The sequence below is a fragment of the Haloarcula marismortui ATCC 43049 genome (assembly GCF_000011085.1).
GTDB lineage: Archaea > Halobacteriota > Halobacteria > Halobacteriales > Haloarculaceae > Haloarcula > Haloarcula marismortui.
In genome coordinates this window covers 2,917,622-3,029,055 of sequence record NC_006396.1, presented here as the reverse complement: position 1 = coordinate 3,029,055, position 111,434 = coordinate 2,917,622, and the positions used below count along the sequence as shown (strand labels likewise).

The following is a 111,434-nucleotide window of genomic DNA, read 5'->3' as shown; positions in this document are numbered from 1 at the left end:
AAGCTTCCGGTAGTGAGCCAGACGCCGGCTTTCAGCAGCACGAGGAGAAGGTTGACGCCGAGAACGAGCAGGCCGACTCGCCTGAGCGTCGTGCGGCGTGACATTGCCCCTCCGTTGTTGGGCCGCCGTCAAAGCCGCTTCGACACTGAGCTACTCCTGTGGCCGAGGCCGAGACGCAAAGGTTGCCATCGCTGGCGAAAACGGGTCGTATACCGACTGGTGGCAGTTACAGTACACCTTGTCGGCGGCCTCGAATTTCGCGCTTCCAGGCGTCTTTTTGTACCCGGGATTACAGCAGAGGTGCGTACAGCGGTTCACCCATGCGATGAAATCCTCGGCAGTGGCCGCGTCCAGAAAGTCACGTATCTCACCGGCGAGGTCAGCATACTCGTCTTCACCGGCGACCATCTTCGAGACAGCGGGTGTCCGGAGCACCTGAACCTGAATCTCCTTGACGTCCTCGCCCTGTGAACGCCAGGTCGCGACCGCTGGCTTGCCGAGACCGTCGCTACCGATGTTGTTTCCCCACGACTCGTAGTTCTCGAAGTGCTCGACACGGAGTTTCTCTCCATCGGGCAGCTCAGATTGCCAGTCATACGTCGTCTTCGACCTGAGAAACCCGTCGCGCTCGGGGTCCGGTTCGAGTCCCGGGGCGACTTCGAGCCCGCAGTACTGGAACCACTGCTGAGAGTACGTCACGCCGCCCAGTTCACCCCTGGCGAGACGGAAGGTATCACCGCCCGCTGTCACTTCTGATACGGACGGCCACATCCCGCGGAGTGCGCCATCGGATATCTCCAGGGGGACAATCGGCATCGGCCGGTTCGCTGGGCCAGCGATATTCCGGATGCCGACATAGGACACAGTACCGCCACCGATGCCACCTTGGTCGGTCGTTGCGTCGACTGCGAGGCCGCCGACAGTCGTCACCCCTGACAGCGCACTGGCGCCGACCAGTCCTTTGACGAAGCGGCGGCGACCGGACGGGGCTGGGTACTTGTCACGCTGGCCGTGATTTGGAGAGCTTTCTTGCGTCATAGGACCATGCAACGGTTTGGCAGCCACTGAAAAAGGCCCACCCGATGCTTTTCAGCTACCGGAAATCGGCTGTTTCACCGCATCGCTACAGACGAAGACGGCATCTCGGTCGGTACGGCCGGGACGGCCAGGGCTACTCGATTCGGACAGCTCCGTCCTCCGGAGCGGTCGTTCCGTCCTGTGACGCGAACGCAGCGTAGAGCCGGTCGTACGTCTCTTCGACAGCCTCGACGATGACTTTCGTATCACTGATGACCGGCATAAAGTTGGTGTCGCCGTTCCACCGCGGCACGACGTGGGTGTGGAGGTGGTCGTCAATCGAGCCGCCGGCCGCCGAGCCGCCGAGATTCAGCCCTGCGTTGAACGCGTCCGGGGATAACGCAGTTTCAAGAGCGTCGAAGGTCCGTTGTTTCAGTCGGCCGTGATCGAGCAGGGTTTTGTCGTCGAGGTCGCCGTACTCGCCGGTGTGGGTATGGGGAATAACCATCACGTGCCCGGGGTTGTACGGGTAGTTGTTCAGGAGGACAAAAGCGTGGTCGCTTCGCGCCACGAGATTGTTCGCCCGGTCGTCGTCCTGTGCCTGAAACGCACAGAACACGCAGTCGACATCAGGGTTCGTCTTTTCGCGTTCGACCCACTCGATGCGCCACGGCGCAAACACCTTGTCCATACCGCCAGTTGTCGACCCACCAGCAAAAACGACATGACCGATACCGCGAATGTAGTATATAAAAGTGTTGGCCGTTCACGCAAGCTGACCGGGTTTTGTGGGCTCAGGACGGCTTTTAAACATTCTCGGCGCACCTAAGGTCGCCTTCGGCAGAAATCGACTGCCGTCTGGCGATAAACAGTGCTAAACGGACCAGAACTGATGGTGGTTTTTATACTCTCTACCCGGCTTGTATCAGACGGGATGGCAGCGATAAACGACGGCGTTGACATGGCCGAACACTGTTCGACGTGTGACCGTGAGACACCGCACGCCGTGCGTGTCCAGATACAGACAGAATCCGATAAACGCGAAAACGCGGCGTTTTCCCGAGAGCCGTATCGGGTTAGCGAGTGTCAAATCTGTGGGACAACCACGTCGACACGGATGAACAACGCTTAACCATCCCACACCCCCCACCCCACCCTTTCCGTACGCCACGCGGTCTCTGACTGCGTGGCCACACACCCCCCACCCCACCCTTTCCGTACGCCACGCGGTCTCTGACTGCGTGGCCACACACCCCACCCCACCTTTCACGCGAATCCCAGAGCGATAGCACTGCTGCTCGAAAACAGTAGTCCGGTATCACCCGGCGGGTTCGAAGTCGGTGTCGCGTTACCGCGAGCGCGTCGTTACTTCACAGCCGTCCTCGGTGATGATGACGGTGTGCTCCTTCTGGCTGACGTACGCGCCGTCCTGCTCTTTGAGTACGGGGTAGCCGTGGACGATATCCTGCTGTTTCAGGCGGCGAAGCGCCATCTCCGCTCGCGGCGAGTCGAGCCAGCGGGCGGCGAACGGCAGTGTTCGGTACTCATCGGTGATCTGTTCGAGGACCTGTCGGGCCTGCCGGTTCCGGACTGACCCTTCCCGTTCGAGGGCGAAAATCTCCTCGTCAGCCCCTTCCTGCACTTTGCCGCGGCCGTCGGTGGCGAACGGCTCGATAGCGACCACGTCACCCACGTCGAGCGTCGCACCCTGTGCCACTTCGCGGTTCGGGATGTTCGGCGACGTGTGCTGTTCCCAGTGACCGAGTCCGTGGCCGGTAAGATTCACGACGGGGTTGTAGCCGTACCCTTCGATGACCTCCTCGACGGCTGCGCCGATCTGGCCCACATCAACACCCGGGCCGGCAACGTCCAGCGCGGCGTCCAAGGCCTCTTCGGGGGCTTTGGCGAGTTCGTCCTGCCCGGAGAGGTCGACCGTCACGGCGGTGTCGGCGAGCCACCCATCGACGTGGACGCCGATGTCGAGGTTGACCATCTCTTCGCCGAACGTCGCGTCGTCGTCGCGCTCGGGAGTAGCGTGAGCGGCCTCCTCGTCGATAGAGATGTTCACCGGGAACGCCGGCTTGCCGCCCAGTTCCCGGATCTTGTCCTCGGCCCACTGGGCGACTTCGAGGTGAGAGACGCCCACCTCAACGCGTTCGGCCGCCTCGTCGCGTACCTGTGCTAGAATTTCGCCCGCTTCGCGGCATTTCTCGTACTGCTCGGAATCGAAGTCCACGTCAGTCATGCACGCCGGTTAGTCGGTGGCGGGCAAAGGGGTTTCCCTCTGCTATTTCGTCGCGGTCTGCATTGCGGCGGTGTTCCGTTCGGCCCCGGTATGGCCGGCATGGTCGAGAACGATGACGCCGGCACGTCCACCGGTCGCGTCCTCGAACTCGGCGATGGCTTCTTCGGCGGCCTGTTTCGGGCCGTACGTGTCCAGTAGTTCGACAGCGCGGCGAGCCACCCCGAACCGGGCGATAGCCTCCCCCTCGCCGGTCGCGCTCGCACCACCGCGGCCGTCCGCGTAGAAGCCGGCCCCGACCTGTGGCACATCGCCGACTCGACCGGCCAGCGCGAACCAGCGCCCGGCGGTCGATGTCGCCGCCGCAAGCCGGTCCCCGTCGGTCGCGACAGCGCCGACGGTGTCAGTGCCGCTGAAATGCTCACGGACCCAGTCGAGGTGGTCAGCGGGGCCACCGTCGGGCGGGTCCGCGCGCTCGTATCGCTGCCGCGTCTCTGCAGTCGTGAGGTCCCGGCCGGTTTCGACACCTGTGCCAGCCGCGAACTCAACGGCCTCGTCGCCGGCAAGGAGGACGTGTGGCGTCTCAGTTGCCACAGTATGGGCTACATCCGCGGCGTGTACAACGCCAGACATTGCACACGCCGCTCCGACCCCGCCGTCGTCGGTCATCAGTCCAGCGTCAGTCCGGACTTCGCCGTCGCTCTGGATTGCCCCACCGACGCCGGCATTGAATGCTGGGTCTGATTCAAGTGGCCGAAGCGCGGCCAGCACCGCGCCCATCGGACGCGCCGCCTCCGTTGCCTGTTCAGCGGCATCGGTAAGCGTTTTCTGTCGGGTGGCCGGTGACTCTGGTGGACTGCCCGCGCCGCCGTGGACGATGACGTGCATGCGGACCCGTTGACACACGAAAGGCATATCACCTCCGACCATTGCGATAGTGACGTGCTGGCGTGCGGTCGTGCCCTTTCTTTACGCACTGTGTTACCACGTCTGAGGGAAAGCGGCACGCCTTTAGGGGCGACTGTCAATTGGCGGAATATGGGCTACGATTACGACAAAGTGGAGGTTCCCGACGAGGGACAGCAGATTCAGGTCACGGAGGACGACGAACTCGACGTTCCGGAAAACCCGATTATCCCTATCATCCACGGGGACGGTATCGGGACCGACGTGGGTCCGGCCGCACAGAAAGTGCTCGAAGCCGCCGCGAACGCAACCGGTCGTGACATCTCTTGGATGCGCATCTACGCCGGCCAGTCCGCCCGAGACAAGTACGACGAGAACCTCCCTGATGACACCGTCGAAGCCATCAAAGAGTTCAACGTCGCTATCAAGGGCCCGCTAACGACACCGGTCGGCGCTGGCTTCCGCTCGCTGAACGTCGCACTTCGCAAGACGCTCGACCTCTACGCGAACGTTCGCCCGACCTATCACATCGAGGGCGTCCCGTCACCGGTCAAAGACCCCGAGGAGATGGACATGGTCACCTTCCGGGAGAACACCGAGGACGTCTACGCCGGCATCGAGTGGGAGGCCGGCACCGACGAAGTCGAGGAGGTCAAGGAGTTCGTCGAGGACGAGATGAACTTCGACGAGACCATCCACGACGGCCCGGTCGGCATCGGCGTCAAGCCGATCACCGAGTTCGGGACCAAGCGCCTCGTCCGTGAGGCCATCGACTACGCCCTCGAAGAGGACCGCGACAGCGTCACGCTGGTCCACAAGGGCAATATCATGAAGTTCACTGAGGGAGCCTTCCGTGACTGGGGCTACGAGGTCGCCGAAGAGGAGTACGGCGAGCACGTCATCACCGAGGACGAGCTGTGGGACGAGTACGACGGCGAGGCGCCCGAGGACTCACTGGTCGTTAACGACCGCATCGCCGACAACATGCTCCAGCAGCTCCTGACCCGTACCGACGAGTACGACGTCATCGCGACGATGAACCTCAACGGGGACTACATGTCCGACGCTGCCGGCGCACAGATCGGCGGCCTCGGCATCGCCCCCGGTGCGAACTTCGGTTCGGCCCGCTGTCTCGCAGAGCCGGTCCACGGCTCCGCGCCGAAGTACGCCGGCGAGGACAAGGTCAACCCGACCGCAATGATCCTCTCCGGCCGCCTCATGCTCGAATACATGGGCTGGAAGGACGCCGGCCAGCTCGTTCGTGACGCCGTCGAGGAGACCATCTCCTCTGGCAACGTCACCTACGACCTCGAACGCCAGATCGAAGGCGGTACGAAGCTCGCCACCAGCGAGTTCGCCGAGAAGGTCGTCGAAAACATCGAGAAACTTGCATAAGCAAGTTTCTGGGCTCTGGCGGCAAAGCCGCCAGAACATCGAGAAGCTCGCATAAGCGAATCGCGCTGACCACCCGAACTCTACATTTTTAGTGCGCGTTACAGCCCGAAAGTGACGACACAGGCGAGTATCATTTGGAGAACAGCGCTATCTCTCGGGAGTTGCGTTTCTTATGCAGCACAGCCGTCCGAGAAGCGTTACTCGGTCAGCGGCATAACTACGCCAAACACGAGCGGCGAGAGAAGTCCGACGAGAATACCGAGCATTTCCATGTCGACTAGCAGGGTGTCGCCCCAGGCGGGGAGCGTCCCGAGAACGGCGCTTCCGGCGACTTCGCCCGCGATGCCGAGGAGGAACAGCCCTGCCCCGAGCATGAACCCGCGCTTCGCGAGTGTCGCGTAGTCCGCGTTCCAGTTTTGACTCATACAGGTCCGTCCTCGTGGACCTACTAAGCTCTCTCGGATCGAAAGAGCTACAAACGCGTTCGGAATGATATCTGGGCACACATGGTCTCAGAATCGATTCCAGAGCTACTTGAACTCCTGCTCTCGACGCTGCTCGCAGCCGGGCTAACCGTTGGCGGGGCACTCACCGAACAGGCCGCTCTCGCCGACCTGTCCGGCGGCGTCTCCGCGTTCGCTACCTGGGAGGTGTACATGGGCCTGGTCCTCCTGTACGCCGGCTATACCCTCGCATCGCGGCGAGTGTTTCCCGCGCTCGGCAGCGCCTGAGTGTTCGCTGCAGGCAGACTCTTAGTCCTGAAGCGACCGCTGAGTTGTATTTTCGACCCACTCTGGCTGTCTCACTGTCGTCGACCCGATGTGTCGGAGCCGCATCTCTTGGGTGACACGAACCTGTCGGTCGCTCCGTTTAGCATCGAAGGCCAGCCGAAACGCGGAAACGGTGCCATCGTGGTTGACGCGAAGTCGGACGGAGACGTTGCGGGGGTCGCTCACGAACAGCGGTGTGTTGAGTCTGTCAGGGTTCCGAAAGCGGGTGCCGACGAGGACGACGCCGCTGTCACTTCGGTCTGCAACGGAGAGAGCGACGGCTTCTCCGACGGCACGTATCGTCCGGCGCTCCGAGAGGTCCGAGACCGGGCCGTCGTCGCGGACAGACCACTTGACCTGGCTGCGGCGGTTCACTCGCTCGTCGTACTGGGCCGCAACGATGGAACCGTTAGTCCAGTAGTCAATGCGGGTGGTGAACGTGTTCAACTCCGTGCCGTTCTGGCGGAACTGCCCTGCGTACGTCGTCTTGTTCACCGCGACGTAGCGGGTGTGGTTGGACCGCCGGAGTACTGTCCCGTTGCTGTCAGTGACCCACTGGCGAGTGACCAGCGTGTAATTCGTCGTCGCAAGCGTCCGCTCGTGGGTGCTGGCCAGCGTTGACGGAACCACTGCGTCGTCGCTCACGCCCGGCGGATACCCGACCCCGTCGGTCGGCACCGCTGCCGGCGTGACCGTCTCGGGACTGTCTTGCTGGACGAACCCAGAACAGCCGGCGAGTACGAGCGCGAGCGTCACGATAGCAACCACTGCTCGCGTCATTGGTTACCATACAGCTGGAGGACTCAAACAGTTGTGGTTAGTCCTGCCAGTCCGGATTCGGCCTCGGCGGACTAAATACGTCGATACCACGGACCGGCTCCTCGCCGTCGTTGCGCGCCTCGTGTGGTTCCTCGCTCGGGACCACGTAGGAGTCACCGGGACCAATGACGTACTCCTCGCCGTTAACGTGGAAGGTAAAAGTTCCCTTCACAACGTAGCCGACCTGCTCGTGGCGGTGGCTGTGCTCCGGGACGGCCGCGCCGGGTTCGATATGAAACTGCTGGACGCTCATCTCCTCTCCGACGGCCATCTGTGTCAGGTGCACGCCGTCGACTGCTTCGACTGTCTCACAGGCCGCCTGTGGTACTTCTTCCATGCTCAGCTATGTCATGTCCGCCGCACCTAAGCCTTCGTCCCCCGGCATCGGACGTCGGTGGATTCAGTACCGTCCGGCCCTGACGGGGAGGTATGTATGCGGTCGTCGGGTGTAGTGAGTGCAGCGCGCTGTGGGTCACCGAGGGGCGACCGGAGACGACCCAGTGCCCGCGGTGTGGCACGCGCCGCAAACACGAGAAGCGTCGGAAGTTCGTCGAGACGGACGACGAGGCCCACGCCCGAGAGGTTCGGGCGTCGATGCTTGCGAACCGCCAGGGGGAGGGCGACGCCTTCGCGGAGTTGGACTCCTACGCCGAGATGGAGCGGCAGGTCGACGACGCGGGCGTGGACGACGAGACGTATCTCGAAGATTCGGGGGTGGACACCGACGCCGTGTCGGCGGCTGCCGACCGCGCCGAACAGGGAGCGACGGGCGGGTCGAGCCGTAAGGAGACGGTCACGAACGCGTTGCGGGCACTGGACGAGCCGACCGAAGACGATATCGTGGGCTACGCCGAGGAGCGTGGCGTCCCGGCGTCGTACACCCGGAAGGCGTTGAAAAAGCTGGTTCGTGCCGGCGAGGCATCGGAGAGTCGGGGGCACTACCGGCTGCTATGACCGCAACACTGGATTTCGAGCCCGGACCGGTCGCAGTCGGGACGCTCGTCGGTCTCTCGGGACTGCTGTTCTTGCTCACGCCAGTCGTCGAACCCGTCGCAGTCGGCTCGTTGCGGGTGAGCACGGTTGCGCTCTCGGCGGTCGTTCTCACGCTCGGGTTCGCACTGGGCACGGTCGTGTTCGCTCGCCGGGGCCGCCGGCTGTTCGCCGTTGCCCACGGTGTCTTCGCCGTCGCGTGGGCGCTGCTCGTGCTCGGCCCGCTACTTGGGCAGGAGGCGCTCCTGCTCGCCGGTGTCGTCGTGCTCGTTGCGGGGGCCGGCTTTCTGGTGAGCCAGAGCCGGGAGCGATAGCGCACCGCCCCGAAGCCGGGACTACCGCCCGAGGTCAGCGTGCGCCGAGGAGAGGTGGCGCGAGGACAGCGCCGCAAGCAAAGAGAGTTCGCCGGCCAGCGCGCCGGCGGCAATAACTTCGGCGAGCGCGTCGGCGTTGCTCCCGGCGGGGTCGCCGCCACCGCTGTACCCCAGCACGTCCAGCGCTTCGGACTGGGTTGGCAGGCCCGTCCCGCCGCCGACGGTCCCGACCTCCAGCGATGCGATGGTGACCGAGGCGTACAGGCCGTCCTCGCGGGCGTCGACCGTCGTGATAGCGTTGCTCCCTTCGACGACCTGTGCCATATCCTGCCCGAGCGCGAGGAAGGCGGCGGCGACGACGTTGGCGGCGTGAGCGTTGAATCCTAACGCACCGGCCTTTGCGGAGCCGACGAGGTTCTTTCGGGTGTTGGCCTCGACGATGGCGTCGGAGGTCGTATCGAGTCGGTCCTCGACCTGCTCATGGGGAATCAACACGTCCGCGGCGACGGTGCGGCCACGCCCCTCGACGGCGTTGATGGCAGCGGGCTTCTTATCCGAACAGAGGTTGCCCGAGAGCGCCACGAGGTCGGCCGGCGTCTCGGTCTCGACGACATCGCAGGCCGCCTCTGTTGCGATGGTCGCCATGTTCATCCCCATCGCGTCTTTGGTGTCGTAAGAGAAGCGCAGGAAGACGCTGTCGCCGACGACGTAGGGTGTCACGTCCTGTAGCTCGCCGTGGCTCGTCGTTGATTCGGCGGCGTCGGCGAGGACATCGACGTGTTCGCGGACCCAGGCCGACACCTCGCCCGCCTCAGCCACGTCCTCGACGCGGAACACCGGCGCGCGGGTCATTCCGGATTTGAGGACGCGGGCGGTCGCGCCGCCGGCGTTGCGGATGGTCGAGACGCCGCGGTTAACCGAGGCCAGCAGCGCGCCCTCGCTGGTCGCCAGCGGGAGGTGGTGGTCACCCTCGGCGGCCCCGCCGTCGACGGGCAGCGGGCCGACAACACCCATCGGGACCTGTGCCGCGCCGACCATGTTTTCAATGTTGCTCTCGGCGTCGGCGGCGTCGAACGTGTAGTCGCCGACCGCAGAGAGGTCCGTGTCGGTCTCCTCGGCCAGCAGGTGTCTGCGGGCCGCCGCCGCAACGTCGGGCTCGGCGTGGTCTTCCAGTTCGTAGAGCCGCAACTCACCGTCACGAACGCGCTCTGCGAGCGCGACGACGTCGGAGTCGGTCATACTGACCGGTGTGGCTTCGGGACTCCTAACAGTTGCTCTTGGCAGGCCAAGCGTTTTGCAGTCGCCGCGCCCGGAGTCTGTATGGTCGACCGCGTATTCACGAACTGTGAGGTACGGCCGCTATCCGGCGACGACCCGGCGTCCGCGGTTGCAGTGACGGACGGCACGGTTACCGCCGTCGGTGACCCGGACGAACTCTTGACAGCGGGTGCTGAGACCGTCGATTGTCGCGGTGGCGTGCTGTTGCCCGGCTTCGTCGACGCCCACACGCATCTTGACATCGTCGGCCGGCGTGCGGTCGAAGCCGACCTCGCCGGGGCAGACGGCCCGGACAACTGCATCGACCGGCTGCTGGCGGCCGACGACGGCGAGGGCTGGGTTCTGGGCTTTGGCTACGACGAGAGCGACTGGGACGGCGAGCTGCTGCAGGCGGCGACATTGGACCGGGTGAGCACTGACCGCCCGGTCGCAGCCGCGCGCGAAGACATTCACACGGTATCTGTGAACCACGCCGCGCTGGACACGCTGGACCTGCCCGACGACGGCGTCCGCACCGAGGACGGCGCGCCGACCGGTGTGCTCGTCGAGGAAGCCGCTGAGGCCGTCTTCGACGCCATCGCGCCCGACTACACACAGACTCAGGAGTACCTGCTGGCCGCACAGGAAGTGGCCCTCTCAAAGGGAATCACCGCCGTTCACGACATGGTGCGGCAGTCGCACGCGCCGCGGGTATACCGCGATCTAGATAACGAAGACACTCTCTCACTGCGAGTCCGGCTCAACTACTGGGCAGACCACCTCGACGCCATACGGGAACTCGGCTTAGTGACGAACCACGGGAGCGACCGAGTGCAAACGGGCGCTATCAAGGCGTACATCGACGGGTCGCTCGGGGCTGGAACCGCGCGGCTTCGGACCCCCTACGCCGACAGCGATAGCGCCGGCGAGTGGCGGACAGACCCGGACGCACTCCGGGAACTCGTGTCGGCGGTTGACGACGCGGGCCTCCAGTTCGCCGCTCACGCCATCGGTGACGCGGCCATCGACGCGCTGCTCTCGGCTATCGAGTCGGTCAACGCCGCGGACGAGCGCCACCGCGTCGAACACGCCGAAGTCCTCACCGGCGACTTGGTGGAGCGACTGGCAGCGTCGCCGCTGGTCGTTTCGGCCCAGCCGAACTTCCACCGCTGGGCAGCGCCGGGCGACCTGTACGACGAGCGCCTCGGCGAACGTCGCGGGCTGACGAACCGGTTCCGCGACCTCGTGGATGCCGGCGCACAACTGGCCTTCGGGAGCGACTGTATGCCACTTTCCCCGCTGTATGGTGCTCAGCAGGCCGTTACCGCGCCGGAGCCGAGCCAGCGACTGACAGTCGGCAAGGCGCTCCGGGCGTACACCAGCGGTGCTGCCTATGCGGGCTTCGACGAGGACCGGATGGGGACAGTCACACCGGGGTCGGTCGCGGATTTCGCTGTGCTATCGGCCTCGCCGTGGGAAGTACCGAACGGGAAGATTTCGGACATAGACGTCACAATGACCGTCAGCGCCGGGGACATCGTATTCGACTCCGGGGACTGAATCAAACAAAGGGCGGTATCGAAGCGCCGCGGTTCTTGTTGTTCGGTAACAAACAACTTGATTCAGCAATACGGGGTATAGAACCGGATAAGTCGCCAAAGCCGGATATAAAACCAGAGCGGTCACCAATCCCGGAAACAAAAGTATACTATCCACCGATATTGGATACACAATTTCCTCCGCCACCAACTAGCTTCTTTGAAGATAAAATCTTTTCACGAAGTAGTTACGAAGTGTGAGTACCCACAGGTGGATACAACGTGCCCGAAATGGAAACCGCCGCGTTCGAGACGGATCTTAGCCTCTTCAAGTATGACAACCTCGAGCAGCTCCCGCCGTCGTACCGGGACCTCGATGCGGACGAGCGGACCGAACGCATCGAGAGCGCGCTCGCCGAGCTTGGCGATGATGTGGTCATCCTCGGCCACAACTACCAGCGACAGGAGATTGTCGAACACGCCGACTTCATCGGCGACTCCTACCAGCTCTCGAAAGAAGCCGCCCAGTCCGACGCCGACTACGTGATTTTCGGCGGCGTGACGTTCATGGCCGAATCCGCAGACATCATCACGGACGACGACCAGTCCGTGATTCTCCCGTCGATGGAGGCGTCCTGCCCGATGGCCGGCATGGCCGAGGCGCTGCAGGTCGACGCCGCGTGGGCGGAGCTGACCGCGGCGCTCGACGACGAGGAAATCATCCCAATCACGTACATGAACAGCTACGCCGACCTCAAGGCCTTCTGTGCCGAGCAGGGCGGTCTGGTCTGTACCTCCTCGAATGCGCACAAGGCATTCGAATACGCCTTCGAGAAGGGCGACAAGGTGCTGTTCCTACCCGACAAGCACCTCGGTGAAAACACGGCCCACCGGCTCGGCATGGCCGACGAGACCGTCGAGTGGGATCCCTGGGACGCCGAGGGCACCGACGCCGCCGACGCCGTCGAAAACGACGTCATTCTCTGGGAGGGGTACTGTCAGGTTCACGAACGCTTCCGCGAGCACCACATCGAATCGATCCGCGAGGACTACCCCGACGCGAACGTCATCGTCCACCCCGAGTGTCGCCGCGAGGTCGTCGAGGCCGCCGACGTGGCCGGCTCCACGTCGACTATCTGTGAGTCCGTCGCCGAGGCCGACCCCGGCGAGACGTGGGCCATCGGCACGGAGATTCACCTCACGCACCACCTCCAGCGGTGGCATCCCGACGTGAATGTCGTCCCGCTGTGTGGCGACGCCTGCATGGACTGCAACGCTATGCGCCAGATCGACCCGAACTACCTCGCATGGGTGCTTGAGGAACTGGTCGAGGGCCGCGAGCGCAACGTCATCGAAGTCGCGCCCGAGGAGAAGGAACTGGCACAGGTCGCGATGGACCGAATGCTAGAGATCTGACCATGACGGACGACCCGATTACGACGGATGTGCTGGTCATCGGTTCCGGTATCGCCGGACTGGCGGCAGCGCTCGCTGCGGCCCGCGAAGGCGACGACGTGACGCTTGCCACGAAGGCGACCCGCCCGGAAGGCTCCTCCTCTTGGTGGGCACAGGGCGGCATCGCCATCTCCCGAGATACGCCCGAAGAATTCAAAGACGACATCATGGCCGCCTCCGACGGCACCGCCGACCCCGACGCCGTCGATGTGCTGGTCGAGAACGCCAACGAGGCCGTCGAGGACGTGCTGCTTGAGACCTTGGACGTCGAGTTCGACCAGAACGGCTCGGGCCACGACTTCACCCGCGAGGCCGCCCACAGCGAAGACCGCATCCTCCACGTGGACGCCTCGACGGGCAAGCACATTCACGTCCCGTTCCTGAACTACATCGACGACCACGACGGCGTGGAGATTCTGGACGACACCGCCGCGCTCGAACTCATCCGTCACGAGGGGCGGGTCCACGGCGCGATGCTCGAATCCGACGGCGAGGTCGACCCGTACTTCGCCGGCAGCGTCGTGCTGGCGACCGGCGGCATCGGCGACCTCTACCCGCGGACGACGAACCCCGACAACACGACCGGTGACGGCATCGGCATGGCCGCGCTCGCCGGAGCCGAGGTCGAGGATATGGAGTACGTGCAGTTCCACCCCACGGCCTGTACGCTCGATAGCGAGCCACCCCGTGGCTCGGACGGAGGCGGTGGAACCGCCGGAGCGGGCGACGTGGCCTTCCTCGTCAGCGAAGCCGTCCGCGGCGAGGGTGGTCTGCTGCGCAACGGCAAGGGCGAGCGGTTCATGCCCGACTACCACGCGGACGCCGAACTCGCGCCCCGCGACGTGGTGGCCCGGGCAGTCAAGGCGGAGCGAGAGGCGACCGGTGAGGTGACGCTGGATGTCTCGCCGCTTGACTTCGCCGAAGAGTTCCCGAACCTCGCAGACCGCTGTAAAGAGCACGGCATCGACTGGACAGACGGCATTCCGGTCGCGCCCGCCGAGCACTTCCTCTGTGGCGGCATCAACGTCGACGACCGCGGCCGGACGACGCTGGACCGACTGTACGCCGTCGGCGAATGCTCCCGGACCGGCGTCCACGGCGCGAACCGCCTCGCCAGCACGTCCCTGCTCGAAGGGCTGGTCTGGGGCCTGCGGGCTGGCGGGGACGCTGCCGGGGCCGACCCGGAGCCAATCGAAGCGCCGGAACTGCTCGAACGCGACCCGGACCTGCCAGAGCGGTTTGCCCGCGACAAGTTCCAGCGGCTGACCCGCGTGATGGCCGAGAACGTCGGCGTCGAGCGCGACCCCGCGGACCTCCAGCGCGCGATGGCCGTCCTCCGCCGGCTCAAGGGCGAGGTCGACGCCTACGTCCGCACGCGAACCAGTCGCTCGCTGTACGAACTCCGCCACGCGAGCGTCACCGCCCTGTTGATCGCGCGCCACGCCGCCGAAAACGAGGAGAGCGTCGGCACGCACAATCTCGTGGACGCGAGCGAGGAGCCGCCGGAGTCCACGGCCGACTGATGCTTACCGACAGTGACATCGAGCGGTGGCTCCGCGAGGACGTGGGCCACCACGACGTGACCAACGATGTACCCGGGACGACCGAGGGCCGTCTGGTAGCGAAAGCGTCCGGCGTGGTGGCGGGCCTCGACGCCGCCACCGCGGTGTTCGAGTATCTGGACTGCGCGGTGGAGACATCGGTCGACTCCGGGTCCGCCATCGACGCTGGCGACGTAGTGCTTCGCGTCGACGGCCCCGCGCAGTCGGTGCTCCGCGGCGAGCGCGTCGCCGTGAACATCACCGGCCATGCCTCGGGTGTGGCGACGAAGACCCGGGCTGCTGTCGATGCCGCGGAATCGGTTGCGACGGATTCCGGGTCCCGCATCGCCGGCACCCGAAAGACGACCCCGGGCCTGCGCGGCGTCGAGAAGCGGGCGGTGGCAGCCGGCGGCGGTGACACCCACCGCCTCAACCTCTCGCACATGGTGATGGTCAAGGACAACCACATTGCCGAAATGGGCCTCGTTGACGCTATTGAGCACTTCCACGAGCGAGTCTCCTTCGCAACAAAACTCGACGTCGAAGTCGAAGCCCCGGAGGACGCGCCGCGGGCCGCGGAAGCCGGCGCAGACATCGTCTTGCTGGATAACATGTCCCCTGCTGAGACCGAGCGGGCTGTCGACCTCGTAGCGGCGTCCGATGCCGATGCGCTCACCGAAGCCAGTGGCGGTATCACCGTCGCGGACGTGCCGGCCTACGCCGAGACAGGTGTGGACATCATTTCGATGGGGTCGCTGACCCACTCCGCGCCGACGCTGGATTTCTCCTTCCGAACGGGCTGAGTCCCGGTTACTCCGGCCGACTCGACGAGGATTCAGACCTGAGTTCGGGCGGGAGTTCGAGTTGCTTGATACCGGCCCGGTCATCGATTTGGAACCGGTACAGCGCTGTGGCCTCCGTCTCGGCCGCCCGCTCGAACACGTCAGGCTTCCATGAAGTGTCAATCTGGCCTTCGATTGCCCTACGTTCGTCGTCAGGGACTCGCTCGATGGTCCCCGTCAGCAGGACGCTGCGCCAGTTGAACGTCGTCTCGATATCATAGATGAGGAACCGGGCAACGTCCGCCTGGTCGCTCACCGTCACTTTCCGGCTGTCGCTACCGAGAACGTAGACGAAATAGAGCGCAGACTCGCCGTCGTACCAGAAACTGAGCGGGCGCAATAGCGGCGCGGAGTCGGTTGGGACGCCGAGCACGCCGATACTCTTGCGTTCGAGCGTCTTTTCGATATCCCCGCTGTCCATCTGGAGCATCCCGTACTCTTCTAGTTGCTCAAATGTCATGCCAGCACTTGTCGGTAGATAATCATAAAGCCACAGGGCGCTGGCTCGGGGGTCGCTATTCACCACACGGTGAGACGCTATACAGTCCGTCTCAGTCCAACTGGCGGGCCAGCATCACCTCGTCGACCAGTTCGCCCCGAATTTCGTAGTGGTCAGTGCGGACAGCCTCAGTCGTCCAGCCGACCGCCTTCAGAAAGTCGATTGCTCGCTCGTTCGTCGCCGGCAGGCTGTTGTACACCTTCCGACAGCCACGGCTTGCGGCCCATTCGACCCCGCGGTGAAGCAGGTGACTGCCGATACCATGGCGTCGGTACGTCTCCATCACGCCGAGCGTGAGTTCGGCCGTCGACGCGAGTTCGTCCACTTCGGACATGGCGACGTGGACCCAGCCGACAACATCGTCGTCCACCGTGGCGACGAACACGACGCGACAGCGGTTGGGACCCCACCGGACGAGCGTGTCCTCGTAGGCCAGTTGCTCCGCGACGCCGGCCGCGATAATATACGGCGCTTCACTGGTCACGTCGCGTATCGTGCCGACGACGCCGGAGAGGTCCGACGGCCGGGACGGGCGTATCTCGTAGCTAACGCCGGCTTCGTAGTGTTCGGCCGTCTCACCGCCATGAAGTGCCACGGTGAGCTTCCCGTCCTCGGTGGCCTCGATGAGGTCGTCCCGTTTGAGAATGGAGACGTGGTGCTGGAACCGCTCGGGGTCGACACTGATAGCTTCGGCCACCTCGGCGGGCGCGACAGGGCCGTTCCGTTCCACAAACCGGTACACGTCGGACCGCTCACCGCCGAGTTCGAGGTCTGTTGGGGACGGCATCTCGCTATGGCCCACTGATGACTGTATCTACTTGAAGCTACCCAGCACCGTCACCTGCAATTGCAGGCCGCCTTGCCAGCAGCGCTGCCGTGGCCGCCGGTGAAACCGGCTGGAACAGGTGTCTGTGTCGCAGAAAACTGGCACGTCCGCGTGACGCTTTTGTATGGTCGTGGCTCATTCTCGACTATGCCAGACGCGGTCCGCCGCTGTCCCGAAGACGGCTTCTTCGAGGGCGACACGTGCCCGGTTTGTGACGGAGCTGGGACCCACATTCTCGACGGCGCACGGCGACGACAGCTCTCGAAGTTCGTCTCGGGCGCGCTCAGACATTTTCCCGAAGACGCAGGCATCGAGGTAGACAAAGCGGGGTGGACGGGCTTCGATGCCCTCCGTGTCGCAGTCGAGCGACAGTACGACTGGGCTGATGCTGCGGCACTGGCCGGCGTCATCGCCACGGACCCGAAAGGGCGATTCGAGCGGACGGGCGTCGGCAATGAAGCAGGAATTACGACCGCTGGCGGCCGTGTTCGCGCGGCATACGGGCACTCCGTCGACGTGACCCTCGACGGGACCGATGACCCCGTTCCGGCGACGCTGTACCACGGGACCGCCCCGCGGAACGTCGATTCGATACGTGAGGCGGGACTGAAGCCGATGAGCCGCCAGACGGTCCACCTTTCCGAATCCGCCGCGGCGGCCCGGGAGGTGGGGCGTCGCCACGCCGCCGACCCCGTCGTGTTCGTCGTCGACGCCACGGCAATGCAGTCCGATGACCGCCGAATCGTCAAGCGCGGAACCGAGACGTACACAACTGACCGCGTGTCGCCGGTGTACCTTTCGCTGCTCGAAAAATAGCGTGGTTGCGTCGCCCGCTACTCGACCAGCGGCGTGCCGGTCATCGCGTCCGGCCGGTCGATACCCATGAGCGTGAGCATCGTCGGCGCGAGGTCGGCCAGCGTCCCGCCGTCACGGGCAGTCCGACCGCCGGCAGTTCCGTCGGGAGAGAGGTAGATGAACGGGACGGGGTTGGTCGTGTGGGCCGTGTGTGGGTCGTCTTCCGTGCCCATATCGTCGGCGTTCCCGTGGTCGGCACAGATGAGTGCGTGACCGCCAGCAGCCCCAATTGTCTCGACCAGTCGCCCGAGCTGTTCGTCAACGGCTTCGACGGCGGTCACCGCCGCGTCGAAGTCGCCGGTGTGGCCGACCATATCGGGGTTGGCGAAGTTCAGGACCATCGCGCTGGGGTCCTCAGTCTCGATGAACTCGATAGCGGTGTCGGCCAGTTCCGGCGCGCTCATCTCTGGCTGGAGGTCGTAGGTCGCCACGTCAGGGCTATCGACGATTTCGCGGCTCTCGCCGTCGAACGCGACCTCACGGCCGCCGTTGAGGAAGTAGGTGACGTGGGGGTACTTCTCCGTCTCGGCCAGTCGAATCTGTGTCTTCCCGGCTTCGGAAAGCACCTCGCCGAGCACGTCCGCAGGCTGGTTCGGTGGGAAGGCGACCGGCAGGTCGAACGTCTCGTCGTATTGCGTCATCGTCACCAGCCGGGTGTCCGGTGGCTCGGTGTCGGACCCCCAGTCTTCGGGTCGGATATCGCCGAGCATCCGGGTGAGCTGTCGGGCGCGGTCCGACCGGAAATTGAAGAAGACGACCGCGTCGCCGGCTTCGAGGCCGGCGTGGTCACCGACAGTCGTGGGTTCGATGAACTCGTCAGTGGTGTCGCGGGCGTACGACTCCGTGGCGGCCGTGACGGCCTCATCGGCGTGGTGGTCGCCCTCTCGGTGAACGATGGCGTCGTAGGCCCGGCGGGTCCGTTCCCAGTTCTGGTCGCGGTCCATCGCGTAGTAGCGTCCGCAGACGGTGGCGACGTGGCCGGTCCCGTGTTCCTCGACGTGGGCTTCGAGGTCGGCGAGGTAGTCCTCGCCGCCGGTCGGCGAGGTATCCCGGCCATCGGTGAAGGCGTGTGAGACAGCGTCAGTCCCGCGCTCGCCGGCGAGTTCGATGAGTGCGTGCAGGTGGTCCTGATACGAGTGGACGCCACCGTCCGACACGAGGCCCATGAAGTGAACCCGGCCGCCGTGCGCCTCGGCGTGCTCGAAGGCCGATAGAATCGTTTCGTTCTCGAAGAACGGCGGGTCCTGTGCGTCGTCATCGGGCGGGGCTTCGCCCCGCGAGCGGGCGATACTGTCGCTGACGCGAGCAGAGTCCTGCTTGACGACGCGGCCGGCCCCGATGTTGAGGTGGCCGACCTCTGAGTTGCCCATCTGGCCCTCCGGGAGACCGACCCGGCGGCCGTGGGTGGTAAGCGTCGACGCTGCGCCCGCGTCTCGGTAGCGGTCGAAGTTCGGCGTGTCGGCGGCGGCGACGGCATCCCGGACATCGTCGTCCGGATTCAGGCCCCACCCGTCCAAGATGATGAGTCCGGCGTCCATATCCAGTGGGTCACGCGACCGGCCTAATACACTGTCGGTCAGTCCCGAACGTGACGGTCGATAATGCGAAATTCGGCGGTGCTGGTGGGGCTATCCCCCCGCCTCCGCCCCGCTATCGTTGTCGGTATCTGGAACCCTGAAATTAAGAGGGTGGCCCGCCTTCGGTCGGGCATGACTCGAAATATTCTCTCGGAGGATCTGGCCGACGCAATCGTTACGACAGCCCGGACGGCGACGGGCGACTCGCTGCGCTCGGTGACGTATTTCACACGTGCGAACTTCGAGCAGCTCTACCTGCGGGACGACCTCGAACAGGACGCCGACCTCAACGACTTCGTCGGCCACGAATGGCAGGGGTACAAGCAGACAAAAAACGCATACCAAGAGTCCGAGCTGGGCGACTATCGCTTCACCGTGCGCGCGTTCTCCAACGGCTACCTCGTGCGGGCGACGACCGAACGCCAGGGCGTGCTCATCACCACGGACGGCCTGACGATGCAGTCCTACGAGGAAATCGCCGAGGCCATCGAACGCCTGCTCCGCGAGGAGTCGGGCAAGGAGTAACCACCGAATCGGCGGGTGACCAAAGGGTTATGCCCGTCCCGGCGAACCCACGGGCATGACGCTGGACCCGGTTCACGTCGACGGAATCGCCAAGCTCGCCGGGCAGGTACGCGAGACCGTCGAGACGAGTGACCAGGAGGCGGCCGCCGAGGAGGTGTGGGACAGCTTTCTCGACCCGCTGTGGCAGGACGGAACGAAGATTCTGGAGCCGCTGGACGAGCAGCGCCGCCGGAAGGTCCCTATCGAGGATATCGCGCTGGCAGACCCGCCGTTTCCGACCCAGCACGGCCTGGATTCGGGGACGATCAATCCGACGACGTTCAAGAATGGACTGGTGCTGGACGTGGCGCAGGCTGCGATGGGCAGTGTCCCATCAGACGTGGAACTCCACCGGGGCCGGACCATCATCATGGCCGTCCACTCCAACGACGCGACGCTGGGATTCGACGGCGAGTGGCAAGGCGGGGACCGCGGCTACGCCAAACGGCGCGTCCTCGACGTGCCACAGGTCGACCGCTACGAGCAGCGGGTCGTCCACGCACTGGCGCTGTACCTCGCGGAGAGCCGGCACGCGCTGACCAACGCCGACGTGGTCGAGGACCTGTTCATCCTCGACGGCCCTATCTATCCGACCGGCGTGCTCCGCTGGGCCGACCGCGACACCGAACTGGCCGACCTGCTCGCGGAGGACGACCGCCCCAAAACGGTCGTGAACAACTACGTCGACCTCGTCGAGCGGTTCGTCGAGCGGGACGTCCCGATGGTCGGGTTCATCAAGAACTCCTCGACGAAGGCCCTCACGCGGGCACTCCGGCGCAAGACCAACGCCCCGTGGGTGAACGACACTGCTTTTTTCCGCCGAATCCTGGAACGCCGCGACGACGAGGGCGAGCGCCAGACCGACTGTCTCACTGCGACGAACTGGTTCCGCTCGCGGGGCGGCACTGACGGCATCATGGCCGCCGACGGTGACGCGCTGGGCATCGAGCGGTCGCTCGACCCCGAGGCCTACGAGGTGACGTTTTTCGTCCTCTACGACCCGCGTTCGGACCTCGTGTTCCGCGTCGAGGCCCCGTACGCGTTCACCAAAGACCCAGAGTGCCGGACCAAACTCACACGGCAGATACTCCACGACGTGGCCCGGGAACAGGGGCCGCCGCTGGCAATCGGAAAGGCCGACGAGCTCGCCAAAATCGACCGGCAGGGCAGCGAGGAACTCACCCGCCGCATCGAGCGGACCTTCGAGACCGACCGGGAGCGGGAGTACAACGACATCCGGTGGGGCGCCGTCGAAGAATCGTTCTGAAGGGGCTAGTCGCGACGGGCCAGAACGATAGCGTAGAGGAGGACGAGGAGACCGACGAGTTCTGTGATAGTGCCCGGAAGGGGAAACACAATTCGCGGGAGAACCTGCACGGCGCTAAGGGTAACAAGGTACGAGACGAAGGTGAGGAGGCTGATTCCGATAGCCAGTGCGAGCATGGAGCGGGTCCGCCGTCGTCGGTAGCCAACGAGCGCCAATGCAGCAATGAGCAGTCCGACCCCCGTCTGTGCGAGGTGGAACGCAGTGTTTACGGTGACCCACGTTTCGGCGGAGAGGCCGGCAAACTCCATCAGAGGCCCTCCCAGAGGTCTACCAGCGCGTCGGCGAACTCGTGTGTCTTTGACTCGACGGCAAGGCTGACATCGAAGGTCCCGTCGGTGAGACACACGGTGAGTTCGTCCATCTGTGCCTCGTACACGTCTACATGGTGCCCATCGTCCGCGATTTGCGTTCGAGCGGCGACGAGGCCGCAGTCCTCAAGCGCGTCGAGACGGCGATACACGGTCGAGAGTGACATCTCGCAGTCGTTGCTGAGTTCAGTTGCTGTCATCGGTCTGTGACCCGTGGCTGCAAGGAGCGCGCGAGCGTATTCGTCGTCGAGGAGGGCAAACACCTCAGTCGGGGACGGGTCCTCGGCCACGCGCAGTAGTTCACCCGGCATCGTCGTATAACTCACCGGTCGTTCGCTGACTCAGAAAACGGGCCACTCCGACTACGCCGTCTCGGCCTGCTGTACCGTCACGTCGACCGTCTCGCCGGCGACGCCGAGCCGGGCGAACTGCGTTCGGACGTGTTCCTTGGCCGCGTCGATGGCCGCATCGCGCGTCTCGAAGCCGCGGGGCATCGGGGACTCGAAGGCGATTCGTATCTCGCGGTCGCCGATGGACTGGACCTGCCCGCCGCTCTCGACCTCGTAAAAAGCGTCACAGACCCAGACGTAGGGCGTCCCCTCGTCCGGCGCGCCCTTGAACTCGGGCGGCTCCTCACCCGGTTCGTACAGCGTCCCGGTCACCGCCGTCCCGCCTGCCGTCCCCCGAATAAGCAACATAATCCTATATAGGGGCCCCAACGGCAAAAGATTCTCCCCCGGCTCAGGGCTCGCAGTCGACCACGACGGGCAAGTGGTCGGAGCCGTAGTGGTCGTCGTCGCGGTCGGCGATGACCGCTCTGGTGTCGACGGCCACGTCCTCGCTGACGAACACGTGGTCGATACCCATCTCGGGGAGCAGGTCGTGGAAGTCGGTTCGGCTTGTCGTCGGGCCGTGGGTGACGGTCGCTGTGTTGCGGGTGTCAACGAGCCGGCGGCCGTCCGGGAGTTCGTGCCCCTCGGCGCGCTCGTAGGCCGGTTCACCGACGACACAGTTGAAATCACCCATCACCACTGCGGGCGCATCCCGGGTGGCAGAATCGAGATGGTCAAGCACCAGTTCGATACCCTCGACACGCGCGTCAGCCCCCTGATGGTCGAGATGCGTGTTCAGACACAGGAGGTCATCGTCGGTGTCGCGGTCACGAAGGCGGGCCCAGGTCGCCACGCGGGGATAGGCAGCGTCCCAGCCGACGCTGCTCGGCTCGGCGGGCTGTTCGGAGAGCCAGAACGTGTTCGTGGCCGCACAGTCGAAGCGCTCGGCCCGGTAGCCGATGGCCGTGTGCTCCCCGCCGGCATCGACGGATTCCCGTGGGTCACCGACCCACTCGTAGCCGTCCAGCAACACCTCTAGCTCCCGGAGCTGGTGTGCCATCGCCTCCTGCACCCCGATAATATCGGGATTGTGATACTGGATGGTCCCCGCCACCAGCCGCCGCCTGTGGGGCCACCCGTCTACCCCATCCCCGGCAGTATCGTACCGCACATTGAAAGACATCACCCGCGTCGGCTTCATATGCGTTCGTTGACAGCCATCCGGGTAAGGTTTCACATTCATGCTGCTGGGGAAAGGTGTTAATCCCCGGCTACCCTGAACTGGGGTATGTCCGACCTCGGGGATTTCACTGATTTCGACGGCGACGACGCGGCGGCTGACGACGAGGCCGCACAGTCGGCCGAGACGGCCGATGACGGTGATGGGGCTGTCGATGCGTCGGAGGAAACCGACCCGACAACACAGTCTGCAGACGATGACTTCGAAGATATGGATGTGACACCGGCCGGAACAGACACCGGCCTCGGCGTCCTCTCGGCCGCGAACGGCCTCCGGATCAGCGAGGAAGCGGAGGAAACGGTCCTCCGGGCGTACGTCACCGCGCGGAACCGCTCGCGTCTGCGCATCGGCACGTATCTACTCGTCCCATACCCAGGCGGTGAGCGCCTGTTCTGCCGCATCAAGGCTCTGGAGTACGCCCAAGAGTTCCATGCCGACGACGCGACCGAAATCCACGCCCGGCGAGCGATGCGCGAGCGGGGCATCGACGAGCGGGATTTCAAATTCATCGCCGAGCTTGAGCCGGTTGCAGTGCTGTACAGCGACGGTGGCGAACTCAAACGTCGGATGACTGACCGGGTGCCAAAACCCGAAACCGTCGTCCGGGAGGCCACCGACAAGTCCGAGATCAAGACCGGCCTGAAGATTCCCGAGGACGGCGTCTTTCTGGGCCACCTTGCCGTCGGCGGCGAGAAGGTCCGCACCGCCGCCGAGCCGCCGACCATCGACTACCGGCTGAAAGACGACTACGTCGCCGGTGACCCGCTCGTGTTCCGGCACACCCTCGTTGCTGGCGGGACCGGGTCCGGGAAAACCCACAGTTCGAAGAACGTCCTGCGGCAGTATCTCGGTCGGACCTACGAGATGGGCGACGGCCGCACACCCGAACTCGCCGTCGTCCAGTTCGACCCCCAGGACGAGTACGCCCAGATGCACGACGACAACCCCGAGATGACCGACGAGTTCGAGCGGCGCTGTGAACGGGAAGGCATCGCTTACGGCGGGCACGACGACACTATCGCCTTCGTTCCGAAGGTGGCCGGGGCCGACTACAACGCCAGCCACCACCGCGCCGAGCAGGTGGAGTTCACGATTCCGTTCTCACTCGTCCACGACAATCCCTGGCTCATCGCCGGGTCAAGCCTGAACGACAACCAGTACGGCGCGCTGGTGAACACACTGCTCCCGCGGTTCAAGCGCGAATACGGGGAGGGCGGGACCTACAGCGACTTCCGGACCTTCCTCGGAGACCCCGCGCTCAAGGAGGAACTGGACGAGGCGGGAGACGTGCACGAGGCTACGTTCGACGCCGTCAAGCGCCGCGTTCAGGGCTTTGGCGCGGTTTTCGACCAGGACGCCCGACCAATCACCGACCAGATTTCGCAGTTCGTCCGCGACGGCGGGCTGACGGTTATCCCGACGTACCACATCACGGACTCCCGGACCGCATCGACAATCGTACTGGCCGTCTCCAGCCTGCTCATCGACCAGAAGCTCTCGAACGACCCGGACTACGACCGCATCAAGGAGACGCCGCTCGTCCTCGGGATGGACGAGGCCCATAACTTCCTGACCGACGCCGACAGCGTGCAGGGCCGCAAGGTCATCGGGAAGTTCACCGAGGCCGCCAAACAGGGCCGCAAGGAGCGTCTCGGCCTGTACCTCATCACGCAGGACCCACAGGACATCGCCGACCCGGTGTTCAAGCAGATCAATACGACGATGGTACTCAACCTCGGCGACGAAGACGCCATCTCGGCGGTGAACATCCCCAGCAATCTGGAATCGAAGGTTCCCTACATGGAGAAGGGCCAGCGGGTCGTCTACTCGCCCGATAACTCCGAGCCAGTCGAACTCATCGGCCTGTCGACGTGTGTGACTCGCCACGGGCGAGACTGACAGACTGCAGGCCCACTCGCCGATTGCAGCGGGCCGAAGATTCAAATCGGCCCCAGCGGAATGGGGCGTATGGCAAAGCGAATCCTTGTTCCGGTCGACAGCTCAGACCAAGCATCGGTAGCCTGTGAGTTCGCAGCCGAAGAGTATCCGGACGCGACACTCGTTCTCCTGCACGTCATCAACCCCGCAGAGGCCGGCTACAGCGCGGAGGCATCGATTCCCTCGTTCTCCGAGGAGTGGTACGAGACACAGAAGGCAACGGCGGAGGACCTCCTCGACGACCTTGAGTCGGAAGTGACCGAGGCCGGTGTCGAGTCCGTCGAACGCGTCATCGAGGTCGGGCGACCAACAAAGGTCATCGTGGAGTACGCGGATGACCACGACATCAGCCAGATCGTCATGGGGAGTCACGGCCGCTCGGGAATGTCTCGCATCCTTCTGGGTAGCGTCGCCGAAATCGTCGTCAGACGGGCGTCCATCCCCGTAACTGTCGTCAGATAGCGCTACGGGTGCCGGACGATATGAACGTCGTATTCAGGGTCTTCTGAGACCGGCGAGCCGACGCTACAGACCGGCGTCGACACCCGCCCGGCGTTTTCACTGCCGATGAACACGATTGAGGCCTCCTCTTCGTGAGCGACTTCTCTGATTGTCCGGGTGATATTCGTCGTCGTCGATGCCATCGAGCTCACGTCTTCCGGGACCTCATAGCGGAACGACGCCGCCGGGGCGACTGACTCGGCTTGCTCTCGCATCCGGTCGGCGACCGCCTCAACAGTGAACGCCTCATCCGCGTCGAGCCAGCCGTGTTCCCGCGCGTACGCCGCATCGTCCGGAATAACAGACAGTGCAGTGATATCCTCATCGCGGTAGTCCGCGAACTCCATCGCCCGCGTGAGCGCGGCTTTCGACAGGGCCGAGCCGTCAAAGGGAACGAGTAGTACCATATCCCACTTGTTGCCCGGTTGTGATTTATTGGTTCCGCTAACCGGGGCAATCGCAGAGAGAAAGTGACAGTGGCGACACATCCCGGTCCTGTGGTAAGCCGAGCGAATAACCCGGCAAGCTGTCTGTAACTAACCCTGTTGAGTGTGACCAATAGTCATGGAATCGATAGACGATGCACTCACGTATCCCATGGAGGACGACGACTGGACCGTGACCGTCCTCATCGGCGGGGGCCTCAGCCTCCTCTCGTTCCTCATCGTCCCTGCAATCCTCGTGTACGGCTATCTCGTTCAGGCAATCCGCAAGCGAGCAGACGGGGCGACACAGCCGCCAGGGTTCGAAGACTGGGGGGAACTGCTTGTCGACGGCGTCAAAGCCTGGCTCATCGGTATCGTGTATATGCTCGTTCCGCTCGTCGTGTTCGGAGTAACTGTCGGCGGCAGCCTGTTCGCGCTTGCGACCGGGACTCGTGCCGGAGCGGGTGCCGGCCTGGCCGGCCTCTTCGGTGGGCTGGCCATCTCGTTCGTCCTGTCGCTGGTGTTCAGCTACGTTGCGACAGCGGCTATTATCCACTTCGCCTGTACCGGCGAGTTCGGTGCCGGGTTCGACTTCGGGACGCTACGGACGTTAGTCATGTCTCCGGAGTACGCGACACCGTGGCTGGTCTCGATTGCCCTGTTCATCGCCGTCAACGTCGTGGTGAACTTGCTCAACGTCGTTCCATTCATCGGCTCGCTTATTGCCGTGCTGCTCAGTCCGTTCGCCACCTTCTACGTGCTCGTCGTCGCGACGGACCTCTGGGCCAGCGGCTACAACGCCGCACTTGATGATCGGGATGAATCGGAGTCGGTCGGGACGGCGACGGTTTAGAAGATGTTAGCCTGCTGGTAAACTGAGATGCCGTCGTTCGTTATCTCGTAGGGTTTCGTCTCCCGGGAGTGGTTCGCGTTCCGTATCTTCTGGATCTCGACGGCGAGTCGCGTCTCGCTGGTGTCTGACCGGACGTACTGAAGGATGAACACGGCGTCCGTCAGGTATTCGATGATACCGTGTCTGGACGCGAAGGGGTTGGTCTCGCTGGCTTCGGAGACGAGCATCGTCGTCACGCCGGCCTGTTTCAGCGACCGGGTGAAATCGAACACTTCAGTGCGTCGTCGCGACTGGTCGTCGTACATCATCTCAAGCAGTGAGACGGAGTCAAGCACCAGCCGGTCGGCGTCGAACTTCTCGATGAGCGCCGGCAGCTCGCCGCGAATGTTGTCCAGACTGTTTGCCATCTCGACCGGGTCGAGGTCGACAATCGCTAGCTGGCCCTGCTCTTCGTACTCCTCAAACCCCCAGCCGCGGTCACCGGCGGTGTCCAGTATCGCGTCGTGGGACTGTTCGAGCGTCAGAAACACTGCGTTTTCGCCGTTCCGAAGGCCGTGGTGGAGGAACTGCAATCCGAACGTCGTCTTCCCGGTTCCGGCTGAACCGATAGTGACGATGAGGTGGCGCTGTGGAATCCCGCCCTGAATCATCTGGTCGAGTCCCTCGATACCGATGTCGACCCGTGGGATGTCGGACTCGAACTCCTCCTCGAAGTCGCTCCCGCTGTCACCGCCACCGCTGCCGGCAGACTCGAACGCCGTGGCGAAGTCGTCGTCAAAGAGCCCGCCGCCATCACCATCGCCGGGGGACCCAGCGTCGGCATCAGCAGGCCCACTCTCGCTGCTGAAGGGGTCACCGCCGCTGTCGTCGAACGGGCTGCTGTCCCCGCCAGAAGCGGCGCTGCCGTCATCACCAAACGGGCTGCTATCACTGCCTTCAGTAAAGTCGGCGCTGCCGTCGTCATCGAACGGGCTGCTATCACCACTGCGCTTGCCGTCGTCACTGTCGGCCCCAAACGAGTCAGTGCCGGTAGACGCCGGTTCCTCGGTGTCGCTCTCGGATGGCGTCGCCGAAATGTCGTCTGCCTCAGTCGGTTCGCTGTCGCCGTCCTCGTCGTCCAGCGCACTTTCAAACCAGTCGTCGTCGGACTCGTCATCCTCACTCATACGCACGACCACCAGCCACACGAACGGCCCATAGAAGTGGATACGCGTCGGGACTGATATAATTGCTGTCGTAGAGGGTTTATATACGGCCGGCGGGAACGTCCGACAATGACTGTCGGGATCGTCGCGCAGCGGGACAACGACCGGGCTATGTCGCTTGCGAGTACACTGTGTGACCGACTGCGCGCCACGTCGGCGGCCGTCGTTGTCGACGAAACGACCGCCGGAGCGCTGGGTGACCACGACGCATGGGAGGCAGCCGTGCCCGATTCGGCTCCGGTCGATGAGATGTCCGCCTGTAATCTCGTCGTGAGTATCGGCGGCGACGGGACATTTCTGTACGCGGCCCGCGGTGCGGGGTCAACGCCGATACTGGGGGTCAATCTCGGCGAAGTCGGCTTTCTGAACGCTATTGCACCCGAAGAGGCCGTCGAGACGGTCGTCGCGGAGGTCGAACACATCCAGAAAACCGGGAGCGCCAGAACGCGGGCCAAGCCGCGACTCCAGGCCAGCGGCGACAACTGGGAGCTGTCGCCGGCGCTAAACGAGGTCGTCGTGCAGGGCGAGCGCCGCGGTCACGGCGGCGGGGCGACGGTCGATGTGTACGTCGATGACTCGCTGTACACGTCCGGCCACGCCGACGGCGTACTGGTGGCGACACCCACCGGCTCGACGGCGTACAACCTCAGCGAACGCGGGCCGCTCGTCCACCCCGACGTGGCTGGCCTCATCATCACGGGGATGGCAGACGAGATGGGGACGCCACCGCTGGTCGTCGACGTTGACAGCGAAATCGTCGTCGAACTCACAGACGCCGACAGCGGTGTCGTCGTCAGTGACGGGCGGGTTCGAAAAGACGTGGTCCCACCGGAGCGGATAACGGTCTCGCGTGCGGGCGAGCCGGTCCGGCTTGCCGGTCCGCCGCTTGATTTTTTCACCGCACTTGACAAGCTGGCCTAACGCCGACCGACGGCGTACAGCACCGGGGCGAGGACGAGCAGCACGATACCGAATAGTTTGTACTGGAACGACGATGCGAGGACGCTCGCACTGTTCGGTTCCATCGCCGATGCCGGCGTAATCACGAGCAGTGCGCCCAGCGCAATTGTGTGCAGTCCCAGCATCCGGAGCGATCGTTGCGGGAGAATTGCGACGAGCCCACCGACAAAGCCGAGTAGCAGGACATCACCGATGGTGTAGTTCAGCAGGAAACTATCGATGAGTTGCAGCGGTGACGCGAGCATTCCTATCCAGAATCTCGCCGGGATGGAATCTTTAAAGTTCCGTTACGCCGCCGACCCGCGGGCGGCGTTCGGCCGTTCACTCGCCCGCTGTCCCCAGCGGTGTGAGCAGGAGGTAGCCGGTCGATGGGGCGCCGGCTGTCCGCAGCCGAAACTGCCGCGGTTCGTCGGGTGCCGTCGAGAGGGCGACGACATCAAGGTCAGCCGTGCTGACTGTCTCGGCGTCCACTTCGTCGATACCGGCCACGAGCAGGGCTTCTGAGAGGGCTGTCCCGCTGAGGCGGTCGGACGGGACGTCGAACGTGGCCCCAAACGATTCGTTTGCTGCACGCACGACCGGGCCGTGGCCCTCGTCGGCGAAGTACAACACCGGGTCAGGATGACCGTCGAAGAGGTCGACCGGCTGTGGCTCCGGTGTGTGCTTGGCATCTGCCGACACAGTCATCGTCTCGTCGGTCGTCTCGCCGGGCGAATCAGTCACCAGCAGGTAGGAAACGCCGCCCAGCCCGCCGCCAAGCGCCAGACCGAGGCCGATGGTGACCTGTTCCGAGAGTCCGAGTGAGAACACTGACTGCACCGCCAGCGCGACGGTGGCGAGCACGACCGCTCCTGCTCCTATCCACCCGATCACGGCCGCGAGGCTGCCAAGACGGTGTCGACCGCCTGTGTCCGCCGACGACTTGCTCATCGGTACACACTCAATGGGCCATCGGTTAACGCTTTTCAAGAGGCGGCTGGTAGTGTTTAGTTAGTAGCATTGTGCCAGCGAGCGAAACTCAGCAACCAATTTTCGGCTGTTTCCGGTTCGACATGGCTAAAGCAATTCGAAAACGACGAGGTTCGTCGCTTTAGTTCTCGAAAAATCCGTTCGACAGCGTTCCGATTTCCGTGGCGAGACATCTGAAATCGGAGTCCAGCTCGTTGCAGTGCAGTTTGAAGATGTTGAGCGCCATCGACGAGAAAGACGGCAGTTTCGACGTCGTGTTTTTGCCGAAGTTCGCGCAAGAAAATTTCTGTGAGAGTGGTCGTAGTCGTCGCAAATAGCCGGATGTGAAGCAGTTCGTTCGACTGCGGATCGGCCGCGGCGTACAGCCAGAACTGCTGATCGTTGATCCGAATCACTGTTTCGTCAAGCGCAATCTGATTCGGAGATTTTCCAGAGTCGGGCTGTAGATCGGCTTTCTGCACCCAATCGTGGACGGCTTTGCGACTGCGTTGGACACCCAGATCTTCGAGTAATTCAACGGTATTCGATAGCGAGAGGCCCGCAACGTGCGATTGAATACCCAACGCCATCGCTGGCTCGGGTGTCCGCTCGCGCTCCACAAAACCCAAATCAATCCAGTCTCTACATCCGCTGAGGCGCGTGATTTCTGCCATGGACAGCTGAAATCACTCTCGCCTCACTTTTCACGCTTAACTAAACACGACCAGGCGGCTGCCGATAAGACATATACAGTTGCCAGCCCTAGACCTGCGTAATACTGTGTCCAGAACAACAGGCGGCCCGCCGCGGGTGCTCGTCGTTGACGACGAACACGACGTCGCCGACACGCAGGCCCTGAAACTGGGTGAGCGTTACGAGACGACGGTTGCGTACAGTGGCCAAGCAGCGCTCGACGCTGCCGGCCCGGAGTTCGACGCTGTGTTGCTCGACCGACGAATGCCTGACGTGCACGGTGACGACGTGCTTTCGCGGTTGCGTGAGCGAGGGTACGACGGCATCATCATCATGCTGACCGCGGTCGACGCTGATCTGAATATTCTGGAGATGCCGTTCGATGACTACCTCCAGAAGCCGGTCGGCCAGTCGACGCTCCTGTCGACGCTCGATCAACATCTCGACAGACCCGACGAGGACGATAGGCTCGACGAGTACTTCCGGATTTCCTCGAAGCTCTCTGTGCTGGAACGCGAAAAGTCCGCGTCACAACTGGAATCGAGCGCCGAGTACACGGAGCTAAAGGAACGTGCCAGGGAACTGGAATGGATGTTGCACGCCGAGAACGATGATTTCGAAGAGCTGAAACAGACGTACCAGTCTATCAGCCGAAGCTAGGTGTTGAGAATCAGCGTCTCTTCGATGTACTCGTCGATGGTATCCCGAACCTCGGCGACAGGATTGTCGTTGCGCGTTGCGCTCTGAAGAATTACACCGTCGAGTATCGTGATCATGAATCGCGAAACCGTGTCGGGGTCGACATCGGCGAAGACTCCCTGTTCGATGCCGTCCTCGATGATCTGTACGAGTTGTCGGGCGAACAGTTCGTCCGTCTCAGTGAATTTCTCGCGGAAGTCCGGGTTCTGGACTGCCTGAGCACGCATCTCGACGTACGAACCGAGTACGGCGTTCTTGGTTGGCGTTTCGACGCAGTCCGGGAAATCGTCGAGAATGAGACTGACAAACGTCTTGATGTCCTGTTCGGGGTCGCCGGTCGACTCGATCTGAAAAATGCGGTTAAATTCCGTGAGGATGAACTCCTGAAACGACAACAGGAGGTCCTCCTTGCCATCGAAGTGGTGATAAAACGTCGATTTGCTGAGGTCGGCCTCGTCCGCGATTCGCTGTATCGAAAGTCCGGCATACCCGTATTCCCGGAGGGCACGGAACGTGGCTCGCATTATCGCCTCGTGCGAGTCCGCTGGCTCCCCGGCGAACGGAATTCCATCACTCATCCCGACCGAATATTCGTTCGGGCAGTAAATATCTTCCCACTGTTACTGAACCACAACGTTGATAGGCGACCGAACGTTCGTTCGATGTACACGGTTCGGGCGGGAGTCTGTACAGACGTATGTGGGCATATATGCCGATCTCCCACGCATGACGTCCGCTCCGGATAGAAATAACGACACGGCATGTCCGAAGTGTCCCTACGCATGAAACCACGAACATTACTGACGCTGGCTGTTGTCGCATTGCTCATGGCATCCGGAACGGCGATCGGCGCCGTGACCGGAAGTCCCGACTTCGACGCAACGTTCGTCGATAATACCGTCACACCCGGTGAGGAGACGACACTCGACGTCGTCCTCGTCAACAGCGGAACGATCGACTCCGGGTCTTCGACCCAGGGTGTCCAGAACAGCGAAGTGACGACCGCCCGCGGAACGATGGTCAAGGTCAACAGCGGCGACGCCCCGATTACGGTGACGACGAACAAACAGGCCGTTGGGTCCGTCCCAGAAGGAAAAACGGAGCCGATTCCCTTCGAAGTGAGCGTCGATGACAGTGCAAGCCCAGGAGACTATACCGTTCCAGTCATCGTCGAATACAAGTACACAAGCTATGCCTCAGAAAGCGACGGTGCACGGGCTGAAACGACCACGAGCGAACGGATCGAACTCGAAATCGAAATCGACGACGACGCGGCTTTTGACGTGGTGAACGTCGACTCCGGTGCACGCGTGGATTCGACCGGCACGGTCGCAGTCACTGTCGAGAACACCGGTGACGAGCCGGCCCGAGAATCCTCGGTAACGCTGAAATCGACGAACTCCGAACTCACAGTCGGTGGCGACGCCAGCAGCTCCCGGTTTATCGACACCTGGGAGGCCGGTGAACAGCGTACCCTCCGGTACCGCGTCGGTGCGAGCGGTGATACGAGAGCCGAACCGTATCAGTTCGACCTCCAGGTCGACTTCGACGACACGGACGGGGTGCGAAAGAGCACGACCGCCTCCTCCCTCGGTATTACGCCCAACCCCGAGCAAACGTTCACCGTCGAAAGTACCGACAGTGACGTCGCTGTCGGCGATTCCGGGACGTACAACGTGACCCTGCGCAACGACGGTCCTGTCACGGTCTCGGGCGCGACAGTGTCGCTTGCCACGCAGAACACCGCAATTACGTTCGGACAGTCCGAGTCCACGTCGCAGTTCGTCGGCTCCTGGGAGCCCGGTGAAACGCGAACGGTGAGCGTCGACGCAAGCGCCAGCGACGACGCCAAGACACAGAGCTACGCCCTGTCGGCGTCGGTAAGCTACGACGACCCCGAAGGCGATGCCGGCGTCGCTGACGACATCTCGCTCGGAATCCGGCCCGAGCCAGAGCAGTCCTTCGAGCTAGGCGACGTTGAATCGACCCTGCAGGCAGGTGACGACGGCACGCTGGAAGCGTCACTCACCAACACTGGCGACCGAACGGTCCGTAACGTTGTCCTGAACTGGGAGAGTTCCCACGACAACGTCTCGCCGAAGGAAACCCAGTACGCAGTCGGCGATCTCGAGCCGGGCGAGTCGGCGACCGTCTCGTTCGATGCCGACGTGTCCGATAACGCGAACGCCGGCCCACGACAGTTCGATTTCGTCGCCACCTACCGCAACAGTGAGGACGACAGGCGCGAGAGCGACACGCTCGAAATCCGACAGAGCGTCGACGGGAGCGCCGATGAGTTCATTGTCGAGACGACGAACGCGTCCGTCAACGTTGGCGGGTCCAGCACGCTCGAAGTGACTATCACCAACGACGCCGGGCAGCGACTGACCGATATCGAGGCAAAACTGTTCGCCGAGTCACCGATCTCCGTCTCGGACGACCAGGCGTACGTCGACAGCCTTGACCAGGGTGAGTCAACAACCATCGAGTTCGGCATCAGCGCAAGCGGTGCCGCGATGACGAAGAGCTACCCCGTTTCGGTGGACTTCCAGTACGAGGAACCGGACGGAGATACGCCGGTGTCTGATACCTACCGGCTTCCGGTCTCCGTGACCAACTCCGGCGGTGGCAGTTCACCACTGACGGCGATTATCGGCGTCGCACTCGTGGCCGCCCTGGCCATCGGCGGCTACTTCAGGTTCCGCTAACGCATGGACTATCAGCGCTACATCGATTGGGCAGACGACCGCATCGTCCACGATTCACGGAAGGTGGTGCTCCTCTTCCTGGTCGTGACGGTGGTCTTCAGCGCCGGCCTCGGGGGCGTCTCGACCAATTCCGGGACATCGCAGTTTACGACCGGACTGCCGGCCGAGGAGGCACTACAGGAGGTCAACGACAAGTTCTCGCCGACCTTCTCACCGGATACAGGGAGCACACAGCTGATCCAGCAGGAGACGAACGTGCTCTCGAAGCCGGCGCTACTCCGGATGCTCAGGTCACAGCACCGGCTGGAACAGCGCGGAACGCTCCGTGTCACATCGACCTCAAGCGCCGCCAGCATTGTCGCCAAGCAGCTAGACCCGGAAGCGACGACAACTGAACAACAGGTCTATGCTGTCGAAGCCGCAACGCCGAGTGAAATCGACGCTGCCGTCAGGCGCGCGGCCGAGCAGAATCCCCGGTTCAAATCACTACTGAGCAAGGACTTCAACCGCAAAGCCGCCTCGGCGTCGGCGACCATCGGAGTCGTCACACACGAGGTCCCGGCGGGAATCTCCTCCGGGTCAGGCCAGGGCGGTTCGAGTCCGCTAACGAGTATCCAGAAACAGGCCGGGTTCACTGTCTCCAGCGCTGACCACGGTGGCATCACCCTGTTCGGCAGCGGTATCGTCGCAGACGAGTTCTCGAACGTCGTCGGCGACTCGCTCATCCTGACCGTGCCCGCGGCAGTGCTGTTCATTCTGTTTTTCCTGACGATTGCCTACCGCGACCTCGCGGACATGGCGCTTGGCCTGCTCGCGCTGTTTATGGCCGTCGTCTGGACGTTCGGCTTCATGGGGCTTGCCGGCATCCCCTTCTCGCAGATGCTCATCGCCGTGCCACCGCTGTTACTGGCGGTGGGTATCGACTTCGGGATTCACGCCGTCAACCGATATCGGGAGGAGCGTGAAACCGGGGCGTCCATCCAGAAATCGATGCGGATCACGACCGACCAACTGCTTGTCGCGTTCTTCATCGTGACCGGCACGACAGTCATCGGGTTTGCCGCGAACCTCACCAGCGCACTGCCGCCGATTCAGGACTTCGGCTACGTGGCCTCTGTCGGTATCACCTTCACCTTCCTCATCTTCGGGGTGTTCCTGCCCGCGGCGAAGGTAGAACTGGACCGGCTCCGCCAGCGCTACCCAATTCCGACGTTCAGCGAGACGCCGCTGGGCGCGGAGGATTCGGCACTCAGTGACGTGTTGCGCGGCGGTGTCGTCATCGCGAACCGCGCCCCGATCATCTTCCTCGTGCTCATCCTCGTATCTACGGTCGGTGCCAGCTACTACGCCACCGGCGTCTCGACGTCGTTCAGTCAGGAGGACTTCCTGCCGCCCGAGGAGAACCCGGACTTCGTCGAGGCCCTGCCGGAGCCGTTCGCTCCGAGCGAATACACCGTAACGGAGGTGACGAACTTCCTCGATGAACGGTTCGACACGACCCAGTCCAGTCAGGCGACGGTGTACGTAGAGGGGCCGATGCGGAACGACGCGGCGCTTGAGCAGATGTATCGGGCGGGGAACAACCCGCCGGACTCGTTTGTTCGAGAAGACGGGCGTGCTGATTCGACGTCTATCGTGACCGTCATCCGGGACCGGGCGGACGAGGACCCCGAGTTCCGCCGAATGGTCGAGCGCAACGACCGGAACGACAACGGGATCCCGGACGATAACCTCGAACAGATATACGAGTACCTGCTCGACTCGTCGGCCCGTGGCCAGGCCCTCGAGTACATCACCGAGGACTACCGGAGCGCACGCGTTGTCTATACCGTCGAGGCGGACGCGACCGACGCAGAGGTGACCACCGATACGCGAAACGTTGCCGACGACTTCCGGTATGACGCGACGGCAACCGGCTCGGTTGTCGTGTTCCAGGCCGTCTCGGACCTCATCCTGGAGTCTGCGATCCAGTCGCTGGCGATCGCACTTATCGGCGCGTCGGTGTTCCTCATCCTCATCTACAATATGCTGGAGGGACGGCCGTCGCTCGGCCTCGTGAACATCATTCCTGTCGTCGTCACGGTGGCGTGGCTCGGCGGGACGATGCGGGTGCTCAGCATCCCGTTCAACGCGTTGACAGCGACGATGTTGGCGATAACTATCGGACTGGGGGTCGACTACTCAGTCCACGTCACCCACCGGTTTGCCGACGAGTTCGACGAAAACGACCTCGAAACGGCACTGGACCGGACCGTTCGCGGGACCGGTGGCGCGCTGTTCGGGAGTATGCTCACCACGACGTTCGGCATCGGCGTGCTCGGGCTGGCTGTGTTCCCCGCAATCGGCCAGTTCGGTATCCTGACGGCGTTGTCGATCGGGTACGCGTTCCTCGCGTCCCTGCTGGTGATCCCCTCCGCACTTGTCGTCTGGGACCGAGTGTTCAACGCTGACTGGTCGGTTCGTGGCATACTCGGGTTCGGGCGGTCGCGTCCACCCGCGCCCGTCGACGGCGACGACTGACCAGTCGGTTCGGTGGGCCAGACTACCACACGTCGGTCGTGTCCGGGCGAAACACGCCACTGAAGCCTTTATTTAATGCCGTCGCTCTAGCACTGGTATGACTCACGTCGTTATCATCGGCGCGTATGGCAGTGCCGGGGCCGCAGTCGCCGGCGACCTCGTCGAGGCGGAAGACATCGAACTCACGCTCATCGACAACGGCGAGCCCGGCGGCGGCCTCTGTATTCTTCGTGGCTGTATGCCGTCCAAGGAAGTGCTCTCCGCAGGCGCCCACCGCTTTCAGGCGCGCCACGACGAACGCCTCGTCGGCGACGTGCCCGAGGTTGATCTGGAAGCCGTCGTCGAACGCAAGGACGACCACGTGCTCGACTGGGCGGGCCACCGCCGAGACTCCGTCCACGAGATGGCCGAACGCGACGACGTGACATTCATTCACGACACCGCCACGTTCGTCGACGAGCACACGGTCCGGGCTGGCGGCGAGGAACACGAGGCCGACTACGTCGTCATTGCGACCGGTTCCAGCGTGAACGTCCCGGAGACGCCCGGCATCGACGAGGTCGACTTCATGACGAGCGACCAGGTGCTCGACGCCACCGAATTCCCCGACTCCGGCATCGTGATGGGCTTTGGCTACATCGGGATGGAAATGGTGCCGTATCTGGCGGAGGCCGGCGGGATGGAGCTTACCGTTATCGAGCACGACGACCGGCCAATCGACGAAGGCGACCCGGAGTTCGGCGACGAGGCGCTCGACATCTACGAAAACAACTGGGACGTGACCATTCCGACAAACTGCTACGAGAAGGAACTGGAAGAGACCGAGGACGGCGGCGTTCGCCTCACCGTCGAGTACGACGACGGCAGCGAGGAGACGTTCGAGGCCGACCAGCTGTTCCTCTTTACCGGCCGTCGGCCGACCGTCGAAGGGCTCGGGCTGGAGAACACACCGGTCTCAGTTGACGGCGACTGGGCGAGAGACACGATGCAGACCCGCGACGCCGACCACATCTACGCCGTTGGCGACGTCAACGGGAAAGAGCCGATTCTCCACGTCGCCAAGGAGCAGGGCTTCACCGCGGCCGAGAACATCGTCCGACAGGAAGCCGGTGGCTCGCTCGAAGCGTACCGAAACGTCCACCACCACGTCATCTTCTCCGGGCTGGGTGTGTATCCGTTCGCTCGCGTCGGCCACAACGAGGAGACTGCAAAAGAGGCTGGCTACGATATTGTCACGGCGACGCGACAGGCCAGCGACGACGGCGTGTTCAAATCGAAAGACGTGCCCGAGGGGCTTGCAAAGCTCGTCGTCGACGCCGACGACGGGACAGTGCTCGGCTGGCAAGGCATGCACTACCACGCGGACAGCTTCGCCAAGACGTTCCAGACCATCGTCGAGCTCGGCCTTGACGTGCGTGACCTGCCGGACCGGGCCTATCACCCGACGCTCCCGGAGAACGTCGATGGCCTCATTCGGGACTGCGTCGACCAGTTATAATCAGTCGACCTGGACACCGGTCACGTCGAAGCGAACCCCGCCGTCCTCGCTTTCTGCGACAGTTATCCGGCCGCCGTGTGCGTCGACGATTTCGGAGACGATAGCCAGCCCGAAGCCGGTCCCGTCGTCGCTCGTGGTGTAGCCGCGCTCGAACACCTCGTCACGCTCGTCTTCGGGAATCCCGGGACCGTCGTCCGCGACGTAGAACCCCCGGCCGTCAGCGAGGGTCCCGACGCGGACGGTCACGGGGTCGTTGCTGTGCTCCACACTGTCGTCGGCCCCCAGCCGACTGCTTGTGGAGCCATGCTCCACACTGTTTCGGAAGAGGTTTTCGAAGAGCTGCTGAAGCCGCGTCTGGTCGCCCGTGATTCGTGCGTCCGTATCGACCCGTTCAAGCGTCGCGTCCGAGCTCTCGACGGTGTCCCAGGCGGCCGTGATGATGTCGTCTAACGACGTTTCGGTCGCGTCAATGACCTTGTGGCCGCCGCGAGCGAGCGCGAGCACGTCGTCGATGAGTTCATCCATCCGTTCGAGTGACCGCCGGAGCGATTCGACGTGCTCCGGGTCTCCGTCGTACTCCTCGTCGACAAGCGTGAGCCGGCCGACCGCGACGTTGAGCGGGTTCCGGAGGTCGTGGCTGACGACGCTGGCAAAGTCCTCCAGACGGTTACGCTGGCGAGTGAGTTCCTGCTCACGGCGTTCACGCTCCTGTTCGTAGCTGATCCAGTTCCCCATCAGCTCGACGAGCGTGACTTCCCACTCCGAAAAGGAATCACGGCGTTCCGTGCCGTAGAAGCAGAACGTCCCGTACACCGACCCGTCGACGATGACGGGCGTTCCAAGGTAACAGGAGATTCCCATCTCCGTGTAGCCGGCCTTGGCGGTCAGCTCAGGGCGGTCTGCGGCGATATCAGCGAGCACCAGCGTTTGCTCCTCAACGACGGCCCGTTCGCAGTTCGTGGCGTCCAGCGGGACTGCATCGCCCGCCTCGATAGCTCCCGTCCGGTCGCGGACGATTTCGAAGACGTACATATCGCCATCGATGTGTGAGAGCGCGGCCGTTTCGGCTTTGAGGGCGTTCTGCCCGATTTCGAGGAGTCGCTCGACCTTCTCCTCGAAATCCAGGTCTTTGCGCGAGATGACCCCGTAAATCTCTCGCAGCGTCCGCTCTCTACTCCTGATCTCTTCTTCGTGCCTGTGCCGCTCAGTGATATCACGGAAGTACACCGAAATTCCGGTTGGCGATGGGTACACGGACACGTCGAACCACGTCTGTAGCGGCTCGAAGTACCCTTCGAAGGATGTTGGCTCCTGCTTGGTCATCGCCCGTCGGTACTGCTTGCTGAACTCCGTTCCTTCTATCGACGGGACCGCCTCCCAGATATTCTGCCCCAGCAAGTCAGCAGTATCCCCGTCCAATGCCATCGCACGGCCGATGACGCGCCGGCCACGTTCGTTGAGGTAGGTAAACTCCCAGTCCTCGTCCACCGCGAAGAATCCGTCTGTCATCCGGTCAAGGATGTCTGCCTCCTCCAGATAGCGGGCGACAGCAGCGGTAATCCGCTGTCGGAGCAGCTCCGTCTGTTCTGAGAGCGGTGTCTTCGTCATGTAGTCCGTGACGCCGGCAGAGATAGCGTTGCTGGCCACGCTCTCGTCCCCGTCGTCAGTGAAGAGCAGAAACGGGAGGTCAAAGGACTGGTCCCGGACGGCCCGTAACAGTTCGATTCCGTCTCGGTCCGGCAGTCGATACTCACTGACGACACAGTCGTAGGACGCGTTTTCGAGTGATGTGAGTGCGTCGTCCGCCGTCTCACACACCGTCACAGTGAATTCGTCGGGGCTCCCGCTCAGTGTCTCCGTGACTACCGTGATGTCGTCGCAGTCCGCGTCAACATACAGAACGCGTACCCGCCCGGCAGTTCCGTCGGCCCCGTGACGGTTCGGCGTGGCCACGGGTGTATCCATACCCGTTTCAGGGTATGTGGGGATAAAATTGTACCGCCGGTAGGCTTTCATTACCAGGGTTTTACCCCGTGTATAGCGACTGAGGGGTCAGTCGGGCCGGCGAGCTGACAGGACCGGAATCTCGTCGATGCGCTCTGTCGAAAGCGCGCCCCAGTCGACGCCCGCTGGCGTCGTATGCGTGGTCGCCGTCTCGACAGTGCGCTCCGGCGTCACAACCCAGTCCATCGGCACGTCGTGGTCGTCGACGGGGACAGTGGTGTCGACGACGCCTTCGAGGCCGCCAACAATCTGAAGTTCGTGGACCGTCGTCACGACCGGTGTCGTCTCGTCGACCAGTCCCAGTTCACGGAGAACAGCGTATTCGAGGTCGCTGTACCCCTCGCCTTTCCCGATGCGCGCGCCGTCCTCGGTGACTGCGACCGAGCCCGACACCACGAGGTCGACGCTCCCGACCGCCTCGGGGCCCACTTGCCGGGCGTGGTCCGCGACGTTCGACACCGCCGGCGCGGCCTCGATATCGTCGAGTTCGGCGGGGTCGAGTTCGTAGAAACACTGCTCGTCCCGGAGCCGTGGCACGGCCATATACACCGTTTTGCCGGCCCGCAGCGCCGCCCGGCGGACCGGGAGCTGTGGCGAATCCGGATTCGCCTTCACCGTCTCCGCGGCGTCCCAGACCGCCGTCTCGGTCAGGCGCTGTGCGGCCTCACTTGCGCCCTCGAAGTTCGGAATCCGGTCGTGGGGCGGGAACGGGAATCGAGCGATACCGCCTTCTTCCAGCGCGTCCCAGACCGTCTCGCGGATAGTTTGTTTATCCATGGCGCTATGGCCTCCGGCGGCGGACCTGCTGTATGCAGACCAGCGTCAGCAGTGCGGCAAGCGCCCCAACAGCCGTGAATCCGGGACCACTGGCGTCGGTCGTGGACTGGTCAGTGCTTGGCGTGTGGTCCGCGGGCGTGGGCTCGCTCGTTTTGGTCACCGCCGACCGGGGAACGTAGCTGTCGGCGTCGTAGCGGTCCGGATAGAGCTGTGCAGTGGCGTTGTGGGCGAACGAGACCACGCTTCGCGGGGCGGGCTGGTTGATGTTCCGCACCTGTACGGTGACCGTCGAATTGGTCTCGCCCGCGGTCGTGCTGGCGTAGGGTTCTGTCTCCGCGACGGTCGCTGTGTTCTCGGTAACAAAGAGCACGTCCGGGTCGAGCTGAAGGATGACCTCGTCGCTGAGCTGTGGGTACTGTGTGTGGTTACGGGCCGCAACGTTCTCCGCGCCCGCGAGTTCGATGAGCGACGTGACGAAGGTGTTGCCCGCCGCCACGTACCCCCCGCCCAGCGGGTACAGCGCGGTCGGTCGGTCCTCGACATCGGCGGTAACCTGCCGGACAGCGTCGACGTTTGCGTCCATCCAGGCGTTCGCTTCGCTCGCACCCTCGCAGTTGCCGGTCAGGCGGCCGATGGTCGTTGTCTTTGCTCGAATGTCCTCGATAGTTGTCGCGGCGGGGAGGTGATACACGGTGACCCCGGCCTGCCGGAGCGGGGTTACGTCACCGGCGCTGGCGTTCGGTGCAATCACCAGGTCCGGGCTCGTGCTGACGACGCGCTCGACGTTGACGCCGAAGCTCGCGGAGACGTTCGTCCGACTCTCAGCGCCGTCCAGATAGCTTGCATACTGTGTGAGCCCGACAACCTGAGAACGACCGCCGATCTCCCACATCGTCTGGGCGGCCGAGGGGTTGGTCGTCGTCACCCGCGCCGGGCGCTCCTCGATAGTGACCTCGGTCCCGGTCGCGTCGGTCATCGTGACCGGAAACGAGCAGCCCTCCGCCTGTGTGGCTGCTGTTGCTGAAGCTGGAGTGATACCCGCGAACGAGCCGACGAGCAGGACAAAGACACAGACGAGAGACCGTCGTCGCATACCATAGGCGGGTGTCAGGAGCAATAAATACTTATCTACTGCAAGTGGGCTTTCATACATGCGTTTCGCGGGTCGGACTCTCGGGTGGTCGGCAGGGCTCGTCGCCGTCCTCTGTGCCGTGGTGACGACGAGCGCCGGCATCGGCCCGGTGTGGATTCCGCCTGCCGATGTCGGGAAAGTGCTGCTCAACGCTGTCGTCGTTCCGACTGGCATCTCGATCTCCGGCCCTGCCGTCGACGTGACCACGGCTCACGTGTTTTCCTACGCCGTAAGCGACCTCCAGACACAGATAGTGCTGCAGGTCCGACTCCCCCGGATACTGCTCGGTGCGGTCGTCGGCTTCTCGCTTGCCGCCGCGGGGACAATCATGCAGGGTATCTTCCGGAACCCGATGGCCGACCCGTCTATCATCGGCGTCTCCTCCGGCGCGGCGGTCGGCGCGGTCGCCTTCATTGTCGCGCCAGTCGTCATCCCGTTCGGGCTCGGACTCCGCGGCGCGGCCTTCGCAGGAGCGCTGGTCGCGGCCTTCGGCGTCTATCTCATCGCGACGCGGAACGGCCGCACACCGGTCGCGACGCTGTTGCTGGCCGGCGTGGCGATACAGACGTTTCTGGGCGCGGTGGTCTCGTTCCTGTTGCTCCACAGCGGCGAGAGCATCCGGCGGGCGCTGTACTGGCTGATGGGCCATCTCAAGGGCGCGTCGTGGCCCGAAGTGACCACCAGCGTCGTGCTCGTGGCCATCCCGTTCGTGGTGTTGCTCGCGTACGCACGCGACCTGAACGTGATGCTGCTGGGCGAGGAGGACGCCCAGAGCCTCGGTATCGAGGTCGAACGGACCAAGCGGGTCCTGCTCGCGCTGTCGGCAGTCATCACGGCAGCGGGCGTCGCCGTCGCCGGCATCGTCGGCTTCGTCGGCCTCATCGTCCCTCATGTGATGCGGCTACTCGTCGGGCCGGACCACCGGATACTGCTCCCGACGGCAGCGCTCGCCGGCGCGTCGTTTCTCGTGGCGACGGACACGCTAGCACGCTCGGGTAGCGCCGAGGTCCCGGTCGGCATCGTCACCGCCGTCCTCGGCGCGCCGTTTTTCCTGTACTTGCTCCGGAAGCGGGAGGTGCACGAGCTATGAGCGAGCAGACCGCGCCCGAAGGTTCGGACCCAGAACGGGACCGCTCCGGGCCGATGCTTGACGTGTCTGACCTCGCGGTCTCCTTCGGCGACCAGTCGGTCGTCTCGGGCGTCGATTTCAGCGTCGACCGCGGGTCGCTCGTCGGCCTCGTCGGTCCCAACGGCGCGGGTAAGACGACCGTCCTGCGAGCGGTGAAGGGAACGCTCAACCCGGACACCGGAACAGTTCGTGTCGACGGCGAGCCGATTTCGAACCGCTCGGCGAAAGCGGTGAGCCGCCTCGTCGCGAGCACGCCACAGGGCACCGCACTGTCGTTCGACTTCAGCGTCAGGCAGACCGTGGAGATGGGCCGGACGCCACATCTCGGCCGGTTCGACCGGATGGACGAGGCCGACCGGCGCGCCGTCGAGCGGGCGATGGAACGCGCGAGCGTCACGCAGTTCGCCGACCGGCCGTTCACCTCGCTGTCTGGCGGCGAGCGCCAGCGGGTCCTCCTCGCTCGGGCACTGGCACAGGAGACACCGGTGCTCCTGCTTGACGAACCGACGGCGAGCCTCGACATCAACCACGCCGTCCGCACGCTTGAACTGGTCCAGACGCTGGTCGAAGACGGGAAAACGGCCGTCGCAGCGATACACGACCTCAATCTGGCCGCGCGGTACTGCGACGAACTGGTGTTGCTCGCCGGCGGCGGGGTCCGCGCCGCGGGCCGTCCTGCTGACGTTCTCACGAGCGACACGCTCCGTGACGCCTTCGACGCGGAGACGCTGGTGACGACCCAGCCCGGCACCGACGCGCCGCTCGTGACACCGCTGCCCGAGCAGGAGTCGGTCGCCCGTCGCGTCCACGTCGTCGGGACCGGCACGCCAGCGGCTGCCGCCGTCTCGAAGCTCGTCGGGGCCGGCTGTCGGGTCAGCATCGGCGTCGTCCCCGCCGGTGACACAGCTGCCGAGCGGGCCGCCGATCTCGACTGCGAGGCGGTCACGGTCCCGGCCTTCGCCGGCATCGACGACGCGGCACGCCAGCGCGCCGCCGACCTCGCCGCTACGGCCGATGCCGTCGTGATAGCGGGCGAAACCGGTGACGGCAACAGCCCGGTTATCGAGGCTGGCGGTGCCTGCTTCGCCGTCGAGACAGACGAGAGCGCCTACACCAGCAACGGTCACGACACCGTGCCGCTGACTGCGCTCCCTGCGGCAGTCGCGTCCCTGCCGCCCGCAACGGAGCGCGACGCGACACCGCCACTCAGCCAGTCGACCACTGACTGAGAGCACCGCCGACTGAGAACAGCAACACCGATACTTCTCGTCCGCGTACCCCGCCCGTGGACGACACGATTTCGTGGCTCCGGAACCGTCCGTACTACGAGGGACAGATCGTCGACCAGCGGACGGTACCCGGTCGGGACGCACGGACCGCGGACTGCGAGACGCTATCGAGGCGGTCCGCGGCGGCGAGAACGTCGTCCTCGCGACCGAGACGGCCAGCGGTAAGAGCCTCGCCTACACCGTGCCGGCCTTCGAGCGGGCGCTGGACCGCCGGGCGACGACGTTGTACATCGCGCCACAGGTCGCGCTCATCAACGACCAGACCGAGACGCTGTCGGAACTCGCGCAGGGGCTGGGCTTCGCCTCCGGGGTCTCCGTCGCCCAGTACACCGGTCGGCAGTCCAAATCCGAGAAGGAGGCCATCCGGGAGCGCCAGCCGACCGTGTTGCTGACCACGCCAGATATGCTCCACTACGGCATCCTCCCCCACGCCCACCGGCTGTGGGACTGGTTCTTCCAGCGGCTCGAAACCGTCGTCGTCGACGAGGTCCACGGCTACCGCGGCGTGTTCGGCAGCCACGTCTCGCTGGTGATGCGCCGCCTCCAGCGTATCGCCGAGCGGTTCGACGCCGGCGGAGATAGCAGCGAAAGCAACGGCAGAAGGGGCGACAACGCAACAGCGGGCGGCCCTGAGTGGGTCTGTTGCTCGGCGACCATCGGCAATCCAGTGGAGCACGCGGCAGCGGTCACCGGCCAGCCCGAACCGTCGTTCGTGCTGGTCGACGAGGACGCGAGCGCCAGCGGGCCGCGGCACTGGCTGCTGTGGAACCCGCCCGAGTACGATGGCGACGGCTGGGGGAGCGGTCGCCGGAAGTCGAACCACGTCGAGACGAAACAGCTGTTCGTTGACCTCGTAGAGCGGGGCCTTCAGACAGTTGTCTTCGCCGGGTCGCGCCAGACGGCCGAGCGGTACGCCAGCGACAGCGCCGACGAACTCCGGAAGCGTGGCGAGCACGACCTCGCCGATGGCGTCGGCGCGTATCAGGCCGCACTGACCGACGACCGGCGGCGCGAACTGGAGCAGGGCCTGCAGTCGGGGGACCTGCGCGGCGTCTGGTCGACCAGCGCGCTCGAACTGGGCGTCGATGTCGGCGGCCTCGATGCCGTGCTGCTGGACGGCTACCCCGGCACGCGGATGCGGGCCTTCCAACAGGCCGGACGGGCCGGCCGCGGCACCGACCCCGCCCTGGTGGCGCTGGTCGGCGGGGAGGACCAGCTAGACCAGTACGTCTTGCGCAACCCCGACGCGCTGTTCGAGACAGGGGCCGAGCAGGCCGTGACCAACCCCGAAAACGAGCAACTGCTTCCGGGCCACGTCCACGCAGCCGCCTGCGAAAACTGGCTCTCGCCGGACGACGACCGTCATTTCGGCGAGACGTTCCCCGACGTGGTTTCCGGCCTCGAATCGGCCGGGAAGCTCGACCGCCGCCAGACCGACCAAGGGATGCGCTGGCTCGGTAACGGCAGCCCGCACCACGAGATGAACCTGCGGACCGTCGACGACGGCGAGGTGAAACTGGTGGCGAAAGGCGACGTGATAGCGAAACTCTCCGTCGAGGACGCATTGCGGGACGCCCACCCCGGCGCGATTTACCATCATCAGGGCCGGCGCTACGAGGTGACAGACCTCGACCTCAACGCGGGTGTGGCAGAACTCGACCGGACGTGGGCCGACTACTTCACCCGCGTCCTGCACGACAAGACCATCACCGTCGAGGCGGACCTGGCGGAGCGGCGACTGCCGACCCGCGAAGACGTGCCGGTCCGCTTCGCGTCCGTGACGATGCGCAAGCAGATCACCGGCTACGAGCGCCGCGACGGCTCCTCAGGGGAGGTCCTCGGACAGCGCTCGCTCGACCTACCAGAGACGACGCTGGAGACGAAGGCGCTGTACCACACCGTGCCGTCGGACCTAGAACGCGAGATACGGCAGGGTGCGTACGGGGCTGAGAGCGGGAGCGAAAGCGGTGACGGCGTTCAGTCCGGCGATGCGGTGACCGACGGCGGCGACGCCGGCGACGACGGCGACTTCCCAGGGGCCATCCACGCCGCCGAGCATGCCATGATTTCGATGTTCCCCTTTGAATACCTCTGTGACCGCGGCGACATCGGCGGCCTGTCGACGCCGCGCCATCCCCACACCGGCGAACCGACCATCTTCATCTACGACGGCTATCCCGGCGGCATCGGGCTAACGCGAGCGGGCTACCACGATATTGGGCCGCTGATGGACACCACGCTGTCGATGCTGACCGCGTGTGACTGCGCCGACGGCTGTCCGGCCTGCGTGCAGTCGCCCCACTGCGGGAACGCGAACGACCCGCTGGACAAACACGGCGCGATACATTTACTGGACGGGTTGTTGAATCGATAACAAGCCCTCTCATTCCGGCGGTGGTTCAGGCGTCATCCGCCGCTTTCGGCAGCGTGAGTCCGACAACGGCCCCCCGCGGCTCGTTATCTTCGACCCACACGTCGCCGCCGTACGCGTCGACCAGCGTTCGGACGAGGTAGAGGCCGACGCCGGTCCCTTCACTGTCCGGTCGCTTCTCCCCGCGCTCGAACACCGTCCGTTTCTGCTCGTCCGGGATTCCCGGGCCGTTGTCGGCGACAATGACGTTGACTACGTCTCCATCATCAGTTGCGTCAACGACGACTGACGGCGTTGCCGAGTCGTTGTGCTGGATGGCGTTAGTCAGGACGTTCCGGAACACGGAGGACAGGAGTTCGTCGGCTTGCACCCGCACCGACGGGAACTCGTCCGGGACGGTAACCTGTGCGTCAGTGTACGTCGCTGTGATGTCTTCGGTCACCGAGGACAGGACTGGGCCGAGGGCGACCGGCTCAGTCTCCCAGTCCGTCTGTCGCATTACCGTCGCAAGGTTTCCAGCCGTCTCAAGCAGTTCTGCGGCCGACTGGCTACTCTCCTGAATCCCGTCGACGTGTTCTAGGGCGTCGCCACTGCACTGGTCCCGGAGCAACTCCGCCCGGCCGGTGATGGTCTGTAGGTGATTCGTGAGGTCGTGACGGACGATCTGGTTCAACAGGTCGAGGTTGTCGCGTTGCCGCTTCAGCTCCCGCTCGCGCTCGATCCGTTCGAGGGTCGAGAGTACGTTCTTCCCGAGGATGTCGGCCAACTGCGTCTCACGCTCAGTCGGTTCGGCTCGCTCATCCGTCCCAGCAGTCAAAAGCCCATATTCTGCGAGCGGGACGGTGATACCGCCATGCAGCGGTGCATCAGACGCGGCTTTTTCTTCCGAAACCAGAACTCGCTGTGTCTCGTCGGATTCGTACTGTTTCCACAGCCAGCTCCCATGCTCATGTCGCATTACCTTCCCCGGGTCAGCAGGGGCCTCGACGTGCTCCCGGAGTGGCTCGGAGATGGTTACGGCTTTGAGTTCGCTGTCGGTGGCCTCCCAGAAGACACTGAAGGGAAAATCGAGAATTGCTGTTGCAGTCTCAACTGCGACTGCCGCGACCTCAGACTGGTCTTCGGCGGCCATCAGTCGCCGCATCGCCACATGCAACTCCCCGATCTGGTCAGCTGAGGACGCCTGATAGGGGAGGGAGTCGGAGTTTGACCCCATTTTTAGTTCCTTATTTCGACCTGAATATAAATGTTCTTTTTGTATGTCAAAATCACACACCCGACGTGGCTGTCAATCACTGCTCGCTCGCGAACTCTATCCACATTCGGGTTTCGTTCACCGCTACGACGATTAGCTGAAGTCTTCCAGTCGTAACTGGTCGGGGTGGATACCGTCCGGTTCGCTCGCGCCGAGCAGCCGAGGAAGTGCCGTGTTCGCGAACGTCATGCCAACGACGAGCAGTATTGGGGCAAAGAAGAGCCCGTAGAACCCCAGCACGACCGGTCCGAGGGTGTACGCGAGCATCAGGAGCCCGACGTGTGTGCTCTCACCGCTGAGAAGTGGCCGGAGCAGCAGGTCCGGAATCGTGTCGACGACGACCACGGCGATGAGGAGGAATCCAAGCACGTACGCAAGCAGCGACGATTGGCCGTCAAGCACCACCGGGAGCGCGGTGATGCCGGTCAGTGGGAGATAGATTATTTTCATCCCAACGACAGGGATCAAGCTCGCGATACCGGTCAGCGCGCCGGCAAGCGTTGGATACGGGACCTCGACAGCCGCCGGCGCTACGACGTTATAGCCGGTGAATGCAGCGATGGCGATGAGCGATATCGCCAGCACGTTCAGGAGATTGCCGAACAGCACCGCTTCCAGCTCCTCGTCGACAGCTTCGAGATACTCGCGGATAATGGCCCCGTCATCGAACCGGAGCAGCCACCCGCGGATGCGTCGTCCGTCTACCAGAAGGTAGTACGTGACGATGGTCGTGATGAACAGATTGAGGAAGAACTGGGAGGCGACCGACGTGAGTACCATGGCGTTCTCGCTGAGGAAGTCAACGAACGGCTTGAGCTGTCCCGACTGGTAGGCGCTGTACAACCCCTCTACGGTGAGGTCTGGCACAGACTCCGCGCCGTCCAGCCAGCTGACGTGTGTTGCGGCCACGTCGACGAGCGCGTACTGGGTGACAAACTGCCGGGCTTCGATGATGAGGAGGACGGCCGCATAGCTGACGAGCAACAGGAGCGGAATCGCCAGCGAAGCCATGACGACGACCGCACGCACCCGCGCCGGAAGGCGGAGCCTGCGCAAGGAGGTGTAGTACCGTCGCGTCGAGTAGTAAAGGAACACGGAGACGGTCAACGCCGCGATAAACTGATATGCGAGGACGCCGACCACCACCGCGACAGCGAGACCAAAGAGGGCGACGACGAAGCGCTTCTCGTCCATATACATACCATCTTATGAACAGGTATAAACGTACGGGCGCTGCGAATCTCGCAGACAGCACGGGGTCGATGCTGTACCGGCCGGTAGCTATTCGGTTCGCTCGTGCGCCGGCCTGACGCCGTCGTGGACCCCGATGTCGCCGGAGAGTTCGTGCTGGCTCGTGTCACTGAGGTCGATGCCCTCGGCGCGGCAGTCGGCCTGCACCTGCTCGATAAACGCAGCCCTGACCGACGCGAGCCGATTCCGCCGTTCGTTGGGAATCCAGATCCGGCCTGTCAGGATGACCGCTGTCGACGCGAGGTCGCTGACTCTGGCTGTCGGTGCCGGCTTCTCCGAGACGTGATCGAGGTCGCGGGCGGCGTTCGTGATGATGGCCTGTACCGTCTCGATATCGGCGTCATAGCTCACGCCGAACCGGTAGGAGATACCCACCGGGCCTGTTGATGTCTGGTTCGTCACCGCGCTCGTCGCCAGCTCCGTGTTCGGGACGATGATGCGCTCGTTATCTGGCGTTCGAATCCGCGTCACTCGCAGGTCGATATCAACCACCGTGCCCTGCATCCCGTTCCAGGCGATGATGTCACCGACGTTCAGATCCGGGTCAGTCACGATGAACGCGCCAGCGACGAAGTTCCCGAGCACGTCCTGTGCTGCCAGCCCCACCGCCAGTGTGATGCCCGCGGCCAGCAGCGTCGACCCCGCGAGCGCCCCCCGAAAGCCTGCAACGCTCGCTCCGATGACCACCGCAAAGACGACCGACAGCAGGTGGACCGCACTAGTCAGCGCACTGGCGACCGTTTTATTCGTCGCCGTCCGTGACAGCGCCAACCGGACCGCTGGTACGACGATGAGCCGGCCGACAGCGTAGAGCAGCGCCGCGGCGGCGAGGAACTGCGCCCCGTCAGTCGCGAGTTGTCCGTACGTCGAGACGATGTCGATATCCAGGCCCACCGGGAACTGCATACCGTCTCTTGTAGCCCAATAGATATGAAATCAGGGTGTCACGTCGGACTGGTGGGCCGCCCGCCTGCCTGTTCGCGTTTCGCGGTTCTCACCCACGTCGCTCACTTCGAATCGCGCTACTTCTGGCGGCTCTGCCGTGCGCATCACCCGACGCGCTCGTTTAAAATCAACCTCGTCTTCGTGCCCACAACCTCCTCCAACTCACGCGCTTGCGTGATGAGCCCGTTGACTGCGTCGGTGTCAGCGGCATCAACGACCACGACGATATCCTCCTCGCCGGAGACCTGCCACACGAAATCAACCTCCTGCCAATCAGCGATGCGGTCCGAAACCTCGGCCGTGTCGACGTTCACATCAACGCTGACCTCGATCATCGCTTTCACGTTGCCGGTCCGCGTCGCGACAGTGAATCGTTCGATAACGCCGTCGTCGACCAGTCGTTCGACGCGGTTTCGCACAGTCCCTTCCGACGTGCCGACCCGGTCCGCGATTTCCGTATACGGGGTTCGGGCGTCCCGGCGGAGTATCGAGAGTATCTCCCTGTCGAGGTCGTCCATCGAGATATGACAGTATCACCGGTCGTGACTTGAGGATTACGAAATTCGAAACTCGTCTTCGAAAGCAACCCTTATGGCCGACTATAGTATACGCATCTCGTAATGGCTGACGCATACGTGGCAATCGAAGGCGACCGCGTCATCGAGGCGCGCGCTCGCGCTCCGGGGACGGCCCGCGGCGAACTGGTCTTTACAACGGCGTACACCGGGTATGAGGAGAGTCTTACCGACCCCTCCTACGAGGAACAGGTCCTGACGTTCTCCTATCCGCTCATCGGGAACTACGGCGTCCGAGAGGAACGCTTCGAGTCGGACCGCGTCCACCCGCGCGCGGCAGTGGCCCGCGAGATGACCGACGACGTGGCCGAGTGGCTCGAATCCGAGGGTATCCCGGCCGTCGACCACCTCGACACGCGCGACATCGTCACCGAAATCCGCGACGAGGGGGCGATGAAATGCGGGATCGCCGCCGGGCCGGACGTGACCGAGCAGGACGCGCTCGACGAACTCCACGAGTGTAAGCATATGTCTGACCACACCGACATCGGCGCGCAGGTCTCCGTCGACGAGGTCGAGGTCCACAACGAGGGCGGCGACGGTGCGACGGTCGCGCTGGTCGACTGCGGTGCGAAGGGCTCTATCGCCGAGTCGCTCGTCGAACGCGACGCCGAGGTCCACGTGTTCCCGTACGACGCCACCGAGGACGACGTGGCCGCTGTCGACCCGGACCTGCTGTTCATCTCGAACGGCCCCGGCGACCCCGAGAACTTCGAACAGGCCGGTGAACTCGTCGAAACCTACGTCGGCGACGTGCCGCTCGCGGGCATCTGCCTCGGCCAGCAGGTCGTTGCCAACGCGCTCGGCGGCGAAACTGAGAAGATGGAGTTCGGCCACCGCGGCGTGAACCAGCCGGTCCGTGACCTGCGCTCCAATCGGGTCGTGATGACGACCCAGAACCACGGCTACACCGTCGCCGACCCCGGCGACAAGCTCGACGTGACCCAAATTAACGTCAACGACGACACGCCGGAAGGGCTGGAAAACGACGACCTGAATATCATCACGCGCCAGTACCACCCCGAGGCCAACCCCGGCCCGCATGATTCGCTCGGCTTCTTTGATGATGTGCTAGGGATGGCGGGGGAGTAGGGGGAGCCTAGCCGTAGGGAGGGGTCCCCGGACTTCCGAGCGGCGAGTGGTAACGAACCGTGAGGAGAGCGAGGGGCGCGACGACAGGGAGCCGCCCTCGCATTGCGAGCGGAGCGGGACCTTCGGTCCCGCAAGCAGTCGGGCGGTATCGCCGCCCGACGACGGGGAACAGAGTGACCCGCGAGCAGTAGCGCGGTTCGAAGCGAGCGGAGCAGATGAGAACCGCGAACCGTGAACAGCAACGAACCGCGGGCGGCGCGGTTTGGACGCGCATGAGCCACGTCTTTCAGTCGCTGTCGTCGTCGATTGGTTGCCCGCGGTAGTATTTCGTCTGGTCGCTGTCTTCGCTTTTGGCCGTGTTGTTCTGCGGTGCGACGGGGCGACCGCGGTACATGACTCGGTTGGCGTCGTCGTCGCCGTCGATTGCGTCCGGACTGTCCTGCTGGTGGTTCTCGATGAACTCGGCGGCCGCTTTGAGCGTTGTTTTGTCGGTCTTGCGGTGCACCCAGCAGTGGTACATTTTCCGTGGGGTCCGGAGCGCGAGGCGGTGCGCACGGAACCCGGTCTTGGTGGTAACGTCGGCAACTGCTTCGTGTGGGATCTCGATGATGTCGTCGTCCTCGTCTTTCCCGATGAGACAGAGCGTCCGGCGGCCGGTAACCAGAATGACGGTCCGTCGGTCGCCGACCGGTGAGTCGGTCTTGCGTTTCGTTCCGCGACCGATGCCGCGCTTCCCGTTGGTCAGGAGATACGCCGGGGCTTCCGCGCCGTCGAGGTACGTCAGCGGTGGGTTGTTCAGCGGTGGTGACTCAGAGAAACGACTCTTGTATCCAGCGAGGACACCTACCGTTACCGAGTCACTGGGAGCCATCTCAGCGACTGTCTCCGCCCGCTTAGTGATGTCCTCTATCATCGGATTCCCGGAGCGGCGACAGCGATTGCAACACGGTCCATACTGCTAGTGTCACAGCCCCAGAAATGAGTGTTACGAACGTGCCATTATTGGCACAGAACAGGACAGATAGTCATCAGTAGCTAATCGAGTACTAGCTATGACCACTATATCGGTTCAACGGTTCGGACATGTAATGGTTGAGAAATCGGTGCATGGATAACAGTCGTTACAGCCCGACCGCTCTATGACTCCTGTCTGACGCCCCTGAACTCGAATCGTGCGCCGCCGGCGTCGCTCTCAGTAACGGACACCGACCAGTCGTGTGCCGCCGCTATCTCCTTGACGATAGCGAGCCCAAAGCCGGTTCCACCGTCAGTGGTGGTGTAGCCGCTCTCAAACACTGTGTCGTGCTTTTCCGGCGGGATACCACCACCATCATCGGCGACGTAAAACCCCGGGTCGTCGAGATCGCCGACCTCAACAGTGACGGCCGGGCCGCCGTGCGTCACAGCGTTGTTGATGAGGTTTTCGAGGAGTTGGCGAACGCGGCTCTCGTCGGCGTAGATTGTGCTCTCAGCAGTGACTTCGAGTGTGGCATCAGACGTCTCGACAGCATGCCAGCAGGACAGCGCCGTCGGTTCGAGGTTGAGCGGCTCCGTTTCGGATACCGTGTCCCCCTCACGGGCGAGAGTCAGCAGATCCTCGATGAGTTCCTTCATGCGGTCGATTGCACGGTAACAGCGGTCGAACTGCTCGTCGTTGCCGGTGTCTCTGGCAAGGGTGAGCGAGCCTTCGAGGACGCTGAGCGGGTTCCGGAGGTCGTGGCTAACGATGCTCGCAAACTCTTCGAGCCGGTCGTTCTGTCGCTCCAGTTCCTCGCGGTACTCGATTCGGTCGGAGATATCCCGTGAGATGGCAACGAGCCGGGTGATCTCTCCGTCAGCGGCGATCGGTGTTACCTGTGTCTCCCAGACGCCAGTCGGGTGGAGGTCCCGCTCCTCGAATGTGATAGGTTCACCGGCCGAGACACACTGCTTGTAGTGGTCGGCGATTCGACGACCGATGTCCGGGCCGGCAGCCTCAACTGGGGTCTGACCGGTCAGTGACTCGGTGTCGAACCCGGTCTGTCGCTCGTAGGCCTCGTTCGTCCGAACGTATCGGAACGTCGGATCGTCTGCCGGCTCCTCAATGTCGACGAGCGCGATGGCGTCGTTGGTGTTCTCGAACACCGCCGCATACTCGTCGGTGAGGCGAGCCAACTCCCGCTCGCGCTGTTTCTGGTCGGTAATGTCAGTCGCAACGACACAGAGGGCGTACGGCTCGCCGTCATCGTCGAGTATCGGTGTCTTCCGCGTCAGATGCGTCCGCTCCGTCCCGTCGACCGGAATCACCGTCTCGACTTCGACGGTCTCTTTCTGTTCAAGGGCCCGCTGATCGTCGGCGTGAGTCTGCTCCGCGATGCGGTCCGGAAGAATATCGTAATCGGACAGGCCGACGACAGATTTGTCAGCGTCGATCCCGTAGAGCTCACGAGCCGCACTGTTGATGAAGAGAAAGCGGCTGTCGATATCTTTCATCAGGATGTACGTCGGCGCTGTGTCGAGAATGACCTGCAGTTTGCGGCTCGTGTCTTCGAGTTCTTGTTTCCGCTTTTTGTGGTCGGTCACGTCCTGATGGATCCCCACCGCACGGACCGGATCGCCGTTCTCGTCGCGTTCGACCACTTTGCCAATGTCGCGGATCCATCGGTAGTCGCCGGTCGCCGTCTTGAGGCGATGGTCACATTCGTATATCTCCGTCTCGCCGTCGAGGTGGGCGTTCAGTGCCTCGTAGGTCCGCTCGCGGTCCTTAGGGTGAATCAGTTTGTCCCAGGTGTCGACTGTCGGGTCGAGTTCATTGAGCGTGTAGCCGAGCATATTCGCCCAGCGCTCGTCGAAGGTGACTTGGTCCGTCTGAACGTTCCAGTCCCAGACGCCGAGCTCAGCACCCTCAAGGGCGAGTTCGTGGCGTTCCGTGAGCGTTCTGAGTTCTTGCTGCCGGTCGAGTCTGGAAAGGGCCTCCTCGGTGTTCGCAGCGAGGGTTCGCATCAGCGAGACCGATGCGTCCTCGAACGCGGCGGCATCGGTCGATGCGGCGATCAGCACACCGTGGTCGCCCAGTGGAATCAGGAGTTCGCTACAGACGTCGGTGTCAGGGTTGTAGCGGTTGGGGTGAGTGGAGACATCGTTGAAAACACGCTGTTCGCCGGAGTCGAACACCTCCCAGACCAGACTATCGCCCTCGCTAAACGTCGGATGGTCGTCGATAATCGCCTGAGCCTGGTCGGTCACTGCGGTCGGCCTGAGAGCGTCGGCCGACTCATCGGCGAGAAAGACAGCGCTGAGTGGCAATCCGAGCAGATCACGCGCGGTTTCGACGACCAGTTCGGCGGCAGCCTCGCGTGACTCAACGTGCATCAGCTCCCGCGTTGTGTCGTGCAGTGCCTCGATACGCTGCTGTCGCTGCCGACGCTCCGTGATCTCCTGAAACTGCGAGAAGATCGCGACGGTCTCTCCGTCTTCTCGGATGATTCGGTTGTGCCACTCACAGACGATCTCCTCGCCGTCGCCGGTCTCGATATCAAGCACCGTATAGTAGCCCCCGCTGCCTTCCTGCAGGGCCGTGATTGTCTCTTCGACCGCATCCAGCGCCGAGTCCGGGACGAGCGTCTCGAACCCCTTGCCGGCGAGCGCCGATTCCCCACGCCGCAGGATCTCCTCGCCTTTCTCGTTGACCTGAACCACCTCAAAGCTCTCGTCCCACTCGATGACGCCGAGCGGTGACTTATCGATAAACAGCGAGAGCCGCTCCCGGCTCGCGTCCAGTGCCCGCTGTGACCGGTACTGCTCGACCGCGTTGGCGATGCGGTTGGCGAGAATTGTGTACTGGTCGGTGCCCTGTTGTTTCTGGAGGTAGTCGGTCACACCGGCCGAAATCGCCTCGCTGGCCACTTCCTCGGAGCCTTTCCCTGTAAAGAGAATGAACGGGAGGTTCTCGTCGATAGCTCGGACGGATTCCAGAAACTCGATGCCGTCCTGACCGGGCATCTCGAAATCCGAGACAACACAATCGATTGGTTCCTCGCTGAGCCGGGTGAGTCCCTCATTTGCCGACGTTGCCGGGACCACGTCGAACCGGTCGTCGGCACGGCTGAGAAACGCCGCCGTCATCGACGCGAACTCGGGGTCGTCCTCAACATGCAGGACACGTACGGCATCGGCCATGAATGGTACGTGAACGTGTCCAACGAATAAGTATTTGTACCTGTCCGTTCGAGTGACAGGAATCGGTGCCACCGCGGTGGGTGATCTGCTCCCGAGAACAGCCGACCGCGTTACTCAGCGCCCCACTCGCGCTGGGTCTTTGGCCGTTCATCGATGGCCTGAACAGCGAGTGGCTGGTCAGCGGAGTTGATCGCTTCCAGCGCCGCCTCGGCGCTCTCGTGAGTCGAGAAGTACGTCACAGTCTCCTCGACACAGGCTTCCAGCACGTCGCGGTTGCGGGAGAGAACGAGGTCAACCTTGCCGCTCTGGATGGCGTCGATGATGGCGTCGGTGTCTTCGTAGTCGTCGAAGTCCTGTACGTCGAAGTGCTCCTCGAAGCCGAGGATTGGCAGGTCAACGATGGCCGTCCCCTCAAGCGGGATTGCCTTGCCGACGGCCATCTGGGCCTTCTGGTAGGCCTTGCCGAAGGAGCCGGCGGTCCCCATGACCTCGCCGGTGGATTTCATCTCCGGGCCGAGACGCGGATCCGAACCCGGCAGGCGGTCAAAGGGCAGGACGACCTCCTTGACAGAGACCTGCTCCGGAATCTGTTCCTGCACGTCGAGTTCCGAGAGCGTCGCGCCGGACATCACCTTAGCGGCGATTTTGGCGATCGGGACGCCAGCCGTCTTGGAGATGAACGGAACGGTACGGGACGAGCGCGGGTTCGCTTCGAGGACGAACACCTCGCCGTCACGAACGGCGAGCTGGACGTTCAGCAGACCGACGGTATCGAGCGCGTCGGCGATATCCTCAACGACCTCGCGGATGCGCGGCATCACGTCCTTGATCTCCTGAGACCGGGGCGGAATCATACAGGCGGAGTCGCCCGAGTGGATGCCCGCCGTCTCGACGTGTTCCATCACGCCGCCGATGAGGACATCGTCCTCGTCGGCCACGGCGTCGACATCCAGTTCGACGGCGTCGGCGAGGAACTCGTCGACCAGAATCGGCTTGTCCGGGCTCACACGGACGGCTTCCTCGATGTACGTTTCGAGGTCCTCGTCGTTGTACACCACGTCCATCGCGCGGCCGCCGAGCACGTAGCTCGGGCGCACAAGGACGGGGTAGCCGATGTCGTGGGCCAGGTCGAGGGCCTCCTCCTTGGAGGTCGCAGAGCCACCTTCGGCCTGTGAAATACCGAGTTCGTCCATCAGCTTGTTGAACCGGTCGCGGTCCTCGGCGAGGTCCATCGCGTCGACGGAGGTCCCCATGATCTCACAGTCGAGGTCGCGGCGTTCGAGCTCCTGTTCGAGCGGGTGGCCGATGTCGACAGAGGTCTGGCCGCCGAACTGGACCATCACGCCGTCCGCGTCGGTCGCTTCGATGACATCGGCGACCTCCTCTGCAGTAACTGGTTCGAAGAACAGTCCGTCGGACGTGTCGTAGTCGGTCGACACCGTCTCGGGGTTGTTGTTGACGACGTGGGCGTCGATGCCAAGGTTCTCCAGCGCGCGGACCGCGTGGACCGAACAGTAGTCGAACTCCACGCCCTGCCCGATACGGATGGGGCCGCCACCGACGACCACGACACTTTCGAGGTCCGGGTCGATCTGGAGTTCGTCGCGGTCGATACCCGACAGCGGGTCCCGCGTCGAGTAGTAATACGGCGTCGTCGCCTCGAACTCGCCGGCACAGGTGTCGACGAGTTTGAAGTCGCGGTCAGTCGTCTCCGTCTCGACGGTGTCGACTGTGACACCGGAGCCATCGGTCGCCGCTTCGACTTCCGGCTCGTCGCCGCCGTCTTCATCCAGATCCGCCGGGAGCCAGGAGACGTGCGTATCGTTGAACTCACCGCCGGCCAGCGCCGTTATTTCCTGGTCAGTAAAGCCGGCCTGTGCGGCGGTCTCGTAGTCGCCATCGCGGGCGGCCTCAGCGGCGTCGGCGACCTCTTTGAACCGCTCGACGTACCACTCTTTGATGTCGGTGATATCGACGACTTCCTCGACGGTGTAGCCGCGGCAGAACGCCTCGAACATCGCGTACGGACGGTCAGGCGTTGGCTTTTCGAGGTACTCCGTTTCGAGTTCCGCGTCGTCGATTTCGTTGAAGTCAGCAGCCGGATTGTACTCCGAGGAGCGAAGCGCCTTCAGCAGGCTCTCGGGGAAGGTCCGACCGATGGACATCGCCTCACCGGTGGATTTCATCGCTGTCGACAGTTCGAACTCCGTGTCGCGGAACTTGTCGATAGGCCAGCGCGGCACTTTCGTCACGACGTAGTCGATAGCCGGCTCGAAAGCGGCGGTCGTCTCGCCGGTAATTTCGTTGTCGATTTCGTGGAGGCGCTTGCCGAGCGCGACCTTCGCAGTGACACGGGCAATCGGGTAGCCGGTTGCCTTCGAGGCCAGCGCAGAGGAGCGGGAGACACGCGGGTTCACCTCGACCACGCGGTACTCGCCGCCGGGGGTGCCGTCGTCGTGCCAGGCGAACTGGATGTTACAGCCGCCCTGAATGCCGAGGTCGCGGATGACCTTCAGCGCGGAGTCGCGCATCTCCTGATGGCCCTCGTCGGGGATGACCTGCGAGGGGGTGACGACCGTGGACTCCCCGGTGTGGATACCCATCGGGTCGATGTTCTCCATGTTGCAGATGATGATACAGGAGTCGTCGGCGTCGCGCATCACCTCGTATTCGAGTTCGACCCAGCCGGAGATGGACTCGGTGATGAGGACCTCGTTGTTGCGCGAGAGGCGCAGGCCCTTGCGGACGCGTTCGATGAGTTCGTCCATCTCGTCGACGACGCCGGAGCCGGAGCCACCGAGCGTGTACGTCGTGCGCGCGATGACGGGGAGCCCGCCGACCTCGTCGACGGCGGATTCGACGCGGTCGATGAGCGAGTCCTCGTCCAAGTCGGTGACCGATTCACCGTCGTCGAGCGTGATGGTCGTCGAGCGCGGCACCGGTTCACCGATGTCCTCCATCCGCTGTTTGAACAGGTCGCGGTCCTCCGTCGCGTAGATGGTGTCCAGTGGCGTCCCCATCACGTCCACGTCGTACTCGTCGAGGACGCCCTCCTCGGCAAGTTCGGCGGTGACGTTCAGTCCAGTCTGGCCGCCCAGACCGGCGATGACGCCGTCGGGTTCTTCTTTCCGGATGATCTCAGAGATAGCTTCGGTGTTGATAGGTTCGAGATACACCTTGTCCGCCATCTCCGGGTCAGTCATAATCGTCGCCGGGTTCGAGTTCACGAGCACGACGCGGGCACCCTCTTCCTGAAGGGCACGACACGCCTGTGCGCCGGAGTAATCGAACTCGGCCGCCTGTCCGATCTTGATCGGGCCACTGCCGATGAGCAGGATTGTACGGTCCTCGTCCGCTGTCATTGTACGAGCGGAGTCTACACATCGTAATAAGCCCGGCGAAACAATGCGAAGCTCGAAGCCTAATTTCGAATATCGTAATGCGTCTGCGTCACATAGTCAGCACTCTCACAGACGAGTCTCGGTATAGCAGACAGACGGTAGCGGCGCTGAGAACGGTCAGTTGTCGCGGTCGGGAACGCGATACCGGTAGGGCTGGCCCTGAATAACCTCGACCTCGCCGGACTGAGCACGACGACCAAGGACTGTGGCAACACGGTGGGCGCTCCCGAACGCCTCGTCGTGTTCTTCGAGCAGGTCACAGATTTCGCGTGCCGTCAGTGTGCCGTTGACATCGGCTTCTTCGAGCACTGTCAGGATGCGCCCGAACTCTCCCTCACGCATAGCCATACACAGTTACAGCACCGCTTCCACCATATAACACCGTCAGACAACAGTCAGACGGCTGATTTCGGGAAATCAACCGACGGCGGCGTGTCACTGGCTGTCGGACAGTTCAGGGTCGCTGTCTGTCGCGTTCCCCCAGCGCTTTCGGACCCACGCCGGTCGGGAGACGGTTGTATCGCCAACCGCGGAGTACCGGATTTCGTAGCTTACTGGGGCCTTTCTGGAGCGGTCCCAGTACGAGACGGTGAGCGACTGGACGAGGCCGTCCGGCCGGACAGTCGCCTGCACGCTGTAATTATCGGCCGGTTCAAACGCCGCCGGCGGGTCCGTAGCCATGAGCGTCACGCTGCAGGAGTCACGGTCGTCCCTCGGACGGTCGACGCTGACGTTCGTGGCGAGGTAGGCTTCGATGAGTCGAGCGGGGTCGGGGTCGAGTACCCCGCTAACCGGGGTTGGCCGCCGCGTTGCGGTCCAGGCTCCCTGTGCTCGCTCGTCGTAGACATAGCGTCGGTTCCGGTTGGTGTACACCTGCTTGGTGTAATTCTTGTTGATAATTTCGGTTCGGAACTGGTAGCGATACCTGTCTTCGACGACGAGACTGACGATTTGTGTCCCCCACTCCAGCGACAGCCGCATTCCCAGCACGTACGAGCGATTCCGCGTCGCGCGCCGGTGGGCCGCCGCGAGTCGCCTGGCGTCGACAGCGTCCTCGGTCACGGCGGGGTTGGCCCGGTCGTCCTGTGACTGCTCGGGCACCGGAACTGGGGTCACCGTCTGTCGCTCCGCCCCGCCGAAGGCTCCACAGCCCGCAAAAAGCAAGAGGACAAGCAGGACCGCGATGCGACCCGCCATGCGTGGGTATGCGAGCCCGCCCTACTAAGTGCTCAGGTCGCAGTCGGTCTCAGATCGCGGTATCAGATCGGCCGTCGAAGTTTCGCTCGTCGCGGTACTGTTCGACAAATGCGTCAACATCGAACTGGAGCATCTGCTCCTCGAACTCCGCCATCACGTCGTCGTCCTCGGCGTGGCTGATAGCGTGTTCCATCAGTTCCACGAGCAGTTCGACGACGATTTCGTGAAGACGGCGGGAATCGAAGTCACTCACCCATGCCAGCGAGAAGCCAACTGACCCGTCCTCGCTGGTGTCGGCGGCGACGACCTTCTCGGGGAACTCCTCCATGACGACGCCCATCAGGTGGACGGTGGTGAACTCATCGTAGTCGTCGTTGGTCTCGATAGTCGCGTGTAGCACCTCGGTGAGAAACTCCGGCACGAACCGTGCCAGCGGGTGCGGGTCAAGCACGACGCCGTGAGTCTGCCCGCAGTCACACGCGAACTCCCGCATCCCCAGATGGAGGTCATGCGTGTCGACGAGTTCGCCACAGGCCAGTTCGAGTTCGGACTCGCGCCCACCGGGCACGCGCGGTTCAGCCATTACCCATGATTGGTCGCTCGCGTGGTTAAAGGCCGCGATACGGACTACAGCGGGTTAGAGCCCGCCGATGGACTCTGTGTCCTGTGTGTAGCTGGACCCCGTTGCTTGGAGGTACGCGACAGTCGTCACAGCGATTGAGAAGACGCTGACGACACTTGAGAAGACAGTAGAGACTGTCGCCAACACCATTGGCGGCAACGAGATCGGGAGAAAGCTGACGGCACCTCCGAGAACGAATCCAAGCACCACGAGCACAATAGCCAGAACGAACGTGGCGAGGAGGTTGTCGGTGACGACGCTGACACTGTTGCTAATTGATTCGATAACGCCGCTGTCGTTCAGTGCAATCTCCTGTCGGACAAAGAAGAACAGGAGTCCAAACACCAGTCCGGGGATGATGAGTAGAATGAGGCCGATACCCACTGCGATAGTGGTGAGGATGCCAGCTGCGATCGCGACCACAACGGTCCTCCCGAGCCGTCGGCCCACATTGTCGGGAATCGGTTCGCGGTCATCACTGGCAAAGGCACGGATTGCGACGATGTTCAGCGCCTCATTGAGGATAAGCAACACGAGCGCACCGACGCCAGTAACTGCAAGCGGCAGGTCGAGTGCCAGTGGGGTACTCCCAGCCATTGCTGCCTGATTTACCTGTGCATCGCTCGGCAGTCGCCCCAGAAACAGTTCTGTGAACGCCTGCGAAAGTGACGCCCAGACAACAGAGCTGAGCAATCCATAGACGATGAATACGCCGGCAAACATCGCCCCACGTTCGCTGAGTAGTTCGTCAATACCGTCCTGGAAAGCACGGCCGATCTGGAGGGCCATATCTTCAGTCGCTCTCCGGGAAAATATAAAACTAGTCGAATCGTAGATACCCGCCGACGGCGGGACTGTGCCGCTTACGGCCAGTCGTCGCGCTGCTCGTCCTCGTCAGTTGCTGTGTCCGGCGTCTCGGGTTCGCCAAGGTCCCAGTCGGCCGCCTCTGCGGCCTGCGTGACGGGGAGGTACTCCCAGCCCGCCGTCTCGGCGAGATCGGCGTCCTCGTCGTCAGCGCCGACGAAGACGTGTCGGTCAGTGTCGAACTGCTCTTTGACGTTTTCGAGGCTCTCCTCGCGGCCGCGCGGCCCTGAGAAGAAGTCCTGTCTGATCCGGTGTTTCCGGGTGAAGTTGGTCACGACGTAAGTGGGCTGTTCGGAGATGACGCCGACGTACTCAGACCACTGGCGCGCGTCGTTGAACACGCTGTCCGGGTAGGCCAGTTGCTTGAGGGCGTCGAGGTCGAACGCGAGTGTCATATCGCCGCTGCCGCCATCCATACGCGACTCTCCGCCTTAGGGCGAAAAAAGAGCGTCGTTCTCCCGCTGGCAGTTATTCGCGGTGCTGGTCCGTCTGTGTGAGCCGGTCGGCCTGCTCTTGGACCGCCGCCATCTCGCTGGCGGCCCGTGGGTCGCCCTGACCGTGCCCCTGATTGACCGACGCATCGAGCCGCGAGCCGGCGAAGCCGCCGCTCTCGTCGCCCGTTTTGTCTGCCTCACCCGACCGGTCGCTGCGGCGGCTGAGCCAAGCAACGACGCGGGAGAGGGCGTTGCGCATACATGCTGCTACGTCCGCAGCGCGTAAAAATATCGGTGTCGGCTGGCCTTATTCGGCCGGTGCGGGCGTCTGCGCCTTGACTTCTTCGAGGTCGACTTCCTTCTCCAGCAGCAGTTCCTTTTTGTCGGCGACCTGCCGCTCTTCGCGGATGAGCTGTTTGAACGCCGACTGCTGTGAGAGGTCGCCGATCAGCACGCCACCAACGAGCTGTCCGTCCTCGAAGGCGAGCCGCCGCCACTCGCTGTCGGAGTACTTCCGTTCGGCTTCGTCGTCGCCACGGGTCGGATGGCCGAAGGAAAGGAACGGGAAGTCAAAGTGCGTGATGGAGTACGAGGAGACCCAGCGGAACTCCTTTTCCTCGGCGTCCGCGACCATGTTCGTCCCGGCGACTGACCCCTGCTCCTTGGCTGAACCCCACGCGCCGTTTTGCGCCTGAGAGTCGAGGATGGTGTCGTAGAACTGGGTGAGGTCACCCGCAGCGTAGATGTCCTCGACGTTGGTCTGCATGTACTCGTCGACGACGACGCCGTCGTCGAGTTCGAGCCCGGTCCCGTTGAGGAACTCGGTGTTGAAATCGAGGCCGATAGCGACGCCGGCCCATTCGCCCTCGTAGTGGTTGCCGTCGGGGTCGACCGCGCCGGTGACGTGACCGTCGTCGTCGACTTCGAAGTGGTCGACGCCGGATTCGAAGACGGGTTCGACACCGTTCTCTTCGAGGGCCTCGTGGATGATCTCTGCGCCCTCCTCCGAGAGCGCGTAGCGCCACCAGCGGTTGCCACGCATCAGGTACTTCGCGTCGATTTCCTGTGCGGCACAGACCGCCGCGAGGTCGATGCCGAGCAGTCCAGCCCCGACGATGATACCCTGGTCGGCCTCGTCGGCGTGCTCACGGATGCCACGTGCATCCTGGAACGTCCAGAAGTGGTGGATGCCGTCGGCGTCGCTGTTCTCGACCGGAACCTGTGCCGGCGTCCCACCCGTAGCCACCAGCAGCTTGTCGTATTCGTAGGTGTCCCCCTCGTGGGTCTGGATCTCGTGGGCATCGGGATCGATGTCCGTCACGTGAGTGTTCAGCTGGAGGTCGATGTCGCGTTCGTCATACCACTCCGGCTCGTGGATCGAGATCGGCGCTTCCGGCAGCTTCCCCTTGGCGAACTCCTTGATGAGAATCCGGTTATACAGTGCCTCCCCCTCGTCGGTCAGGACTGTGACCGACGCATCCGGGTCCGCTTCCCGGATTGTTTCGGCTGCGGACGCACCCGCGATGCCGTCACCGATGATTACGTGCGACGTGCTCATGTACGGCCGGTACGAAATCAGGCCTAATGTGGATTGCTATCTGCGTATCGTTTCCGATAGCGAACTGAACACACCGATAGTCGGGGATTTGAAGGCGCTGGGGCCCGTATTCGAAATTGAAATGAAAATCTACCAGAACCCGCGCCACTGGGCAAGCAAGAAGGCGCTGACCACACCCGGCGTCCGGTCGGTGGCCAACTACGGGCTGGTGAAACTCCACACCAAAATCTTCCTCGGGAAGGCCGACGAGGCACACCGGGAGGAGCGGCGCGACCACCTCGATGACTTCTTCGACGGCACGATGGACACCTACGTGGCTGCACTCGAAGCAGAGTACTCGGAGGCTGAGGCTCGGGAAATCACCCACATTCAGGCGAATTTCGACTTCTACAACCACGGCTGGACGGAGATGATGGAGTTCCCGGCCGACGAACTCGAAGCCCACTACGAGCGGTACGCGGACTTCTTCGACGCGCACAGCATCACCATCGACGACCCGCTCGGGACGTTCCGGCCGGCCGGCGGCGTCACCGACGCGCCGTCGACGCCAGAGCGACTGGACGAGCCGGAACACCCCCACGCCGTCGGTGGCTTTGCTGACGACGTCTACGTCGAAACCGAGGACGGCGAGATGCTAGTCGGTGGCGGCCGCGAGGAACCGGACGACGTGAGCCCGACCGACGCGCCGGTCATCGACGAGGACGACGTGGAAAGCGCGGCCGGCGACTGAGCCAGACGGCGGTCGGAGGCCTGTTTTTCGCTGTATCAGCCGTAATCAGAAGGGGCAGCCAACATATGGCCGGAGCGTAGGATATCGACTCGGGCAGCAAAGCCCTCAGCGTTGGGCTTCCGAAAGCGGCGACTCGTCGGTTTTCGTCGCCGCAGACGGGTCGCGTGCGATGCGGTCGGCGCACTCGAAGCCCGCGACGATACCGCCGTTGAGCGAGCGCTCCGGGTACTGGGCACGTGAGGCCATCCCGGCGTAGTAGAGGCCGTCCGCGACGGCGTCGCTCAGGTCGTACGGGATGACCATGTCGAGATACCCGCGTTCGTAGACCGGCGCAGTCCGTGGATTGCGCCCTGTTCGAATCCAGTTGACGGCGTCGCGGTCGAAATCAGGGAAGAGCGATTCGATGCCCTGCAGCCACGTCTCGGCGACCTCGTCGTCGCTCTGTTGCCAGATGGCTTCGGATTCGTCCTGAATGTAGCGGGCGACGTACAGCAGATGCTCGCCGCCGTACCGCTCCGCGGAGACGAAGTTCGTGTGTTCGATGAGCGCGCCGAAGGGAGCGTCGTCGGCGATGTTCAGCCAGTACGTATCAAGCAAGGGTTCGTCCATGCTGATAACCGAGCATACTGTCCCCTGGAAATCGATGTCGCAGGTGTAGCCGGTCAGGGCTTCCAGCACGTTCGGCATCGTCGCGACGACGACGCTGTCAACGTCGTGAACCGTCGTCTCGGTTCCGTCCGTGGCCGTCAGCGACGAGACGGTCCCGCCACTCGTATCGATGTCGGAGACGCGCGTGCCAGTTGCAATGTTGTCGCGGCCGACGGCGTCGACCAGCGCGTCGAGCAGGCGACCGAATCCGCCGTCGAAGTAGCCCAGAATCTCGCCGTTCAGGATGTCCCGCTCGCCGCGGAATTTGACTCGGCCGAGTAGCCACGCGGCGCTCACGTCGTCTTTCCGGTCGCCGAACTTCGCATCGAGCAGCGGCTCGAAAAAGTTCTCGTAGACGCCCCGGGTAGTGTGGTCGACGACGAACTCCTCGATGGGCACGCCCTCGAAGTCTTCCAGCCGCTCGTAGGTGTCGAACGACGGGACGCCGCCGCGAACGTCGATATCGAGAACGAGCATCCCCAGCCGGAACGTGTCGTACAGCGAGAGGTGCGGGTACGAGAGGATTTCCCAGGGCTTGTCCATGGGGTGGACGACGCCGTCGACGTAGTAGGCGTTCTCCCCGATATGCCACTCGACCGCATCACCGAGGCCCAGTTCCTCGGCGAGGTCGACGATTGTTTCCTCGGATTTCGAGAGGTGGTGATAGAATTTCTCGATGGGGTCTCCGGCCGTCTCGTAGGTCGCTGCCAGGCCGCCGAGGTCCTCACTCGCCTCGAAGACACGTACCTCGTGACCACGTTGCTGGAGCCGGTACGCTGCCGAGAGGCCGGCGATACCGCCACCGACGACGCCAATCATACCCCGACCTATCAGCGGTTGTGGGATTTAGTTTGCGCTTCGGTCGCCGCCGTCTCGGTGTCGCCGGACTGGGGGTCGTCGCCGGCTTTGCTGCACGTCACCGCCCGCTGGAGTTCGAGAACAGCGACCGTCCCCGTCGGGCGGTTGTCTTCGAACCAGAGCGTCCCGCCGTACAGCTCCATCATGACCGAGACGAAGTAGAGGCCGAACCCGTCGGCGGTCTGGTCGGGTGAGAGCCCGCGCTCAAACACTTTCGTCTTTAATTCATCGCTCATACCGGGGCCGTCGTCAGCGATGCGGACTTGCAGCCAGTCGCCGGCCTGCTGGACCGAGACGGTTACCTGCGGGGTGTCGGCGTTGTTGTGGTCGACCGCGTTCCGGAGGATGCTCAGGAGGACCTCTTCGAGCAACTCATTCGCCTGCACGCTGTACTCACCGTCCAGTTCGCAGGAGACCGATACCGAATCGTACTCGACTCGGAGCGACTCAATTGAGCGCCGGAGTGTGGCGTTAAGATCGACGGTGTCCAGCCGCTCGGCTTCGCTTGCTGTCACCGTGTTGTTGATATCCCGGATCGTTTCGCTCATCTCTGTGAGCGTCCCACACCAGTCGCTGATGCTGTCGAGATGGCGCTGTTTTGATGACGGGACATCATCCCTGATGTGCTCCGCGCGGCCGCGGATGACGACCATCGCGTTGTGCAGCGAGTGTCTGAGGATGCCGTTGAAGAACTCTATCTGTTCGCGGCGTCGCTGGACTGAGCTCCGGCTCTGGCGGAGTTCGCGCTCGCGCTCAACCTGATCGAGGGCGACCTGCGTCGTCTGTGCGAGAATCGCGGCGTATCGCCTGTCCTCCGTGGCGAAGGTGCTGCCGTATGCGGTGATCGCCATCACGCCGTGGGAGCCAAGCGGCAGCATAAGCGCGTTGTCGAGCGGGTCGAGTCCGTCCTGCTCCAGCGAGACAGTCTGTATCTCACCGGTTTCGTACGTCTGCCAGAGTTTGCTTTCGGGCCTGTCAGTCGGTGACCCGTATAGCAGTTCTTCCTCAACGTTATTTTCGATCGTCTCGCTGATGACGGCCGGTTCAAGAACGCTATTCTCTTCGAGGAACACGCCCGCCGCGTTCTGGTCAAGCACGGCCGTCGCGAACTCGACGGCCATCTCCGCGACCGCCTCGGCGGTTTCTGCCTCGATGAACTGCTGGGTCGCGGCCTGCAGCGCTTCGAGTCGGTCCTGACGGCGCTGCTGCCCGGTGACGTCCCTGAGCACGACGAGGCGACCACGTTCCGTCCCGAACTGGTCGGTGAGGCTCGTCGTCTGTGGGTTGTAGTACGTAATCGAATCCCCGAGCGAGAACACCTCGCCACGCTCGATCTGTTCTGAAAGACCGGGAGCGATGTTATCGAGGTGCTCCCCGTTGGGCTCCGGATGACCCAGCGCGCTGGCCGCCGCGGCGTTATAATCAATGATGACACAGTCGTCGTTGAGAGCGATGACCGGGTCGGGGAGATTGTCGACGAGGGTGTCACCCGACAGCGTCGTTACAGACAGGGATTCATCCTCGAATAGCGCCCAGCCGACGAACAACATACTCACTGCGAACACTCCCGGCGTAAAGTCGATAGCGGGATGGGGCGTGTACCCGAGGTCGTACAGCAGGGCGGCAATCATCGGGAGAGCAGTTCCAGCGCCGATTACCGCAGTCTGGCGCCGGTAGATGTTTCCCGACCGAAACAGGAATTCGATCAGGAACCCGTACCCAAGCAGCACCGGCAGATAAGAGATGGTCAGCGTAGCCGCAAAGGCGACCCCGCGCTGAACGGCGAGCAGCGTTACACCGTTCTGAGTGACGGGGACAGCTATCGCCTGACCGAAGCGTCCCTGACCGAGCAATAGTAGCAGTACGTCTGCGTTCGCCACAATCAAGAGTGGAATGAGACGAGACGGTCGGAGCCACGAGCGGCGCCCGGTGTAGACAAGAACGAGAATAATCCAGAGCGCGATTATCTGCGAAGAGACGGTTCGTGCTATCACATAGGCTGTCTCTACCACTGCAGGATTACTGGCAATGATCTTCGCCATCGAGACGGCACACCAGCTTCCTCCAGCCAGCGCGAGCCAGCTGTACTGGCGAGCGCCGGGGACATCCTGATATCGGGTGGCGGTAATCGCAACTGCGAAACCAATGAGCGCCCCACCCGCGTTCCCGAGGATGGCGACCGTTGCAATGTCGACATCCATAGCAATACCTATCCCAACGTCAGGTTTCCCAGCATTATGCCTTTGGGCCGCGTTCTCAGTACTGGGAAACGGCCACAGTGTCGGTTCGCTACCTTTTTGCCTACACTGCTGAAATTCGCAGGCATGCTGACAGTCCGGGCGCCGGCTACCAGTGCGAACCTCGGGAGCGGCTTCGACGTGTTCGGCGTTGCACTGGAGCGTCCGGCCGACGTTGTCCGTCTGGAGAAAGCTGACCGGGTGACCATCGACGTAACCGGTGCTGGCAGCCAGTACATCCCGGAAGACCCCGACAAGAACACCGTCGGCGCGGTCGCTGACGCACTTGACGCGCCGGCACGCATTCAGATAGATAAGGGTGTCCGCCCCGCATCGGGGCTTGGCTCCTCCGCGGCCAGCGCCGCCGCAGCGGCCGTTGGGCTGAACGAACTGTACGACCGCGGCTACTCCCGCGAGGAACTGGTCCCCATCGCCGCCAAGGGCGAGGCTGTTGTCTCCGGAGACGCCCACGACGACAACGTCGCCCCCTCGATCATGGGCGGGTTCACCATCGCAACCGACAAGGGCGTCACGCAGGTCGACGCCGACATCCCGCTTGTCGCGTGTCTCCCCGATATCGTGGTTTCGACGCGGGACGCGCGTAACGTCGTCCCGGAGACCGCCCGCGTCGACCAGATGGTAGAGACGGTCGGCAACGCCGCGTCGCTGACGACGGGGATGCACCGCGACGACCCCGAACTCGTCGGTCAGGGGATGCACGACACCGTGGTGACGCCGGCCCGCGCGAAGCTCATCGACGGCTACGAACAGGTTCGTGAAGCCGCGCTGGCGGCCGGTGCAACCGGTGTCACAATCTCCGGGGCCGGCCCGACGGTTATCGCCGCCTGCGCAGAGGAAGACCGTCGGCAAATCGCGAGCACGATGCTCGACGCCTTCGGCGAGCGCGGGGTCGACGCCCGGGTGTACCAGACACGTATCGGCGGCGGCGCTGAAGTGTTCTGAGACCGTCCGCAGGTCCGCGACGGTACGCTCCGCGACTAGCGGACAGGTCCGTTTCGAAGGCAGTCGCGGAAAAGCGGGAAGGAGCATCTCGTCAGCGGTGTCTACAGGTGGGATTGGGGCACTTGGCCGGTGTGCAGGCGGTGTGGGTGCACCGGGGATGACAGGGACTACTTCGTTCCATATCGTGCCGGGGGATCAGCGAGAAGACCGGGCTGTTCATCCCGCACGCGGTCAGTCGTCGACGAAGAGAGATACCCCCGTCGGGCGATGAGACGTCTGTACCGCGTTATAGCACTATGTACTGCTATTAGTAACAGCAAGGCGTCTCGCCGCGCTACCTGAATAGCAATGGCATCTCAGACGGGGCACGCGCTTCCAGCAGCATACGACGCGCTCAACATCGGTATCGCACTGTACGACCCCGACAGTGGTGCTATTCTGGACGGCAACGAACGGCTAGCAGAGATATTCGGATACTCAGTTTCGGAGTTGCGCGAGCGGTCGATCAGCGAGTACACCGCAAACACATTCGTCCACTCTGTCGCCGATTTCAGGTCCCGGTTGCAAGACAGCGCCGCAGGCGGGTCGCGCCAGTTCACGTGGCGGATCAAACGGGCGGACGGCGAGCTCATCTGGGCCCGGATTCACCTCTCGGAGCGGGTCGTGTCCGGGAGGACGTACGTCTGTGCGGAGATCCGTGACATCACGGAGTACTTCGAGACACACCACCGCGAGGAGCTCCTCTGGCGGATACTGCGACACAACCTGCGGAACGAAGCGACAGTCATCGCCGGAAACACAGCCCGTATCACAGCTTCGGCCGGGACTGAGGCCGTGCGGGATGCCAGCAAGACGATTCGGTCTCGCGTCGAAAACCTCACGAACATCGTCGAATCCGTCAAGCAGATCGAACGGGCAGTCGCGCGCCCCGGCACAGACTACACCCGCTGTCACGTCACGCGCAGGGTACGAGGTGTCGTGAACACCATCCTGACCGACTACCCTACTTCAGAGATTACCGTTACCGAACGGGCAGAGCTGTGGGTAGACAGCAATGACGCATTCACATACGCACTCACCCACGCCATCGAGAACGCAATCATTCACAGTGAGGCTGTCACCCCGTCAGTCGAGGTATCCGTCGGTCCGTCACCGAACACCGGCCGAGTGGAGATCTGCATTCGCGATTCGAACCCCCCGATTCCAGATACGGAGATCAGCGCGCTCTTCGACCCGACGCAGGCCACAGAAACGGCGCACGGTACCGGCGTCGGCCTGTTCGTGATGAAGTGGTGTATTGAGTCTCTCGGCGGTGAACTCCGATTCGAGCGGAGCGGTGACGGGAACGCCGTCTTTTTTTATTTACCGGCACGGGACCCGCCGGACGACCAGCAGTAGCGCGCCAGTCCTCGACTGCGAGACGTGGTCGGGCAGATACTCAAATCAAGAAGCCGAAGACGAAAGGCAGGTCAGCCGCCCTGGACGAACTCGTTACGAACGTCCCGGAGCACTGCCTCGGCGTGCCCGTCGGGGTCCGAGATGTCCGGGTCGTAGACAGACTTGATTTCGCCATCGGCGAGCACGAACGTTCGGCGGTCCGTCCGGCCGCCGCTGGTGTCGAGGCCGAACGCTTCGGCGACGGTCCCGTCGGGGTCGGCAAGCAGGTCATACAGCAGGCCTTCCTCCTCGGCGAACTCATCGTGGGTCGCCACATCGTCCATCGAAACGCCGTAGACGGTGATGCCGCCCTCGCGGAACTGCGGGAGCTGTTCTTGGAAATCCCGAGCCTCGATGGTACAGCCGCCAGTGAAATCTTCGGGATAGAAGTACAGCACGGTCGGCGCATCGAAGTCGGGCGAGACAGTCTCACCGAACTGATTCTGTGCGCTGATGTCGGGGGCCGGCGCGCCGGGTTCAAGCATTATTCTGTGTTGGCCCGGGACGCCTACACGCCTTTGGGTGGCGGCAGCGTGACCCGCCAGCGTGATTTGGACAACCATTTAACCGACCCCTTGGAAACCCTGACCATGTCGAATCCACGAATCCTGATTGTCGGGCCGCCGGGAGCCGGCAAAGGAACCCAGAGCGCCAACCTCGCCGAAGCGTACGGCGTCGAACACATCACGACCGGTGACGCCCTTCGGGCGAACAAGGACATGGATATCAGCGACATGGACACCGAGTACGACACGCCCCGTGAGTACATGGAAGCGGGCGATCTCGTGCCGGACGCGGTAGTTAACGCTATCGTCGACGAAGCCCTCTCACAGGCTGACGGGTTCGTGCTCGACGGCTATCCGCGTAACCTCGAACAGGCCGAAGAACTGGAAGGGATGACCGCCCTCGACGTGATCCTCTCGCTCGATGTCTCGCGGGAGGAACTGGTCGACCGACTCACGGGCCGGCGGGTTTGTGACGACTGCGGCACGAACTACCACGTCGAGTTCAATCAGCCCGAGGAAGACGGTGTCTGTGACGAATGCGGCGGCGACCTCATCCAGCGCGACGACGACAACGAGGAGTCCGTCCGCAACCGACTGGACGTGTTCGACGACAACACCGCACCGGTCATCGACCACTACGGGGACCACGACGGCTTCGTCGCCATCGACGGCGAGCAGACACCCGACGAGGTCTGGAGCGAGATTCAGGACGCCGTCGACGCACACACGGCCTGAGACGCGACGGAACCGCCGTTTGAGGCCGACATCGTCGAGACAGTCAGAGTAAAACGTTGATATGCCGTCGCAACTCAAGCACACACAATGGCACGTACCGCGCCGAAGGTAGAACGACTCGCCGAAGACGGCGAGGCAATGACTGATGCGCTCTCGACGGTGCTCGCTGCGGCCGAAGAGAACGGGACCGTCACCTGGGGCGACGTGAGCGACGACCTCACGAGCGGCGAGTGGGGCCGGCTCATCGAGTCCGGCCTGCTCATCGACGCCGATGGCGAGGGGTTCGTTATCGACGACCCTGATGGCGTCCGTGAGGCGCTCGAAGAGTCCGACGCGGCCCCGAGCGATGATGACGAGGGCAGCGGCTGGTCGAAATGGGACAAGCTCGCCGGCCTCGGCACGCTCGGCCTGTTTGCCGGCTACTCCCTGACTTCAGTCCGGGACGTTATCGCAGGCGGCGTCATCGACATCGTCCTCGGGCCGCTCAACGACATGCTGCCGTTTTATGTCGTTATCCTGGTGCTTGCAATTATCACCGGGACCACCTCGACGATTCTGCAGGACAACCTCATGGACATGTCGGGGATGGGCGACCACCAAGAGAAGATGGAGGACCTGAAAGAGCGCCGCAAAGCCGCAAAGGAACGCGACGATCAAGAAGCGCTTGACCGCCTCGAAGAGGAGCAGATGGAACTGATGACCGACCAGATGGGGATGTTCAAACAGCAGTTCCGACCGATGGTGTGGATCATGCTGGTCAACATCCCGCTGTTCCTCTGGCTCTACTGGATTGTCTTCGGAGCCGGCGTCGACGCGAGCCCGGTGATTACGCTCCCCATCTTCGGCGAGGTCGAAGCGTGGAGCAACAGCGTCGCCGGCCCGGTCCAGGCGTGGATTGTCTGGTACTTCCTGTGCTCGCTGTCGTTCACCCAGATCATCCGGAAGGCGCTCAACGTCGAGACGACGCCGACTGGGTAGGCGCGAAGAGACAGCCCTTTCTATCGGGGCCCCCCGAACATCTCTATGTTGATTACCGTCTCCGGCCCGGCCGGCAGCGGCAAGAGCACACTTGCCAAGAGTCTGGCCGACGCCCTGAACTACGAGCACGTCAGTGGCGGCGATATTTTCCGCTCGCTGGCCGAAGAGCGCGGGATGACACCGCTCGAGCTGAACAAAGCCGCCGAGGAAGACGACCAGATCGACCGTGATCTGGACCGCAAGCTTCGGGACATCGCCGCCGAGCGTGACGACCTCGTGCTCGAATCGCGCCTCGCCGGCTGGATGGCGGGCGAGTACGCCGACATGAAACTGTGGCTGACTGCGCCGCTGGACGTACGCGCCGACCGCATCGCGACACGGGAGAACAAGCCCTTCGAACAGGCAAAGACCGAAACCCGAGAGCGTGGCGACAGCGAGGCCCAGCGCTACAGCGACTACTACGACATCGACTTCGACGACCTCTCTATCTACGACCTGTCGGTCAACACCGCTCGCTGGGACCCACAGGGAGTCCTGAGCGTGACCCTCCACGCTGTCGAATCATACAGCCCCGATGGCGACGAGGGGAAGGCACCGGTCGAGAACATCCGGTACGAGTTCTGAGCCGATGACACTCCGTGCCCCGCCCGACGAACGGGACCTCGATTCGCTTCGCTCGTTCGGCGTCGTCAACCTCGATAAGCCACCGGGCCCGTCAGCCCATCAGGTCGCGGCCTGGATTCGCGACGCCACTGGCCAGGACCGGGTCGCCCACGGCGGAACGCTCGACCCAAAGGTGACCGGCTGTCTGCCCGTGTTGCTCGGCGACGCCGCTCGGATGGCGCAAGTGTTCGACAACGCCGTCAAGGAGTACGTGACGGTGCTCGAACTCCACGACCAAGCGCCGGCCGATATTGCGGATATCGTCGCCGAGTTCGAGACAGACATCTATCAGAAACCTCCTCGAAAGAGCGCAGTGAAGCGCCAGTTGCGTTCCCGCCGGATTCACTCACTGGATATCCTCGAACAGGGGGACCGGAGACTGCTGTTGCGGGTCCGGTGTGCGTCGGGGACCTATATCCGGAAGCTGTGTCACGATATCGGGCTGGCGGCGGGGACCGGCGCACACATGGGCGACCTCCGCCGGACGGCGACCGGCACCTTTGACGACGGATCGCTGTCGACGATGCACGACCTCGTGGACGCGCTGGCCTTTGCTGCAGACGGGGACGAAGCGCAACTGCGCGAGATTATCCAGCCCGCAGAGCGTGCGCTGTCCCACCTGCCACGGGTCACAATTGCGCCCAGCGCCGCCCGCGAAGTCGCCGAAGGCGCGCCGGTGTATGCGCCGGGCGTCATCGAGACCGGCCCGGCAGAAGTGGGCGACGCGACGCCTGAGATAGATTCACAGGTCGTCTCTGTCACGCCCGACGGGGCTGCGGTCTGCCTAGGGACGCTCGTCAGCGACCCAGACGCCGACAGCGGCCTCGTTGTCGAACTCGACCGTATGTTAGTGTAAACAGTTGTATTTCACACGACATTGGCAGCACGCGAAACATATGCCACAGTGAACCATAACAAAGCTTACCACTGTCAATCGCATATTAGTAGTATGGACGAGTGGGTCGACCCCGATGAGGCCGACCCGGCACAGTGGCGTCGAACAGGCCCACACGATGAGCTTCGTCGGGGCACGGAGACGATTTCAGTTGTCGAGCGCGCACGCCGGACATCGTTACCGTATCAGCACGAAATCGAGATCCATCACACCGATAACGTCGCAGACCAGTTCCAATCAAGCGAATACGAGCACGCCCGAATCACCTATAACAGCTCTATAGACACGAAAAGCCGTATTAAGCTTCTCACTCGTGGAGTGCTGTGGGGCGGCGGGGAAAGGCATCAGCGGTTCCAAGTGCAGTATCGTCGACCACCACCGCCAACTGAAACGGTTCCGTTCGGAACGTACACGGCTTGGAGTCGATATCAGTACGGGTCAATTGAGCAGACAGATGATGGAGTGACATTCGCTGCAGCCGATGAAGAGCCCGGCGAGTCACTCCGTGACCTCGATTGGAAAAGTATGTTCGACCCGGTTCAGGAACGGATTGCCGAATTAGAACTGGTCCGAAACCCGTCTTTCGCGAAGTACCGCTTGAAGGAGGCTGATGAGTGGGAGACCTATCAAACTCGGTTCCAGTACGACCCGGACGTATTTGCCATGGGTCCCTGATTAGGCGGTAGATAATACCTGGAGGTGTGCCGGTACACAGTGTCATGCAGTATCTACCGCAGCCACAGTCGAAACCGTTTATACGCTAACTGTACTGTTGTTGTACAGCAGAATGTGCATTAGTTCGCAGTGACACTATACCGGCGATCCCACTCCAACCCGGCAGTGGGTTCCTCGAACTGGCGCTGCTGTTTCTCGTCCTCGCCATTATCGCCGGACTAGCCAGACTGAGCGGTGTGGCGGGGCTCAGTGTGCGAATCGCAAAGATCCTCGTCGTCGTCTTCCTCGTTCTGATGGTCGTTAGCTTCCTCCTGTGAGACAGGCTCTGATTATCAGTATCACCGCCAGGCCGTTTCTGAATCCTTTTATCCACGTGACGACTTCTATCGGGTATGACCGAGCAGGACGCAGCCGACGACACGGCCGCGACGGAGGAGTCGACCGCGAGCGAGGCGCAAGCGGACGGTGACGCGGATCTCGAGGACGTGCCCGAGGACGTCAACGCGGACGAGGTTGACCTAGGCGAGTTCGACACCGACGAGGACCTGGTCGACCGGGTCGCCGAATCGGACCCCGAAGACATCGCTCGGGAACTCTCCGCGCTACGGACGCGCGTAGACAGTCTCGAATCGCAGGTCGAACAACAGGACGGTGACATCGAGGAGCTAGAGGAGAAGCTCAAGCGCAAGCAAGCGGAGTTCCAGAACTACAAGAAGCGGATGGACAAGCGCCGCGAACAGGAACAGAAGCGTGCCACCGAGGACCTCGTGACGCGCCTGCTCGACGTTCGAGACAATCTTGAGCGTGCGCTCGGACAGGACGAGGACACCGATATCAGAGGTGGAGTCGAATCCACGCTTCGCCAGCTAGACGATGTCCTCGATGCCGAGAACGTCGAAGTCATCGACCCCGACCCCGGCGGAGACGTCGACCCGACACAGCATCAGGTGCTCGCCCGCGTCGACAGCGACCAGCCGGACGGGGCAATCGCCGATGTCCACCGGCCGGGCTACGAGATGGCCGACAAAGTGCTGCGCGAGGCACAGGTCACCGTGAGCGAGAGCGAGGAGTAGCGGGCAACTCTGACGGTATAGCGGTCGTATTGCGGTACATTAAATAATCACCGGTCAGGGAAGTCCACCGAGTATAAAACCGCCCGGAGGAGGCCCCTTTGTCCGTTTTTCCAATCAGTACATCTAGCAACTTTTAACCGGCCCAATCCGCTATGAGCGGGTAAGATGGCGAGCAACAAGATTCTGGGTATCGACCTTGGGACCACGAACAGCGCGTTCGCGGTCATGGAAGGTGGCGACCCTGAAATCATTGTCAACGGTGAAGGCGAGCGGACGACACCCTCTGTCGTTGCGTTCGACGACGGTGAGCGGCTTGTCGGGAAACCGGCGAAGAACCAGGCGGTAAAGAACCCCGACGAGACCATCCAGTCGATCAAGCGCCATATGGGCGAAGACGACTACTCGGTCGAACTGGACGGGGAGGAGTACACACCCGAGCAGGTCTCGGCGATGATCCTCCAGAAGATCAAACACGACGCTGAGGAGTACCTCGGCGACGAGATCGAGAAGGCCGTTATTACGGTCCCGGCGTACTTCAACGACCGACAGCGCCAGGCAACCAAGGATGCCGGCGAGATCGCCGGCTTCGAGGTTGAACGAATCGTCAACGAGCCGACGGCGGCCGCGATGGCCTACGGGCTCGATGATGAATCCGACCAGACCGTCCTCGTGTACGACCTCGGGGGCGGCACCTTCGATGTCTCCATCCTCGACCTCGGTGGGGGCGTCTACGAAGTTGTCGCGACCAACGGGGACAACGACCTCGGTGGCGACGACTGGGACCACGCCATCATCGACTATCTCGCTGACGAGTTCGAGGCCGAACACGGCATCGACCTCCGCGACGACCGGCAGGCGCTCCAGCGCCTGACCGAGGCTGCCGAGGAGGCCAAGATCGAGCTCTCCTCGCGCAAGGAGACCCGAATCAACCTCCCGTTCATCGCGACCACCGACGACGGTCCGCTGGACCTTGAGCAAAAGATCACGCGCGCGAAGTTCGAGTCCCTTACAGAGGATCTCATCGAGCGCACCGTCGGCCCGACGGAGCAGGCGCTTGCCGACGCGGACTACACCAAAAGCGACATCGACGAAGTCATTCTCGTCGGTGGCTCGACGCGGATGCCGCAGGTGCAGGACCAGGTCGAAGAGATGACCGGGCAGGAGCCCAAAAAGAACGTCAACCCCGACGAAGCCGTCGCGCTGGGCGCAGCCATTCAGGCTGGCGTCCTTTCGGGCGATGTAGACGACATCGTCCTGCTCGATGTGACGCCGCTGTCGCTGGGTGTCGAGGTCAAGGGCGGCCTGTTCGAGCGACTCATCGACAAGAACACCACCATCCCGACCGAGGAATCGAAGATCTTCACAACCGCTCAGGACAACCAGACACAGGTCCAGATCCGTGTCTTCCAGGGCGAGCGTGAAATCGCCGAGGAGAACGAACTGCTCGGCGCGTTCGCGCTTTCGGGCATCCCACCGGCCCCCGCAGGCACGCCTCAGATCGAGGTGTCGTTCAACATCGACGAGAACGGCATCGTCAACGTCGAAGCCGAGGACAAGGGCTCGGGCAACAAGGAGGACATCACCATCGAAGGCGGTGCCGGCCTCTCCGACGACCAGATCGAGGAGATGCAACAGGAGGCCGAACAGCACGCCGAAGAGGACGAGCAGCGCCGCGAGCGCATCGAAGCGCGCAACGAGGCCGAGGCGTCCGTCCGCCGTGCCGAGACGCTCCTTGACGAGAACGAGGAGGAGATCGATGAGGACCTCCAGTCCGACATCGAGGCGAAAATCGAGGACGTCGAGGAAGTCCTCGAAGACGAGGACGCCACGAAAGAGGACTACGAGGCGGTCACCGAGACCCTGAGCGAAGAACTGCAGGAGATCGGCAAGCAGATGTATCAGGATCAGGCCCAGCAGGCCGCAGGCGGTGCCGCGGGCGCTGGTCCGGGTGGCGCGGCCGGCCCCGGCGGCGCTGCCGGACCGGGCGGCGCAGCAGGCGGCGCGGCCGAGCAGGGCGAGGAGTACGTCGACGCAGACTTTGAAGACGTCGAGGAAAGCGACGAAGACGAGTGAAACGAGTCTGAGGAGCTTTCCTCGGCTCGATAGACGGGCGTTAGCGAGTCTATCGGCGTCTTGGGAAGCGAACGAAGTGAGCTTCTCAAGTTTGCCGAAGACGACGAAGACGAATAACGCGAGTCACGTCACTTTCGTCGGTACAACGGCAACGAAAGCCAACCTTCAGGACATCTCCGGACAGTGACCGACTGACCCGGTGATGCCGGTCCGGTGCCAGCACCGCAAGACGGCCAGAACAGGGCGGCGCCTGCACACCACGCCACCGATTGCCATCATTTTCAGGCGACAGTAGGCAGCGGTGGGTGCATTGCTGTGCCGCTGTGCTCGCAACAGCGGTCCGTCACTGGATAGGTCTGTCTCAGTCAGGTTACCCTGATAATCAAAACAGTATAAGATAATGAAAATAATGCATATATATCAGATAGTCGAGCGTGCAGTCAGACAATGAGCGATCAGAAACAGGTCAGGCCACAGCGTCTGAGCGCACAGCTAGACGCGGTGAGACACGCGGACCGTCGGCAAATACTGTTCGCGTTACGCGACACGGAGCGGTGGCAGCCATCCGCTTCGGATTTCGATGGTGACCGATCGCTCGTTGGTGAGCCAGCCATTCCGGCTGCACTCTACCATCGGCATTTCCCGAAACTGGCAGAGATGGGGCTCATCGAGTGGGATAGAGAGACTCACTGTGTCACACGTGGCCCAGAGTACCAGCGGCTTCGGCCGCTACTTGCGTGCCTTTCCGAGTATCACCACGAGTAAGGGGCGTGGGCGGTGACGGCCCGCGCACATGGCTTGTTAGTCTTGCTCTAGTGGGGTCATCTCCACGACGCCCTGCGAGAGGAGACGGCGTGCGATGACGATGAGCCCGTTTCTGAGCCCGGTCGCGAAGATGGCCTGTTCGTCGCCAGTCTGTGGGTTGATTGAGCTGACGAGCATAGTCGACCGGTCGACAAGCAGGAGTCGTCCGACAGCAGCGTCTTCCTCAGGTATCATTTCGCTGTGGAGCCAGTCCAGTTCCGACAGGAACGCGGTGGCGCGTGGGATTTCCTGTTCCACGCGGTCCCGTATCGAGGCGGACCCAGTCCCGACAATGAGGTCTGCATTCGGGTTGAGCGAATTGAGTTGCTTGATTAGCGGTTCGGTGAGGACCGCTTCAGAGCCGATGACGAGGACCACTTCGTCGGTCGCGTCCGCGCTGATCGCCGCAGCGCGGTTCTCAATAGCGTCGGACCCGGAGAGCGACCAGACCTCCTGTAGCTCAGCCTCGTCATTGTCGGCTTCGATACGTCCCATCTCGCGCAGTGCGGACTGGAGGCGCTCGATACGCTCTTCGTACTGATCGCGGAGCGTTTCGGTGGCCTCGGAGAGCGGGACGGCCCGGAACTGCTGGGGGCTCGAATGCTGGACTTCGACCAGCCCCTTCGCTTCGAGAATCCGGACGGCGTCATAGACGCGCGTTCTCGGGACGTCCGTCACTTCGCTCAGTCCCTTCGCTGTGCCGCTGGACATCCGAGAGAGTCCGACAAAACATTTCGCCTCGTACTCTTTCAAACCCAACTCCTGCAGTAAACTTACCGCTTCTTCGTGTGTTGCATCAGATGTCATGTGTCCCAACCTTCACCTCGGTGGAAGCCGAGGATGTGCAGGAAGATGACGCCCACAGGTAAAAGACGTTGTTACTGCTACATTGCCGGCTCTCATCGGAGTTAGTGCTGCTTGATGGGGCCACAGAGCGTATTGTGGCAGTCCGGGCTCCGGTTGTCGCACGTGCTGATCCACGTGTCGGTCGCGTCGGCGTCCTGCCCCTGTTTACTCAGTTAATCACACAACTGTTATACCCCGGTCCGGAGTAGAGGTACTTGGCACGCGGCATCCTATGTGTCCCAACCACATCTGCTGCGTGCCTCTTTCAGAAAAACTGCCCAGACAGGCATCAGGGAGTGCGTTTAGAGTGATACTCAGCCGGACGCAGTCTTGTCAGACACGATACAGCAGCTATTTCACTGGCAGTATTTCGTCTGTAGTGTCATTTCTTGGCGGAAACGGCCGACACAGAAATACAAGTTTAGCGGACAGCTACTGTATCAGCTTGCAATCATAAAGGACTGTTCACATCCAGCAGTGAAAGCTTTCTATCGGCGTTTACTCGGTAATTAGGTAGTTGTTCCACATATCATAATTACAACTTATTGATTGACAGTAGAATTAAGATGTTTGGTCAACATATTGCTAGTAATGAGTGGGTCCGACAGGCGGCCCGACGGGACATCCGACAATCCGGACACGCTCCACGCGGAGTTCGACTGGAACACAGTCTCACCGTCAGTAGCGGTCGTACAAACGGTTGCAATCGCAGCTGGGCAAGAGGCGATAGAGCTATCACCCCTCATCGAAACGCTCGATCCGGACGCGCTTGACCAGCTATTTGTCCATTCGTCAGGGCCGGACAGCGCCGTATCACTCTCGTTTCAGCTGGGTGATTACGGAGTGACTGTGACCGGAACCGGAGACGTGTATGTCCACACCGGACCCGTCGGTCCGTGACGACACACGGAACAGGAGCACCGCCGCAAACGGCCGGGGACGCTTCCCGGAAATGCCATAACGGGCCACCTGAGGAGGGGGAACAGTCAACCAGTTGTGTTACCGAGCGTTACTGTATCGAGCGTCGTTGTCCGCTCGTCCGGTGCACCGAGTGGCCGGCCAGTCCAGCGGACCGCAACGGTGTCGCCGCTGTCGAGGTAGAAGCCGACCGAGGCGTCGCCGTCGAGATAATTTCCGTCACCATTCGAGTCCACGCGCGGGTCGTCAACAACGACGCTGTCGCCGGGCACGACGGGCAGCCGTTCTGCCTCGGCCCACGTTAGTGTGGTAGAGCGGTTCCGGTCAGCGTCAGTGACGATGAGCGCCAGCGCGTGCGTACTGGTGTCCGTGAGCCGGTCCCCGCCGGCGTGGGTGAGCGTGACCGTTCCCGCCTCGGCGTCGAACTGGCCGTCGACGGTGACCGACGGCGACGCCGTCCGCAGGTCCGCACCGGGGCCGACGACGAGTGCAACAAGCCCGACGACGGCCAGCGCCGCGAGCCCCCAGACTGCGACTCGCTCGACCGTGACGAGACCCCGATGCCCACGAGACGACTCAGGACTCATTGCTCGAATCCTCCCCCGGCACGAAAATAAGCGCCCCGGTACGGGTCGAACACGACTAGTCGACAACCCGTTCTTTTGAAGTAGCTCAATCGTCTAAGCCTTGTACAACGAATGAGTCAGGATTTCTACGAGATACTGGGTGTCTCTCGAGACGCCTCCGAAGACGAGATTCAGGAGGCCTATCGGGAGAAAGCCCGGGAATACCACCCGGACGTGAGCGACGACCCCGACGCCGAAGAGAAGTTCAAGCAGGCCAAGAAGGCCAAAGAGGTCCTCACCGACGAGGAGAAGCGCCAGATGTACGACCAGATGGGTCACGAGCGCTTCGAACAGGCCGAGAAGCGCGGCGGCGCTGGTGGTGGCGGCGGCCGCGGTGGGATGGGTGGAGACCCGTTCGGTGGCGGCGCTGGCGGCTTCGATATGCAGGATATCTTCGACCAGTTCTTCGGGGGCGGCGGCCGCGGCGGACGCGGTGGCAGCCGACGGCGGCAGGGGCAGGACCTCCAGACGCGACTGGAAATCGACCTCGAAGAGGCCTACAACGGCGCGACGAAGCAACTGAACGTCACCCGGCCGGAAGCCTGCGACGACTGTGACGGGGCCGGGCATCCGCCGGGAGCCGACTCGGAGACCTGTCCGGAGTGTAACGGCCAGGGCCAGACGACGCAGGTCCAGCAGACACCGATGGGGCGGGTGCAGCAGCGGACGACCTGCCGCCGGTGTGACGGCGAGGGGACGCTGTACGACGAAACGTGTTCGACCTGCCGGGGCAACGGCGTTGTCCAGAACGATGCGAGCCTCGAAGTCGAGATTCCGTCCGGCATCGCCGACGGGCAGACACTCCGGATGGAGCGCGAGGGCGCGCCCGGGGAAAACGGCGGCCCGAACGGCGACCTGCTCATCGAGGTACAGGTCCGCGACCACCCGGACTTCGAGCGCGACGGCGACAGCTTGCAACACCAGCAGGCCATCTCGTTCCCGCAAGCAGTGTTCGGTGACACCATCACCGTCCCGACGCTGGACGGCGAGGTGGAAGTCGACGTGCCAAGCGGCACCCAGAGCGGCGAAGTGTTCCGACTGGAGGGCAAGGGGATGCCGCGGCTCCGCCGCCGCGGCCACGGCGACCTCTACGTGCAGGTACAGGTCGTCACACCCGACAGCCTCAACGCCGAACAGAAGGAGGCCCTCGAACAGTTCGCGGAGGCCGGCGGCGAAGAGGTCGATGTCGATGAAGGCTTCTTCGAGAAACTGAAGAACTCGCTGTAGTCAGTCCTCGCTTGCCGGCGTCCCGCTTGTGCCTGATTGTCCCTCGTATTTCGCCAGCGCCGACGAGAGCGCGGCATCGGCGTCGACATCGAGTTGTTCACATAGCGCGAGTAGTGCAAATAGAGCGTCGCCGAGTTCGTCTTCCCGTATCGATAGTGCCGTCAAATCGGTGCCGTAGCCGGTCGTTTCGTTGACCTGTGCCGCGATGTCGCCGAGTTCAGCCACCACGTCAAGCAACCGGTACGCGGGCGGCGTGTCGATGTCGCTGTGCCTGAGTACGTCGGCAACCTGTTGCTGTCGTTTCATTTCTAGAGCGTGGGGATAGCCACCCACATCGGCTTTGTGGCCGCGCTGTTTTTCATCGGTGGGGCCGAACGACGACATATGCAGGTACTCGGTGACCTTGTCGCGCAGGCCCGCGACCGCGACGGCGTCCTCTTTCGTTCGCCGGAGCGGGCGGCGCCGTACAGTTACTCCGATTTCGCCACGAACGCCTGGAAAGGCGGGAATCTGCTGCGACATTACGGGGTCCGGCACGGGACGCGGGTCGCCGTCGTCGTCGGTCCGAAAGAGCCGACCGACGAGGACCGACCGGGCTACCTTCGGGACGCCCCGGACGCACTGCTTGCCTTTCTCGCAGCGGCGCTCGACGGCGCGGTCGTTGATATGGACCCGCCGAATGCAGTCGACGCGACGGCGCTCGTCGCGCCAGCGGCGTGGCTCGACCGCTACACGCAGGGACCGGGGACCAAGGGGCTGGCCTACGGTGGCCCGGTCGATGACCCCACCATCGCCCAGTTCGAGCGAGAACTGTGGAGCGAGAACCCACTTCAGCCGCCGGGCGAGGTCGCACCTGACGACGCTGTTCTGGCGGCCGACAGAACATACACGCACGGCGAACTCATGGCCGAAAGCGGCCGTGTCGTTGCCGACTACGATATCGACGCGGAGACGACCGTCGCGCTTCGGGCACCGATGACGACTGCGGGCGCGGTTGTCGTCGGACTGCTTGCACCGATGCGGACCGGTGCGACGGTTGTGTTCGGCGGCAACGAGACTGCGGATATCGCTGTTGCCGATAGAGACGCGCCCGAGGAAACCGTTGTTCGGCCGGACGACGCGACGCCGTCGTAGCGACCGGGCAGACGTTCGTCAGCAGTGTACTTCACGGGTACGCAGTACTCGTCGTGTTGGTGCGGGTGAAGAACCGAACCGCTGGCCAGTCAGTTGATCGACGCTGTTGCTTTCTTAAAGAATTTATTTGTCCGGCTACAATCGGAAGTATGGATTTTGACTTTGTGCCCGCAGTGGCCCCGCTCGTCGTAATCGTCGCTATCGCAACGGTCGGGCTCACGTCTGTGATGACTCTCTCGACGGTCTTGATGATGGTTCTGCCCTCGATGATTGTGTTCTCGGTCGTCGCGTTCTTCCTCGGAATGAAGCACGGCGAGTTCCGCGCCAGTCCGTAGCGGTCTTTTTCGATTCACACAGTCCGCAAGGCAAGTCACCGCAACCCCGAGTTGCGCCGATTCAAAGTGACTGATGTGACCGGGACGCGCCGTCGATGTGACAACCAGAAGACAGATACGCACAGAAGGAAGTCCCTTGTAGTGTGAATATCCGTCCGCTTCTTACGGTCATTCTCATCATTGTTGCCGGCATCGTCGTTTCAGCGTTCTTGTTTCCCGCTCTCTCACACCTCAGTGGTCCGCCCGACGTAACGACATCTGACACGCCAACGATTGATCCATCCGTTCCAGCCCCGTATCAGGGAACGAAAGCGGAACCCACGACCGTCATCCGAGTTGATGGAGCTGGAGATAGGTTGCCAATTCAGATCTGGAATGATAGCCCGGCGAGCCGAACTGTCTCTGTCGAATTACTGCATAATGAGAGTTCCTCCTCAGTCGTAACCCAGACAAAAACACTTCCACCGAACGGGACACTTTGGTTAGAAATTCGGTCTCCGGGCTACCTTCTCAAGATAACCGACGAATCAACACAGACGACTGGTACGTACCCAGTAACGACTGATCATTTCGACTGTAATTCCCGGTTTGCAGAAGTCCGTATTGACGACACCGGAAACATCGATTCTCAGACAGTTTCTACAACTATGGGCTGCTGATGCTGGTCACTGTACTACCCAGTACGTCCTCTGTCTCCATCACGCGCGGTTCGGACAAGTTCCGGCCATACACCACTATTTCAGAAACACCTTGCCGGCTTCCATCCCATCAAGAACAGGAGCCAGGGACGTCTACACGGTGGCTTTGCGGTCACTCGGTTGGGCGGACGAAGTCCGCAAGCGTCACCAGCAGGCCGAGCACCCACCCCAGCGGGATGGAGATACCGAGCCAGATGATGACGTAGGCGATGCCTTCCCGATCGAAGTTCTCGATGAAGAACTCCGCGACACCGACAGTGGCCAGCACTTCGTAGAGGAACCACCGGGACAGCGAGTCGCTCGCGGGGATGACGACCGAGGCGACAGTCGTTGAGTACAGCGCTGCGACGACCGGCGGGAGGAAGATGGCCGTCATAGCAAACGGGTATGCCAGCGCGACCGTCGTCCCGCGACCGCCGACCCGCCGGAACGTAACAGCGAGCGCGGCCGACAGCGTCGCAACCCCGCCGGCGACAGCGACAGCGGTGAACCCGCCCGACACGAGGTCGATACTCCCCGGCTCGAACCGGGCAAGGGCCGCTAAGCCACCCCAGGCGAGGACAGAGAGTAGAACGACACCGACAACGCCCAGGCGGGTCGCCGTGCCGTCAATGCGGCGGGTCTGGTAGCGCAGGACGACGCCACACAGTACCAGCGGATACACCAGCGCGATGACTGGGACACCGAGCGCAGACCAGAGACGGTAGAGGGCCATCCCGACCGCGGAGTCCGGTGTCCACGTCCCGAGAACGGTGTCGTTAGCGTTTCGCTGGCGTGGATACACGAGCTCCATCCACGTTTCGTGTAACCGATTGAGGTCGATACGGATCCCGCCGACGACCCCCTGGCTTCCGGTAGACATACCGGTGGTTTCGGTCTACCGGCGTTAAATGTTTCACGGCACCCGCGGCTGTTGTGATGCCACTGTGAAAAGTACGGCCCCGATTCGAAACCGACATATTCAGGACGGGGAGTCCCAAACGGTCAGGTATGACAGACGGTAGAGCGGACGTGTCCCGTCGCGGCTTCCTGCGGACAGCGGCAGGGGCCACGGCTGCGTCGGCCGCAGCAGGCACCGCGACCGCACAGGAAGGCACCGAAGGTGGCGGCGGCGGGCCGCCGGATTTTGGTGGGTTCCTCGACCAGGTTGGCAACTACGATGGCTCAGTCGCCGATGCGACCGGACAGGACACGGCGACGGTAGAAGTCGGCGTGCAGGCAAACGGCGGGGCGTTCGGCTTCGGCCCACCCGCGATCCACGTTGACAACGGTGCAACGGTCCAGTTCGAGTGGACGGGCAACGGCGGCGGCCACAACGTCGTCTCGGACGGTGAGGGTCCGCTTGACTCCGGGAGCGCCGTCTCTAGCGCCGGCGTCAACTACGAGCACACCTTCGAGGAGGACGGCATCTACCCCTACGTCTGCGTGCCACACGAAGGGCTCGGCATGAAGGGAGCCATCGTCGTCGGGACGGACTACCCGACGAAGTCTTCCGGCGGCGGCGGCGGTGGTAGTGGGAGTTCCGGCCCGCCCGAAGTGCCAAACAGCGCGAAGACGCTCGGGGTTGCAACCTCGTTCGTGATGGTCGCAACGCTCGGACTCGCGTACTTTTTCATCCGGTACGGCGGCGACTACGAGACGCCCGAGTAGCGGTCCCTCGCTGCGTTATACCGAATCCGGCCCGGCATGAATCTCCAGATCGACATCCCGTTCCTGCCCTTCAAGGTCCTCGACGACACGTTCGACGATTTTGGTCGCCTCCTTGCGGATGAGTGGCTTGACTTTCTCGATTACCCAGTCCATCGAAACAAGTCGGGGAAGGTCGATAGCGCTGTCTGAGGCCGACCCCGGGTCGAACGCAACGTGAAATCGCACCCGTGAGGCCGTCTGCTCGTCCGCCAGAACGTCGTCCGGATCAGGCTCGACCGCCCAGTACCCTTCGGCGTCGATGTCTTTGACGATCCGCCAGTCGATACGCGTCGGCGGCGAAACGTCAGTCACCTCCGACCGAGCGGTGTAGGAGAGCTTCCACCACGAGAATACGAGGTCGTAGTTCGTCCCCGGTGAGCCGTCGCCGTCCTGTACCACGCGGTCGAGATATTCGGAATATCGTGCGTAGCCCGGAAAATCCAGCAGAAACTCGTACACCTCTTCGGGTGGGACATACACGACTGTGCTGACCTCGACTTCGTCCACGTCTGTGACACCGGATGTACCGAAGGTAAACTTTCGGGCATAGACTCCGTCCGCGGCCGCGTTTTTTGCCGAAACATTTCCACAGAGCATAATAGAGAACAGAAAATATTATCACTCTGTATTGGATACAATGGAAGTACCATGAGCGCATCCGATATCCAATCCGCTGATGCCGACAGCGAGGACGAGGACAGTGGATGGGACGCCGTCCGCGATCTCCCGCCGAGCGCAAAACTCGTCGCGAAAGTCTTGGAGTACAACGAGACCCTGACCCAGAGCCAGCTCGCCGAGGAGACCCTGTTGCCGCCGCGGACAGTCCGGTACGCCCTTTCTCGCCTCGAAGATGTCGGCGTCATCGACTCCCGGTTTTCGTTTTCCGACGCGCGTAAGCGGATCTACACGCTCCGGGTCGAGTAACCACCCGACGCGCTTCAGGTTGAGGAACCGCGTCCGCCATTCCACGCCAAGGGCCGCTTCACCTTCTTTGTCGCCCGTTCACAGTGTGAGGACAACGTTGATTAGTCACCCTCACGAGACATTTGATATGAAAGTCGTCCTGATTGGTGTCGGGCAGGCTGGCGGGAAAGTAACCCAGTCGCTTGCCCAGTTCGATTACGACATGGGGTTCGACGCTGTCCGGGGGGCCCTCGCCGTTAATACGGCGCGAGCCGACCTCCAGAATCTCGATATCGACACAGCCCTCATCGGACAGGACCGCGTGAAAGGTCACGGCGTTGGCGGTGACAACGAGCTCGGGGCGCAGGTTATGCAGGAGAACGCCACCGAAGTGCTCGACGAACTCGACGGTCGGATTACGACCGAAGCCGAGGCCATCGTCGTCGTTGCTGGACTCGGCGGTGGCACCGGCTCCGGTGGCGCACCGATGCTCGCCCGCGAACTCAAGCGCATCTACGAGAAGCCGGTGTACGTCCTCGGCATTCTTCCCGGCCGGGACGAGGGCGGCCTCTACCAGGCCAACGCCGGTCGCTCGCTCAAGACCGCTGCCCGCGAGGCAGACTCCCTCCTCCTCGTCGACAATGACGCCTGGCGGGGCAGCGGCGACAGCGTCGCCGCCGGCTTTGAACGCGTCAATGACGCCATCTCACAGCGCGTCGGCCTACTGTTCGCCTCCGGCGAGGCAGTTGAGGGGGTCGGCGAGAGCGTCGTCGACTCCTCGGAGATCATCAACACACTCAGGGGCGGCGGCATTGCCTCTATCGGCTACGCCAGCGCCGAGGCCAGCGAGGATGCCGGCGAGAACGTCAACACTATCACCAGCGTTACCCGGAAAGCCCTCCTTACGAGCATGAGTCTACCCAACGCGGTCAAGGCTGACTCGGCCCTCCTCGTCGTCGCGGGTGACCCCGAACGCCTCTCGCGGAAAGGCGTCGAGCGAGCGCGCCGCTGGGTGGAAGACCAGACCGGGAGTATGGAGGTCCGGGGCGGGGACTTCCCGCTCGGCTCCGATAAAATCGCGTCGCTCATCGTCCTTTCGGGCGTTGAACGGTCCGAGCGGGTCAACGAGTTCATGGAGCGCGCCACAGAAGCGGCGAACTCACAGGGTGGAACGACCGACCCGGACGAGTTCACGAACGACCAGCTGGACGGACTGTTCTAACGGTTTAGATAGCAGAATTTCTCGGTCGCAACAGGAGCCTCAGGCGAGGCTACTGCCGTCGAACTTTGCGCGGTCGAAGTCGTGGTCGAGCAGGTCGAGAATGGTCGGCGCGATGTCGTAGAGGTCGGCGTCGTCGATGCGAACATCCGGGTCGTCGACCATGAGCGTCGCGTTGTCGAAGCTGTGCATACCGTTTCGCGGCCCGACGCCGAACACGTCCTCGGAGCCCTTGAATCCGGCCTTCAGGTCGAAGCCGTGGTTCGGGACGACAGTGAGGTCCGGTGCGATGTCGTCGTGGTCGCCGCGGTAGGCGTCTTCTTTGGTGACGACACGGTCTGCGACGGGCTTGCCGTCCGGGCCCTCGAGCGCTTCGAGTTTTTCTTTGAGGTTCGCGCGGACAGACTCGTACTCGTCTTCGGGGACGCCGCCGTTCGGTTCGCGGCCCTCAAGATTGATGTAGAAGCGGCCGGGGATGAGCGAGTAGGCCTTGGTGTCCTCGCTGATATCGCCGAGTTCGGAGTGGTCATCAGTCGCGTAGTCGAGCCACCCTTCCTCCTGAAGCCACTCGTTGAAGTGGACCTCGTAGTCGAGCGAGGTGAAGCCGTGGTCCGAGGCGACAACCATCGTCACGTCGTCGGGGAGCCGGTCGCGCAGGTCGCCGAGATACGCGTCGACTTGCTTGTAGAACTCAAAGAAGGCGTCCTGGTTCTCGCCGTCGCGCTCATAGTCCTTGAAGAGGAAGTGGTTGACCCGGTCCGTGGTCATGAACACGCCGAAAAACAGGTCCCAGTCGTCCTGTTCGACGTAGTGTTTGAACGTCTCGTAGCGCTTTTCGAGCGTCTTGTGAGCGTCTTCGACGAAGTCGCTTTTGTCGTCGTCGTGGCCGAGTTTGGCGTTGACATCGATACGGTAGTCGCTGTCCTGAAGGTTGTCGCGGAGTTCGTCCGGGTAAGCGGCCTTGTCCACGCCCGGCGAGAGAAAGCCCGATACCATCCGCTGGACGTTCCGCTGGGGTGGGAACGTGACCGGGACGTTCAGAACCGTCGCGTTGCGGCCATCATCGGTGACGCGGTCCCAGAGACGCGTCGCCTGCACGTCGCGTCCCATTGGGACGTAGGTGTCGTACGAACCGACTTCGCGGTCCTGGAACCCGTAGACACCCGTTTGGCCGGGGTTAACACCGGTCGTCAGCGCTGGCCAGCAGGCGCTAGACTCGGGAGGGACGATGCTGTCAATGGGGCCGGCGCTTCCGTCCGACGCCATCTCGGTGAGGTTCGGGAACACGTCGGGGTGTTCGTCGATAAGACTGAACGGTACGCCGTCAATGCCGAAGAAGGCAACACGCGGTGCGTCGTCGCCCTTCAATCGGTCGAATAATCCCATACGGTCTGTTAGTCAGGTCAGGAACAAGAAACTTCTTTTCGGCGCCGCGTCACCGAAAGCGGCAAAATAATCGACACAGCCCAACGGTCAGGACGACTGGTCCGCGTTCTCCGGAACCACCGTCAGATGTGCGATTCCGGGTGTCGACCGTCGCTCGACTCGCGGAACAACAGTCGTGTGGTCCAGCGCTGCGTCGGTGTCATCAGTAGCCATACACGTACCGATAGCGGTTACACGGACAAAAAATTACCCATGCTCATACATAATCGGAGGTACCTGCCGGTATTACTTCTGGAAATACACCGCCGACGGAACAAAAACCGCAAAAGGTGGTCCCGGACGCGTCAGTTGAACTCTTCGTCGTAGAGTTCCTGCGCGTGGACGATAGCGTCCTTTGCGGCTTCTTTGTCTTCCCAGCCTAGCGTCTCGACTTCTTTCCCCTCTTCGAGGTTCTTGTACGTGGAGAAGAACTCGTCAATCTCGTCGAGGGTCTGCTGTGGCATGTCGTCGAGGTCCTCGATGTGGTCATAGCGCGGGTCCTCAGTCGGGACTGCGATGACCTTGTCGTCCTGCTCGCCATCGTCGTCCATCTTCATCAGGGCGACGGGGCGGGCCTCAATGACACAGCCGGGGAACGTCTGGTCTTCGACGAGGACGAGCACGTCGAACGGGTCCTCGTCGTCGTAGTACGACTGCGGGATGAAACCATAGTCGGACGGGTAGTGAACGTTCGAGTGAAGGACACGGTCGAGGACGACACCGGGAATGTCCTTCTCGTACTCGTACTTGTTACGCTCGCCTTTCAGGCACTCAACAACGGCGTAGATTTCTTCGGGGGGGTTCGGTCCGGTTTCGAGGTCTTCCCAGAGGTTCGTCATCACCGGCGACTGCGCGACGCCGTCAAAAAGTCCTTTCGTAATAGCCGCAGCTATTCGGTATTATGCCCTATATAACCCAATAATATCTAACTATAGATATATTCTTAGATTACACTTACCACCTGTAAACGACAATCTGAAAGCAAATTAATCGGAAACTCAATTCAACTGAGGGCGCATAATATAATTTTTCCGATACTACTGTAGCTGCTAGTTGTATGGTGGTTAATGCCCCACAGCAGGCGTTGTGCGCCAGAGTTAACAAGTGTTAAATAGCTTGCTGACATTTACTCAACTATGTCAGAGGCACAAACAGTTACTGACAGTCCGGGCATCGCAAAAGAGCTTACCGCTTTTCAGCAGAATATCCTAGTAATACTCGCTGAAGAGCCGCGGTATGGTCTCGCTATCAAGCGCGAACTAGAAGAATACTACAACGACGAAGTCAACCACGGTCGCCTGTACCCGAACCTCGACGACCTCGTCGAAATGGGTCTCGTCGAGAAGAGCGAACTCGACAAGCGAACGAACCAGTACTCCCTGACAGAGTCGGGCAAGGATGCAGTCCTTGACCAGCTCGGATGGGTGTTCGGAAAGTTCATCTCCGATGACGGCCGAGCCGACGAACTCCGTGATCTGATCGCGGCGCAGCAGTAGATTCGCACCTGGGCACCTGCGAACTACTGTTAACCACTTCTTAACAGCAGACAAATACTGCTCACCGGCAGGTGTACCAGACGATTATGCGTCAGGAGCGCGACCACCGGCTTCTTCGACAGTGAGACGGATCGACTGGTCGAGAACCGACCGCTGTTCCGCAGTTGGCCACGCATTTCGTCGGACATAGTCGTCTCGAAACTCCTGAATTTCGTCCGGCGTCGCCTCCGAGATCGGTTTCGCGTAGTGATTACCCATGAAATCAGCGAGCAACTCCGCGTTGGCGCCGTGTGTCTCACCGTGTGCTTCGGTAACGGCTTCAACGACAGCGCGGTTTGCAGCGTCGATCTCTGCCCACTCGTCCGGGTCGCCGGGGCCTGAAAGCCGTATCTCGACGCCTCGGTCGATGTCGTCGACCCGCTCCGGACGGATGACGCCATCATCGACCCATTCGACGGGATGGCAGACGAGTACGTCACCCGTCTCGTCGTTTCTGATACGGGCAGTGTAGTCGTACTCCGCGAGGATTTCGTCGCGTTCAGTCCTGTAGGCGTCGGCCTCGGCATCATCAACTACTTCGCGAGCGAGCCTGGTCAGCCGTTCGGCCTGTTCGGTCACATCTGTCGGCAGGTCAGTCATCGTCGAGTGCGTCGTTAGCTAGTTCGTCTGCACGGTCGTTTATTTCCCGCGGAACGTGCTCGATCTGCCAGTCGTCAAAGTCTGTCAGTAGCTCGCGGACACGGACACGGTGCTCGCGCAGTTCGGGGTCATTCGTATCCCACTCGCCACGGACCTGTTTGACGATAAGCTCTGAGTCACCCCGGATATGGACATCGTCGAATCCGTAATCGCGTGCGACTTCAACCGCGCGGATGAGCGCCTTGTACTCCGCCTGGTTGTTTGTCGCCGTTCCTATCGTTTCTCCACCCTCCGTGACAATCCCGCTGTCGTTGACCAGCACGTAGCCGACCGAGGCTGGTCCCGGGTTACCCCGCGATGCACCATCAAAATATGCATGGACGCGCCCGCCGTCAGTGCCGCGCAGCAGGGCCTCAAGTCGTGCGGTCCCCTCACCCTGCACGACGACTTTCCCGTCGTAGGCGACCGCTGTCGCGCCGCCGTATTCGACGCGCCAGCGCTCGTGGTCAGTGTTCCCCTGTTGGATGTCGAGTCCCGCGTCCGCCAGTCGCTCGCGGGCCGTCGTCTCGTCGCATTCGATAACCGGCATCGTCCGAGGGTGGCTGACCCGTCGGTATAGACGTTGTGGTCGGCCCGTCAGTTCCCGGCGTTTCTGCTGATTCGCTCAGCACCAGTCTGTCGACTCTCTTCACTGCCGAGTACCCGACCCAGAACACCAACCAGCCCGCCGACAGTGACGACGGCGCCAGCGGCGAACATTACTGACAGAATGGGGTCGACAGGCTCAATGAGGACGGGTGAGAGAAACAGGACAATACCGGACAGGACAGCTATCGCCGCTGCGAGAGGGCTTGCCTGTTTCCCCGATGAGACCCGATAGGTGGAATGTGCGAGCGTGAGGGCCGCGAGTTCTCCGACGAGAAGGTTGACCAGCGCCTGCTCATACGCGACTGGAATGACCGCCGAGACGAATACGACAGCCATGCTGACCAGCGTCGCGCCGAGCAGGAACCACTTCGTTGTATTTGCCATGATTTATATCACCTGTTGTTACTCAATCCGACCCTGTAAGGGTTGCTCTCTCACGGACCGCCGGAAAAGTTCTTATCGGGGAGGGCCGAAGGCGTGACAGATGCAACTCGACGAGTTCATCGAGGGGTTCGAGGAGGACGAAGCCGCACAGCGGCGCCGCCTTGCGGCGGAGAAATCCTACGCCATCACGGACCACCTCGAAGACCTCGAGCAGCAGTTCGAGGCAGCAGTGCAGGGCGATTCGCTGTTCGGATCGACGGCCCCCGAGATATTTGTCGGTCGGTCAGGATACCCCAACGTCTCAACGGGCCTGCTCTCTCCAGTCGATACCGACGCCGCCGCTGCCGGGTTCGCAACCAGCGGCGACTGGTATCAGGAGGGGCTTGGCATCGAGGACGTACTCCAGCGCCGGACCGGCATGGTGAACTCCACCCAGACCACGTCAGTCGATTCGGTCAGCGCCGGTGGTGGGCGCGGTACCAGCGGGGTCCACGACGTCTGGAACGGTTTCGTCGGCGTCCAGCGGGAAGTCGCCATCGCGGATCATCCCGTCGACGTGGAGGTCGGTCTCGACGGCACTCCCGAGATGGATGTGAACTTCGACGATGTTGGGACGCCAACGGGGCCACGGGCACACGCGACGGGTGCGGACCTGGCGGAGAACCCCCACGTCCCCCGGCCCGTCGAAAAGACGCTGTCGGACGACGACTGGCGCGCGGAGGGTGCGATGGCGTACCTGTACCGCCGCGGGTTCGACGTGTACGATATCAACACCATCCTCTCGGCAGGCGCGCTCGGGCAGGCCAGCGAGCGGTCGCTGGTGCCGACACGGTGGTCGATCACCGCCGTCGACGACACGGTCGGGCAGTACGTCCGCGGCACGCTACGCAACGCTGACACCATCGACAAGCCGGAGTTGTGGTACAACGAGTACATGGGAAACCGCTACTGGGTGGTGCTTGCGCCCGGCCGCTGGGAGTTCGAACTCGTCGAGATGAAAGCCCCCCAGAGCGTCTGGAACCCCCGTCCCGAGACAGGCTACTACATGTCTAGCGCTCACGAGGGCTACGAGGGACGGACCGCCTATGTCGAGGAGACTGCGGGAGCGTACTACGCGGCACGCCTCGGTGTCCTCGAACACCTGCAGGAGCGCGACAAACAGGCGAAGTGTCTGGTGCTGCGGGAAATCACCGACGACTACTGGGCACCAGTCGGCGTCTGGCAGGTGCGTGAGGGCGTCCGGAATGCGTTTGACGGCGAACCCGGGACCGCACAGTCCTTCCGGGAGACACTGACAGCTATTGCCGACCAACTCCCCGTCAGTCTCGGACAGTTACGGCGCAAGTCCGAACTCGTCGCCGGGTTGCAGTCGCAGTTGAGCGACTTCTGACGATATTTTGCGTTACAGGTGACCAGCCGTGTCGAGTGACTGCTATCAGCGTTGCCCGCTGTCACTGTCACCGACATCGTCCCAGGCCGAAGTGCCGAATCCGTCATCGTCGGTATCGTTACTCCAGCTCGAGTCATCGGCGTAGCTGTCTCCCGTCGGCTCATCCACGCCTGTCGTGGCTGGTCCGGACCTGTGTGTCCCGCCAGTCCCAGTCGTGGGTGCAAGCGGCGGTTCACCGTACTCCTCATCGTATGCGTCCGCGAAGCCACGTCCCCAGACGTACATGATCGCGGACTGGCCGACGAACGCGAGGAACGGAACTGCAAGGTAGCCAATAATGGTGAATCCCAGAACGGTCGCTCCAACGGAGATGAGGATGTTGACCCCAAACGCCATCACCACAGCCATCAGCATCGTTCGGCTCGTGCCGACAGACCAGAGAACATCACGGTCAAAGCCCGCAGCGATACTGTCCGCCCGGACGAAGTTCCCCGTCGCAACGGGCAGTATCACTGCCATTGCGAGAACGCCGATAAGGTAGAGCAAGGCGGCGACGAGAAAGCCCACGAGCAGCAATCCTTCAGAGCCGCCGAGTCCACCGCCGATTACCAGCAGGCCCGGGACAGCAAGCGCGAGCATGAGCAACAAACCGTACCCCATAACGACAACGGTATGTCGAATTCCGTCAACGGTTATGTCGGTCAGATCCAGTTCGTCCCAAGCCGGCGGCGTGTCAGTCTCGCCCCTGAGGACCCGGCGCATCACTTCAAGCATGTATCCCTGAAACGTGAACAGCGGAACGATCAAAAAGCCGAAAAACAGTACAACCCCACCGAGGGCAACGCGTTTGACCCAGTCGTCGCCCTGTGTCTGGTAGCGAAGTGCGTCCTCTATCATGTTCAGTCAGTCTTGAGATAGGTTCAAATAAGTTGTGTAATGATTGAAAGCTGCGACCCAGACATCGCAGCTCTTGGACCAATTCAGCACGGGCAACGGCGTGGCTCAGGGTCGGTCAGTCCCGTGTGGCGAGACCTCAACAAACGCCGGGGTATCGACACCTCCAGCGCAAACTGGGCATCCAACAACCAACAGGCGCTCGCGGACGCCACCGTCGACCGTTGCACACGCATCACAGTTCGGGCACGTGAAGCGGTACTCCGGCATATACTCAGGCGCGGACTTGGATAGCCGAAGGAACTGTCCCCTCAATGTGAAGGGTCTATACGCACGTGAGAGCGTCCCGCTCGCCAACCGCGACTGCCGTACGGTAGACGGTCTCAGATATATAGCCCACAATAGTGGTCTTAGGAAGGATTATTCCACTCGCTCGGTACGGTTACACGATGACCGATACGCCACTGAAGTTCGGATTCGTCTGCGTCCAGAACGCGGGCCGAAGCCAGATGTCCGCAGCGTTTGCCGAGCGGGAGCGCACCCGTCGCGGACTCGAAGATGCGGTCGAAATCCTGACCGGAGGCACAGACCCCGCGGACGAAGTGCACCCGGAGGTCGTCGAAGCGATGGGTGAACTCGATATGGACCTCTCTGACCGGGTTCCGCAGGCAGTTTCGAACGACGAACTCAACGGGTGTACCGTCGTTGCGACAATGGGATGTTCGACGCTTGAACTCGACGCCGATGTCGCAGTGCGCGACTGGGCGCTAGAGGACCCGCACGGGCAGCCAATCGAACAGGTCCGGGAAATCCGAGATGCGATCGAGAAGCGTGTCGCCGACCTGTTCGACGAATTCACCGACAGCAGTATCAGTTGAAACGAGTGACACATTGAGCGCACTGCTCTCGTGCGATCAGGTGTACATTGAATTTCAGTGGCTACTATAACCGATACCTGCTGCAGACGCTGAAGTTAGAGCGGTCCGATGCGCCGGCCGAGTCGCCTTAGTCCTTGACTGCTGACTACCACTCGACGTACGTGAGATACTCGACCTGTTCGTACGCCAGAAGCCACGTCCCGTAGCTATCTGTGACCTCGATCCCTTCGTGTTCCCGAATGCGGTCAGTGACTGACCGGAAGGCCTCGTCATCCTGAAAGTAGCCGCCGTCAATCGCTTCTTCAACGACTTCTCGTTCGGCTTCGGAAAGGCCCGTAAGGGTGAACAGGTACTGGTCTCGGATCTGGTCAGCAAACGAGTCGACACCCGACGCAGCTTCCGTCGCTTCGTACCGGTATTTCGTCTCTGTTGTCGTTCGTGTGCTGACCGTCACCCGGTAGCGGTCGCCGTCGTGGACGATAATATCGTACTGGCGCTCCGGAACGAACACCGACCCGTCACCCACTTCCGCGGCGGTTCCGTATCCGATACCCACATCGTATCCGTCCCCGCTGGGCGGGTTGTCGTCTGAAATAATTGGGTCAAGGCGCTGGCGGTCCACCGCCGGTAGCTCCTCATAGGCGATTTCACCGATTTCAGCCGTCGAATCAGCCGGGTCGAAATCGATTCGCACCTCGTACACCGTCACTTCGTTGCTCTCAAGTGGCGTCTCCGAAACTTCGTAGAAGGTCTCATCGATCCGGACGATATCTATCTGGTCGAACAGTTCGTTTCGGCCCCGGCGCGTCGCGGAGCCGTTTTCGATGGCCGCTGAGACAACCGTGTATTCCGCCGATTCGGAGTCAGGCGATATCGAAACTTCGTCGGCAATATCGGTCGCTGTCGCGTCGTCCATGTCCAGCACGACGGAGGGATGGCCACAACCAGCGACAGCAGCCGAGAGGAGGACTGTGCCGCCCGCGAGGAACTGGCGTCGTCGCATACAGCTACTGACAGACAACTGGAAGGAAAGCCTTCCGGGTGTGTTTTTGCCGGTCGGAACCGCGAAGGCAGGCTCACCCGTGATAACAGCCTGAGCCGTAGTAAACGCCAGACGGCGGCAGGGTCCGCAAGGTTCCCTTGCGAGTTGATAAATACTTCCTTCAACGGCACTTTTCAATTCCGCCGAAATCAGCGAACTACAGCGCTGTAGCTCCGGTTTCGGTAAAGCCAACAACGGGAAGAACTCGGTATGGGCCAACGCGGATTTGAACCGCGAACCTCCCGGTTATCAGCCGAGCGCTCAACCTGATTGAGCTATTGGCCCAACGCATTCTTTTGTACCCGAGGGGTATTGAAAAGGGTAACGTTTCGCGGCCGGTTAGGGATGTGAAACCGCGTCAGGGCTTCAGTTTTCGTCGCTATCGTCGAAGTCGACGTCAGTGGCTTCGGTGGGGTCGAAGGAGGTGCCGGAGCCGGAACCGGACCCCGAACTGGGGCCGCCATCTGGACCGGTCGCACCGGGGCCGGCCGGGCCGTTCTCGTCGTTAGGGAACCCGCCGACGTACACCTGGCCGCTGGCGAAACCGCTGGTCTTGGCATCGATGTAGGGCCGGACGACCCAGCGGCGCGTGGCAGCGCGGACGGGGTACCGGGTGAACGGCACCGCGAGCAGGAGGCCAACGAAGTCCGTCACTAGGCCGGGGGTGAGGAAGAACGCGCCAGCGGCGATAAGGAGGCCGCCGTCGATGAGTTCGTCGGTCGGGAGTTCGCCGACGGCGAGCCGCTGTTGTATCTTCCGAAGCGTCGCACGGCCTTCGGCGCGGACCAGCAGCATGCCAACCAGCGCCGTCAGAACGACGAGGGCGACCGTCACGAGCGAGCCGAGGAACGGTATCGCGACCGTCACCAGTAACACGATGTCGAACAGCGGGATGAGCAGCAATAGCCCGATGACCCGGAGCATACGACTGCTTGCAGGCCCGCCCCCAAACGCCTTTCGAGAGCAGGACCGAGCTGTCGACCGCCGGCGTAGCGGGTCAGCGTTCCCGCAGTCGGACTTCGACCGGTGCTGTGGGACTCAGTGTAATCTGCATCGCCAGCGACAGCGGCGGTTCGGTGACTGCTTCGACGGCGTACTGTTGGGCGATGGTTGCCAAGGCGAGTTTGGCCTCCATCCGGGCAAAGCGCATCCCGATACAGTGGCGCGGACCGCCGCCGAAGGGATAGTAGGCGTAGTCCGGGAGCGACGCTTCGAGGTCGTCGTCCCACCGTTCGGGGCGGAAGGCGTCGGGTGCGTCGTACCACCGGTCGTCCCGGTGGACGAGCCACTGCGGGAGAGTGAGCTGGGCGTCCGTCGAGAGCTCGTAGCCGCCGAGGGTCACCGGCTCCGTCGGCTGGCGAAACACCGTGAACGCGGGCGGGTACAGCCGCAGGACTTCATTCAGCACGGCATCGAGATACGGCAGTTCGAACAGGTCCTCGGGCGTCGGCTGGCGCTCCCCCAGCGTCGCGTCGAGTTCGTCGTGCAGGCGCTGCTGGCGCTTCGGATTATTTGCCAGCAAGAACCAGGCGTAGGTGAGCGTCAGCGCCGTCGTGTCGTGACCGGCGACCAGAAACGTCAGGAGCTGGTGACCCAGTCGCTCGCGGTCCATCGTCTCGTCGTCGAGCGAAAGCAGCAGGGAGAGTACGTCGTCGCGTGCCTCGCGGGCGTGCTCGTCTTCACGCTGACGGGCGGCGATAACGTCGTCGAGCGTGGACTGGAACTCGGCCAGCGAATTAGTGACGGCGCGGTTCGTCGCCGTCGGGACCCACAGCGGGAGGTACGCCGACAGCGACCGCGGGTCCAGTCGCGTACGTAGCGCGTCGAGTAGCGGTTCCAGCGCGTCAGCAGTCGTCTCGATATCCACGTCTAGCAGCGTCTTGCCGAGAATGTTCAGCGTCAGCGACTGCATGTGTGGGAGGACATCGATGCGCTGGCCGTCGCTCCAGCCCGCTGCTGCTCGGTCGGCAAACTCTGTCATCGTGTCGCCGTAGGCGGCGATGCGTTCCCGGTAGAACGCCGGCTGGAGCGCCGTCCGCTGTTGTTGCCACTCCTCGCCTTCCAGCAGGAACAGCCCCTCGCCGATAAACTGGCCGAGGGTATCCTGAAGCAGTTGTCCCTTCTCGTATACATCGGCGTCGGTCACAAGCACCTGCTCGACGAGGTCGGGATGGCAGACGAAACAGCCCGTCGTCCCGGCAACGCTGTACCCCACCATGTCGGCCTCGTGGGCCCCGGCGCGGTCATAGAACCCCAGCGGGTCACGCAACATCGCGGCGGTGTTGTCGACGAACGGGACGCGACCGAGACGGGGTGGCCGGTCGCCCGGTGTGACCGGTTCCGGCGTTTCGCGAATCGCCTGCTGGGTATCCATCGCCCACGCTTGGACCGCGCCGCCAATCGGTCTTTCGCCGAGAGTGAGAGGGCCTTTGTACGCCCACCGCCCACACCCGGTATGGACGAATACGCACGCGACACGAAGGTCGAGTGGCGCGAGTGGGGCACAGCCCCGTTCGAGGACGCCGCCGAGTCGGGGAAGCCGGTACTGCTGGCGCTGACGGTTCCGTGGAGCGCCGAGTGCCGGGCGATGGACCGAGGCACGTATGGCGAGCCCCGCATCGCGGCCAACATCAACGACGGGTTCGTCCCGGTCCGCGTTGACGCCGACCGGAACCCACGCGTCCGGGAGCGGTACACGATGGGTGGATTCCCGTCGACGGTGTTCCTGACTCCTGAGGGCGAGGTCATCACCGGCGCGACGTTCCTCGGGCCGGACGGGTTCCGCGGTATTCTGGACTCCGTCCGGGAGTCGTGGGACGCCCAGGGCGCGGCGGCGGGCTCGATTCCCCGGCAGCTACAGGACGAATCGCCGCCGGCTGGCGAACTCCGGCCGCGCATCGAGGAACACATGGTCGAACAGTTGCTTGGCGCGTTCGACGACGAGTTCGGCGGCTGGGGAACCGACGTGAAGTTCCCGCTGCCGCGGACCGTAGAGTTCGCCCTTGTCCGAGCGCGGGACCAGGCCACCCGGACACTCGAAGCGATTCGGACACACCTGCTCGACACCTACGACGGTGGCTTCTTCCGGTACTCGACAGAGCGCAGCTGGGGGAACCCCCGGCGTGAGAAGCTACTGGACGAGAACGCTGCCCTAGTCCGGGCCTTCGCTCACGGCTACCGGTACACTGGGACTGAGGCGTACCGGGACGCCGCCCAGCGGACCGTCGACTACCTCACGACGACGCTGTGGGCCGGCGACGCGTTCGCCGCGAGCCAAGCCGGCTCGGACGAGTACTACCGGCTGGAGCCGACAGAGCGCGAAGGGACCGTGTCGCCGAACGTCGACGAGACAGTGTTCGCAGACCGCAACGGCCTCGCTATCGATGCCCTGCTGTGGGTCGCAGCTTACACCGACGACGAGCGCGCACAGCAGTACGCCAGTCGCGCGCGAGACGCCGTCTGTGAATCGCTTGTCGACGGCGGCGAGGTCGCCCACTACGACGGCGCGGACAGCGATACCGGTCTGCTGCTTGACCAGGCCCAGCTCCTCCAGGGCCTGACGACGAGCTGGCAGGTCCTCGGTGAACCGGGGCCGGCCAAGGCTATCGCCGACTGGACCATCGAAAACCGCCAGCAAGATGACGGCGCGTTCCGGGACGGTCCCGACAGCGGCGCAGGGCTGTGTACCCGCTCGCTCCATCCGCTCGACGCGACAGTGGAACTGGCTGACGCCCTTGTCGACCTCGCGGCACTCACCGGCGAGGACCGATACCGCAACGCGGCGCTTTCAGCCGTCGAGTCCTTCGCCGGCGCAGCAGAACGGATGGGCGTCGAGGTGGCCGGCTACGCCGGCGTCGCGGCCCGCCTTCAGCAACCCCAGACGCTCACCGTCGGGGCCGAAGCGGGAACGGACCTCCACCGCGCGGCACTTCGGCTGGCCGACCACGAGACCACCGTCGTCCCGGAGCCGGACGGCGACGGCACGGCGCGACTCCTCGACGGGGACGCAATTGTCGCCGAGGGGACGACGCCGGCCGAACTCGAAGCCGCACTAACTGGCGACCGCTGACATGAACAACGACAGCAAACGTGGACAAACGGTAAACCCCCGACAAGTTTTTGCACACGTACCCTGATGTATGGGTATGTCCAGTCTCAGAGATCTCGGACTTTCCGAATATGAAGCCAGAGCATACCGGTCACTGCTGGAAACGGGACCGACAACGGCCAAGGAACTATCACGGGCCAGTGACGTTCCGATGGGCCGCATCTACGACGTGCTCAACAGCCTCGAAACGTACAATCTCGTCCGCAGCCAGACCGCCAGCAGACCGAAAAAATACGTCGCCGTCGAGCCCGACACGGCCCTCGACCGCCTGCTCGAAGACAAGAAGCGCGAACTCCAGGAAAAGGTCGGCCAGTACGAGGAAATCGTTGACGACCTCTCGTCACAGCTGGAGTCGGCAGACCCCGTCGAGGAACCGTTCTGGACGGCCGCCGTCGGCCCCGATAACTCGCTTGACCTGTTGCTTGAGCGGCTAGCCGCCGCCGACGACGAGATTATCATGGTCGGCTCGGCACCCGCTCGACAGGTCGATATCCTCTCCGGCACCGAGCGGATCGTCGACGAACTCGAAGCGGCGTTAGAGCGCGGTGTGGAAGTGTCCCTGCTCGTCCGACCGGATCTGTTCGAAAGCCTTCCTGAGGAGGCCAACCGTGAGTACTACGAGCGCCTCTTCCACTACGACAACTACAGCGCCCGCGCCAGCCCGAACATCAGGACCACGTTCGAGCTACTCGACGGCGTCGAAGTCTGTATCGAGGTCCCACACCCGCTGGGCCGCGAGGAAACCTTTGGCGTCATCGACATGAAAGACTCCGATTTCACTGCCGATATCAGCCAGGCGTTCGAAGAACACTGGGCCGAAGCGAAACCGGTCGGCCCGCCATAGTTGGACCGCCGGAACAGGTGAGAGGAAATCGAGTCGCAAACGGCGTCCGTACTGTTGTGAACTGCTCCGCTCAAAAATTTCTGCGGTTTCGCGGATCGCTGTGCTCCCCGCTCAACATTCCGAGGACTTCGCTGCGCTCAGTCCTCGCTGACTTCCTGCCGCAGATCGTCCAACTGTGCCACGCGCTCTGCGTGGGCGTTGTGCTGGTGGATAGACTCGTCGTTGGACTGTTTCATCGTCACGACGGCGTCGTCCGGCAGGTCCGGGAACGTGTTGACGACGCCCTCGGCAAGCGCGCGAACGCAGTCCTCGACGAACTTGGCGTCCTTGTGGGCCTCGTAGGTCATGTGGTCCTCGTCGGGCCGTTTCGCGAGGTTGTAGATGCGGGCGCTCATCGAATCGCGGGCGACTTCGATGAGTTCGTTCAGGTCGACCTCGGGCGCGCCGTCGCTCTGGACGGTGAGCGTGGCGTGGCCCCGCTGTGAGTGGCCGGCCTGTGGATTGGTTTCAAGGAACTCCTCGATGACATCGTCTTCGACGTTTAGCTGCTTGAGCGTCTCGCGGGCGCGGGAAGCTGACATCCCCTGTGAGCACGGGCAGACGGTCATCCCGGTGACGCGAGCACCGATTTCCTCGCTCGTCCCGTCTTCAGTCGCTGTCGCCGAGGCGATGATGTCGGCAGTCGACTGTGTCGCCATTTCGGACGCCGGCGTGGACTCGTGGGTGACGTACTCCGCTTCCATCCGAACCTCCGCCTTCGTCGTGTAATCGTGCTTCTCAAGCAGGAGTTCGGCGGCGTCGCCACAGACATCCTCGACCCGATAGGCTTCCTCGGAGACAGCGGTTTCCAGCGTCTCGTCGATAACCTCCATATTGCGGGACATATCGGCACCCTTTCGCCAGGACGGCAGGTCTACGAACACTTCGAACTCCGCCATGAGTACGATGGGGTCGCGGTCACGACGCCCCAGTTTGACGAGTTTCTCGACGCCCGTCACACCGACGCGATTGAGACCGACCGTTACGTCCGGACTCGACGCCTGCACGTCCGGGAGTTGTTGACTCATTGCCCTCCCTATGGAAGAGAATCGGTTAGTGCTTTCGAAAGGGTGGGCGGGTCGCCGTGAGTCCCGAAACAACCGCTCCGACCCGGCTCAAAACTGTGTGTTGTCCGGTATTGACTCGTCCGTCTCGAAATTCCGAAACAGCAATTCGAAGTCCGTGGCGTCGAACGAATCCGTGAGTTCGTCAAGTTCCGCGCGGACTTCCTCAAGTTCGGCCCGCAGCGCAGTGAACTCCTCGCTCTCATCGAGGACAGCCTGTGGTTTCGATGATTCCAGTGCAGCGTATTTCGCCGTGAGCGAGTAGCATTCCCGCAGGCGTTCCTCGTAATCGGCGTACAGAAGCAACTGTTCGATTGTCTGGAAGAGGTCCGCCTTCGACACTGGTTTGAGGACGTAATCATCGAAGGGCATCTCGATGATATCAAAATCGGGGTCTACTGCGGTCACCATCGCCACGCGCGTATCGTAGCGCTTCTCACGGATCGCCGACAGCACCTCGTCGCCGGAGAGGTCCGGCATCCGCCGGTCTAACAGGACAACATCGACTGCGGAGTCCAGCTTCGAGAGGGCGGCCTCACCACTGTATGCCGTCTCGACTGTGTAGCGTTCCCCTAACTGGTCCGCGTACACGTCTGCCACCGCTGGCTCGTCGTCGACAACGAGGATTGTCACTTGCCGACCCTTTGTCATTAGCTAGCATATTTACAGCAGAATTGCAAAAGGGTTCCGGCCACCGTTCCCGGGACACCCTGATTGAGAACGGTTACTGGCCGACGATGTCGTCGTATCGTGCCCCAGTCTGTTTCAGCGTCTCCGTCGAGTACAGCCGGCCGTGGTCGTACGGGAGGTGGTCAGTCGCGAGTTCGTCTATCTTCTCGTCCACGATGTCCGCTTCGCGTCCGTGGATCATTGTAAAGAGGTTGTACTGCCAGTCCTGCTCCGGGCGGCGTGGCCGGTGATAGCAGAGCGTGACATAGGGGAGTTCGCCGACTGCCTGCCCACGCTCGTCGAGGGCGTCGTCCGGCACGTCCCAGACGACCATGCAGTTGTTGTCGAACCCGGTGACGATGTGATTCACGACACAGCCGATGCGCTTGATACAGCCGGTTCGCTGGAGTCGCTTGATAGCCGAGAGTACTTCGGACACGTCGGCATCGACAGCGTCCGCCACGTCTCGGTATGGCGTTGCGACGAGCGGGAACCCACTCTGGATTTCGAGCAATAATCGCCGGTCCAGTTCCGAGAGGTCCGCGGCGGCATCTTCGCTTATTCGAGTCGCAGTGGCGTCGGTCGTCTCCAGACTCTCCCGGGCGAACCGGTCACCGTTGACAACCGGGAACTCCAGATCGATGTAGTAGTCAGTCAACATCGGCAAGACGAGTACCGAACAGCCGGTTCGCTCCTCAATCTCGGCCAGAATCTCGTCGCGTCGCTGTCGGGAGCCTGCAGTGACAACAAACCACATATTCCACTCGTGGTCGCGAGCGTAGTTGTGGTTCACCTGCCGGTACCCGTTGATTATCTCGGCAACCTCGTCGAACCGGTCCTCGGGGGCACTGACAGCAGCCAGCGTCGAAGAGCCGATGACCGGCGGATTAAGAACCGGACCGAACCGACGGAAAATGCCGTCGTCACGGAGCGTTTTGACCCGGTCGAGTGCTGTTCCCGCCGAGACCCCCAGCGCATCACCAACGGCCTCGAAGGGGCGTTCCTGAATCGGGAAGTCACTCTGGAACTCATCGATGAGCGCAGCGTCTACCTCGTCGATCTGCTCGCGCCACTCGCCCGACTGGAGACTCATTGTATTCGATTAGGAGTGTAGTCGTGTATCCCTTTCGGGAAGGCGGTCAGTTCTCATAAACTGAGAACAAAACGCAGGGGCTTTTGAACTCTGGCCCGAACACGTTTCCATGGCGCAAGCGACCCGGGAGTACGGCGAATGGCCGCTCAAACGACTCATGACGGAAGTCGTCGGCTCCGGTCACAAATCGGCTGACGATATGTCCCGCACACAGGCCCGGGAGGCGTTCCAGCGCATCCTCGGCGACGAACCCGACCACACGACGCTTGGCGCGTTCTGGCTCGCCAACCGCTGGAAGCGCAACACCCCCGAGGAACTGGGTGCGTATGTCGACGTGATGTCCGAGGAATCGGTCGAGACAGCTACGCCAGAAGCTGACCCTGTCGACTGCGGGGCCAACTACGACGGCAAAGGCCGGTCCGCGATTCTCGGCGTCGGCGCAGGTGTCGTCGCCGCCGCCGCCGGGACGCCCGTTGTCGTCCACTCCGGCGACCGCGTCCCGACGCAGAAGCAGGACGCCTACAAGCACGTGTTAGACGAACTGGGCGTCCGAACCGAAATCGAGCCGAGCGAAAGTGCCGATATGGTCGACGAGGTCGGCTTCGGCTACTACTACCAGCCCGAGTTCAACCCCGGCATCGACGCCCTGTTCGAGCGCCGCGACAACATGGGCGTCCGGACGTTCGTCAACACTGTCGAGACGCTTGCGAACCCCGCCAACGCCAGTGTGCATCTCGGCAGCTTCTACCATCTGGCCTTCGCGAAGAAGATGGTCCGAACGCTCGCCCAGTCCGAGACCAGCAGCGTCGAGCGTGCCCTGTTCTTCCAGGGAATGGAGGGCTACGACGACGTTCGCCCCGGCGAGACAATCGTGGCCGAATGGCCCGTCACCGGCGAGGAGTCCGACGACGAGGACATCGCAGACTTCGAAATCCGCACCGGCGAGTACGGGATGGACATTGAGAGCGAGGACCTGCAGGTCGACGACGTGGCCGAAGAGTCGGCAGCGATAACCGAGGCTGTGCTGGCCGGCGAGCGCGAAGACGGCTTTGCCGATGCTGTCGCGCTCAACGCCGCCCTCCGCATCTATGCCCGTGAGGACGCCGACAGTATTCAGGACGGCCTCGAACAGGCCCGTGAAGCGATTGCCGACGGCAGCGCAGCGGCGACACTCGACGAGCTTCGGACCTTCTAAGCCGGCAACGGCCCACAGAGCGGAACCCACTTCTACCGAGCGGGCGAAATGATTCTGATGGGACAACACGCCAGCGCTCGTGACAGCACTGCGTGGACGGTACCCGCAGCAGAAACCCCCGGAATCCACGAGCTGGTCGACACGAACGGTATCAGGCTTCATACCGTGACCGCCGGGCCGCCGGACGGCGACCTCGTCGTCCTGTTGCACGGCTTTCCGGAGTTCTGGTACGCCTGGAAACACCAGCTCCCGGCGCTCGCGGACGCCGGCTACCGCGTGGTTGCACCCGACCTCCGGGGCTACAACCACTCCGACAAGCCCGAGGGCGTCGGAGCCTATCACATCGACGAACTGGTCGCCGATGTCGCGGGCCTCGTGTCGGCGTTCGACCGCGAACAGGCCCACATCGTTGGCCACGATTGGGGCGGTGTCATCGCCTGGCAGACCGCTATCGACCGTCCCGATGTTGTCGACCAGCTTGCGGTTCTGAATGCACCACACCCCTCGGCATACGAACGAGCGCTCCGCCACTCGGTCGACCAGTTATTGCGCTCCTGGTACGTGCTGTTCTTCCAGCTTCCCGCGCTTCCGGAGGCCAGCCTCGGCTGGAACGATTTCACCATGCTGGAGCGCATTCTGACTGACGGACCGACCCGCCCTGACGCCTTCACCGAGACCGACGTGCGGCGGTACAAGCGGGCGCTCGGGCAGCCGGGCGCGCGCACGGCCGCGGTCAACTACTACCGGGCGCTTGGCCGGCGGAACGCAAAGCTGACGCTCACGGCGGGCGGGGTCGGCAACCGTCCAGTGACAGCGTCAACGCTCCTTATCTGGGGTGTTCAGGACGATGCGCTCTCGCTCGACCTGACCCAGGACCTCGAAGAATGGGTCCCGGACTGTCGAGTCGAGCGGCTCCCGGCGGCGAGCCACTGGGTCCAGTTCGACGCCCCCGAGCAGGTCTCGGAGCTACTGCTGTCACACCTGCCGTAGCCCAGCGCAACGAACAGCCGACACTCCCGGTCGCGTGGCGACGCGTCAGACTCCCGCGTCCCGCCACGCGACAGCTACTCAGACCATGGCGGCGATGGCCTCGTTGCAGTACGTGAATCCTCGGTCAGTGGGCAGGCTTTTCTGCCGGGCTTCCCTCCGATTGAGTATGAGTGACCTGACTGCAACCCTCCACACGACAGAGGGCGAGATCGAAGTCGAACTGTACGACGAGCGCGTGCCGACTACCGTCGAGAACTTCGTCGGTCTGGCCGAAGGGGCCGACGACTACGACGGGACCGAAGTCGGCCCGGGGACCGGCGCGTGGGAAGACCCTGAATCCAGCGAGAAGCGCATCGACCCGCTGTACACTGATATCGACATCCACCGGATCATCGAGAACTTCATGATCCAGATGGGCGACCCGACCGGCACTGGTCGCGGCGGCCCCGGCTACTCCTTCGACGACGAGTTCCACGACGAACTCAGCCACGACGGCCCGGGCGTCCTCAGCATGGCCAACAGCGGCCCGAACACCAACGGCTCGCAGTTCTTCATCACCCTCGACGCCCAGCCCCACCTCGACGGCAAGCACGCCGTCTTCGGGAAGGTCATCGACGGAATGGACGTTGTCGAGTCTATCGGCAGCGTCGACACCGACCGCAACGACGCGCCGACCGAGGAGATGCTGCTGGAATCGGTCGACGTTCACCGGTAACCAGACAACGTTTTCGTTGTTCCGACCGAGCAACCGATAGTGGCACACGTCGAACGACTCACCGTCTACCCCGTCAAGGCACTGGACGGCATGGACTGCGACTCAGTATCGATGCGTCCGGGCGGGACGCTGGCGCACGACCGCGAGTTCGCCCTGTTCGACACCGACGGCGACGTGGTCAACGGGAAGCGAACCCGCCGCGTCCACGACATCGACACCGGCTACGACACCGAAACGGGGACGCTGTCGGTCACCACCGACGGCGATAGCGCGTCGTTCAGACTCCGGGATGCAAGTGATCGCACCCGAGCCGCCGACTGGCTCAGCAAATTTTTCGATGTGGACCTGACCGTCGAGCGCGACGAGACACTTGGGTACGTCGACCGGCGGGAAATGGGGCCGTCGGTCATCAGTACCGCGACACTGGAAACGGTGGCATCGTGGTTCGATGACGTGACTGTCGACGGACTGCGCCGACGACTCCGGGCGAACGTCGAGGTCGGCGGCGTCCCGGCGTTCTGGGAAGACCGCTTCGTCGGCGCGGACGCTCCAGCGTTCCGGGCCGGCAGTGTCCGCTTCGAAGGGGTGACACCCTGCGGTCGCTGTGTGGTCCCGCAGCGAGACCCCGACACCGGGAAGGAAACCCCGGGGTTCCGAGAACAGTTCATCGAACGCCGACAGGAGACGTTTCCGGAGTGGGCCGACCGGGACGCCTTCGACCATTTCTACACCCTGATGCTCATCGCCCGCGTTCCTGAGGCCGACCGCGACGCGGCGCTCGCCGTCGGGGACCCCGTCGAGGTCGTCTCGACGACTGAGACGTAGCGGCGAACAACGGCGAGACCGACAATCGAAAGACGGTCCATCCCGAACGGGGCGTAATGGCAGACGCGGACGACCACGTCGACCCGAGCGAGTTCGGCGAACAGGACGGCCCCCCGGTCGAGGAGAAGCCCTACAAAATAATCTTCGAGGCGAACAAGTGCTTCGGCGCGGGCAAATGCGCCGAGAAGTCGCGCAATTGGACGCTTGACCTGGACACTGGCATCGCCAAGCCCGAGGCGTACTTCATCGACGAGTCAGACCTCGATCACAATATCGCGGCCGCGGAGGCCTGTCCAGCCAAGAAGGACCGGGGCATCATCCACGTCATCGACCGGCGAACGAACGAAGAAATCGCCCCGGACCCAAACGGCGACGGGTCACTCTCCGTCGACTGGTAGCGCAGTTTCTGACAGCGGCCGCTGTTACTCCCACCTATCAATCCACATAAAAACCAGTGCGCGCGGTCAATACCGCCGATAATTCCGTTGTGTGGGGTGGAATATTTGCATTCAGGTAACATTCACTACAGGATATATCATGTAAGATTACTATAGATAATAAACTGAATTTCTTCATGCGAGCAGTTTAATATTTCAAGCTACTGTATGACATAACTTCTATTTGTAGGGGGCAATTTGGGTATCAATATGCCACGTTCAAGTAGCATGGAACGGCGATCGTTTCTGAAAGCAACGGGCAGTGCTGCGGCGGCCGCAGCGCTGGCGGGATGTTCCAGTGATAGTGACGAGACTGAGGGAGCAGAGGAGGGAACCGGCGGCGGCATGGACTCGACAGACGACAGTGGGGGCGATGTCGGGACCGACCTGAAGGAAGAGGGGGACCTCTGGCGGGTCAACACGGGGACGATGACGACGATGGACCCGATCGAGGCGACCGACACCCAGTCGGGAATCGTCATCCAGCAGATGTTCGACCCACTGATGAACTATCCCGACAGTCAGCCCGCTGTAGAGGGGCTTATGGCTGCGGACTATGAGGTATCTGAGGACTTCACAACCTACACGTTCCAGTTGAAGGATGCAACCTTCCACAACGGGGACACCGTAACCGCCAGCGACTTTGTCTACGCGTTCGAGCGACTGACTGCATCTAGCAACTCCAGTCGTGCCTACTTCGTTCTGGACTCGCTGGGCGTGACACACGAGACGACGACCGAGACGGTCGACGGCGAGGAACAGGAAGTGTACCAGTCCGGGACGCTCGGCGTCGAAGCTATCGACGAAACAACGCTCGAAATCCAGCTGGAATCACCGTTTGCATCCACGCTGGAAATGCTCGCGTACTCCTCTTTCTCACCGGTTCCTGAGGGCATGGTCGGCGATATCGAAGGGTATGAGGGCGAGATGACACAGGCCGAGTTCTCCAGTTCGAACCCGGTCGGGAACGGTCCCTTCGAGTTCGACACGTGGGACTCCGGCACTGAGGCCAGGGTCAGCGCGTACGACGACTATTACGGCGAGAGCGCGAGCGTCGACGGCGTCCACTTTGCGGTCATCGAGAACGATTCGGCCAATTACAACTACGCGATGAACCGCAATGCCGACATCTTCGAGCTCCCCACGGCGCAGTACGACCCCGGGAAGGTGTCCGTCGAAGAGGAAGACGACCAGGGTCGTCAGATCGGGTCCTACGGCGAGTTGCGCAACGGCGCCACGGCCAATTACTCCGCTGTATCGAATATCGGGGTGTTCTATCTCGGGTTCAATATGGCCAGCGTACCCAAGCCGGTCCGTCAGGCGGTCGCGTACGCGATGAATCAGCACACCGTTGTCGAACAGGTGTTCAAACAGCGCGGCGAGCCCGCCTACAACTTCACGCCGAAGTCCATCTTCCCCGGCGGCGCCCAGAACTACAACGACCGCGCCGAAAACGAGTACCCGTACGGCTACGACGACAGCCAACTCGGAGAGGCCCGCTCGGTGATGGAAGAAGCTGGCTACGGCGAAAACGAGCGGTTCGCCATGGAGCTGACAATCTACGAGTCCGGTGTCTGGAGCGAAACCGCAAGCATCCTTCGAGACCAGCTACAAAGTGTCTACATCGACCTCGAAGTCAATCAGGCGCCGTTTAACACGCTGCTTGAACGTGGCCGCAACGGCGAGCTAGAGATGTACTCGCTTGGCTGGGTCGCCGACTGGCCCGCCCCGGACAACTTCCTCCAGCTGCTGAACCCGCCACAGACTGACACGAGCCTCGATTTCCCGATTTCGTACGTCAACTGGCAGCCGGAGAACGGCGACGCTGCCCAGCAGGCTGAGGAGGCATATCAGGCGATCGCCGAAAACCCGGCACCGACGGAAGAGGACCAGACCGCCCGGAACGACGCGTACCTCGAGATGGAGAACGCGAACTGGGAAGACGTCGCCATGCTGCCGGTGTATCACGAGCTGACTGAGCTGTTCTGGTACGACCACGTCGACTTTGCTCCGCCTGCCGGGATGGGACCGAGCCGACAGAAAATGAACACTGTGTCGCTCGGAGACAGAGAGTAATCGCGTCCCTGCTGGCGTGACCGTCCCCGTCACGGTTGGTGACGGGAACAACTTCGCAGCCCTCAGAGATTATGAACTCACAAGTACCCGTACAACG

Annotated in this window: 114 protein-coding genes, 1 tRNA gene and 1 pseudogene (1 of these 116 cut by a window edge); 55 read left to right on the top strand and 61 right to left on the bottom strand. The window is 62.7% G+C overall.

The features are described from left to right. The 3 genes from RR_RS19220 to RR_RS19210 all read right to left on the bottom strand — a co-directional run. Window positions 1-104, bottom strand: partial view of a cation diffusion facilitator family transporter gene (locus RR_RS19220; RefSeq protein ID WP_011224795.1) — the 5' portion only. Its footprint begins 811 nt before the window's first position; 104 of the gene's 915 nt are visible here — the first part of the coding sequence; it begins with the start codon at window positions 102-104; its stop codon lies beyond the left edge, outside the window. Window positions 105-150: 46 nt separating this feature from the next. Continuing rightward, complete coding sequence (locus RR_RS19215) at window positions 151-1,038, bottom strand: Rieske 2Fe-2S domain-containing protein (protein WP_011224794.1); 888 nt, start codon at window positions 1,036-1,038, stop codon at window positions 151-153. A gap of 133 nt (window positions 1,039-1,171) precedes the next feature. Beyond that, a complete protein-coding gene (locus tag RR_RS19210) occupies window positions 1,172-1,708 on the bottom strand; it encodes an HIT family protein (protein WP_007189052.1) in 537 nt (178 codons plus the stop codon). A 243-nt stretch (window positions 1,709-1,951) separates the two neighbouring features. Here RR_RS19210 and RR_RS22840 point away from each other — a divergent pair, with 243 nt between their 5' ends. Further along, window positions 1,952-2,149 carry a hypothetical protein gene (locus RR_RS22840; protein WP_004518623.1) on the top strand — a complete coding sequence of 66 codons (198 nt, stop codon included), beginning with the start codon at window positions 1,952-1,954 and terminating at the stop codon, window positions 2,147-2,149. A 216-nt stretch (window positions 2,150-2,365) separates the two neighbouring features. Here RR_RS22840 and map read toward each other — a convergent pair whose 3' ends face one another. Together map and RR_RS19195 are read right to left on the bottom strand one after the other, a co-directional pair. Continuing rightward, on the bottom strand, window positions 2,366-3,262 hold the full coding sequence (gene map / locus RR_RS19200) for a type II methionyl aminopeptidase (protein WP_004963823.1): 897 nt from the start codon (window positions 3,260-3,262) through the stop codon (window positions 2,366-2,368). Between the two features lie 42 nt (window positions 3,263-3,304). After that, window positions 3,305-4,147 carry an isoaspartyl peptidase/L-asparaginase gene (locus RR_RS19195; protein ID WP_049939112.1) on the bottom strand — a complete coding sequence of 281 codons (843 nt, stop codon included), beginning with the start codon at window positions 4,145-4,147 and terminating at the stop codon, window positions 3,305-3,307. Window positions 4,148-4,297: 150 nt separating this feature from the next. Here RR_RS19195 and icd point away from each other — a divergent pair, with 150 nt between their 5' ends. Beyond that, a complete protein-coding gene (icd, locus tag RR_RS19190; RefSeq protein WP_004963830.1) occupies window positions 4,298-5,560 on the top strand; it encodes an isocitrate dehydrogenase (NADP(+)) in 1,263 nt (420 codons plus the stop codon). Between the two features lie 197 nt (window positions 5,561-5,757). Here icd and RR_RS19185 read toward each other — a convergent pair whose 3' ends face one another. Continuing rightward, window positions 5,758-5,985 (bottom strand): hypothetical protein, encoded by a 228-nt coding sequence (locus tag RR_RS19185; RefSeq protein WP_007189053.1) that lies wholly within the window; start codon window positions 5,983-5,985, stop codon window positions 5,758-5,760. An 81-nt stretch (window positions 5,986-6,066) separates the two neighbouring features. Here RR_RS19185 and RR_RS19180 point away from each other — a divergent pair, with 81 nt between their 5' ends. Next, window positions 6,067-6,291: a hypothetical protein gene (locus tag RR_RS19180; RefSeq protein ID WP_004963836.1), complete on the top strand. Its 225-nt coding sequence runs from the start codon at window positions 6,067-6,069 to the stop codon at window positions 6,289-6,291. Between the two features lie 21 nt (window positions 6,292-6,312). Here RR_RS19180 and RR_RS19175 read toward each other — a convergent pair whose 3' ends face one another. Then, complete coding sequence (locus tag RR_RS19175) at window positions 6,313-7,110, bottom strand: hypothetical protein (protein WP_007189054.1); 798 nt, start codon at window positions 7,108-7,110, stop codon at window positions 6,313-6,315. 37 nt (window positions 7,111-7,147) lie between these two features. Continuing rightward, on the bottom strand, window positions 7,148-7,486 hold the full coding sequence (locus tag RR_RS19170; RefSeq protein WP_004963841.1) for a cupin domain-containing protein: 339 nt from the start codon (window positions 7,484-7,486) through the stop codon (window positions 7,148-7,150). A 92-nt stretch (window positions 7,487-7,578) separates the two neighbouring features. On the opposite strand from RR_RS19170, the gene RR_RS19165 reads away from it, so the two are divergent. Together RR_RS19165 and RR_RS19160 are read left to right on the top strand one after the other, a co-directional pair. After that, window positions 7,579-8,103 carry a DUF5817 domain-containing protein gene (locus RR_RS19165; protein ID WP_007189056.1) on the top strand — a complete coding sequence of 175 codons (525 nt, stop codon included), beginning with the start codon at window positions 7,579-7,581 and terminating at the stop codon, window positions 8,101-8,103. Further along, the gene (locus tag RR_RS19160) at window positions 8,100-8,453 is read left to right on the top strand and encodes a hypothetical protein (protein WP_007189057.1); all 354 of its coding nucleotides are present in this window, start codon (window positions 8,100-8,102) and stop codon (window positions 8,451-8,453) included. Before RR_RS19165 ends, RR_RS19160 begins: the two co-directional genes overlap by 4 nt. A 21-nt stretch (window positions 8,454-8,474) precedes the next feature. On the opposite strand, the gene hmgA is transcribed toward RR_RS19160, so the two are convergent. Further along, window positions 8,475-9,692, bottom strand: a complete 1,218-nt coding sequence (gene hmgA, locus RR_RS19155) for a hydroxymethylglutaryl-CoA reductase (NADPH) (RefSeq protein ID WP_011224791.1) — start codon at window positions 9,690-9,692, stop codon at window positions 8,475-8,477. An 81-nt stretch (window positions 9,693-9,773) separates the two neighbouring features. Between hmgA and RR_RS19150 the strand changes: the two genes are divergently transcribed. From RR_RS19150 to nadC, 4 genes are all read left to right on the top strand, one after another. After that, on the top strand, window positions 9,774-11,270 hold the full coding sequence (locus RR_RS19150; protein WP_011224790.1) for an amidohydrolase: 1,497 nt from the start codon (window positions 9,774-9,776) through the stop codon (window positions 11,268-11,270). A gap of 269 nt (window positions 11,271-11,539) precedes the next feature. Next, a complete protein-coding gene (nadA, locus tag RR_RS19145) occupies window positions 11,540-12,664 on the top strand; it encodes a quinolinate synthase NadA (RefSeq protein ID WP_011224789.1) in 1,125 nt (374 codons plus the stop codon). A 2-nt stretch (window positions 12,665-12,666) separates the two neighbouring features. Next, window positions 12,667-14,226, top strand: a complete 1,560-nt coding sequence (locus RR_RS19140; RefSeq protein WP_011224788.1) for an L-aspartate oxidase — start codon at window positions 12,667-12,669, stop codon at window positions 14,224-14,226. Further along, window positions 14,226-15,047 (top strand): carboxylating nicotinate-nucleotide diphosphorylase, encoded by an 822-nt coding sequence (gene nadC / locus RR_RS19135; protein WP_011224787.1) that lies wholly within the window; start codon window positions 14,226-14,228, stop codon window positions 15,045-15,047. The genes RR_RS19140 and nadC overlap by 1 nt, the downstream gene beginning before the upstream one ends. Before the next feature lie 7 nt (window positions 15,048-15,054). Here nadC and RR_RS19130 read toward each other — a convergent pair whose 3' ends face one another. Continuing rightward, window positions 15,055-15,546 (bottom strand): pyridoxamine 5'-phosphate oxidase family protein, encoded by a 492-nt coding sequence (locus tag RR_RS19130; protein WP_011224786.1) that lies wholly within the window; start codon window positions 15,544-15,546, stop codon window positions 15,055-15,057. Window positions 15,547-15,637: 91 nt separating this feature from the next. Next, complete coding sequence (locus RR_RS19125) at window positions 15,638-16,372, bottom strand: bifunctional helix-turn-helix transcriptional regulator/GNAT family N-acetyltransferase (RefSeq protein ID WP_007189064.1); 735 nt, start codon at window positions 16,370-16,372, stop codon at window positions 15,638-15,640. A 186-nt stretch (window positions 16,373-16,558) separates the two neighbouring features. On the opposite strand from RR_RS19125, the gene RR_RS19120 reads away from it, so the two are divergent. Continuing rightward, window positions 16,559-17,227, top strand: coding sequence for an RNA 2'-phosphotransferase (locus tag RR_RS19120; RefSeq protein WP_011224785.1), 669 nt, complete (start codon window positions 16,559-16,561; stop codon window positions 17,225-17,227). A 17-nt stretch (window positions 17,228-17,244) separates the two neighbouring features. On the opposite strand, the gene gpmI is transcribed toward RR_RS19120, so the two are convergent. After that, window positions 17,245-18,804: a 2,3-bisphosphoglycerate-independent phosphoglycerate mutase gene (gene gpmI, locus RR_RS19115; RefSeq protein ID WP_011224784.1), complete on the bottom strand. Its 1,560-nt coding sequence runs from the start codon at window positions 18,802-18,804 to the stop codon at window positions 17,245-17,247. A 171-nt stretch (window positions 18,805-18,975) separates the two neighbouring features. On the opposite strand from gpmI, the gene RR_RS19110 reads away from it, so the two are divergent. Together RR_RS19110 and RR_RS19105 are read left to right on the top strand one after the other, a co-directional pair. Further along, complete coding sequence (locus RR_RS19110; protein WP_004963876.1) at window positions 18,976-19,368, top strand: DUF7522 family protein; 393 nt, start codon at window positions 18,976-18,978, stop codon at window positions 19,366-19,368. 55 nt (window positions 19,369-19,423) lie between these two features. After that, window positions 19,424-20,674: a DNA double-strand break repair nuclease NurA gene (locus RR_RS19105; protein ID WP_004963878.1), complete on the top strand. Its 1,251-nt coding sequence runs from the start codon at window positions 19,424-19,426 to the stop codon at window positions 20,672-20,674. A gap of 5 nt (window positions 20,675-20,679) precedes the next feature. Here RR_RS19105 and RR_RS19100 read toward each other — a convergent pair whose 3' ends face one another. The 4 genes from RR_RS19100 to RR_RS19085 are packed head-to-tail and all read right to left on the bottom strand — an operon-like array spanning window position 20,680 to window position 22,575. Then, entirely contained in the window at window positions 20,680-20,982 is a 303-nt protein-coding gene (locus RR_RS19100; protein WP_011224782.1) for a DUF7521 family protein, read from the bottom strand. Further along, window positions 20,982-21,353 carry a winged helix-turn-helix domain-containing protein gene (locus tag RR_RS19095; protein ID WP_011224781.1) on the bottom strand — a complete coding sequence of 124 codons (372 nt, stop codon included), beginning with the start codon at window positions 21,351-21,353 and terminating at the stop codon, window positions 20,982-20,984. The genes RR_RS19100 and RR_RS19095 overlap by 1 nt, the downstream gene beginning before the upstream one ends. 51 nt (window positions 21,354-21,404) lie before the next feature. Further along, the gene (locus RR_RS19090) at window positions 21,405-21,740 is read right to left on the bottom strand and encodes a DUF7113 family protein (protein WP_011224780.1); all 336 of its coding nucleotides are present in this window, start codon (window positions 21,738-21,740) and stop codon (window positions 21,405-21,407) included. A gap of 43 nt (window positions 21,741-21,783) precedes the next feature. Continuing rightward, window positions 21,784-22,575, bottom strand: a complete 792-nt coding sequence (locus RR_RS19085; protein WP_079891002.1) for an endonuclease/exonuclease/phosphatase family protein — start codon at window positions 22,573-22,575, stop codon at window positions 21,784-21,786. A gap of 87 nt (window positions 22,576-22,662) precedes the next feature. Here RR_RS19085 and RR_RS19080 point away from each other — a divergent pair, with 87 nt between their 5' ends. Continuing rightward, on the top strand, window positions 22,663-24,513 hold the full coding sequence (locus RR_RS19080) for an ATP-binding protein (protein WP_011224778.1): 1,851 nt from the start codon (window positions 22,663-22,665) through the stop codon (window positions 24,511-24,513). A gap of 69 nt (window positions 24,514-24,582) precedes the next feature. Continuing rightward, window positions 24,583-25,014, top strand: a complete 432-nt coding sequence (locus RR_RS19075; protein ID WP_049939109.1) for a universal stress protein — start codon at window positions 24,583-24,585, stop codon at window positions 25,012-25,014. Window positions 25,015-25,016: 2 nt separating this feature from the next. Here the strand turns inward: RR_RS19075 and RR_RS19070 are convergent, their stop codons facing one another. Further along, window positions 25,017-25,460, bottom strand: coding sequence for a universal stress protein (locus RR_RS19070; protein ID WP_049939108.1), 444 nt, complete (start codon window positions 25,458-25,460; stop codon window positions 25,017-25,019). 157 nt (window positions 25,461-25,617) lie between these two features. Here RR_RS19070 and RR_RS19065 point away from each other — a divergent pair, with 157 nt between their 5' ends. Continuing rightward, the gene (locus RR_RS19065; protein ID WP_011224775.1) at window positions 25,618-26,331 is read left to right on the top strand and encodes a DUF4013 domain-containing protein; all 714 of its coding nucleotides are present in this window, start codon (window positions 25,618-25,620) and stop codon (window positions 26,329-26,331) included. Here the strand turns inward: RR_RS19065 and RR_RS19060 are convergent. Further along, window positions 26,328-27,497 carry a KaiC domain-containing protein gene (locus RR_RS19060; protein WP_011224774.1) on the bottom strand — a complete coding sequence of 390 codons (1,170 nt, stop codon included), beginning with the start codon at window positions 27,495-27,497 and terminating at the stop codon, window positions 26,328-26,330. The two genes, RR_RS19065 and RR_RS19060, sit on opposite strands and share 4 nt — an antisense overlap. Window positions 27,498-27,605: 108 nt before the next feature. On the opposite strand from RR_RS19060, the gene RR_RS19055 reads away from it, so the two are divergent. Further along, window positions 27,606-28,457 carry an NAD(+)/NADH kinase gene (locus tag RR_RS19055; RefSeq protein WP_011224773.1) on the top strand — a complete coding sequence of 284 codons (852 nt, stop codon included), beginning with the start codon at window positions 27,606-27,608 and terminating at the stop codon, window positions 28,455-28,457. Here the strand turns inward: RR_RS19055 and RR_RS19050 are convergent. From RR_RS19050 to RR_RS19040, 3 genes are all read right to left on the bottom strand, one after another. Continuing rightward, window positions 28,454-28,741: a hypothetical protein gene (locus tag RR_RS19050; RefSeq protein WP_004963905.1), complete on the bottom strand. Its 288-nt coding sequence runs from the start codon at window positions 28,739-28,741 to the stop codon at window positions 28,454-28,456. The genes RR_RS19055 and RR_RS19050 overlap by 4 nt on opposite strands. Before the next feature lie 76 nt (window positions 28,742-28,817). Next, on the bottom strand, window positions 28,818-29,426 hold the full coding sequence (locus RR_RS19045; RefSeq protein WP_007189077.1) for a hypothetical protein: 609 nt from the start codon (window positions 29,424-29,426) through the stop codon (window positions 28,818-28,820). A 56-nt stretch (window positions 29,427-29,482) separates the two neighbouring features. After that, a complete protein-coding gene (locus RR_RS19040) occupies window positions 29,483-30,118 on the bottom strand; it encodes an IS6-like element ISH14 family transposase (protein WP_011224772.1) in 636 nt (211 codons plus the stop codon). A gap of 136 nt (window positions 30,119-30,254) precedes the next feature. Between RR_RS19040 and RR_RS19035 the strand changes: the two genes are divergently transcribed. Next, a complete protein-coding gene (locus RR_RS19035) occupies window positions 30,255-30,797 on the top strand; it encodes a response regulator (RefSeq protein ID WP_004963911.1) in 543 nt (180 codons plus the stop codon). On the opposite strand, the gene RR_RS19030 is transcribed toward RR_RS19035, so the two are convergent. Beyond that, complete coding sequence (locus RR_RS19030) at window positions 30,794-31,414, bottom strand: TetR/AcrR family transcriptional regulator (RefSeq protein WP_004963914.1); 621 nt, start codon at window positions 31,412-31,414, stop codon at window positions 30,794-30,796. The two genes, RR_RS19035 and RR_RS19030, sit on opposite strands and share 4 nt — an antisense overlap. Before the next feature lie 204 nt (window positions 31,415-31,618). On the opposite strand from RR_RS19030, the gene RR_RS19025 reads away from it, so the two are divergent. The 3 genes from RR_RS19025 (at window position 31,619) to RR_RS19015 (ending at window position 37,562) form a co-directional block, all read left to right on the top strand. Further along, the gene (locus RR_RS19025) at window positions 31,619-33,544 is read left to right on the top strand and encodes a COG1361 S-layer family protein (protein ID WP_049939107.1); all 1,926 of its coding nucleotides are present in this window, start codon (window positions 31,619-31,621) and stop codon (window positions 33,542-33,544) included. Window positions 33,545-33,547: 3 nt separating this feature from the next. Next, window positions 33,548-36,064, top strand: a complete 2,517-nt coding sequence (locus RR_RS19020; protein WP_011224769.1) for an efflux RND transporter permease subunit — start codon at window positions 33,548-33,550, stop codon at window positions 36,062-36,064. A 97-nt stretch (window positions 36,065-36,161) separates the two neighbouring features. Then, window positions 36,162-37,562, top strand: a complete 1,401-nt coding sequence (locus RR_RS19015) for a dihydrolipoyl dehydrogenase family protein (protein WP_011224768.1) — start codon at window positions 36,162-36,164, stop codon at window positions 37,560-37,562. Here the strand turns inward: RR_RS19015 and RR_RS19010 are convergent, their stop codons facing one another. The 3 genes from RR_RS19010 to RR_RS19000 all read right to left on the bottom strand — a co-directional run bounded on the left by RR_RS19010 (window position 37,563) and on the right by RR_RS19000 (window position 41,436). Further along, on the bottom strand, window positions 37,563-39,527 hold the full coding sequence (locus RR_RS19010) for a hybrid sensor histidine kinase/response regulator (RefSeq protein WP_049939106.1): 1,965 nt from the start codon (window positions 39,525-39,527) through the stop codon (window positions 37,563-37,565). It abuts the gene before it with no gap. An 87-nt stretch (window positions 39,528-39,614) separates the two neighbouring features. Then, on the bottom strand, window positions 39,615-40,343 hold the full coding sequence (locus RR_RS19005) for a 5-formyltetrahydrofolate cyclo-ligase (RefSeq protein ID WP_011224766.1): 729 nt from the start codon (window positions 40,341-40,343) through the stop codon (window positions 39,615-39,617). A 4-nt stretch (window positions 40,344-40,347) separates the two neighbouring features. Beyond that, a complete protein-coding gene (locus RR_RS19000) occupies window positions 40,348-41,436 on the bottom strand; it encodes a PGF-CTERM-anchored ABC transporter substrate-binding protein (RefSeq protein ID WP_049939105.1) in 1,089 nt (362 codons plus the stop codon). A 58-nt stretch (window positions 41,437-41,494) separates the two neighbouring features. Between RR_RS19000 and btuC the strand changes: the two genes are divergently transcribed. The 3 genes and pseudogenes from btuC (at window position 41,495) to RR_RS18985 (ending at window position 46,267) form a co-directional block, all read left to right on the top strand. After that, window positions 41,495-42,565, top strand: a complete 1,071-nt coding sequence (gene btuC, locus RR_RS18995) for a vitamin B12 ABC transporter permease BtuC (RefSeq protein ID WP_011224764.1) — start codon at window positions 41,495-41,497, stop codon at window positions 42,563-42,565. Further along, window positions 42,562-43,833 (top strand): ATP-binding cassette domain-containing protein, encoded by a 1,272-nt coding sequence (locus RR_RS18990; protein WP_011224763.1) that lies wholly within the window; start codon window positions 42,562-42,564, stop codon window positions 43,831-43,833. Before btuC ends, RR_RS18990 begins: the two co-directional genes overlap by 4 nt. A gap of 56 nt (window positions 43,834-43,889) precedes the next feature. Continuing rightward, window positions 43,890-46,267: pseudogene (locus RR_RS18985) on the top strand (DEAD/DEAH box helicase). 25 nt (window positions 46,268-46,292) lie between these two features. Here the strand turns inward: RR_RS18985 and RR_RS18980 are convergent. The 4 genes from RR_RS18980 to RR_RS18965 all read right to left on the bottom strand — a co-directional run bounded on the left by RR_RS18980 (window position 46,293) and on the right by RR_RS18965 (window position 50,233). Beyond that, window positions 46,293-47,480: a sensor histidine kinase gene (locus RR_RS18980; RefSeq protein ID WP_011224761.1), complete on the bottom strand. Its 1,188-nt coding sequence runs from the start codon at window positions 47,478-47,480 to the stop codon at window positions 46,293-46,295. Between the two features lie 132 nt (window positions 47,481-47,612). Then, window positions 47,613-48,713, bottom strand: a complete 1,101-nt coding sequence (locus RR_RS18975; protein ID WP_004963941.1) for an AI-2E family transporter — start codon at window positions 48,711-48,713, stop codon at window positions 47,613-47,615. 87 nt (window positions 48,714-48,800) lie between these two features. Further along, window positions 48,801-49,676, bottom strand: coding sequence for a mechanosensitive ion channel family protein (locus RR_RS18970; protein ID WP_007189089.1), 876 nt, complete (start codon window positions 49,674-49,676; stop codon window positions 48,801-48,803). A gap of 143 nt (window positions 49,677-49,819) precedes the next feature. Continuing rightward, on the bottom strand, window positions 49,820-50,233 hold the full coding sequence (locus RR_RS18965; protein WP_004518577.1) for an Lrp/AsnC family transcriptional regulator: 414 nt from the start codon (window positions 50,231-50,233) through the stop codon (window positions 49,820-49,822). Between the two features lie 102 nt (window positions 50,234-50,335). Here RR_RS18965 and carA point away from each other — a divergent pair, with 102 nt between their 5' ends. Together carA and RR_RS22120 are read left to right on the top strand one after the other, a co-directional pair. Beyond that, a complete protein-coding gene (carA, locus tag RR_RS18960) occupies window positions 50,336-51,382 on the top strand; it encodes a glutamine-hydrolyzing carbamoyl-phosphate synthase small subunit (RefSeq protein ID WP_007189090.1) in 1,047 nt (348 codons plus the stop codon). A gap of 46 nt (window positions 51,383-51,428) precedes the next feature. After that, window positions 51,429-51,617, top strand: coding sequence for a hypothetical protein (locus RR_RS22120; RefSeq protein ID WP_137440626.1), 189 nt, complete (start codon window positions 51,429-51,431; stop codon window positions 51,615-51,617). Between the two features lie 51 nt (window positions 51,618-51,668). Here RR_RS22120 and RR_RS18955 read toward each other — a convergent pair whose 3' ends face one another. The 10 genes from RR_RS18955 to RR_RS18910 form a co-directional block, all read right to left on the bottom strand. Next, window positions 51,669-52,295, bottom strand: coding sequence for a hypothetical protein (locus RR_RS18955; RefSeq protein ID WP_004963949.1), 627 nt, complete (start codon window positions 52,293-52,295; stop codon window positions 51,669-51,671). A 224-nt stretch (window positions 52,296-52,519) separates the two neighbouring features. After that, on the bottom strand, window positions 52,520-55,540 hold the full coding sequence (locus RR_RS18950) for a PAS domain S-box protein (RefSeq protein WP_011224758.1): 3,021 nt from the start codon (window positions 55,538-55,540) through the stop codon (window positions 52,520-52,522). A gap of 110 nt (window positions 55,541-55,650) precedes the next feature. Then, on the bottom strand, window positions 55,651-58,902 hold the full coding sequence (carB, locus tag RR_RS18945; RefSeq protein WP_011224757.1) for a carbamoyl-phosphate synthase large subunit: 3,252 nt from the start codon (window positions 58,900-58,902) through the stop codon (window positions 55,651-55,653). Window positions 58,903-59,058: 156 nt separating this feature from the next. Continuing rightward, window positions 59,059-59,289: a hypothetical protein gene (locus tag RR_RS18940; protein WP_004963957.1), complete on the bottom strand. Its 231-nt coding sequence runs from the start codon at window positions 59,287-59,289 to the stop codon at window positions 59,059-59,061. A gap of 87 nt (window positions 59,290-59,376) precedes the next feature. Further along, window positions 59,377-60,138, bottom strand: coding sequence for a hypothetical protein (locus tag RR_RS18935; protein ID WP_011224756.1), 762 nt, complete (start codon window positions 60,136-60,138; stop codon window positions 59,377-59,379). Between the two features lie 49 nt (window positions 60,139-60,187). Further along, window positions 60,188-60,721, bottom strand: a complete 534-nt coding sequence (locus RR_RS18930; protein ID WP_011224755.1) for a DUF5815 family protein — start codon at window positions 60,719-60,721, stop codon at window positions 60,188-60,190. A 54-nt stretch (window positions 60,722-60,775) separates the two neighbouring features. After that, window positions 60,776-61,549, bottom strand: coding sequence for a hypothetical protein (locus tag RR_RS18925; RefSeq protein WP_011224754.1), 774 nt, complete (start codon window positions 61,547-61,549; stop codon window positions 60,776-60,778). Window positions 61,550-61,623: 74 nt separating this feature from the next. Next, window positions 61,624-62,040, bottom strand: a complete 417-nt coding sequence (locus tag RR_RS18920; RefSeq protein WP_004963972.1) for a DUF7124 domain-containing protein — start codon at window positions 62,038-62,040, stop codon at window positions 61,624-61,626. Between the two features lie 52 nt (window positions 62,041-62,092). Next, the gene (locus tag RR_RS18915) at window positions 62,093-62,317 is read right to left on the bottom strand and encodes a hypothetical protein (protein ID WP_007189096.1); all 225 of its coding nucleotides are present in this window, start codon (window positions 62,315-62,317) and stop codon (window positions 62,093-62,095) included. Between the two features lie 48 nt (window positions 62,318-62,365). Continuing rightward, a complete protein-coding gene (locus RR_RS18910; RefSeq protein ID WP_011224753.1) occupies window positions 62,366-63,616 on the bottom strand; it encodes an NAD(P)/FAD-dependent oxidoreductase in 1,251 nt (416 codons plus the stop codon). Window positions 63,617-63,737: 121 nt separating this feature from the next. On the opposite strand from RR_RS18910, the gene RR_RS18905 reads away from it, so the two are divergent. Continuing rightward, window positions 63,738-64,346, top strand: a complete 609-nt coding sequence (locus RR_RS18905; RefSeq protein ID WP_049939198.1) for a DUF6149 family protein — start codon at window positions 63,738-63,740, stop codon at window positions 64,344-64,346. A gap of 105 nt (window positions 64,347-64,451) precedes the next feature. Here RR_RS18905 and RR_RS18900 read toward each other — a convergent pair whose 3' ends face one another. Then, on the bottom strand, window positions 64,452-65,813 hold the full coding sequence (locus RR_RS18900; RefSeq protein WP_011224751.1) for an NAD(P)/FAD-dependent oxidoreductase: 1,362 nt from the start codon (window positions 65,811-65,813) through the stop codon (window positions 64,452-64,454). Between the two features lie 11 nt (window positions 65,814-65,824). Then, window positions 65,825-68,053 carry a sensor histidine kinase gene (locus tag RR_RS18895; protein WP_049939104.1) on the bottom strand — a complete coding sequence of 743 codons (2,229 nt, stop codon included), beginning with the start codon at window positions 68,051-68,053 and terminating at the stop codon, window positions 65,825-65,827. A 123-nt stretch (window positions 68,054-68,176) separates the two neighbouring features. On the opposite strand from RR_RS18895, the gene RR_RS18890 reads away from it, so the two are divergent. Beyond that, window positions 68,177-69,052 carry a homoserine kinase gene (locus RR_RS18890; protein ID WP_049939103.1) on the top strand — a complete coding sequence of 292 codons (876 nt, stop codon included), beginning with the start codon at window positions 68,177-68,179 and terminating at the stop codon, window positions 69,050-69,052. A 348-nt stretch (window positions 69,053-69,400) separates the two neighbouring features. Beyond that, window positions 69,401-70,450: a PAS domain-containing sensor histidine kinase gene (locus tag RR_RS18885; protein WP_011224748.1), complete on the top strand. Its 1,050-nt coding sequence runs from the start codon at window positions 69,401-69,403 to the stop codon at window positions 70,448-70,450. 71 nt (window positions 70,451-70,521) lie between these two features. Here RR_RS18885 and RR_RS18880 read toward each other — a convergent pair whose 3' ends face one another. Continuing rightward, window positions 70,522-70,974 carry a peroxiredoxin gene (locus RR_RS18880; RefSeq protein ID WP_049939102.1) on the bottom strand — a complete coding sequence of 151 codons (453 nt, stop codon included), beginning with the start codon at window positions 70,972-70,974 and terminating at the stop codon, window positions 70,522-70,524. Window positions 70,975-71,079: 105 nt separating this feature from the next. Between RR_RS18880 and RR_RS18875 the strand changes: the two genes are divergently transcribed. The 9 genes from RR_RS18875 (at window position 71,080) to RR_RS18840 (ending at window position 78,852) form a co-directional block, all read left to right on the top strand. Next, the gene (locus tag RR_RS18875; RefSeq protein ID WP_011224746.1) at window positions 71,080-71,730 is read left to right on the top strand and encodes an adenylate kinase; all 651 of its coding nucleotides are present in this window, start codon (window positions 71,080-71,082) and stop codon (window positions 71,728-71,730) included. A gap of 87 nt (window positions 71,731-71,817) precedes the next feature. Beyond that, window positions 71,818-72,708, top strand: a complete 891-nt coding sequence (locus RR_RS18870; RefSeq protein ID WP_004963999.1) for a DUF106 domain-containing protein — start codon at window positions 71,818-71,820, stop codon at window positions 72,706-72,708. A gap of 45 nt (window positions 72,709-72,753) precedes the next feature. Beyond that, window positions 72,754-73,332, top strand: a complete 579-nt coding sequence (gene cmk, locus RR_RS18865) for a (d)CMP kinase (protein WP_011224745.1) — start codon at window positions 72,754-72,756, stop codon at window positions 73,330-73,332. Window positions 73,333-73,336: 4 nt separating this feature from the next. Further along, window positions 73,337-74,227, top strand: coding sequence for an RNA-guided pseudouridylation complex pseudouridine synthase subunit Cbf5 (locus RR_RS18860; protein WP_049939101.1), 891 nt, complete (start codon window positions 73,337-73,339; stop codon window positions 74,225-74,227). Between the two features lie 93 nt (window positions 74,228-74,320). Next, window positions 74,321-74,941: a hypothetical protein gene (locus RR_RS18855; protein ID WP_004964008.1), complete on the top strand. Its 621-nt coding sequence runs from the start codon at window positions 74,321-74,323 to the stop codon at window positions 74,939-74,941. Between the two features lie 137 nt (window positions 74,942-75,078). Beyond that, entirely contained in the window at window positions 75,079-75,258 is a 180-nt protein-coding gene (locus RR_RS21580; RefSeq protein WP_079891001.1) for a DUF1328 family protein, read from the top strand. A 75-nt stretch (window positions 75,259-75,333) separates the two neighbouring features. Further along, window positions 75,334-76,014 carry a nucleotide exchange factor GrpE gene (locus RR_RS18850; RefSeq protein ID WP_007189108.1) on the top strand — a complete coding sequence of 227 codons (681 nt, stop codon included), beginning with the start codon at window positions 75,334-75,336 and terminating at the stop codon, window positions 76,012-76,014. Window positions 76,015-76,179: 165 nt separating this feature from the next. Next, complete coding sequence (gene dnaK, locus RR_RS18845) at window positions 76,180-78,087, top strand: molecular chaperone DnaK (protein ID WP_011224743.1); 1,908 nt, start codon at window positions 76,180-76,182, stop codon at window positions 78,085-78,087. A 447-nt stretch (window positions 78,088-78,534) separates the two neighbouring features. Then, complete coding sequence (locus RR_RS18840; protein ID WP_011224742.1) at window positions 78,535-78,852, top strand: hypothetical protein; 318 nt, start codon at window positions 78,535-78,537, stop codon at window positions 78,850-78,852. Between the two features lie 36 nt (window positions 78,853-78,888). Here the strand turns inward: RR_RS18840 and RR_RS18835 are convergent, their stop codons facing one another. Continuing rightward, window positions 78,889-79,698 (bottom strand): TrmB family transcriptional regulator, encoded by an 810-nt coding sequence (locus RR_RS18835; RefSeq protein ID WP_011224741.1) that lies wholly within the window; start codon window positions 79,696-79,698, stop codon window positions 78,889-78,891. Window positions 79,699-80,328: 630 nt separating this feature from the next. On the opposite strand from RR_RS18835, the gene RR_RS18830 reads away from it, so the two are divergent. Then, window positions 80,329-80,637: a HalOD1 output domain-containing protein gene (locus RR_RS18830; RefSeq protein WP_004964021.1), complete on the top strand. Its 309-nt coding sequence runs from the start codon at window positions 80,329-80,331 to the stop codon at window positions 80,635-80,637. Window positions 80,638-80,723: 86 nt separating this feature from the next. Here RR_RS18830 and RR_RS18825 read toward each other — a convergent pair whose 3' ends face one another. Beyond that, complete coding sequence (locus tag RR_RS18825; protein WP_007189111.1) at window positions 80,724-81,242, bottom strand: hypothetical protein; 519 nt, start codon at window positions 81,240-81,242, stop codon at window positions 80,724-80,726. 111 nt (window positions 81,243-81,353) lie between these two features. Here RR_RS18825 and dnaJ point away from each other — a divergent pair, with 111 nt between their 5' ends. Continuing rightward, window positions 81,354-82,508 carry a molecular chaperone DnaJ gene (gene dnaJ, locus RR_RS18820; RefSeq protein WP_004964030.1) on the top strand — a complete coding sequence of 385 codons (1,155 nt, stop codon included), beginning with the start codon at window positions 81,354-81,356 and terminating at the stop codon, window positions 82,506-82,508. On the opposite strand, the gene RR_RS18815 is transcribed toward dnaJ, so the two are convergent. Continuing rightward, complete coding sequence (locus RR_RS18815; RefSeq protein WP_011224740.1) at window positions 82,509-82,892, bottom strand: MazG-like family protein; 384 nt, start codon at window positions 82,890-82,892, stop codon at window positions 82,509-82,511. Here RR_RS18815 and RR_RS18810 point away from each other — a divergent pair, their 5' ends adjacent. Next, window positions 82,893-83,642: a hypothetical protein gene (locus tag RR_RS18810; RefSeq protein WP_011224739.1), complete on the top strand. Its 750-nt coding sequence runs from the start codon at window positions 82,893-82,895 to the stop codon at window positions 83,640-83,642. It abuts the gene before it with no gap. Between the two features lie 149 nt (window positions 83,643-83,791). Continuing rightward, window positions 83,792-83,977: a DUF7333 family protein gene (locus RR_RS18805; protein WP_004964038.1), complete on the top strand. Its 186-nt coding sequence runs from the start codon at window positions 83,792-83,794 to the stop codon at window positions 83,975-83,977. Between the two features lie 810 nt (window positions 83,978-84,787). Here the strand turns inward: RR_RS18805 and RR_RS18800 are convergent. Continuing rightward, window positions 84,788-85,537, bottom strand: a complete 750-nt coding sequence (locus RR_RS18800) for a hypothetical protein (protein WP_004964040.1) — start codon at window positions 85,535-85,537, stop codon at window positions 84,788-84,790. A gap of 128 nt (window positions 85,538-85,665) precedes the next feature. On the opposite strand from RR_RS18800, the gene RR_RS18795 reads away from it, so the two are divergent. Further along, entirely contained in the window at window positions 85,666-86,325 is a 660-nt protein-coding gene (locus RR_RS18795; protein WP_004964043.1) for a halocyanin domain-containing protein, read from the top strand. Window positions 86,326-86,340: 15 nt separating this feature from the next. Here the strand turns inward: RR_RS18795 and RR_RS18790 are convergent, their stop codons facing one another. Then, a complete protein-coding gene (locus RR_RS18790) occupies window positions 86,341-86,871 on the bottom strand; it encodes a type II toxin-antitoxin system RatA family toxin (protein WP_049919296.1) in 531 nt (176 codons plus the stop codon). Window positions 86,872-87,012: 141 nt separating this feature from the next. Here RR_RS18790 and RR_RS18785 point away from each other — a divergent pair, with 141 nt between their 5' ends. After that, on the top strand, window positions 87,013-87,288 hold the full coding sequence (locus RR_RS18785) for a MarR family transcriptional regulator (protein WP_004964048.1): 276 nt from the start codon (window positions 87,013-87,015) through the stop codon (window positions 87,286-87,288). Between the two features lie 127 nt (window positions 87,289-87,415). Further along, window positions 87,416-88,489: a tubulin/FtsZ family protein gene (locus tag RR_RS18780; protein WP_004964052.1), complete on the top strand. Its 1,074-nt coding sequence runs from the start codon at window positions 87,416-87,418 to the stop codon at window positions 88,487-88,489. 39 nt (window positions 88,490-88,528) lie between these two features. On the opposite strand, the gene RR_RS18775 is transcribed toward RR_RS18780, so the two are convergent. From RR_RS18775 to RR_RS18770, 3 genes are all read right to left on the bottom strand, one after another. Next, entirely contained in the window at window positions 88,529-89,872 is a 1,344-nt protein-coding gene (locus RR_RS18775) for an alkaline phosphatase family protein (protein WP_011224738.1), read from the bottom strand. A gap of 87 nt (window positions 89,873-89,959) precedes the next feature. Beyond that, entirely contained in the window at window positions 89,960-90,085 is a 126-nt protein-coding gene (locus tag RR_RS23035) for a hypothetical protein (RefSeq protein ID WP_004593838.1), read from the bottom strand. A gap of 131 nt (window positions 90,086-90,216) precedes the next feature. After that, on the bottom strand, window positions 90,217-90,750 hold the full coding sequence (locus RR_RS18770; RefSeq protein WP_011224737.1) for an inorganic diphosphatase: 534 nt from the start codon (window positions 90,748-90,750) through the stop codon (window positions 90,217-90,219). A 297-nt stretch (window positions 90,751-91,047) separates the two neighbouring features. Here RR_RS18770 and RR_RS18765 point away from each other — a divergent pair, with 297 nt between their 5' ends. Continuing rightward, on the top strand, window positions 91,048-91,407 hold the full coding sequence (locus RR_RS18765) for a PadR family transcriptional regulator (protein WP_004593840.1): 360 nt from the start codon (window positions 91,048-91,050) through the stop codon (window positions 91,405-91,407). Window positions 91,408-91,491: 84 nt separating this feature from the next. Here the strand turns inward: RR_RS18765 and RR_RS18760 are convergent, their stop codons facing one another. From RR_RS18760 to RR_RS18750, 3 genes are read right to left on the bottom strand one after another with little or no spacing between them, the layout of a single operon-like run. Then, on the bottom strand, window positions 91,492-92,046 hold the full coding sequence (locus tag RR_RS18760; protein WP_004964064.1) for a DUF7108 family protein: 555 nt from the start codon (window positions 92,044-92,046) through the stop codon (window positions 91,492-91,494). Further along, a complete protein-coding gene (gene rnhA / locus RR_RS18755; RefSeq protein WP_004964067.1) occupies window positions 92,039-92,635 on the bottom strand; it encodes a ribonuclease HI in 597 nt (198 codons plus the stop codon). Before rnhA ends, RR_RS18760 begins: the two co-directional genes overlap by 8 nt. Window positions 92,636-92,682: 47 nt before the next feature. After that, the gene (locus tag RR_RS18750; protein WP_007189120.1) at window positions 92,683-93,078 is read right to left on the bottom strand and encodes a hypothetical protein; all 396 of its coding nucleotides are present in this window, start codon (window positions 93,076-93,078) and stop codon (window positions 92,683-92,685) included. Window positions 93,079-93,178: 100 nt separating this feature from the next. On the opposite strand from RR_RS18750, the gene nreA reads away from it, so the two are divergent. Continuing rightward, on the top strand, window positions 93,179-94,468 hold the full coding sequence (gene nreA / locus RR_RS18745) for a DNA repair protein NreA (protein WP_011224736.1): 1,290 nt from the start codon (window positions 93,179-93,181) through the stop codon (window positions 94,466-94,468). A gap of 45 nt (window positions 94,469-94,513) precedes the next feature. On the opposite strand, the gene RR_RS18740 is transcribed toward nreA, so the two are convergent. After that, entirely contained in the window at window positions 94,514-95,365 is an 852-nt protein-coding gene (locus RR_RS18740) for a DUF4013 domain-containing protein (protein WP_011224735.1), read from the bottom strand. Window positions 95,366-95,811: 446 nt separating this feature from the next. Here RR_RS18740 and RR_RS18735 point away from each other — a divergent pair, with 446 nt between their 5' ends. Further along, window positions 95,812-96,240 carry a low molecular weight phosphatase family protein gene (locus tag RR_RS18735; RefSeq protein ID WP_007189123.1) on the top strand — a complete coding sequence of 143 codons (429 nt, stop codon included), beginning with the start codon at window positions 95,812-95,814 and terminating at the stop codon, window positions 96,238-96,240. Window positions 96,241-96,385: 145 nt separating this feature from the next. On the opposite strand, the gene RR_RS18730 is transcribed toward RR_RS18735, so the two are convergent. The 4 genes from RR_RS18730 to RR_RS18715 all read right to left on the bottom strand — a co-directional run bounded on the left by RR_RS18730 (window position 96,386) and on the right by RR_RS18715 (window position 99,656). Continuing rightward, complete coding sequence (locus RR_RS18730; RefSeq protein ID WP_011224734.1) at window positions 96,386-97,243, bottom strand: hypothetical protein; 858 nt, start codon at window positions 97,241-97,243, stop codon at window positions 96,386-96,388. Between the two features lie 250 nt (window positions 97,244-97,493). Next, window positions 97,494-97,567, bottom strand: a tRNA-Ile gene (locus tag RR_RS18725). Between the two features lie 81 nt (window positions 97,568-97,648). After that, window positions 97,649-98,206 carry an FxsA family protein gene (locus RR_RS18720; protein WP_007189126.1) on the bottom strand — a complete coding sequence of 186 codons (558 nt, stop codon included), beginning with the start codon at window positions 98,204-98,206 and terminating at the stop codon, window positions 97,649-97,651. A gap of 73 nt (window positions 98,207-98,279) precedes the next feature. Continuing rightward, entirely contained in the window at window positions 98,280-99,656 is a 1,377-nt protein-coding gene (locus tag RR_RS18715) for a cytochrome P450 (protein ID WP_004964081.1), read from the bottom strand. Window positions 99,657-99,737: 81 nt separating this feature from the next. Here RR_RS18715 and RR_RS18710 point away from each other — a divergent pair, with 81 nt between their 5' ends. Both RR_RS18710 and RR_RS18705 read left to right on the top strand, forming a co-directional pair. Continuing rightward, a complete protein-coding gene (locus RR_RS18710; RefSeq protein ID WP_011224733.1) occupies window positions 99,738-101,351 on the top strand; it encodes a DUF255 domain-containing protein in 1,614 nt (537 codons plus the stop codon). Window positions 101,352-101,427: 76 nt separating this feature from the next. Beyond that, a complete protein-coding gene (locus RR_RS18705) occupies window positions 101,428-102,234 on the top strand; it encodes a TrmB family transcriptional regulator (protein WP_004593852.1) in 807 nt (268 codons plus the stop codon). A 137-nt stretch (window positions 102,235-102,371) separates the two neighbouring features. On the opposite strand, the gene mptA is transcribed toward RR_RS18705, so the two are convergent. From mptA to RR_RS18690, 3 genes are all read right to left on the bottom strand, one after another. Further along, on the bottom strand, window positions 102,372-103,301 hold the full coding sequence (mptA, locus tag RR_RS18700; RefSeq protein WP_004964088.1) for a GTP cyclohydrolase MptA: 930 nt from the start codon (window positions 103,299-103,301) through the stop codon (window positions 102,372-102,374). Between the two features lie 87 nt (window positions 103,302-103,388). Further along, complete coding sequence (locus RR_RS18695) at window positions 103,389-103,988, bottom strand: response regulator (RefSeq protein WP_011224731.1); 600 nt, start codon at window positions 103,986-103,988, stop codon at window positions 103,389-103,391. 73 nt (window positions 103,989-104,061) lie between these two features. After that, on the bottom strand, window positions 104,062-105,099 hold the full coding sequence (locus RR_RS18690) for a siroheme decarboxylase subunit beta (protein ID WP_011224730.1): 1,038 nt from the start codon (window positions 105,097-105,099) through the stop codon (window positions 104,062-104,064). 109 nt (window positions 105,100-105,208) lie between these two features. On the opposite strand from RR_RS18690, the gene RR_RS18685 reads away from it, so the two are divergent. From RR_RS18685 to RR_RS18660, 6 genes are all read left to right on the top strand, one after another. Beyond that, window positions 105,209-106,294, top strand: coding sequence for an anthranilate phosphoribosyltransferase (locus RR_RS18685; RefSeq protein ID WP_011224729.1), 1,086 nt, complete (start codon window positions 105,209-105,211; stop codon window positions 106,292-106,294). Between the two features lie 57 nt (window positions 106,295-106,351). Next, the gene (locus RR_RS18680; protein ID WP_049919273.1) at window positions 106,352-107,284 is read left to right on the top strand and encodes an alpha/beta fold hydrolase; all 933 of its coding nucleotides are present in this window, start codon (window positions 106,352-106,354) and stop codon (window positions 107,282-107,284) included. A 166-nt stretch (window positions 107,285-107,450) separates the two neighbouring features. After that, complete coding sequence (locus RR_RS18675; protein WP_004964101.1) at window positions 107,451-107,999, top strand: peptidylprolyl isomerase; 549 nt, start codon at window positions 107,451-107,453, stop codon at window positions 107,997-107,999. Between the two features lie 39 nt (window positions 108,000-108,038). Continuing rightward, on the top strand, window positions 108,039-108,824 hold the full coding sequence (locus tag RR_RS18670; protein ID WP_049939100.1) for an MOSC domain-containing protein: 786 nt from the start codon (window positions 108,039-108,041) through the stop codon (window positions 108,822-108,824). 56 nt (window positions 108,825-108,880) lie between these two features. Beyond that, window positions 108,881-109,222, top strand: coding sequence for a hypothetical protein (locus RR_RS18665; RefSeq protein ID WP_004964105.1), 342 nt, complete (start codon window positions 108,881-108,883; stop codon window positions 109,220-109,222). Window positions 109,223-109,489: 267 nt separating this feature from the next. Beyond that, on the top strand, window positions 109,490-111,337 hold the full coding sequence (locus RR_RS18660) for an ABC transporter substrate-binding protein (RefSeq protein ID WP_004964107.1): 1,848 nt from the start codon (window positions 109,490-109,492) through the stop codon (window positions 111,335-111,337). The last annotated feature ends 97 nt before the right edge of the window (window positions 111,338-111,434 follow it).

Excerpts from the sequence above, each read along its gene's own strand:
- RR_RS18840 (WP_011224742.1), top strand. The coding sequence starts at position 78,535 with ATGAGCGATCAGAAACAGGTCAGGCCACAGCGTCTGAGCGCACAGCTA.
- RR_RS19020 (WP_011224769.1), top strand. The coding sequence starts at position 33,548 with ATGGACTATCAGCGCTACATCGATTGGGCAGACGACCGCATCGTCCAC.
- RR_RS18785 (WP_004964048.1), top strand. The coding sequence starts at position 87,013 with ATGAGCGCATCCGATATCCAATCCGCTGATGCCGACAGCGAGGACGAG.
- RR_RS19040 (WP_011224772.1), bottom strand. The coding sequence starts at position 30,118 with ATGGCAGAAATCACGCGCCTCAGCGGATGTAGAGACTGGATTGATTTG.
- nreA (WP_011224736.1), top strand. The coding sequence starts at position 93,179 with ATGCAACTCGACGAGTTCATCGAGGGGTTCGAGGAGGACGAAGCCGCA.
- RR_RS18860 (WP_049939101.1), top strand. The coding sequence starts at position 73,337 with ATGACACTCCGTGCCCCGCCCGACGAACGGGACCTCGATTCGCTTCGC.
- map (WP_004963823.1), bottom strand. The coding sequence starts at position 3,262 with ATGACTGACGTGGACTTCGATTCCGAGCAGTACGAGAAATGCCGCGAA.
- RR_RS19170 (WP_004963841.1), bottom strand. The coding sequence starts at position 7,486 with ATGGAAGAAGTACCACAGGCGGCCTGTGAGACAGTCGAAGCAGTCGAC.
- RR_RS19080 (WP_011224778.1), top strand. The coding sequence starts at position 22,663 with ATGTCCGACCTCGGGGATTTCACTGATTTCGACGGCGACGACGCGGCG.
- RR_RS18880 (WP_049939102.1), bottom strand. The coding sequence starts at position 70,974 with ATGCTTGAACCCGGCGCGCCGGCCCCCGACATCAGCGCACAGAATCAG.
- RR_RS18895 (WP_049939104.1), bottom strand. The coding sequence starts at position 68,053 with ATGGATGTCGACATTGCAACGGTCGCCATCCTCGGGAACGCGGGTGGG.
- RR_RS18935 (WP_011224756.1), bottom strand. The coding sequence starts at position 60,138 with ATGGCGGGTCGCATCGCGGTCCTGCTTGTCCTCTTGCTTTTTGCGGGC.
- RR_RS18955 (WP_004963949.1), bottom strand. The coding sequence starts at position 52,295 with ATGATAGAGGACATCACTAAGCGGGCGGAGACAGTCGCTGAGATGGCT.
- RR_RS18890 (WP_049939103.1), top strand. The coding sequence starts at position 68,177 with ATGCTGACAGTCCGGGCGCCGGCTACCAGTGCGAACCTCGGGAGCGGC.
- RR_RS18915 (WP_007189096.1), bottom strand. The coding sequence starts at position 62,317 with ATGCGCAACGCCCTCTCCCGCGTCGTTGCTTGGCTCAGCCGCCGCAGC.
- carA (WP_007189090.1), top strand. The coding sequence starts at position 50,336 with ATGGCTGACGCATACGTGGCAATCGAAGGCGACCGCGTCATCGAGGCG.
- RR_RS23035 (WP_004593838.1), bottom strand. The coding sequence starts at position 90,085 with ATGGCTACTGATGACACCGACGCAGCGCTGGACCACACGACTGTTGTT.
- RR_RS18780 (WP_004964052.1), top strand. The coding sequence starts at position 87,416 with ATGAAAGTCGTCCTGATTGGTGTCGGGCAGGCTGGCGGGAAAGTAACC.
- mptA (WP_004964088.1), bottom strand. The coding sequence starts at position 103,301 with ATGAGTCAACAACTCCCGGACGTGCAGGCGTCGAGTCCGGACGTAACG.
- RR_RS18990 (WP_011224763.1), top strand. The coding sequence starts at position 42,562 with ATGAGCGAGCAGACCGCGCCCGAAGGTTCGGACCCAGAACGGGACCGC.
- RR_RS19010 (WP_049939106.1), bottom strand. The coding sequence starts at position 39,527 with ATGGATACACCCGTGGCCACGCCGAACCGTCACGGGGCCGACGGAACT.
- cmk (WP_011224745.1), top strand. The coding sequence starts at position 72,754 with ATGTTGATTACCGTCTCCGGCCCGGCCGGCAGCGGCAAGAGCACACTT.
- RR_RS18975 (WP_004963941.1), bottom strand. The coding sequence starts at position 48,713 with ATGGACGAGAAGCGCTTCGTCGTCGCCCTCTTTGGTCTCGCTGTCGCG.
- RR_RS18765 (WP_004593840.1), top strand. The coding sequence starts at position 91,048 with ATGTCAGAGGCACAAACAGTTACTGACAGTCCGGGCATCGCAAAAGAG.
- RR_RS18720 (WP_007189126.1), bottom strand. The coding sequence starts at position 98,206 with ATGCTCCGGGTCATCGGGCTATTGCTGCTCATCCCGCTGTTCGACATC.
- RR_RS19130 (WP_011224786.1), bottom strand. The coding sequence starts at position 15,546 with ATGACATTTGAGCAACTAGAAGAGTACGGGATGCTCCAGATGGACAGC.
- RR_RS18675 (WP_004964101.1), top strand. The coding sequence starts at position 107,451 with ATGAGTGACCTGACTGCAACCCTCCACACGACAGAGGGCGAGATCGAA.
- RR_RS18950 (WP_011224758.1), bottom strand. The coding sequence starts at position 55,540 with ATGGCCGATGCCGTACGTGTCCTGCATGTTGAGGACGACCCCGAGTTC.
- RR_RS19110 (WP_004963876.1), top strand. The coding sequence starts at position 18,976 with ATGACTCGAAATATTCTCTCGGAGGATCTGGCCGACGCAATCGTTACG.
- hmgA (WP_011224791.1), bottom strand. The coding sequence starts at position 9,692 with ATGACCGACTCCGACGTCGTCGCGCTCGCAGAGCGCGTTCGTGACGGT.
- RR_RS19070 (WP_049939108.1), bottom strand. The coding sequence starts at position 25,460 with ATGGTACTACTCGTTCCCTTTGACGGCTCGGCCCTGTCGAAAGCCGCG.
- RR_RS18810 (WP_011224739.1), top strand. The coding sequence starts at position 82,893 with ATGCAGGTACTCGGTGACCTTGTCGCGCAGGCCCGCGACCGCGACGGC.
- RR_RS18850 (WP_007189108.1), top strand. The coding sequence starts at position 75,334 with ATGACCGAGCAGGACGCAGCCGACGACACGGCCGCGACGGAGGAGTCG.
- icd (WP_004963830.1), top strand. The coding sequence starts at position 4,298 with ATGGGCTACGATTACGACAAAGTGGAGGTTCCCGACGAGGGACAGCAG.
- RR_RS19025 (WP_049939107.1), top strand. The coding sequence starts at position 31,619 with ATGAAACCACGAACATTACTGACGCTGGCTGTTGTCGCATTGCTCATG.
- RR_RS19055 (WP_011224773.1), top strand. The coding sequence starts at position 27,606 with ATGACTGTCGGGATCGTCGCGCAGCGGGACAACGACCGGGCTATGTCG.
- RR_RS18660 (WP_004964107.1), top strand. The coding sequence starts at position 109,490 with ATGGAACGGCGATCGTTTCTGAAAGCAACGGGCAGTGCTGCGGCGGCC.
- RR_RS18825 (WP_007189111.1), bottom strand. The coding sequence starts at position 81,242 with ATGAGTCCTGAGTCGTCTCGTGGGCATCGGGGTCTCGTCACGGTCGAG.
- RR_RS19005 (WP_011224766.1), bottom strand. The coding sequence starts at position 40,343 with ATGGATAAACAAACTATCCGCGAGACGGTCTGGGACGCGCTGGAAGAA.
- dnaJ (WP_004964030.1), top strand. The coding sequence starts at position 81,354 with ATGAGTCAGGATTTCTACGAGATACTGGGTGTCTCTCGAGACGCCTCC.
- RR_RS19065 (WP_011224775.1), top strand. The coding sequence starts at position 25,618 with ATGGAATCGATAGACGATGCACTCACGTATCCCATGGAGGACGACGAC.
- RR_RS19045 (WP_007189077.1), bottom strand. The coding sequence starts at position 29,426 with ATGAGCAAGTCGTCGGCGGACACAGGCGGTCGACACCGTCTTGGCAGC.
- RR_RS18680 (WP_049919273.1), top strand. The coding sequence starts at position 106,352 with ATGGGACAACACGCCAGCGCTCGTGACAGCACTGCGTGGACGGTACCC.
- RR_RS19160 (WP_007189057.1), top strand. The coding sequence starts at position 8,100 with ATGACCGCAACACTGGATTTCGAGCCCGGACCGGTCGCAGTCGGGACG.
- RR_RS19165 (WP_007189056.1), top strand. The coding sequence starts at position 7,579 with ATGTATGCGGTCGTCGGGTGTAGTGAGTGCAGCGCGCTGTGGGTCACC.
- RR_RS19180 (WP_004963836.1), top strand. The coding sequence starts at position 6,067 with ATGGTCTCAGAATCGATTCCAGAGCTACTTGAACTCCTGCTCTCGACG.
- gpmI (WP_011224784.1), bottom strand. The coding sequence starts at position 18,804 with ATGGACGCCGGACTCATCATCTTGGACGGGTGGGGCCTGAATCCGGAC.
- RR_RS18830 (WP_004964021.1), top strand. The coding sequence starts at position 80,329 with ATGAGTGGGTCCGACAGGCGGCCCGACGGGACATCCGACAATCCGGAC.
- RR_RS19000 (WP_049939105.1), bottom strand. The coding sequence starts at position 41,436 with ATGCGACGACGGTCTCTCGTCTGTGTCTTTGTCCTGCTCGTCGGCTCG.
- RR_RS19095 (WP_011224781.1), bottom strand. The coding sequence starts at position 21,353 with ATGCCGGGTGAACTACTGCGCGTGGCCGAGGACCCGTCCCCGACTGAG.
- RR_RS19175 (WP_007189054.1), bottom strand. The coding sequence starts at position 7,110 with ATGACGCGAGCAGTGGTTGCTATCGTGACGCTCGCGCTCGTACTCGCC.
- RR_RS18965 (WP_004518577.1), bottom strand. The coding sequence starts at position 50,233 with ATGGACGACCTCGACAGGGAGATACTCTCGATACTCCGCCGGGACGCC.
- dnaK (WP_011224743.1), top strand. The coding sequence starts at position 76,180 with ATGGCGAGCAACAAGATTCTGGGTATCGACCTTGGGACCACGAACAGC.
- RR_RS18705 (WP_004593852.1), top strand. The coding sequence starts at position 101,428 with ATGTCCAGTCTCAGAGATCTCGGACTTTCCGAATATGAAGCCAGAGCA.
- RR_RS18875 (WP_011224746.1), top strand. The coding sequence starts at position 71,080 with ATGTCGAATCCACGAATCCTGATTGTCGGGCCGCCGGGAGCCGGCAAA.
- RR_RS19210 (WP_007189052.1), bottom strand. The coding sequence starts at position 1,708 with ATGGACAAGGTGTTTGCGCCGTGGCGCATCGAGTGGGTCGAACGCGAA.
- RR_RS18925 (WP_011224754.1), bottom strand. The coding sequence starts at position 61,549 with ATGGCCCTCCAGATCGGCCGTGCTTTCCAGGACGGTATTGACGAACTA.
- nadA (WP_011224789.1), top strand. The coding sequence starts at position 11,540 with ATGGAAACCGCCGCGTTCGAGACGGATCTTAGCCTCTTCAAGTATGAC.
- carB (WP_011224757.1), bottom strand. The coding sequence starts at position 58,902 with ATGACAGCGGACGAGGACCGTACAATCCTGCTCATCGGCAGTGGCCCG.
- RR_RS19015 (WP_011224768.1), top strand. The coding sequence starts at position 36,162 with ATGACTCACGTCGTTATCATCGGCGCGTATGGCAGTGCCGGGGCCGCA.
- RR_RS18940 (WP_004963957.1), bottom strand. The coding sequence starts at position 59,289 with ATGGCTATGCGTGAGGGAGAGTTCGGGCGCATCCTGACAGTGCTCGAA.
- RR_RS19140 (WP_011224788.1), top strand. The coding sequence starts at position 12,667 with ATGACGGACGACCCGATTACGACGGATGTGCTGGTCATCGGTTCCGGT.
- RR_RS18920 (WP_004963972.1), bottom strand. The coding sequence starts at position 62,040 with ATGGATGGCGGCAGCGGCGATATGACACTCGCGTTCGACCTCGACGCC.
- RR_RS18760 (WP_004964064.1), bottom strand. The coding sequence starts at position 92,046 with ATGACTGACCTGCCGACAGATGTGACCGAACAGGCCGAACGGCTGACC.
- RR_RS19195 (WP_049939112.1), bottom strand. The coding sequence starts at position 4,147 with ATGCACGTCATCGTCCACGGCGGCGCGGGCAGTCCACCAGAGTCACCG.
- RR_RS18910 (WP_011224753.1), bottom strand. The coding sequence starts at position 63,616 with ATGAGCACGTCGCACGTAATCATCGGTGACGGCATCGCGGGTGCGTCC.
- nadC (WP_011224787.1), top strand. The coding sequence starts at position 14,226 with ATGCTTACCGACAGTGACATCGAGCGGTGGCTCCGCGAGGACGTGGGC.
- RR_RS18715 (WP_004964081.1), bottom strand. The coding sequence starts at position 99,656 with ATGGATACCCAGCAGGCGATTCGCGAAACGCCGGAACCGGTCACACCG.
- rnhA (WP_004964067.1), bottom strand. The coding sequence starts at position 92,635 with ATGCCGGTTATCGAATGCGACGAGACGACGGCCCGCGAGCGACTGGCG.
- RR_RS19120 (WP_011224785.1), top strand. The coding sequence starts at position 16,559 with ATGCCAGACGCGGTCCGCCGCTGTCCCGAAGACGGCTTCTTCGAGGGC.
- RR_RS22840 (WP_004518623.1), top strand. The coding sequence starts at position 1,952 with ATGGCAGCGATAAACGACGGCGTTGACATGGCCGAACACTGTTCGACG.
- RR_RS18695 (WP_011224731.1), bottom strand. The coding sequence starts at position 103,988 with ATGACAAAGGGTCGGCAAGTGACAATCCTCGTTGTCGACGACGAGCCA.
- RR_RS18710 (WP_011224733.1), top strand. The coding sequence starts at position 99,738 with ATGGACGAATACGCACGCGACACGAAGGTCGAGTGGCGCGAGTGGGGC.
- RR_RS18795 (WP_004964043.1), top strand. The coding sequence starts at position 85,666 with ATGACAGACGGTAGAGCGGACGTGTCCCGTCGCGGCTTCCTGCGGACA.
- RR_RS19105 (WP_004963878.1), top strand. The coding sequence starts at position 19,424 with ATGACGCTGGACCCGGTTCACGTCGACGGAATCGCCAAGCTCGCCGGG.
- btuC (WP_011224764.1), top strand. The coding sequence starts at position 41,495 with ATGCGTTTCGCGGGTCGGACTCTCGGGTGGTCGGCAGGGCTCGTCGCC.
- RR_RS18665 (WP_004964105.1), top strand. The coding sequence starts at position 108,881 with ATGGCAGACGCGGACGACCACGTCGACCCGAGCGAGTTCGGCGAACAG.
- RR_RS18970 (WP_007189089.1), bottom strand. The coding sequence starts at position 49,676 with ATGCAGTTCCCGGTGGGCCTGGATATCGACATCGTCTCGACGTACGGA.
- RR_RS18900 (WP_011224751.1), bottom strand. The coding sequence starts at position 65,813 with ATGATTGGCGTCGTCGGTGGCGGTATCGCCGGCCTCTCGGCAGCGTAC.
- RR_RS19075 (WP_049939109.1), top strand. The coding sequence starts at position 24,583 with ATGGCAAAGCGAATCCTTGTTCCGGTCGACAGCTCAGACCAAGCATCG.
- RR_RS18800 (WP_004964040.1), bottom strand. The coding sequence starts at position 85,537 with ATGTCTACCGGAAGCCAGGGGGTCGTCGGCGGGATCCGTATCGACCTC.
- RR_RS18685 (WP_011224729.1), top strand. The coding sequence starts at position 105,209 with ATGGCGCAAGCGACCCGGGAGTACGGCGAATGGCCGCTCAAACGACTC.
- RR_RS18770 (WP_011224737.1), bottom strand. The coding sequence starts at position 90,750 with ATGACGAACCTCTGGGAAGACCTCGAAACCGGACCGAACCCCCCCGAA.
- RR_RS18980 (WP_011224761.1), bottom strand. The coding sequence starts at position 47,480 with ATGGGGTCAAACTCCGACTCCCTCCCCTATCAGGCGTCCTCAGCTGAC.
- RR_RS18855 (WP_004964008.1), top strand. The coding sequence starts at position 74,321 with ATGGACGAGTGGGTCGACCCCGATGAGGCCGACCCGGCACAGTGGCGT.
- RR_RS19050 (WP_004963905.1), bottom strand. The coding sequence starts at position 28,741 with ATGCTCGCGTCACCGCTGCAACTCATCGATAGTTTCCTGCTGAACTAC.
- RR_RS18730 (WP_011224734.1), bottom strand. The coding sequence starts at position 97,243 with ATGCGACGACGCCAGTTCCTCGCGGGCGGCACAGTCCTCCTCTCGGCT.
- RR_RS18815 (WP_011224740.1), bottom strand. The coding sequence starts at position 82,892 with ATGTCGTCGTTCGGCCCCACCGATGAAAAACAGCGCGGCCACAAAGCC.
- RR_RS18690 (WP_011224730.1), bottom strand. The coding sequence starts at position 105,099 with ATGAGTCTCCAGTCGGGCGAGTGGCGCGAGCAGATCGACGAGGTAGAC.
- RR_RS18805 (WP_004964038.1), top strand. The coding sequence starts at position 83,792 with ATGGATTTTGACTTTGTGCCCGCAGTGGCCCCGCTCGTCGTAATCGTC.
- RR_RS19125 (WP_007189064.1), bottom strand. The coding sequence starts at position 16,372 with ATGCCGTCCCCAACAGACCTCGAACTCGGCGGTGAGCGGTCCGACGTG.
- RR_RS19090 (WP_011224780.1), bottom strand. The coding sequence starts at position 21,740 with ATGTTGCTTATTCGGGGGACGGCAGGCGGGACGGCGGTGACCGGGACG.
- RR_RS19100 (WP_011224782.1), bottom strand. The coding sequence starts at position 20,982 with ATGGAGTTTGCCGGCCTCTCCGCCGAAACGTGGGTCACCGTAAACACT.
- RR_RS18870 (WP_004963999.1), top strand. The coding sequence starts at position 71,818 with ATGGCACGTACCGCGCCGAAGGTAGAACGACTCGCCGAAGACGGCGAG.
- RR_RS18835 (WP_011224741.1), bottom strand. The coding sequence starts at position 79,698 with ATGACATCTGATGCAACACACGAAGAAGCGGTAAGTTTACTGCAGGAG.
- RR_RS18750 (WP_007189120.1), bottom strand. The coding sequence starts at position 93,078 with ATGGCAAATACAACGAAGTGGTTCCTGCTCGGCGCGACGCTGGTCAGC.
- RR_RS18775 (WP_011224738.1), bottom strand. The coding sequence starts at position 89,872 with ATGGGATTATTCGACCGATTGAAGGGCGACGACGCACCGCGTGTTGCC.
- RR_RS19150 (WP_011224790.1), top strand. The coding sequence starts at position 9,774 with ATGGTCGACCGCGTATTCACGAACTGTGAGGTACGGCCGCTATCCGGC.
- RR_RS18905 (WP_049939198.1), top strand. The coding sequence starts at position 63,738 with ATGAAAATCTACCAGAACCCGCGCCACTGGGCAAGCAAGAAGGCGCTG.
- RR_RS19085 (WP_079891002.1), bottom strand. The coding sequence starts at position 22,575 with ATGAAGCCGACGCGGGTGATGTCTTTCAATGTGCGGTACGATACTGCC.
- RR_RS19185 (WP_007189053.1), bottom strand. The coding sequence starts at position 5,985 with ATGAGTCAAAACTGGAACGCGGACTACGCGACACTCGCGAAGCGCGGG.
- RR_RS19215 (WP_011224794.1), bottom strand. The coding sequence starts at position 1,038 with ATGACGCAAGAAAGCTCTCCAAATCACGGCCAGCGTGACAAGTACCCA.
- RR_RS18735 (WP_007189123.1), top strand. The coding sequence starts at position 95,812 with ATGACCGATACGCCACTGAAGTTCGGATTCGTCTGCGTCCAGAACGCG.
- RR_RS18740 (WP_011224735.1), bottom strand. The coding sequence starts at position 95,365 with ATGATAGAGGACGCACTTCGCTACCAGACACAGGGCGACGACTGGGTC.
- RR_RS18885 (WP_011224748.1), top strand. The coding sequence starts at position 69,401 with ATGGCATCTCAGACGGGGCACGCGCTTCCAGCAGCATACGACGCGCTC.
- RR_RS19060 (WP_011224774.1), bottom strand. The coding sequence starts at position 27,497 with ATGAGTGAGGATGACGAGTCCGACGACGACTGGTTTGAAAGTGCGCTG.
- RR_RS19030 (WP_004963914.1), bottom strand. The coding sequence starts at position 31,414 with ATGAGTGATGGAATTCCGTTCGCCGGGGAGCCAGCGGACTCGCACGAG.
- RR_RS18930 (WP_011224755.1), bottom strand. The coding sequence starts at position 60,721 with ATGGCTGAACCGCGCGTGCCCGGTGGGCGCGAGTCCGAACTCGAACTG.